Source organism: Ruminococcus sp. 1001136sp1_2201st1_G3_2201SCRN_220225 (assembly GCF_040924365.1).
Classification (GTDB): Bacteria; Bacillota; Clostridia; order Lachnospirales; family Lachnospiraceae; genus Blautia_A; species Blautia_A faecis.
The window spans coordinates 84334-168134 of sequence record NZ_JBCOME010000002.1 but is presented as its reverse complement, the minus strand read 5'-3'; the positions used below and the strand labels follow the sequence as shown (position 1 = coordinate 168134).

General features: G+C 44.5%; 78 protein-coding genes and 1 pseudogene (1 of these 79 running past the window's edge). 67 read left to right on the top strand and 12 right to left on the bottom strand.

All coding sequences use genetic code 11. The features are described from left to right. Nucleotides 1–134: 134 nt before the first annotated feature. The 3 genes from AB5642_RS01795 to AB5642_RS01785 all read right to left on the bottom strand — a co-directional run bounded on the left by AB5642_RS01795 (nt 135) and on the right by AB5642_RS01785 (nt 4128). Nucleotides 135–1124 carry a 2-hydroxyacid dehydrogenase gene (locus AB5642_RS01795; RefSeq protein WP_148461961.1) on the bottom strand — a complete coding sequence of 330 codons (990 nt, stop codon included), beginning with the start codon at nt 1122–1124 and terminating at the stop codon, nt 135–137. A gap of 445 nt (nt 1125–1569) precedes the next feature. Further along, nucleotides 1570–2844 carry a 3-phosphoshikimate 1-carboxyvinyltransferase gene (gene aroA / locus AB5642_RS01790; protein ID WP_368366417.1) on the bottom strand — a complete coding sequence of 425 codons (1275 nt, stop codon included), beginning with the start codon at nt 2842–2844 and terminating at the stop codon, nt 1570–1572. A gap of 174 nt (nt 2845–3018) precedes the next feature. Then, a complete protein-coding gene (locus tag AB5642_RS01785) occupies nt 3019–4128 on the bottom strand; it encodes a prephenate dehydrogenase (protein ID WP_173717731.1) in 1110 nt (369 codons plus the stop codon). A 210-nt stretch (nt 4129–4338) separates the two neighbouring features. Between AB5642_RS01785 and AB5642_RS01780 the strand changes: the two genes are divergently transcribed. Beyond that, on the top strand, nt 4339–6429 hold the full coding sequence (locus AB5642_RS01780) for a translation factor GTPase family protein (RefSeq protein WP_118578841.1): 2091 nt from the start codon (nt 4339–4341) through the stop codon (nt 6427–6429). Between the two features lie 85 nt (nt 6430–6514). Then, complete coding sequence (locus tag AB5642_RS01775; protein WP_368371422.1) at nt 6515–7573, top strand: hypothetical protein; 1059 nt, start codon at nt 6515–6517, stop codon at nt 7571–7573. A gap of 162 nt (nt 7574–7735) precedes the next feature. Here the strand turns inward: AB5642_RS01775 and AB5642_RS01770 are convergent, their stop codons facing one another. Together AB5642_RS01770 and AB5642_RS01765 are read right to left on the bottom strand one after the other, a co-directional pair. Next, the gene (locus AB5642_RS01770) at nt 7736–9292 is read right to left on the bottom strand and encodes an ABC-F family ATP-binding cassette domain-containing protein (protein ID WP_368371421.1); all 1557 of its coding nucleotides are present in this window, start codon (nt 9290–9292) and stop codon (nt 7736–7738) included. A gap of 131 nt (nt 9293–9423) precedes the next feature. Further along, nucleotides 9424–11172 (bottom strand): NFACT family protein, encoded by a 1749-nt coding sequence (locus AB5642_RS01765; protein ID WP_173769075.1) that lies wholly within the window; start codon nt 11170–11172, stop codon nt 9424–9426. Between the two features lie 252 nt (nt 11173–11424). Here AB5642_RS01765 and AB5642_RS01760 point away from each other — a divergent pair, with 252 nt between their 5' ends. From AB5642_RS01760 to AB5642_RS01730, 7 genes are all read left to right on the top strand, one after another. After that, the gene (locus AB5642_RS01760) at nt 11425–12303 is read left to right on the top strand and encodes a YicC/YloC family endoribonuclease (RefSeq protein ID WP_173769074.1); all 879 of its coding nucleotides are present in this window, start codon (nt 11425–11427) and stop codon (nt 12301–12303) included. 211 nt (nt 12304–12514) lie between these two features. Beyond that, nucleotides 12515–12781: an extracellular matrix/biofilm biosynthesis regulator RemA family protein gene (locus tag AB5642_RS01755; protein ID WP_118578014.1), complete on the top strand. Its 267-nt coding sequence runs from the start codon at nt 12515–12517 to the stop codon at nt 12779–12781. Then, nucleotides 12774–13400: a guanylate kinase gene (gene gmk, locus AB5642_RS01750; protein ID WP_173769073.1), complete on the top strand. Its 627-nt coding sequence runs from the start codon at nt 12774–12776 to the stop codon at nt 13398–13400. Before AB5642_RS01755 ends, gmk begins: the two co-directional genes overlap by 8 nt. A gap of 135 nt (nt 13401–13535) precedes the next feature. Continuing rightward, the gene (rpoZ, locus tag AB5642_RS01745) at nt 13536–13880 is read left to right on the top strand and encodes a DNA-directed RNA polymerase subunit omega (RefSeq protein WP_173769072.1); all 345 of its coding nucleotides are present in this window, start codon (nt 13536–13538) and stop codon (nt 13878–13880) included. Between the two features lies 1 nt (nt 13881). Then, nucleotides 13882–15219: a 30S ribosomal protein S12 methylthiotransferase RimO gene (rimO, locus tag AB5642_RS01740; RefSeq protein ID WP_118578016.1), complete on the top strand. Its 1338-nt coding sequence runs from the start codon at nt 13882–13884 to the stop codon at nt 15217–15219. Further along, the gene (gene pgsA / locus AB5642_RS01735) at nt 15203–15742 is read left to right on the top strand and encodes a CDP-diacylglycerol--glycerol-3-phosphate 3-phosphatidyltransferase (protein WP_173769071.1); all 540 of its coding nucleotides are present in this window, start codon (nt 15203–15205) and stop codon (nt 15740–15742) included. Before rimO ends, pgsA begins: the two co-directional genes overlap by 17 nt. Nucleotides 15743–15871: 129 nt before the next feature. Next, nucleotides 15872–17134 (top strand): competence/damage-inducible protein A, encoded by a 1263-nt coding sequence (locus AB5642_RS01730; RefSeq protein ID WP_173715951.1) that lies wholly within the window; start codon nt 15872–15874, stop codon nt 17132–17134. Between the two features lie 24 nt (nt 17135–17158). Here AB5642_RS01730 and AB5642_RS01725 read toward each other — a convergent pair whose 3' ends face one another. Continuing rightward, complete coding sequence (locus tag AB5642_RS01725) at nt 17159–17431, bottom strand: hypothetical protein (RefSeq protein WP_173715952.1); 273 nt, start codon at nt 17429–17431, stop codon at nt 17159–17161. A gap of 75 nt (nt 17432–17506) precedes the next feature. Further along, on the bottom strand, nt 17507–17872 hold the full coding sequence (locus AB5642_RS01720; RefSeq protein WP_173769070.1) for a hypothetical protein: 366 nt from the start codon (nt 17870–17872) through the stop codon (nt 17507–17509). Between the two features lie 21 nt (nt 17873–17893). On the opposite strand from AB5642_RS01720, the pseudogene AB5642_RS01715 reads away from it, so the two are divergent. Together AB5642_RS01715 and AB5642_RS01710 are read left to right on the top strand one after the other, a co-directional pair. After that, nucleotides 17894–18001 (top strand): annotated as a pseudogene (locus tag AB5642_RS01715) (DUF6783 domain-containing protein); the annotation flags it as partial. A gap of 57 nt (nt 18002–18058) precedes the next feature. After that, nucleotides 18059–18217, top strand: coding sequence for a hypothetical protein (locus AB5642_RS01710; RefSeq protein ID WP_173717738.1), 159 nt, complete (start codon nt 18059–18061; stop codon nt 18215–18217). Between the two features lie 174 nt (nt 18218–18391). On the opposite strand, the gene AB5642_RS01705 is transcribed toward AB5642_RS01710, so the two are convergent. Then, nucleotides 18392–18682 carry a hypothetical protein gene (locus AB5642_RS01705; protein ID WP_118578021.1) on the bottom strand — a complete coding sequence of 97 codons (291 nt, stop codon included), beginning with the start codon at nt 18680–18682 and terminating at the stop codon, nt 18392–18394. Between the two features lie 374 nt (nt 18683–19056). Between AB5642_RS01705 and AB5642_RS01700 the strand changes: the two genes are divergently transcribed. The 28 genes from AB5642_RS01700 to rpsA all read left to right on the top strand — a co-directional run bounded on the left by AB5642_RS01700 (nt 19057) and on the right by rpsA (nt 52497). Next, complete coding sequence (locus AB5642_RS01700) at nt 19057–20430, top strand: cell wall hydrolase (protein WP_173769069.1); 1374 nt, start codon at nt 19057–19059, stop codon at nt 20428–20430. Between the two features lie 598 nt (nt 20431–21028). Beyond that, the gene (tyrS, locus tag AB5642_RS01695; protein WP_148461974.1) at nt 21029–22258 is read left to right on the top strand and encodes a tyrosine--tRNA ligase; all 1230 of its coding nucleotides are present in this window, start codon (nt 21029–21031) and stop codon (nt 22256–22258) included. Nucleotides 22259–22468: 210 nt separating this feature from the next. Then, nucleotides 22469–25108: an alanine--tRNA ligase gene (gene alaS / locus AB5642_RS01690; RefSeq protein ID WP_215661218.1), complete on the top strand. Its 2640-nt coding sequence runs from the start codon at nt 22469–22471 to the stop codon at nt 25106–25108. A gap of 159 nt (nt 25109–25267) precedes the next feature. Continuing rightward, a complete protein-coding gene (gene rpsU, locus AB5642_RS01685; protein ID WP_004222305.1) occupies nt 25268–25444 on the top strand; it encodes a 30S ribosomal protein S21 in 177 nt (58 codons plus the stop codon). Nucleotides 25445–25618: 174 nt separating this feature from the next. Next, nucleotides 25619–27169: a cardiolipin synthase gene (gene cls, locus AB5642_RS01680; protein ID WP_368371420.1), complete on the top strand. Its 1551-nt coding sequence runs from the start codon at nt 25619–25621 to the stop codon at nt 27167–27169. Nucleotides 27170–27316: 147 nt separating this feature from the next. Next, nucleotides 27317–28489 (top strand): serine hydrolase, encoded by a 1173-nt coding sequence (locus AB5642_RS01675; protein WP_195477876.1) that lies wholly within the window; start codon nt 27317–27319, stop codon nt 28487–28489. A gap of 20 nt (nt 28490–28509) precedes the next feature. Then, nucleotides 28510–29685, top strand: a complete 1176-nt coding sequence (locus AB5642_RS01670; protein WP_118578024.1) for a cysteine desulfurase family protein — start codon at nt 28510–28512, stop codon at nt 29683–29685. 321 nt (nt 29686–30006) lie between these two features. Further along, nucleotides 30007–31092 (top strand): tRNA 2-thiouridine(34) synthase MnmA, encoded by a 1086-nt coding sequence (mnmA, locus tag AB5642_RS01665; protein ID WP_226815611.1) that lies wholly within the window; start codon nt 30007–30009, stop codon nt 31090–31092. A gap of 278 nt (nt 31093–31370) precedes the next feature. Next, on the top strand, nt 31371–32975 hold the full coding sequence (locus AB5642_RS01660; RefSeq protein WP_330656213.1) for a DUF1538 domain-containing protein: 1605 nt from the start codon (nt 31371–31373) through the stop codon (nt 32973–32975). 188 nt (nt 32976–33163) lie between these two features. Further along, nucleotides 33164–33856 carry a P-II family nitrogen regulator gene (locus AB5642_RS01655; protein WP_118578026.1) on the top strand — a complete coding sequence of 231 codons (693 nt, stop codon included), beginning with the start codon at nt 33164–33166 and terminating at the stop codon, nt 33854–33856. Nucleotides 33857–33990: 134 nt separating this feature from the next. Beyond that, entirely contained in the window at nt 33991–35259 is a 1269-nt protein-coding gene (locus AB5642_RS01650; protein WP_173736118.1) for a D-alanyl-D-alanine carboxypeptidase family protein, read from the top strand. A gap of 171 nt (nt 35260–35430) precedes the next feature. After that, complete coding sequence (locus AB5642_RS01645) at nt 35431–37179, top strand: ABC transporter ATP-binding protein (protein ID WP_118578027.1); 1749 nt, start codon at nt 35431–35433, stop codon at nt 37177–37179. A 39-nt stretch (nt 37180–37218) separates the two neighbouring features. Then, on the top strand, nt 37219–38247 hold the full coding sequence (locus tag AB5642_RS01640) for a molybdopterin-binding protein (RefSeq protein ID WP_368371419.1): 1029 nt from the start codon (nt 37219–37221) through the stop codon (nt 38245–38247). After that, nucleotides 38229–38354, top strand: a complete 126-nt coding sequence (locus tag AB5642_RS01635; protein WP_368356998.1) for a DUF6783 domain-containing protein — start codon at nt 38229–38231, stop codon at nt 38352–38354. Before AB5642_RS01640 ends, AB5642_RS01635 begins: the two co-directional genes overlap by 19 nt. Then, nucleotides 38326–39114 carry a metallophosphoesterase gene (locus AB5642_RS01630; protein ID WP_148461981.1) on the top strand — a complete coding sequence of 263 codons (789 nt, stop codon included), beginning with the start codon at nt 38326–38328 and terminating at the stop codon, nt 39112–39114. Before AB5642_RS01635 ends, AB5642_RS01630 begins: the two co-directional genes overlap by 29 nt. 17 nt (nt 39115–39131) lie before the next feature. Further along, the gene (locus AB5642_RS01625) at nt 39132–39923 is read left to right on the top strand and encodes a ScpA family protein (protein WP_148461982.1); all 792 of its coding nucleotides are present in this window, start codon (nt 39132–39134) and stop codon (nt 39921–39923) included. 3 nt (nt 39924–39926) lie between these two features. After that, nucleotides 39927–40496 (top strand): SMC-Scp complex subunit ScpB, encoded by a 570-nt coding sequence (gene scpB / locus AB5642_RS01620; protein WP_118578031.1) that lies wholly within the window; start codon nt 39927–39929, stop codon nt 40494–40496. Nucleotides 40497–40628: 132 nt separating this feature from the next. After that, nucleotides 40629–41426 (top strand): zinc dependent phospholipase C family protein, encoded by a 798-nt coding sequence (locus tag AB5642_RS01615; protein ID WP_148461983.1) that lies wholly within the window; start codon nt 40629–40631, stop codon nt 41424–41426. A 153-nt stretch (nt 41427–41579) separates the two neighbouring features. Then, the gene (locus AB5642_RS01610) at nt 41580–42908 is read left to right on the top strand and encodes a D-alanyl-D-alanine carboxypeptidase family protein (RefSeq protein WP_243879967.1); all 1329 of its coding nucleotides are present in this window, start codon (nt 41580–41582) and stop codon (nt 42906–42908) included. Nucleotides 42909–43080: 172 nt separating this feature from the next. Beyond that, nucleotides 43081–44517: an acyl-CoA carboxylase subunit beta gene (locus AB5642_RS01605; RefSeq protein WP_227199146.1), complete on the top strand. Its 1437-nt coding sequence runs from the start codon at nt 43081–43083 to the stop codon at nt 44515–44517. Between the two features lie 14 nt (nt 44518–44531). Then, nucleotides 44532–45266, top strand: coding sequence for an OadG family transporter subunit (locus tag AB5642_RS01600; protein ID WP_173769066.1), 735 nt, complete (start codon nt 44532–44534; stop codon nt 45264–45266). 18 nt (nt 45267–45284) lie between these two features. Next, complete coding sequence (locus AB5642_RS01595; protein ID WP_118578036.1) at nt 45285–45653, top strand: biotin/lipoyl-binding carrier protein; 369 nt, start codon at nt 45285–45287, stop codon at nt 45651–45653. 16 nt (nt 45654–45669) lie between these two features. Further along, entirely contained in the window at nt 45670–46818 is a 1149-nt protein-coding gene (locus AB5642_RS01590) for a sodium ion-translocating decarboxylase subunit beta (RefSeq protein WP_148461987.1), read from the top strand. A gap of 87 nt (nt 46819–46905) precedes the next feature. Then, entirely contained in the window at nt 46906–48318 is a 1413-nt protein-coding gene (locus tag AB5642_RS01585) for an oxaloacetate decarboxylase subunit alpha (RefSeq protein ID WP_148461988.1), read from the top strand. 239 nt (nt 48319–48557) lie between these two features. After that, nucleotides 48558–49835: an NAD(P)/FAD-dependent oxidoreductase gene (locus AB5642_RS01580; RefSeq protein WP_148461989.1), complete on the top strand. Its 1278-nt coding sequence runs from the start codon at nt 48558–48560 to the stop codon at nt 49833–49835. Nucleotides 49836–49895: 60 nt separating this feature from the next. Beyond that, the gene (gene cmk, locus AB5642_RS01575; protein WP_148461990.1) at nt 49896–50564 is read left to right on the top strand and encodes a (d)CMP kinase; all 669 of its coding nucleotides are present in this window, start codon (nt 49896–49898) and stop codon (nt 50562–50564) included. Between the two features lie 3 nt (nt 50565–50567). Next, nucleotides 50568–51437 carry a 4-hydroxy-3-methylbut-2-enyl diphosphate reductase gene (gene ispH, locus AB5642_RS01570; RefSeq protein ID WP_148461991.1) on the top strand — a complete coding sequence of 290 codons (870 nt, stop codon included), beginning with the start codon at nt 50568–50570 and terminating at the stop codon, nt 51435–51437. Beyond that, nucleotides 51418–52497, top strand: a complete 1080-nt coding sequence (rpsA, locus tag AB5642_RS01565; protein ID WP_118578042.1) for a 30S ribosomal protein S1 — start codon at nt 51418–51420, stop codon at nt 52495–52497. The genes ispH and rpsA overlap by 20 nt, the downstream gene beginning before the upstream one ends. A 1-nt stretch (nt 52498) precedes the next feature. Here the strand turns inward: rpsA and AB5642_RS01560 are convergent, their stop codons facing one another. Both AB5642_RS01560 and AB5642_RS01555 read right to left on the bottom strand, forming a co-directional pair. Continuing rightward, the gene (locus AB5642_RS01560) at nt 52499–52678 is read right to left on the bottom strand and encodes a DUF6783 domain-containing protein (protein ID WP_368365915.1); all 180 of its coding nucleotides are present in this window, start codon (nt 52676–52678) and stop codon (nt 52499–52501) included. Nucleotides 52679–52793: 115 nt separating this feature from the next. Further along, nucleotides 52794–53816, bottom strand: a complete 1023-nt coding sequence (locus tag AB5642_RS01555) for a ribonuclease H-like domain-containing protein (protein WP_243879965.1) — start codon at nt 53814–53816, stop codon at nt 52794–52796. A 132-nt stretch (nt 53817–53948) separates the two neighbouring features. Here AB5642_RS01555 and AB5642_RS01550 point away from each other — a divergent pair, with 132 nt between their 5' ends. The 18 genes from AB5642_RS01550 to AB5642_RS01465 all read left to right on the top strand — a co-directional run bounded on the left by AB5642_RS01550 (nt 53949) and on the right by AB5642_RS01465 (nt 73050). Continuing rightward, nucleotides 53949–54839, top strand: coding sequence for a hypothetical protein (locus AB5642_RS01550; protein ID WP_368371418.1), 891 nt, complete (start codon nt 53949–53951; stop codon nt 54837–54839). Between the two features lie 100 nt (nt 54840–54939). Next, nucleotides 54940–56265: an electron transport complex subunit RsxC gene (gene rsxC, locus AB5642_RS01545; RefSeq protein WP_256144057.1), complete on the top strand. Its 1326-nt coding sequence runs from the start codon at nt 54940–54942 to the stop codon at nt 56263–56265. Nucleotides 56266–56282: 17 nt separating this feature from the next. Beyond that, nucleotides 56283–57263: an RnfABCDGE type electron transport complex subunit D gene (locus AB5642_RS01540; protein WP_118578045.1), complete on the top strand. Its 981-nt coding sequence runs from the start codon at nt 56283–56285 to the stop codon at nt 57261–57263. Beyond that, entirely contained in the window at nt 57260–57874 is a 615-nt protein-coding gene (locus AB5642_RS01535) for an RnfABCDGE type electron transport complex subunit G (protein ID WP_173715974.1), read from the top strand. The genes AB5642_RS01540 and AB5642_RS01535 overlap by 4 nt, the downstream gene beginning before the upstream one ends. After that, nucleotides 57871–58581, top strand: coding sequence for an electron transport complex subunit RsxE (gene rsxE / locus AB5642_RS01530; RefSeq protein WP_173715975.1), 711 nt, complete (start codon nt 57871–57873; stop codon nt 58579–58581). Before AB5642_RS01535 ends, rsxE begins: the two co-directional genes overlap by 4 nt. Nucleotides 58582–58587: 6 nt before the next feature. Beyond that, nucleotides 58588–59163, top strand: a complete 576-nt coding sequence (rsxA, locus tag AB5642_RS01525; RefSeq protein WP_173715976.1) for an electron transport complex subunit RsxA — start codon at nt 58588–58590, stop codon at nt 59161–59163. 12 nt (nt 59164–59175) lie between these two features. Then, the gene (locus AB5642_RS01520; protein ID WP_148461994.1) at nt 59176–59973 is read left to right on the top strand and encodes an RnfABCDGE type electron transport complex subunit B; all 798 of its coding nucleotides are present in this window, start codon (nt 59176–59178) and stop codon (nt 59971–59973) included. A 111-nt stretch (nt 59974–60084) separates the two neighbouring features. Continuing rightward, nucleotides 60085–60228: a DUF6783 domain-containing protein gene (locus AB5642_RS01515; protein WP_368371423.1), complete on the top strand. Its 144-nt coding sequence runs from the start codon at nt 60085–60087 to the stop codon at nt 60226–60228. A 55-nt stretch (nt 60229–60283) separates the two neighbouring features. Beyond that, nucleotides 60284–61570 (top strand): putative ABC transporter permease, encoded by a 1287-nt coding sequence (locus AB5642_RS01510; RefSeq protein WP_148461995.1) that lies wholly within the window; start codon nt 60284–60286, stop codon nt 61568–61570. Nucleotides 61571–61805: 235 nt separating this feature from the next. After that, nucleotides 61806–63368, top strand: a complete 1563-nt coding sequence (locus AB5642_RS01505) for a metallophosphoesterase family protein (RefSeq protein ID WP_148461996.1) — start codon at nt 61806–61808, stop codon at nt 63366–63368. Between the two features lie 121 nt (nt 63369–63489). Next, nucleotides 63490–64659: a YibE/F family protein gene (locus AB5642_RS01500; RefSeq protein ID WP_227199151.1), complete on the top strand. Its 1170-nt coding sequence runs from the start codon at nt 63490–63492 to the stop codon at nt 64657–64659. Nucleotides 64660–65001: 342 nt separating this feature from the next. Then, a complete protein-coding gene (gene ruvA / locus AB5642_RS01495; protein ID WP_148461997.1) occupies nt 65002–65616 on the top strand; it encodes a Holliday junction branch migration protein RuvA in 615 nt (204 codons plus the stop codon). Nucleotides 65617–65705: 89 nt separating this feature from the next. Continuing rightward, nucleotides 65706–66707 (top strand): Holliday junction branch migration DNA helicase RuvB, encoded by a 1002-nt coding sequence (gene ruvB / locus AB5642_RS01490; protein WP_148461998.1) that lies wholly within the window; start codon nt 65706–65708, stop codon nt 66705–66707. 247 nt (nt 66708–66954) lie between these two features. Next, nucleotides 66955–67362, top strand: coding sequence for a cell division protein ZapA (locus tag AB5642_RS01485; RefSeq protein ID WP_148461999.1), 408 nt, complete (start codon nt 66955–66957; stop codon nt 67360–67362). A 143-nt stretch (nt 67363–67505) separates the two neighbouring features. Then, complete coding sequence (locus AB5642_RS01480) at nt 67506–69713, top strand: U32 family peptidase (RefSeq protein ID WP_173736109.1); 2208 nt, start codon at nt 67506–67508, stop codon at nt 69711–69713. A gap of 6 nt (nt 69714–69719) precedes the next feature. After that, a complete protein-coding gene (locus AB5642_RS01475; protein WP_173769065.1) occupies nt 69720–71093 on the top strand; it encodes an FtsW/RodA/SpoVE family cell cycle protein in 1374 nt (457 codons plus the stop codon). Beyond that, nucleotides 71017–72498 (top strand): penicillin-binding protein 2, encoded by a 1482-nt coding sequence (locus AB5642_RS01470; protein ID WP_173769064.1) that lies wholly within the window; start codon nt 71017–71019, stop codon nt 72496–72498. Before AB5642_RS01475 ends, AB5642_RS01470 begins: the two co-directional genes overlap by 77 nt. Nucleotides 72499–72594: 96 nt before the next feature. Then, complete coding sequence (locus AB5642_RS01465; RefSeq protein ID WP_021925514.1) at nt 72595–73050, top strand: NUDIX hydrolase; 456 nt, start codon at nt 72595–72597, stop codon at nt 73048–73050. Between the two features lie 46 nt (nt 73051–73096). Here the strand turns inward: AB5642_RS01465 and AB5642_RS01460 are convergent, their stop codons facing one another. Then, on the bottom strand, nt 73097–73183 hold the full coding sequence (locus AB5642_RS01460; RefSeq protein WP_368366432.1) for a DUF6783 domain-containing protein: 87 nt from the start codon (nt 73181–73183) through the stop codon (nt 73097–73099). 182 nt (nt 73184–73365) lie between these two features. Here AB5642_RS01460 and AB5642_RS01455 point away from each other — a divergent pair, with 182 nt between their 5' ends. The 4 genes from AB5642_RS01455 to AB5642_RS01440 all read left to right on the top strand — a co-directional run bounded on the left by AB5642_RS01455 (nt 73366) and on the right by AB5642_RS01440 (nt 75488). Further along, nucleotides 73366–73677, top strand: a complete 312-nt coding sequence (locus AB5642_RS01455; RefSeq protein WP_173769063.1) for a hypothetical protein — start codon at nt 73366–73368, stop codon at nt 73675–73677. A 4-nt stretch (nt 73678–73681) separates the two neighbouring features. Then, nucleotides 73682–74848, top strand: coding sequence for a DUF2953 domain-containing protein (locus AB5642_RS01450; protein WP_173769062.1), 1167 nt, complete (start codon nt 73682–73684; stop codon nt 74846–74848). Nucleotides 74849–74850: 2 nt separating this feature from the next. Further along, nucleotides 74851–75228 (top strand): GerW family sporulation protein, encoded by a 378-nt coding sequence (locus AB5642_RS01445; RefSeq protein WP_118578055.1) that lies wholly within the window; start codon nt 74851–74853, stop codon nt 75226–75228. A gap of 122 nt (nt 75229–75350) precedes the next feature. After that, nucleotides 75351–75488: a hypothetical protein gene (locus AB5642_RS01440; protein WP_173736106.1), complete on the top strand. Its 138-nt coding sequence runs from the start codon at nt 75351–75353 to the stop codon at nt 75486–75488. 235 nt (nt 75489–75723) lie between these two features. Here the strand turns inward: AB5642_RS01440 and rpmB are convergent, their stop codons facing one another. Next, the gene (gene rpmB, locus AB5642_RS01435; protein ID WP_118578056.1) at nt 75724–75909 is read right to left on the bottom strand and encodes a 50S ribosomal protein L28; all 186 of its coding nucleotides are present in this window, start codon (nt 75907–75909) and stop codon (nt 75724–75726) included. 212 nt (nt 75910–76121) lie between these two features. Between rpmB and AB5642_RS01430 the strand changes: the two genes are divergently transcribed. The 6 genes from AB5642_RS01430 to AB5642_RS01405 form a co-directional block, all read left to right on the top strand. Then, nucleotides 76122–76481 (top strand): Asp23/Gls24 family envelope stress response protein, encoded by a 360-nt coding sequence (locus AB5642_RS01430; RefSeq protein WP_117851829.1) that lies wholly within the window; start codon nt 76122–76124, stop codon nt 76479–76481. A gap of 21 nt (nt 76482–76502) precedes the next feature. Then, on the top strand, nt 76503–78188 hold the full coding sequence (locus tag AB5642_RS01425; protein WP_118578114.1) for a DAK2 domain-containing protein: 1686 nt from the start codon (nt 76503–76505) through the stop codon (nt 78186–78188). Nucleotides 78189–78451: 263 nt separating this feature from the next. After that, nucleotides 78452–80530, top strand: a complete 2079-nt coding sequence (recG, locus tag AB5642_RS01420; RefSeq protein WP_173769061.1) for an ATP-dependent DNA helicase RecG — start codon at nt 78452–78454, stop codon at nt 80528–80530. A gap of 275 nt (nt 80531–80805) precedes the next feature. Further along, nucleotides 80806–81297, top strand: coding sequence for a DUF6465 family protein (locus AB5642_RS01415; protein ID WP_148462006.1), 492 nt, complete (start codon nt 80806–80808; stop codon nt 81295–81297). A gap of 562 nt (nt 81298–81859) precedes the next feature. Beyond that, the gene (gene miaB, locus AB5642_RS01410; protein WP_118578058.1) at nt 81860–83308 is read left to right on the top strand and encodes a tRNA (N6-isopentenyl adenosine(37)-C2)-methylthiotransferase MiaB; all 1449 of its coding nucleotides are present in this window, start codon (nt 81860–81862) and stop codon (nt 83306–83308) included. Between the two features lie 340 nt (nt 83309–83648). Beyond that, a protein-coding gene (locus AB5642_RS01405; RefSeq protein ID WP_148462007.1) for a GGDEF domain-containing protein crosses the window boundary here: on the top strand, nt 83649–83801 show its 5' portion. Its footprint extends 936 nt past the window's final position; the window shows 153 of its 1089 coding nt (coding positions 1–153); it begins with the start codon at nt 83649–83651; its stop codon lies beyond the right edge, outside the window.

Here is an 83801-nt window from a genome sequence, read left to right as displayed (position 1 = left end):
CGTTGCGCCGGCGAGTGAGCAATCACCATTGTCCGAATGCGTCCGCCTTGAACAACTTTCAACACACTAAATAGCAAAACGGTGTTTCAATACCTATGCATTGAAACACCGTATTTTCTATAGTGATTTATGAATTATGAAAGAACCTCGTTCTTCAGCTCATCTCCATTGATATAAGCCTGCGCATTCTCCATAGTTGTCTCTGCAATGTTAGTGAGCGCTTCTTCTGTAAAGAATCCCTGATGGGAGGTCATGGTTACGTTCGGGAAGGAGAGAAGTCTCTGGATCAGGGAAGTCTGCATGATGCTCTCAGACAGATCTTCGAATACATAATCAGATTCCTCCTCATAAACATCCAGTCCAACCGCAAAGAACTTATGGTCGCGGATACCGGAAATCAGATCCTCCGTCTTGATAAGACCGCCACGGGAAGTGTTTACAAGGATAACTCCATCCTTCATCTGGGCAATTGTCTTTTCGTTGATAATATGCTTCGTCTCATCTGTAAGCGGGCAGTGCAGGCTGATCAGATCACTGGTAGCCAGCAACTCATCAAGAGAAACGTATTCCAGGAAGTCAAGATTCTTGTTTGGGAAAAGATCATATGCAATGACCCGCATTCCAAATCCCTTGCAGATTCTTGCCATAGCCTGACCAATTTTACCAGTACCGATAATACCGGCTGTTTTCTTGTAAAGGTTCACGCCCATAAGACCGCTTAAAGTAAAGTTGTTCTCACGGCATTTGATATAGGCCTTGTGAGTGTGACGGTTAGCTGTAAGAGCCAGCGCCATTGCGTGCTCTGCAACAGCCTCCGGAGAATACCCTGGAACACGCAGAACTTTTATGCCATATTTGTGAGCTGTCTTAAGATCCACATTATTGTAACCAGCGCAGCGCATAAGGATTAGTTTTACACCCTGCTGATGTAATTCTTCAATAACAGGAGCGCCAAGGTCTGCATTTACAAAAGCACAGATGGCTTCATAACCGTTTGCAAGAGAAGCGGTCTCCTCGTGGATATTTGCTTCAATAAATTTAATCTTAATATCTGGAAATTCAGGTAAAAGTTTTTCAAAAAACTGCTCGTCATAATTTTTGGTTCCGTAAAATAAAATTTTCATTATTTCTGGCTCCTTTCTTGTGGCAGCCGCTCTTTTGTCTGGGCTGTTCACCTTCGCTTTGTTTGTTTTAGTGTTCCTCAACTTACAGTGGGATTATACGTTATTTTTTTGAAGAAAAAAAGAGGAAAACGGAAAGTTTTTTAACTTCGTCGAAATCGTTAAAAGAATATCAATATAGAAATGAGATTAAAACGAATTTTAAAATTGCACAGAAATTAATACATGGCAAAATGTGCAATATGTATATTTTAAAAGAAAATATAAGCATATAATCTGGCAAAATATGACAGTTACACTAAACTAACATTGACTATTATTTAACATAAAATAAGAGGAATACACATCTAAAAAGGCAAAAAAACAGGAACCTAAATGGAAAAATGGTCACTTCTCACTCCGTTCACAGTAACGAAAATTGTTCTCATTTAAGTTCCTGCGGTTCAGATTATTCTCCTAACCGATACAGATCCTCATAAAATTCCGGATAAGAAATCTTCACACAATCTCCACCCTTAATAGATAGCGGTCCATCACAGAGCAGTCCTGCAACAGCGAAAGACATAGCCACTCTGTGGTCCAGATAAGAATCAATCTCTGCGCCGTGAAGCGGTTTGCCGCCATGTATGATCATTCCGTCATCTGTAGGCGTAATATCCGCACCCATGCGGGAAAGGTTCTCGGCCATAACCAGAATTCGGTCTGATTCTTTTACTTTAAGTTCTTTTGCATCCTTGATCACGGTGGTTCCCTCTGCGAAAGCGGCCATAACTGCAATCATCGGAATCTCGTCGATAAGAGTCGGAATGATTTCTCCGCCTACTGTTGTACCGTGAAGAGAACTGGTGCGAACAAGAAGATCAGCGGTAGGCTCTCCTTCCATATTTACATTTAAGAGCGTAATGTCAGCCCCCATATCTTTGCACACACGAAGCAGTCCGTCTCTTGTGGGATTGATTCCCACATTCTTCAGAAGAATCTCACTGCCTGGCACCAGAAGTCCGGCAGCGATGAAATAAGCGGCAGAAGAAATATCCCCAGGTACTGTAATTTCTCTGGCAAAAAGAGATGGTTCCGGAGCAATGGAAGCGGTAGTTCCCTCAGAAGTTACCTGAGCTCCAAAGTAGTTTAACATGATTTCTGTATGGTTCCTGGAAAGAACCGGTTCGGTGACGCTGGTAATTCCGTCAGAATACATTCCCGCCAGAAGTACACAGGATTTTACCTGAGCAGAGGCAACTGGTGAATCATAGTGAATGGCCTTCAGAGGATGACCTGCAATCCGAAGGGGAACACAGTTATTTCCCTTTATGCTTGCAATATCAGCGCCCATGGAAAGGAGAGGCGTCATGATCCGTTTCATGGGACGGCTCTGGATAGAGTCATCGCCGGTAAGCTCCGATACAAAATTTTGTCCTGCAAGAATACCGGAAATCAGGCGGGTAGTTGTGCCACTGTTTCCAACATCCAGAATATCAACAGGGGCAGATAATCCGTGGAGTCCTTTTCCATGAACCAGGATTTCTCCGCTGTTATTCTCAATATCAATGCCCATTTTGCGGAAACAGGAGATGGTGGAAAGGCAGTCAGCTCCTTCCAGAAAATGGGTGATCTTTGTGGTTCCTTTGGCAAGGGAACCGAACATGACGGCACGGTGGGAGATGGATTTGTCGCCTGGGACTGTAAGTTCTCCGTGGAGATTTGTAAGTTTTTTTATTTCCATAATAATCGTTCCTTAAATATAAAGTTTAATACAGCAAAAACAGGTATCGACTATATTACTTATAAAGAATTAGACGAGTCAATATGGCGTTTACTTCATATTTGCTGTATTGATACAGAGTTTGTCTGAAAAACTAATTGTAATGTATCCAATAAACAACTGTCGGTACGCAGGTTATCGCTCATAAACAATATAATTGCGCTTTTTCAAAAGTGCAATGGCCTTTTCCATAGCGTCTTCTTCATAAAATTCGATTTTCAGAACACCCTGCTCAAATTCACGGTTGTGGATAATTCCGATGTTCTTAATGCTGATCTTATCCATGGCAAGGATGGTGGCAATGGTAGCGATTCCGCCGGCCTCATCTGCAATATCCAGATAAAGCACATAAGCCTTGCGGATAGGACCATTATCCACAACATCAATGGAATCACGGTAATCCCTGGAGCTTGCAAACATCTGATAAATAGCATCTGCCTCCTTCCCATCTGTAGCACAGTTGTCTACAGAACAGCGGATCTGGATCAGCATGCGGATATAGTCGTCCAGAACATTGGAAATGTTCTCATGGTTTTCCATGCAGATCTGCTGCCACATAACGGGAGAGGAGGAGGCAATCCTCGTAATATCGCGGAAACCGCCTGCTGCGATGGTCTTCATATATTCGGCATCGTTGTCCAGAGTTTTTACCAGATTTACAAGGGCAGAAGCAATAATATGGGGCAGATGGCTTACACCTGCTGTAATAAAATCATGCTCTTCAGCTGTAAGCACCATAGGGATAGCACCAAGAGAACTGATCAGTTCTGTAAAATCTGAAATATATTCCAGTCCCACTTCTCCGCCCGGGGTAAGAATATAGTATGCATTTTCCAGAATGCGCTCGTTGGAATGGTCGAAACCGGTTTTCTCAGAACCGGCCATAGGGTGACCGCCGATAAAGCAGTCTGTCATTCCCAGCTCATCCACTTTCTGATGGATGATTCCCTTTACACTTCCCACATCTGTGATAATGCAGCCTGGCTGGCGGATCTCTTTCAGATATGCAAGGCACTCCAGGTTGATCTCTACCGGAGCACATAAAAATACATAATCACAGGATCCAAAGCGTGGATCCTTCATTTCCTCACAGACACCATCTATAATGCCGGTGCTGATGGCAGAGGCAAGTGCTTCCTTACTGCGGTTATAGGCCAGAATGTGGTAATCCGGATGGTACTTCCGGATGGCCTTGGCGATAGAGCCGCCGATCAGACCGAGACCGATAAAACCGATTGTCTTCATAATATAATGTCGTTTCCTTTCCTTCGTTAAAGTGAAAAATTATCTTATGATATTGTACGAGATTCCTCGCAAATTGTCAATTCCTACAGAAATGACAAAATAATCTAAACTTTTTTGAAAAAAGACCGTCAAAATCCCAGAAAATACTTGAAATTCTTCTGAATATTTAGTAAAATATGAACATATTAGACAAACAGGGAGGTATTACATATGGACGTTTTTAGAACTGACCGAATCAGAAATGTAGTGCTGTTAGGACACGGCGGTGCTGGAAAGACAACTCTGGCAGAAGCAATGGCATATCTTGCCGGCTTGACCAACCGTTTAGGCCGTGTAGAAGATGGCAACACAGTCAGTGATTATGATAAAGAAGAAATCAAACGACATTTCTCTATCACTACATCTCTGATTCCGGTCCCGTGGCAGAAGAACAAGGTAAACATTCTGGACACTCCCGGATATTTTGACTTCGTAGGAGAAGTTGAGGAAGCTGTCAGCGCTGCAGACGCAGCAATCATCGTAGTATCAGGTAAGGCAGGGGTACAGGTTGGTACCCAGAAGGCATGGAATCTCTGCGAGAAGTATAAACTTCCGCGAATGATTTTCGTTACCGATATGGACGTGGACGATGTAAGTTACCGTAAGGTAGTAGATCAGCTTACCGAGCTTTATGGCAAGAAGATTGCCCCGCTGCATTTCCCGATCCGTGAGGATGGCAAGTTCGTGGGATATGTTAACGTTGTGAAGCAGGCCGGAAGAAAATATATCGACAAGGGACAGAAGGAAGAGTGCGAGATTCCTTCTTATCTGGATGAGTACCTTGAGAAGTATCATGATATCCTGATGGAATCTGTAGCAGAGACCAGCGAGGAATTCATGGATCGTTATTTTGAGGGAGACGAGTTCTCCGTTACAGAAGTTTCCGCAGCACTTGCCGCCAATGTACAGGATGCAAGCATTGTTCCAGTATGCATGGGATCCCCGATCAATCTTCGCGGCGTATCCAACCTTCTGGACGACATCTGCGGATATTTCCCAAGCCCGGACAAACGTTCCTGCAACGGTATTTCCCAGAAGACCAACGAGATTTTTGAAGCAAATTACGATTTCGCTAAAGCAAAATCAGCATATGTATGGAAATCCATCGTGGATCCATTCCTTGGCAAGTATTCCCTGATCAAGGTTTGCTCCGGTGTTATCAAATCTGATGATACCCTTCTCAATGTTGAGAAAGGCACAGAAGAGCGCCTGAATAAATTATATGTTCTTCAGGGTTCCAAGCCCATCGAAGTTCCAGAGCTCCATGCAGGTGATATCGGTGCAATTGCCAAATTAGTCAGTGTTCAGACTGGTGACAGCCTTGCCACCAAGGCGAATCCGGTTCTTTATCCGAAAGCAATTCTTTCCACACCTTATACCTATAAGAGATTTAAGGCTGTGAACAAGGGGGATGAGGATAAGATTTCCCAGGCTCTTGCCAAGATCATGAGCGAAGACAGGACTGTTCGTGTTGAGAACGATGGTGCTAACCGTCAGAGTCTGATCTATGGTATGGGCGATCAGCATCTTGATGTTATTGTCAGCATGCTGAAAGAGCGTTATAAAGTTGATGTAGAGCTTTCCAAACCGAAGGTTCCATTCCGCGAGACCATCCGCAAGAATTCTGACGTAGAAGGCAAACATAAGAAACAGTCCGGCGGACATGGACAGTATGGACATGTTAAGATGCGTTTTGAGCCGTCTGGCGATATGGAGACTCCATACGTATTTGAGCAGGTTGTTGTTGGTGGTGCAGTTCCGAAGAACTACTTCCCGGCAGTCGAGAAGGGCCTTCAGGAATGTGTTCAGAAAGGACCTCTTGCAGCATATCCGGTAGTTGGTGTAAAGGCTACTCTTTATGATGGATCTTATCATCCGGTAGATTCCTCAGAGATGGCGTTTAAGATGGCTACCATCCTTGCATTCAAGAAAGGCTTCATGGATGCTTCTCCGGTACTGTTAGAGCCAATCGTTTCCATGAAGGTTACAGTTCCGGATAAATATACAGGTGACGTTATGGGCGATCTGAATAAGCGCCGCGGCCGTGTTCTTGGAATGAATCCGGATCATAACGGAAATACCATTATTGAAGCTGACGTTCCTCTTCTTGAGATTTATGGATATTCCACAGATCTTCGTTCCATGACTGGTGGAAGTGGTGACTTCTCCTACGAGTTTGCCCGCTATGAGCAGGCTCCTGGTGATATCCAGCAGAAAGAGATCGAAGCAAGGGCAAGTAAGGTTGACGCTGCTGATGAATAAGTAGTATAATGAGACGGAGAATTTCTTGAAGAAGTTCTCCGTCTTTTATGATGGAAGTTCATATGAGGAAAGAAGGAGGAATATTATGAACAGAAAAGGAATCAAAAAGATTATGCTGTTTTTACTTGCTTTTATGCTTGTATTTCCGGTTTATTCATTTGGAAAAGCAGAGGCGGTTCAGGCAGCAGCATTAAAAGCACCGAGGCTTTCCAAGGTGGTACGTGTAAACAAAAGTGTTAAAATTACCTGGAAAAAGAGTAAAGGCGCTTCAGGCTACTATGTTATGCGTAAGACAGAAAATAGTTCCTGGAAAAAAATCAAAACTGTGAAAGGCGGTTCCAAAACATCTTACACAGATAAAAAAGTGAAGAGTGGAACTACATACTACTACACAGTAAAAGCCTACAAAGGAAAGAAAGTAAGTTCCTATAACAAAAAAGGACTGAAAATTGTTTATGAGGTGCCAACCACAACGAAACCGGATACTGCCGGCGGAAATACCACGGCAACAGGTTCCACTGTTGCAAATACAGCTTCCGAATATACCATTGAAACGGATATGGTACTTTCTGGTTCCGGTTCCGGTTACCATGCGAAGCTGGTTGCCTGCACGGCGACCTCTGCAGTAAGCTTTGGTATCCAGTATGACAAACATGCAAGAGCTCCCTATACAGGTAAGGCATGGTTCATGATCGAGAATGTAGCCCACAATGGTGCAGGCGGTCAGAACTATATCTGGGTTCAGGAAGCGGCCAGAGATAAGACTTACCATGTAATGCTGACTGTGAAAAAAGACGGAACCTGCAGCTGCTACATCAACGGCAAACTTGCCAAAACAGTTAAAAACAGCAGTCTTGCAAACACAACTGTCTATCTTCGCGTAGAGGGTTCTGCAAGATTAAACGGAGATTCTGTAAATGCCACATTCAGCAATATTGAATTGAAGGCTGACGGCAAATATTATGCAGATAAGATCTGGGGTACGCATGACTTCACAACCAATAAGGGAATCAAGGCAGATGCTTCCGGATATGCGGCTTCCAAGCGAATAACGATTAAGGGAAAAGTAAAAGGACTGGCAAGTGGTCAGGACTGGGATAGTGCATACGAGCAGGTATCCGGAATCATTCAGTTTGTGAACTGATAGAATGAGATATAGTAGAATGACAAATTATTCTAAATGGACATGCTGCTGCAAGTGACATCACTATATATGAAATAAAAACAGCATTCAGACAGAATTATGAAGAAGTATATTCTGTCTGGATGCTGTTTTATTTATAAAATAATAATCTTAATATAGCATTTACAGGATCTTAGTTGTCCATTTACTGCAGTCCCACACCTGTGAAACCACATCCTGATAAAATTCCGGCTCATGGCAGATGAGAAGCACACTTCCACGGTATTCCTTTAATGCCTCCTTCAGAGCCTCTTTTGCATCCACATCCAGGTGGTTGGTAGGCTCGTCAAGAAGAAGGACATTTGTCTCTTTGTTTACCAGCTTGCAAAGGCGGACCTTGGCCTGCTCACCGCCGGAAAGCACACGGACCTGACTCTCAATATGTTTGGTGGTGAGACCGCATTTTGCAAGTGCGGAGCGGACTTCATACTGGGTATAAGATGGGAATTCTGCCCAGATCTCATCAATACAGGTAGTTTTATTGTCACCTTTTACCTCCTGCTCAAAATATCCGATCTGCAGATTGTCCCCTAATTCCCTGGTTCCCTTCAATGATGGGATCAGACCAAGAATACTTTTCAGAAGAGTTGTTTTTCCAATTCCGTTGGCACCTACAAGCGCGATTTTCTGGCCTCTTTCCATGGAAAGGGTGAGAGGGCGGGAAAGGGGCTCGTTATATCCGATCACAAGATCCTTTGTCTCGAAGATGTATTTGCCAGGGGTGCGTCCTTGTTTGAAATGAAACTCCGGCTTTGGTTTCTCGGCAGCCAGTTCGATCACATCCATTTTGTCCAGCTTTTTCTGGCGGGACATTGCCATGTTTCTGGTGGAAACCCGGGCCTTGTTTCTGGCAACGAAATCCTTCAGTTCGCTGATTTCCTGCTGCTGGCGGCGATAAGCCGCCTCTAACTGAGCTTTTTTCACTTCATAGACTTCCAGAAAGTGGTCATAATCGCCTACATAACGGTTCAGCTCCTGATTTTCCATATGATAAACGATATTGATTACATCATTGAGAAACGGAATATCATGGGAAATAAGGATAAAAGCATTCTCATATTCCTGGAGATAGCGTTTCAGCCATGCAATGTGCTCTTCATCCAGATAGTTGGTGGGTTCATCCAGAAGAAGAATATCTGGTTTCTCCAGAAGCAGCTTGGCAAGGAGCACCTTGGTACGCTGTCCGCCGCTGAGATCTGTGACATCACGGTCAAGTCCAAGATCCAGAAGACCAAGTGCCCGGGCAACCTCTTCTACTTTGGAATCAATTACGTAGAAGTCGTGCATGGTCAGGGTATCCTGGATAGTTCCCAGTTCCTCCATAAGAGTTTCCATTTCTTCCGGGGAGGCTTCACCAAGGGAATCACAGATGGTATTCATTCGTTCTTCCAGTTCAAAAAGCCAGGAAAAAGCAGATTTCAGCACGTCGCGGATGGTCATGCCAGGAGCGAGGACAGAATGCTGGTCCAGATAACCTACGCGGACATTTTTTGCCCACTGAATCCTGCCCTCATCTGGCATCAGTTTGTCAGTTACAATATTGAAGAAGGTGGATTTTCCCTCTCCGTTGGCGCCTACCAGGCCAATATGTTCTCCTTTTAAAAGACGGAAGGAAACATCATGGAAAATGGCTCTGTCACCAAAGCCGTGGGTAAGGTGTTCAACATTTAAAATACTCATAGATAACTCCTGTTCTTAAATCAGAGCGCGTTTGAAACAGGCTCCGGTGTATATAGATAGCAGCTTGCGGTTTGCAGAGCAGCCGTTTCGCAAATTCAGGGCTGCATGCAAAGAGGGAAAAACGGTTACAATCAGGATAGCTGCTGGATTCCTGCAATATCTGGTGAAGCCATCAGAGAATAGTTTGTATAATAAACTACAAATCCCGGTTTGGCTCCAGCCGGCTTCTTCACATTCTTTTTCTGGAGATAATCAATCTCTACCTTTGGTGCAGTGCGTCCCTTGGAATAAAAGGCTGCAAGATTTCCTGCTTCTTCAAAGGTGCGGTCCGGAAGTGTGCCGTCTTTTGTCTTTACCACAACATGGGAGCCCGGCATCTTTTTGGCATGGAACCACCAGTCATTTCCTGTGGCAAATTTAAAGGTTAGCTCATCATTCTGGTAGTTGTTTTTTCCTACATAAATATCGTAGCCATCGCTGGAAACATAGTGGAAGGGTTTGGATTTCACCTGCATTTTGGCACCTTTTTTGTTTCCGTAGTGGCGCTTTACATAGCCGTATTCCATCAGCTCTTCCTTGATCTGGGAAAGGTCGCTCTCCTCAGCGGCAATGTCCAGGGCATTGGAGATGGATTCCAGATGTTCGATCTCGCTGGTGGTGTCTGCAATCTGAACCTCCAGAGCTTCCTGAGTACGTTTCAGCTTACCGTAACGATCGAAATACTTCTTGGAATTCTCCTGAGGAGTCAGGGTAGGATCAAGAGGAATAGTGATTTCTTCTCCATTATAATAGTTCACAGCCTTAAAGGATTTGCAGCCTTCTTCCAGGCCGTAGCCGTAGGTGTTGATCAATTCGCCGTAAACCTTGTATTTGTCCTTTTTCTCAGTGTCTTTCATCTGCTTCTGCTGAAGGCTTAATTTTTTGCGGTTGCGGTCAAGGGCAGTCTGGACGATCTTTCGGAGGTCCGCAGATTTCTGACGGATACGGGTGATCACGTCGCGGGAGGCATAATAGGTTTCCAGCATCTCTGACACAGATTCAAAGGTCCGGGTGGTGAAGCCTTCTCCATATTGGGAAAAAGGAAGAACACCGTATTCAACCGGCTCGTCCCCTTTGAAAACAATAACCGGGGTAAATTCTTCCCCACGGATCTGCTCCATTAAACGGGTAAATTCTGTATAAAGCTGCTCTTTGGTATTCTCATCTAATGTCTGGACATCGTCATTTCCATCAATGGAAGCGCGATAGCAAAGTTCCTGAGCCATTACCGGGCTGAAACCGGTAAGCGTCTGATAGAGAGCTTTGGAGACGGCATTGGATCTGCCGCAAACTTTCTCCATGAAATCCTCTCTGGAAATGGTAAGAGGATCCAGCTTGTCCTGAGTGTGGGGGATGAAATAAGGGCGTCCTGGCAGAACTTCACGTACAGAACTTACGTTGCAGGATACGTGCTTGATACTGTCCAGGATCATATTATTATCATCACAGAAGATAATGTTGCTGTGCTTTCCCATCAGTTCCATAATGAGAACCTTATGGCATACATCGCCAAGTTCGTTCAGGTGCTCCAGCTCAAATTCTACAACACGCTCCAGACCAGGCTGGCGTATCGCAGTGATCCTGGCGCTTCCGATGTGCTTGCGGAGAAGCATGCAAAAATTAGGAGCAGTCAAAGGGCTGATCCGGTTTTTGCCTGTAAAATAGATCAGAGGCAGGGAGGCGCTGGCGGAGAGAAGCAGACGCTTCTGACCATTTGCACCTTTTCCGGTGATCAGCAGTTCGTCACTTTCCGGCTGGGCAATTTTGTTAATGCGTCCCCCGGAGAGATTTTTATTTAATTCAGAAACCATTGCAGCAATGGTAATTCCGTCAAAAGCCATAAAAAACTCCTTTCTGCTGACAGGTTACCGGTCGCTCCGTGACCAGTAACCGTGACATGCAGACTTTATTATAACAGCAAAAAAAGGATTTGACTAGGGTTTTAGAATGAACTATAATAAATCTGTATGCGTAGGCAACTGTGAACGGTAACCTGCGTAGAGTTATTGCCTGAATATCAGAGACGATTCTGTTATGCGGAATAGTACTCTTTTCAGACAGTATTCGGAATAAAAATAAAGAAAGAGATTACTATGATAAAAAGTATGACCGGCTTTGGAAGAGCCGAGGTGATTACAAAAGAGCGGAAAATCACCGTTGAGTTAAAATCCGTCAATCACAGATATCTGGATCTGAGTATCAAAATGCCAAGGAAGCTGGTTTTCCTTGAGGGCGCGATCCGGAATCTTATGAAGACCTATATGCAGCGTGGTAAAGTGGATGTGTTTATCACATATGAGGACTACACCTTAAGCTGTGGCGCACTGAAGTATAATAAGGAGCTTGCAGGAGAATATCTTGCATATATCCGTCAGATGGCAGAGGAATTTGGCCTTGAGAACGATGTGAAGGCAGGAGCTCTTTCCCGTTATCCGGACGTGCTGACTATGGAGGAGCAGTCTGTAGATGAGGACGCATTGTGGGCAGTTCTGGAAGCACCGCTTCGTGAGGCCTGCGAGAAATTTGCCCAGTCCCGTGCAAGCGAGGGAGAGAATCTGAAGAACGACCTGATCGCCAAGCTGGATGCTCTTGATGAGAAGGTAAGTCAGGTAGAAGCCCGCTCTCCGGAGGTTGTGGATTCTTACAGAGAGAAGTTGGAAGCCAAGGTTCATGAGCTTCTGGAGGATTCTCAGATCGAAGATTCCCGTATTGCAGCAGAAGTTGTCCTGTTCTCCGACAAGATCTGCAACGATGAGGAAACCGTCCGTCTCCACAGCCATATCCAGGGAATGAAGAAGATGCTGGAGGAGAAGGAAGGCATCGGACGCAAGCTTGATTTTATGGCACAGGAGATGAACCGTGAGGCAAATACCATTTTGTCGAAATCAAGTGATCTGATTATTTCCAATATAGCGATTGATCTGAAGACAGAGATTGAGAAGATCAGAGAACAGGTTCAGAATGTGGAGTAACCTAGTACATCGTTTTCGAAATAACTATACCACTCACTTGTCTGTGAATCCGATTGCACAGGTATAAAAGCCTCGGCGTAGCCCGCTACGCCTGCGTTTTTATACCTGCACACTCGAATCCACATCCTACGTGATTGGTATAGTTATTTACGAAGCGATGTACTAGAGAATCAAAGACGTAAGCTTTCCATATTGACAGAAGGGTGAAAACATGGCAAAATTAATCAATATCGGATTCGGCAATGTGGTGAATTCCCAGAAAATCGTAGCTGTGGTAAACCCGGATGCCGCTCCGGTGAAACGAATGGTTCAGAGTGTGAAAGGTTCCAATTCCCTTGTGGATGCCACTCAGGGAAGAAAGACCAAGTCCGTGATCGTTACTTCAGACCACATTCTGATATTATCTGCGATCCAGCCGGACACGATCGCCCGCAGATTTGCAGAAGTTATAGAAAATAAGGGAGAGGGCCATGAGTAGAGGAGTTTTGGCAGTTGTTTCCGGATTTTCCGGAGCAGGAAAAGGCACCATTATGAAAAGCCTGATGGCGAAGTACGACAATTATGCATTGTCTGTATCTGCCACCACCAGAAACCCCAGACCAGGGGAAGAAGACGGAAGAGAATACTTTTTCCGCACAAAAGAAGAATTTGAGGAAATGATCCGTCAGGATCAGCTGATCGAATATGCCTGGTACGTGGAGAATTACTACGGCACACCTAAGGCTTATGTGGAGGAGCAGTTGTCAGCAGGCAGGGATGTGATCCTGGAGATCGAGATTCAGGGAGCTCGCAAGATCAAGAAGAAATTCCCGGAAGCTGTGCTGGTATTTGTAACAGCGCCCTCCATGGAGGAACTGAAAGAGCGTCTTGTTGGAAGAGGCACTGAGACTGCGGTAGTGATCCACCAGCGTCTTGCAAGAGCTGCACAGGAGGCAGAAGGAGTTGACGAGTACGACTATCTTCTGGTGAATGACCAGCTGGAGGATGCTGTAGACAGGCTTCATAATATTATTCAGAGCGAACATTTCGCCATGAGGAGAAACCTTGGTTTTATCCATGAGATCCAGGCACAGGCAGCAAAGTTTGTGGAAGAATAATCCAAATAAAGAGCAGATGAAACTGCCATAAAATGAAATATCGATTTGCAGATTTATTCACGAAAACACAGTTTGAAACTGCGAATCTTTATAAAAATAATAACAATAATCACAATTTTTGAAAGGAGTATATATATGATCCATCCATCTTATTCTGAGTTAATCGAAGCAATCAATACGAACAATGAGGACGACGATGAGAGCATGGTGCTCAACAGTCGTTATTCCCTGATTCTTGCTACAAGCAAGCGTGCGCGTCAGCTGATCGGTGGTGCAAAGCCGTTGGCAGACAATGTTAAAGGCAAGAAACCTCTTTCTATCGCAATTGACGAGTTATATCACGGCAAGGTTAAGATCCTTCCAGGTAAACATGAGGAAGAGGATTTAGCAGAGATCGCAGGACATTCTGCAGAGGAAATTGCTTCTGAAGAACCTGTAGCTGCAGTTGATCCTGCTGAGTCTGAGGAGAGTGCAGAATAATATGAAATTACTGTTCATTTCCCTTGGATGTGATAAGAATCTGGTAGATTCTGAGGAAATGCTTGGAATGCTTGCTGCAGACGGACATGAGATTGTTGATGATGAGGACGAAGCAGAGGTCATTATTGTCAATACCTGCTGTTTTATCGGTGATGCCAAAGAAGAAAGTGTAAATACCATTCTTGAAATGGCAGAGAAGAAAAAGGCAGGTACCTGCAAGGTGCTGATCGTTACCGGCTGCATGGCACAGCGTTACAAGAAAGAAATTTCAGAGGAAATACCTGAAGTGGATGCCATTCTTGGTACAACCTCTTACGGCGATATCAGCAAGGCTGTAAAGGAAGCCCAGGCAGGTAGACACTTTGAAGAGTACAAGAGCATTGATTTTCTTCCGGATATTTCCGGCAAGCGTATGTTGACCACAGGTGGACATTTTGCATATCTGAAAATTGCAGAAGGCTGTGACAAGCATTGTACCTACTGTATTATCCCCAGACTCCGGGGCGGCTACAGAAGCGTGCCTATGGAGCAGCTCGTAAAAGAAGCCCGGTCTCTTGCTGAAAAAGGGGTGAAAGAGCTGATTCTGGTTGCCCAGGAGACCACTGTATATGGCAAGGACATCTATGGAAAGAAATCTCTTCATGTCCTTTTAAAGGAGCTTTGCAAAATAAAGGGAATCCGCTGGATCCGTATTTTGTACTGTTACCCGGAAGAGATTTATGATGAGCTGATTCAGACTATGAAGGAAGAGAAGAAGATCTGTCATTATCTGGATCTTCCGATCCAGCATGCAAGTGACCGTGTGCTGAAACGCATGGGCCGCCGTACCACCAAGCAGGAGTTGGTGGATATTATTGGCAGGCTGCGCCGGGAGATCCCGGATATTTTCCTTCGTACAACCCTGATCAGTGGTTTTCCTGGAGAGACACAGGAAGACCACGAAGAACTGATGGAGTTTGTGGATGAGATCGAGTTTGACCGCCTTGGTGTTTTCCCATACTCTGCTGAGGAGGATACCCCGGCAGCCACTATGGAAGATCAGATTCCGGAGGAGGTCAAGGAAGCCAGACGCGATGAGATCATGGAACTTCAGCAGGAAATTTCTCTTGAAAAGGGTGAGAGCCGCGTTGGTCAGGTGCTGACTGTTATGATCGAGGGCAAAGTATCCGGAGAGAGTGCGTACATCGGACGCACCTACGGAGATGCGCCGAAGGTCGATGGATATATTTTTGTACAGACTGGCGAACTTCTCATGACAGGAGATTTTGCGAGAGTCCGGGTTACCGGAGCTTTGGAGTACGATTTGATAGGAGAGCTGGAAGATGAATACACCGAATAAACTGACTATTGCCAGAATGATCCTGGTACCGTTTTTTGTATTATTTATTCTGACTGGCTGGGGCGGAGATGCCAACCGCTATATCTGCCTTGCTATTTTTGTAGTGGCAAGTATTACGGACTGGTTTGACGGTTATCTTGCCCGCAAGAATAATCTGGTTACCAATTTTGGTAAATTCATGGATCCTCTTGCTGACAAGCTTCTTGTTTGTTCTGCACTGATCTGCATGATCGAGCTTGACCGCCTGCCGGCATGGTTCGTGATCATTATCATTGCAAGAGAATTTATTATCAGTGGCTTCAGACTGATCGCTGCCGAGAACGGCGTTGTCATCGCTGCAAACTACTGGGGCAAATTTAAAACTGTATCCCAGATGGTCATGATCATTCTTCTGATCCTGAACTTTGGGGGAGTTTTTGAAATACTGACACAGATTTTTGTATGGGTATCACTTGCTCTGACGGTGATCTCTCTGATCACGTATATTGTGCAGAATAAGAATGTAATTTCCATGCAGGAATAAAATAGTCACTGCCCGCGGAATGCTTTTGCGTGCAGTGCGTGTGAATATCTGAATGTAAACCAGCCAGCATCTTTGTAAGCAGAGATGTTGGCCTTTTTCAAACATGCTCTGGAAAAGAGGTATATAAAAATGATTGCAGAACTTGTAGCTGTAGGAACTGAGATTTTGCTGGGAAACATTGTAAACACCAACAGCGCATATCTTTCTGAGAAATGTGCCCAGCTGGGACTTTCTGTTTACTATGAGTCTGTTGTGGGAGATAATCGCGACCGAATGAAAGCTGTGATCGCATCTGCCCTTGACAGATCTGATGTGGTAATTCTTTCAGGAGGTCTTGGACCAACTGAGGATGATCTGACTAAGGAAGTATGTGCTGAGGTAATGGGACTTCCTCTTTCTGAAGATCCTCATTCCCGTAAGCGTATTGAGCGCTATATGAAGGAATATAAGAAGAATCATCCGGACAGACGTGTGACCTCCAATAATTATAAGCAGGCGCAGGTTCCGGAAGGCGCTGTTGTGCTTGATAACCACAACGGTACAGCGCCTGGTCTGATCCTTGAGAAAAACGGTAAGACTGCCATTCTTCTTCCGGGACCTCCTAACGAGCTGATCCCTATGTTTGAGGAGTCTGTTTTCCCATATCTTCGCAAGAAACAGCCGGAGATCATCTGCTCCCAGGTTGTGAAGATCTGTGGAATCGGTGAGAGCCAGGTGGCTGCCGATATTCAGGATATGATCGAGGCCCAGACAAATCCAACGCTTGCCCCATATGCAAAGACAGGAGAGGTTCATCTCCGTATTACAGCCAAGGGTGAGGATGAGAAATCCTGCAAGAAGCTGATCAAACCTGTAGTAAAGGAACTTCAAAAGCGATTCGGCAAAAATGTATTTGCCCTGGATGCGGACAAAACGCTGGAAGAATCTGTTGTGGATCTGCTGAAGGAGAAAGAATTAACTCTATCTCTTGCAGAATCCTGTACAGGTGGTGCCATTGCTGCCCGCATTGTAAATGTTCCAGGTGCTTCCCAGGTGTTTACCCATGGATTTGTTACTTACAGCAACCGTGCCAAGAGAGAATGCCTTGGGGTGAAGAAATCCACGTTGAAAACAGTAGGAGCTGTTTCTGCAAAATGTGCCAGACAGATGGCAAAGGGCGGCTGCGCAGCTTCAGGAGCTGATATCTGTCTTTCTGTTACCGGCCTTGCAGGCCCGGATGGCGGAACCAGTGAGACTCCTGTTGGAACCGTGTTTATGGGTTGCTGCTGCAATGGACATACGGTTACCCGGGAATATCATTTTACCGGAAACAGGACCAAAATCCGTCAGCAGGCTGTTGCCAGTGCACTGGTGCTGCTTCGCGAGTGCATGATGGGAGAAGTTGAGGAGTAAGTTTTCTTAATCGCAGAAAATGCTTTACTTCATCATCTTCATCAGGTTTACCACTTTATCAAGCTTTGCACGTTCCCGTGGGCTTTTTCCCATTTTCAAAACCTCGATGATGGTATTGATTTCATTACTGTTAAAGTTCAGACCGGCATTTCTCCCCTGGGAAGCTGCATTCATAATAAAGGGCAGCAGATCAGAGGGAGATTTTCCGGCTCCTTGCCGGGCCATCTGCTGGAGCATGTCAAGCTTGTTTTTGTCTATATCTGCAAGCTTTGGATTATCCTGCCAGTTGTCATCCATATGGAATCATTCCTTTCTTATATAGTAATGCTGCCAATCGGCGACATGTCCGTTTTGAATGAAATTTTTCTGTTTTTACTGTCGTTCTTCTTCGCAATTATCTTCTGGAGATGGTTCATTCATCATCCTCAGCATTTCTGCCATGGTCATCATATTGGTGATCTGATCCAGAGTCTTTCGTATATCTCCAAAACAGTAGCGGCGCAGGTCGTTTATGACTTCAAGAGGCTGGGCAGGGGCTGCTGCAGCCTGTATATGCATGGCTTCTGACGGCTTTGTAAAAAGAGCGACTGTATTGGAAAGTTCCCTGGCTTTTGCAAAAACGGACAGAAACTGTTGCTGCCTGGGTGGAAAATAGGGGATGAGAGCTTTTAACAGCTGTCCCTGGTCAGTTCCCACCATCTGATCCAGAGCTGTCTGGGCAATATATTCCTGATCCATAAAAATCCCTTTTCTATATCTATGTTGTTGTTATTAAAATATGACGACGGTTTGAAAACGGTGAAATCTTCTGCAAATTGTGACGCACATTCTGCAGAAAGCATTTTTCAAACACGCTCTGACATCTGTAACATATTCTATAGCAGGGGGATGTATGAATTTCCCGCAAAGTCAGGAGGGAAAGTTATGAGAAGAGAAAATGAAAAGCTTATTATAGATGGAAATGCCATATACGAGCTGGATCTGGAATGTGTGCGAAAGAAGCAAGGAAAACAGGAAGGAAATGGCAGGTGTGTGGAGCAGTCAGAAGAAAGAAGGCAGTCCGCAAACCATACCGGGGATTAAAGACAATTTGCAGGAGAGAGTTTCTACCCAGAGCGTGGTTGAAAAAGAAACAAGGAAACGTAAGAATGCTTTTAGAATATGCCTGAAAAAGGGGACAGGGGAAAATTCCCGCTGTCCCGATTTTTTTGAAAAGGACTGAGAAGACAGCCCTTTTTCATATGTGGGAAACTCAGATCAGCAGCCGCAGCCATTCCCCCATCCACCGCAGAGAAGCAGAAGGATGATAATGATCCAGCAGCAGTCACCATTTCCGTTGCCACAGCTGTTGTTGCAGCCAATACCGTTGCCGCCGCATGCGCAAAGAAGAATGATGATCCAGAGAATATTGCATCCACAGGAGCCGTTCCCAAAGGAAAGCCCACATCCATTGTCACATCCGCAGCCATTATTACAACCGCAGTTACCACATCCGCAACCGGATCTTTCCTCGCCGCAGCCACAGTTTGTAGCAGCTAAATCACTCATGCTGTTACCTCCAGAAAATGTTTACAGTTCATCATATGGAGGGGACAGGGGGTGTGTGACAAAGCAGTTGACAGAAAAGAGAAATTTGGCTATAATAAACTGAAACGTAATATTTCTGTAATCTTTGAAAAGAATTCGACATAAAATATATAAAACAAGGATTGATTTGTTAAGAATTAAGTCTGCGAAGCAAACGCTGTTTTTTGTGAACAAAGTTCACAGAAAACCCGAGAATCTCAGCGCGAAATCATGCGAATGCATGATTTCTGTGCATCGCGAAGCGTGTTACTGGTCACGGAGTAAACAGTAACTGTTTGTGAAAAGCAGAGGTGGGAAAGCTTCGGAATTAGTCAGGTCAAAGAGAGGAAAATGCTATGATAAAAGAAGAGAGAAACAGAAAGCAAAGTCTGGCTCTGGTGCTGCTTGTGATTGCCACATTATGTACGGTTTTTCTGATGACAAGGGATGTTCAGGCTGCGAAAGCCGGATTTAAGACTATAAACGGCAAGACCTACTACATAACAGCCAGCGGAGCCAAGCAGAAAGGCTGGCTGACTCTGAAAGGCAAGAAATACTATTTTAATAAAAAAACAGGCGTACAGTTAAAAGGCTGGCAAAAAGACAGTAAGGGCAGAAACATCCGGTATTTTACCAAGGGAAAAGGTGTGATGGCCACCGGTTTTCTGAAGAGCGGAACCGTAACCCGTTATTTCAGACCTTCCAATGGTAAGCTTGTCCGCGGCTGGCTGACCTTAAAGGGTAAGAAATATTATTTTACCAGCGGAACCGGCGCTATGGTAAAGGGCTGGCAGACCACAGCTAAGAAAGAGAAACGTTATTTCAAGAGCAATGGTCAGATGCTTACCGGCTGGTTCACGGATTCTAAGGGATATACCCGCTATTTTAATACTAGCACAGGTATTATGTATACCGGACTTAAGACTGTAGATGGAAATATCTATTATTTTTCCAAGACCAGCGGAGTCCGTTATCAGAAAGGCTTTGGTAAGGTTGGAAGCAAGCGGTATTATTTTAGTACCACAGATGGCAAAGCGCAGACCGGCTGGCTGAGTCTGGATGGAAACAGCTATTATTTTGGAACAACAGGCGTGATGTACGTAAACACTACAGCTTCCATTGGAGGAAAGACCTACGCGTTTGATTCCAATGGTGTTGCTTCCGAGAAACAGGATTCAGGAAAGGATGACAATGACAGCAGTATTACCTTTACCTGGTATGATGAGAAACGTGGCCGCAATTTTACTATTATGAAGGAGCTTAAGAGTCATCCGGGAGTTGCAGATGGAACCAAGTCTGATCTTGATATTCTGGCAGCTGTCTGCGAGGCTGAGGCAGGAGACCAGGGAATTGCAGGTATGAAGGCAGTTGCTCTCTGCCTTTTGAACAGAACTCTGGACAAGGAGTTTCCGTCCAGTGTCCGTTATGTGCTTTACCAGGGAACTACCTTCCCCCAGTATTCAGTCGTGACAAACAACCAGTTGCTGAAACGTCTGAATGGTCAGTTTATTGACCGTGCAAGCGCTTATGAAGCTGCCCAGCAGGCACTTGACAGTTTTAATGCTTATGTGCTGAATGGTACACCGCGTACAGTAAGCGGAATCAAGGCCAAAGATTTTAATTATAAGTATTTTATGATGACTTCTGCATTCTGGAAACAGCCATTGAATTTTAAAAAGGTTGTATATGAGACATACAAGGATCATACATTTTTTGTGGACTGGGTATAAAGGTAGCTATACAGATGTAGAAACAGTATAAATGATAATAGCAAACTTTACCGCGGTGAGTTGCTAAAATACAAAGCTAAAATCCTTGACAAAAACAGACAGCCTTTGTATACTTGCAAGTATTAAATGAGAAAGGCTTTGAAGGGAACAAGTAGCTTTGGAAAGAGCACACAGAGAGCTGCCGGATGGTGAGAGGCGCGTGCAGAGATCCATTGTGAATACATCCCGGAGCTTTGCACCGAACGGTTTTGAAGTGGCAGAGACAGCAGCGGACAGGCGCTTGTGATTGATTGCAGAAATCCAGTAGGCTGTGACGGAGTGGCATACGTTATCATGCCGGGGTGATAATTCTGAAGAGTATTTGAAGACATTTATTTTTGGACAGTATTGTCTGTGGGGATAATCGTCTGGAAGAAATTTTCAGTATGGTCACTTATCGAGGCAGAAAGTGCGAGCTTTCTGTAAATTTAGGTGGTAACGCGGGACCCGGTTCTCGTCCTAAAGGGGCATGAGAACCGGGCTTTTTATATTTGCAGCGGCTTTTTTCGTGAAGAGAGAATAAGCAGCTCATATATCTATTTTACAGGAGGAAAATAAAATGACAGTTTGGGAAGAACTGAAAGCCAGAGGCCTGATCGCCCAGGTAACAGACGAAGATGAGATTAAAGAAATGGTAAATAACGGAAAGGCAACTTTCTATATTGGATTTGACCCAACCGCAGACAGCCTTCATGTAGGACATTTCATGGCACTTTGCCTGATGAAACGTCTGCAGATGGCAGGGAACAGACCAATCGCCCTTCTTGGCGGCGGAACCGGTATGATCGGTGACCCATCCGGAAGAACCGACATGCGCCAGATGCTAACGAAAGAGACCATCCAGCATAACATTGACTGTTTCAAGAAACAGATGGAGCGTTTCATCGACTTTTCTGATGGAAAGGCACTTATGGTAAACAATGCAGAATGGCTGATGAACCTGAATTATGTGGAGCTTTTACGTGAGGTTGGAGCTCACTTTTCTGTTAACCGTATGCTTACAGCAGAGTGCTACAAACAGCGTATGGAAAGAGGCTTAAGCTTCCTGGAATTTAACTACATGATCATGCAGAGCTATGACTTCTATATGCTGTACCAGAAATACGGCTGCAATATGCAGTTCGGTGGCGATGACCAGTGGAGCAACATGCTTGGCGGTACTGAGCTGATTCGCCGTAAGCTTGGAAAAGACGCATATGCTATGACAATCACCCTTCTTCTTAACTCAGAAGGTAAGAAAATGGGTAAAACACAGTCTGGTGCTGTCTGGCTGGATCCAAATAAGACATCTCCATTCGATTTCTACCAGTACTGGAGAAATGTGGACGACGCAGATGTTATCAAATGCATGAAGCTTCTTACCTTCCTTCCGCTGGAAGAAATCCAGGAGATGGAGAAATGGGAAGGCAGCCAGCTGAACAAGGCAAAAGAGATCCTTGCATTCCAGCTTACCGAGCTTGTTCATGGAACAGAGGAAGCGAAGAAGGCAGAGGCTGGTGCCAAGGCACTTTTTGCAGGCGGAGCTGATACAGAGCATATGCCGACCACTGAGCTTGCAGCAGAGGATTTTGACGAAGAAGGCAATATCGACCTAATCAGCCTTCTTGTAAAATCTGCTCTTGTAACAACCCGTTCCGAGGGAAGAAGAGCCATCGAGCAGGGCGGCGTTTCCGTTGACGGTGAGAAAGTGACGGACATCAGACATGTACTTTCCAAAGACGCTCTCACAGGTGACGGTATTGTCCTTAAGAGAGGAAAGAAGAAATTTAATAAAGTATTTGTAAAATAAGATCATAAAAGGGGACCAGATACGCTCTAAATCTGATCGTTGATGCGAAAACAGATTTTGTACTGGTCCCTGACCTGTGTAAAAAAATATTTTGACCGTGATAAAGATATATGCTATCATATAGACCATGCAAGCATTCCAATAAGAGGAATGCACGTTATTGTTTACAGTAACGAAAGTACTTCTTTATTGCGTAGGAGGAGAATTGAAATGAAGAAATACGGAGTAAACGAACTTCGAAAAATGTTTCTGGATTTCATGGAAAGCAAGGGACATCTTGTTCTGAAAAGCTTTTCATTGGTTCCACAGGGCGATAAAAGTGTCCTGCTGATCAATGCAGGAATGACACCACTGAAACCATATTTCACAGGAGCAGAGAAACCACCACGTACAAGAGTCAGTACCTGTCAGAAATGTATCCGTACAGGTGATATTGAGAATGTAGGTAAGACTGCACGTCACGGTACATTCTTTGAAATGCTTGGTAATTTCTCTTTTGGAGATTACTTTAAAAGAGAGGCCATTCACTGGTCATGGGAGTTCCTGACTGAGGTGGTAGGTCTGGATGCCAGCCGTCTTTATCCGTCTGTTTATCTGGAGGATGATGAGGCTTTCGATATCTGGAATAAAGAGATCGGAATTCCGGCAGAGCGTATTTTCAAATTTGGCAAAGAGGATAACTTCTGGGAGCACGGCGCAGGTCCATGCGGTCCATGTTCCGAGATTTACTATGACCGTGGAGAAAAATATGGCTGCGGCAAGCCGGGATGTACAGTAGGCTGTGACTGCGACCGTTACATGGAAGTATGGAACAACGTATTTACCCAGTTTGAGAATGACGGAAATGGCAATTATACAACTCTGAAACAGAAGAATATTGATACCGGTATGGGTCTTGAGCGTCTGGCTGTTGTTGTCCAGGACGTAGATTCCATTTTCGATGTAGATACCATCTGTTCCCTTCGTAACCTGGTAAGTAGGATTTCCGGCAAACCGTATGGGGTACATCATGAGGACGATGTTTCCATCCGTCTGATCACAGACCATATCCGTTCCGCGACATTCATGATCTCCGATGGTATTATGCCTACCAATGAAGGACGTGGATATGTACTTCGCCGTCTGATCCGCCGTGCTGCAAGACACGGAAGACTTCTGGGAATTGAGGGCAACTTCCTTGCTACTTTAAGTGCAGAAGTAATTGACGGTTCCAAGGATGGATATCCGGAACTGGAAGAAAAGAAAGAATTTATCTTCAACGTTCTCACCAACGAGGAGAACCAGTTCGGTAAGACCATCGACCAGGGACTTCGTATCCTGGCTGATATGGAAGAGGCTATGAATGCAGCTGGAGAGAAGACTCTTTCCGGTGAAAACGCATTTAAATTATATGATACTTACGGATTCCCTCTTGATCTGACCAAGGAGATCCTTGAGGAGAAGGGCTACGAGATCGACGAGGAAGGCTTCAAGACTGCTATGGATGAGCAGAGAGAGAAAGCACGTTCCTCCCGTGAGGTAACCAACTATATGGGAGCTGACGCTACTGTATATGACCAGATTGATACTTCTGTTACCACAGAGTTTGTTGGATACGATCACCTTTCCTTTGAATCTCCGGTTACTGTTCTTACCACAGAAGCTGAGATCGTAGATTCCCTGATGGAAGGACAGAAGGGTACTGTTTTCGTAGAGAAAACACCTTTCTATGCAACTATGGGTGGTCAGGTTGGAGATACCGGTGTGATCGAGACTGCAAATGGCAAATTCATCGTAGAAGATACCATCAAGCTTCGCGGCGGCAAATTCGGTCATGTAGGATATATGGAATCTGGCATGATTTCCAAGGGAGAGACCGTTTCTCTGAAAGTAAATGTTGCTGCAAGAAAAGATATTGAGAAGAACCACAGTGCGACACATCTTCTTCAGAAAGCTCTGAAAGAAGTTCTTGGTTCTCATGTAGAGCAGAAGGGTTCTCTTGTAACTGCTGACAGACTTCGTTTCGACTTTGCCCACTTTACAGCTATGACTGCTGAGGAAATCGGTAAAGTTGAAAAAATTGTAAATGAGCAGATTCAGGCAGCACTTGATGTTCACACCGATATCATGGATGTAGAGGAAGCTAAGAAATCTGGTGCTATGGCACTGTTCGGTGAGAAATATTCCCAGAAGGTACGTGTGGTATCTATGGGTGATTTTTCCAGAGAGCTCTGTGGTGGTACCCATGTTGCAAATACAAGCTCCATCATGCTGTTTAAGATTGTTTCTGAGTCCGGTATCGCAGCAGGTGTCCGCCGTATTGAGGCACTGACCGGAAACGGGGTTCTGGAATACTATAAGAAGCAGGAAGCACTTCTTCACGAGGCTGCCAAGGCTCTGAAAACAACCCCTTCCGAGATGATTGAGAAGATCACACATCTTCAGGGTGAGGTGAAGGCTCTTGCAAGTGAGAATGAATCTCTGAAGAGCAAACTGGCTCAGGGTGCTCTGGGAGATGTTATGAATCAGGTTGTAGAAGTAAAAGGTGTGAAACTCCTTGCTGCCAAGGTAGAGGGCGTTGACATGAACGGACTTCGTGATCTTGGTGACCAGCTGAAAGAGAAGCTTGGCGAGGGCGTCGTTGTCCTTGCTGCAGTAAATGAGGGCAAGGTGAACCTTCTTGCAATGGCTACTGATTCTGCACAGAAAGCAGGAGCACATGCAGGAAACCTGATCAAAGCTGTTGCTGCAATCGTTGGCGGCGGCGGTGGCGGACGTCCGAATATGGCTCAGGCTGGTGGAAAGAATCCGGAGAAGGCAGGCGAGGCAATCGAAGCAGCAGCCGGAATCCTGGAAGGACAGATTCACTAAAAAACACTCAAAATTTTGTCAAAAATTTTTGTAAAATTAAACCAAAAGTTGTTGACGAATCCCGAGTGCATGATATATAATAATGTTCGTGCAAGAAAAATACCCAGACAGTTGTATTTTAGCACAATCTACAACTGGAGGGAGGTTAGGTGTGAGTCTATGTCAAACGTTATCGTAAAAGAAAACGAGACTTTAGATAGCGCTCTTCGCAGATTCAAGAGAAGCTGTGCAAAAGCAGGTATCCAGCAGGAAATCCGCAAAAGAGAGCATTACGAGAAACCAAGCGTTCGTCGTAAGAAAAAATCTGAAGCCGCAAGAAAACGTAAATATAATTAATTGTGCGCAAAAATCCCTGGCTGCATTCAGTCAGGGATTTTTAAATCCCGCAATATCTTCAAATTTGGCTCATTGTCTTCAGGGAAGAACTGATTTTTATATATGGTGATATCGCTGGCTGACCACATGTCCGTTTTGTTGCTGACCGGTGTATGAAGGAGAAAATATAAACTTATGATGATTTTGAAAAAAATAGCCAAGCTTCTGTTTAACCGGGTATTTTATGTAATATTTGCCATGGCGGTGCAGCTTGGCTGGCTGTTGACTATATTTCTGCGTCTTGCAGGATATTCCAGATATATGTCTTTTATTCTGGATGTTATCAGTATTCTGGTTGTTCTGAAAATTGTGAATCGAAAGATAAACCCCTCGTATAAACTGGCATGGACGATGTTGATCCTGTGCCTGCCAATTTTTGGCCTTGTTTTGTATCTTGTATTTGGACGTTCCAGAATTGCTGCTTATATGCAGGATCAATTTAATGAGATGCTGATGAAGTCCGGTAATCTTTTACAGACAGATCCTGAAATACATGATCTTCTGGAGGCAGAAGATATATCTGCATGCAACCAGTCGGATTATATATATCATAATGCAGGTTATCCTATTCACGGAAATACTACCGCAGAATATTTCCAGGTTGGAGATGACATGTTCCCGGTTCTTGTAAGGGAACTGGAGCAGGCACAGCATTATATTTTTATTGAGTATTTTATAATCCATGATGGAGTAATGTGGAGAACCATACTGGATATACTGGAGAGGAAGGTTCAGGAAGGTGTGGATGTCCGTCTGATTTATGATGACATGGGATGTCTTACCACGCTCCCTCATAAATATTATGAAACCATGAGATCCAAAGGAATCAAGTGTCAGGTGTTCAATCCTTTCCGTCCGATCTTGAATATTATCCAGAATAACCGTGACCATCGGAAATTCTGTATTATTGATGGATATGTGGGATTTACCGGTGGTGTAAATCTGGCAGATGAGTATATCAACCAGAAGGAGCGCTTTGGACACTGGAAGGACACTGCGGTTATGCTGAAGGGGGAAGCTGTCTGGAACATGACTGCCATGTTCCTTCATATGTGGAATGTGATTACCAATAACCGTGAGGATCATTCACTTGAGAAATATCTGCCTCATGTATGGCATCCGGAGGCATTTGAAGGGGATGGATATATTCAGCCGTTTTGTGATTCTCCGCTGGATAACGAGACTGTTGGAGAGAATGTTTATCTGAATATTATCAATCGTGCAAAAAGGTATGTGTATATCTGTACACCCTATCTTGTTATTGACAATGAGATGATGACTGCTCTTTGTCTCGCAGCAAAAAGTGGTGTGGATGTCCGTCTGATGACACCTGGGATTCCAGACAAAAAATTGGTATTTCTTCTTACCCAGTCTTACTACGAGCAGCTTCTGGAAGCAGGAGTGAAAATCTATGAATATCAGCCGGGATTTTTACATGCCAAGTCCTTTGTATGTGATGACGAGATCGCTGTTGTGGGAACCATCAATCTGGACTACCGGAGCTTGTATCTTCACTTTGAGGATGGTGTATGGATCTATCGGAATCAGGTGATTTATGATATTAAAAAGGATTTCACAGATACCCTGGAATATTGTAATCCGGTATCTTTGGAATTCTGTCGTGGAAGAAATATTGCAGTGCGGGCGATGCAGAGTATTCTAAGGTTATTTGCACCGATGCTGTAGAGCGTGTTCAAAAAGGGGTTTCTGCAAATTGAGGCGTATAGATTGCGGAAATGATTTTTCAAACACGCTCTAAACCTTATGCAGAATGAGTATATAGATGATGCCCCTTACCTGCGGCATTGCCATATATAAATCAGGAGGTCAGATATGAGAAAAGAGATAAAGAAACAGCTTCAGACGATTATGGATCAGGCAGTAAAGGATAATCAGATTGCCGGTATGAATATGATGGTAATAAAGGACGGCCAGGAGGAAGCCTATCTTCAGTGTGGCTATGCGGATAAAGCAAATGGGAAAATGATTGAACGGGATACCATATTCCGTCTTTTTTCCATGACGAAACCGATTACAGCGGCAGCGGCCATGATTTTATTTGAAAGAGGAGTAATTGATCTGGCAGATCCGGTTTCCAGATATATTCCGGGATTTGCAGACCAGATGGTGTCTGTACCTGGCGGACTGGCACCAGTATGGCATAATGTAACGGTTTATCATTTGTTGTCTATGACCAGTGGTTTGACTTATGGCGGAAACAGCAGTGCCGCAGAGTTTGCCGTTGGAAATGTGATGGAAGAAATACATGCACGTCTGAATACAGAGCATCCCATGACAACACTGGAATTTGCAGATAAGATCGGCAGATGTCCTTTGGAGTTTCAGCCCGGAGAGCGCTGGAAGTATGGGGTATCCGCAGATATTCTGGCAGCAGTGGTGGAGAAGGCTTCCGGCATGAAATACGGTGAATTTCTTAAGAAAGAGCTTTTTGTGCCTTTGGGAATGAAAGATACAGATTTCTATGTTCCAGGTGAGAAGCTGGACAGACTGGCCATGACTTATGAGCAGACTGCCGGTGAAATGAAAGAATTCCGTGACAACAGTCTGGGAATCCGTCTTTCCATGGACGTACCGCCTGTTTATGAAGCCGGAGGGGCAGGGCTTGTTTCCACCATTGAGGATTATTCCAGATTTGCGGCTATGCTGATAAACAAAGGCAGCTTCCAGGGCAGACAGATCCTTAAGCCTGCTTCTGTGGAATATATGACCACCCACAAGCTTATAGCATGTCAGCAGGAGTGGTTTGAAAAATGGTGGGAGATGAATGGATATTCTTATGGAAATCTGATGCGTGTGATGACGGATCCGTGGAAGGCACCCTTTGCATGCTGTGAGGGTGAATATGGCTGGGATGGCTGGCTTGGCTGCTATTTCGCCAATTTTCCCAAGGAGAATATGACGATTCTTATGATGATGCAGAAGAAAGATGCAGGGACATTTGATCTTACAAGGAAGCTGAGAAATGTGCTGCTTCTTGGAATGTAATATAAAGAGGAATTTGAGTTATGCCTAGAATTTATGCAGACAATGCAGCAACCACAAAAATAAGTCAGACAGCAATGAAGGCTATGATTTCTGCAATGGAGAATAGTTACGGAAATCCGTCCAGTATTCATCAGATTGGGATGGCAGCAAATGATGCCTTACAGACGGCGAGAGAGCAGATCGCACGTTGCCTTGGCTGTATGCCGAAAGAGATTTTTTTTACATCAGGTGGGACAGAATCAGATAATCAGGCAATTGTGTCAGCGGCTATGCTTGGGGCGAAACAGAATAAGAGGCATATTATTTCTACTGCGTTTGAGCATCATGCGGTGCTTCATACTCTGAGAAGGCTGAAGGAGCAGGGATTTGAGATTCAGCTTCTGGATGTGGGTGCAGAGGGGAATATTACAGCTGCTCAGGTGGAAGAAGCAATTCGGCTGGATACCTGTCTGGTTACGGTTATGTTTGCTAATAATGAAATTGGCTCTGTTCTTCCTATAGCGGAAATTGGAGAAGTCTGTCGTGCTCACGGGGTGCTTTTTCACACAGATGCAGTGCAGGCAGCAGGACATATCCCGGTAAATGTGAAGAAACAGAATATTGATATGTTATCTCTTTCCGCACATAAATTTCATGGTCCAAGAGGAATCGGTGCATTGTATGTGAAACGGGGGATTGAACTGACTTCTCTTATGGAGGGCGGCGGCCAGGAGCGTGGAAAACGGCCAGGCACAGAGAATTTACCGGCAATTATGGGAATGGCAGCTGCTCTGAAAGAAGAGTGCACTTTGATGGAACAAAATGAAGCCAAGGTTATCGCCATGCGAGATCGTTTGATTCAGGGGCTTTCGCAGATTCCTTATAGTATACTGAATGGTTCCAGGGAGAAACGCTTGCCTGGTAATGTGAATTTCTGCTTTGAAGGTGTATCCGGTGAAAGCCTGCTGCTTCTTCTGGATAGCAGGGGAATCTGTGCTTCTTCCGGTTCTGCCTGCGCATCAGGTGCCCTGGATCCAAGCCATGTACTTCTTTCTCTTGGTCTCGCTCCTGAAATCGCCCAGGGTTCACTCAGAATCAGCCTTGACATTTCCAATACTGAGGAAGAAATCGATTATATGCTGGAAGTGATTCCCCAGGTGGTGGAACAACTCCGCGGAATGTCAGATGATTGGCGGAAAAAGCATTGCGAGGATTAAAAGAATCGTGTATGATACAAGATATGATTATTAGAATAGATTGCTATTTAGTTGATTAAAAGTTCGTCAGGAGGGACGCATTTGGACAATGTGTATTACTCACTCGCCGGCGCAACGCTCCAGCGAACTAATCGCTAACTGCGACTAATGCGTTCGGGAGAGCCCTCACGCATAAGTCTCCGTAAGCGCTGGATTTCGCTTACGCTAAGAGCGCGCCTGAAATGGCTCGCTGGAGTAATACACATTGCCCAAATGCTGTGTGTCGGCTGGGACTTAAACACATTAAATAGTAATAGTTTTCAGTTTTTATGAGGTATAAATATGGAATCAGACAATATGAAAAAAGCATTGATCGCCATGAGTGGCGGCGTAGATTCTTCAGTGGCCGCTTACCTGATGAAGGAGCATGGATATGACTGCATCGGTGTCACCATGAAGCTTTTCCAGAATGAAGATGCCGGTGTGAGCCGCAAAAAAAGCTGCTGTTCTCTGGATGATGTGGAGGATGCAAGGAGCGTAGCACATAATCTTGGAATCCCGTATTACGTGTTTAATTTCACCGCAGATTTTAAAAAACAAGTTATGGACCGCTTCGTAGCAGCCTATGAAAACGGTGCAACTCCCAACCCCTGCATTGACTGCAACCGCTACCTGAAATTCAACAGCCTTTACCATCGTGCAGAAGAATTAGGCTGTCACTATGTAGTAACCGGACACTATGCCAGAATTGAAAAGCGGGAAGATGGAAGATATCTTCTGAAAAAAGCAGCTGACCCTGCAAAAGACCAGAGTTATGTTCTTTACTCTCTTACTCAGGAGCAGCTGGCACACACCATGTTTCCACTTGGAGACATGAATAAACATCAGACCCGCATGATCGCAGACCAGCAGAATTTCTATAACGCAGATAAGCCGGACAGCCAGGATATCTGTTTTGTCCCAGATGGGGATTATGCTGGATTTATCCGCCGGTTTACAGGAAAAGACTATCCGGCAGGCGATTTTACAGATAAAGACGGAAATGTGCTTGGGCATCATAAAGGAATTATTGGCTACACGGTAGGTCAGCGAAAGGGGCTTGGTATTGCAGCCGGGAAGCCGGTTTACGTTACCAAAATCTGTCCGGCAGAGAACCGCGTGATTTTGGGAGATAATGAGGATTTGTTCCATCGCGAACTGGATGTGGAAGACTTTAATTTCATCTCCTTTGATACCCCGCCGGCAGAATTTCGCGCCAAAGCCAAGGTTCGTTACCGCCAGAAGGAGCAGTGGGCAACTGTAAAAGTTACTGGAGAACATAGTGTACACATCATTTTTGATGAGCCCCAGCGAGCTATCACCAAAGGGCAGGCAGCTGTGCTTTATGATGGAGACGTAGTCATTGGCGGCGGTGTGATCACGGGCTGATAAAATCCGAAATTGCATGATATCTGTTGAAAATATATTGATGTAAAACAACCGGAAGAAATATAGCTAGGTCTATATTAAATTCTGGTTGTTTTTTTGTTTATGCAGTCAGTTTACAAAAAATTAAGAATATATCTTTGTTTTATAGATGACTAACCCTATGGGAAAATGTTACAATAACCCATATCAGGCATCAAAGTGGAGCGTATAGATGATAGAATGCCTTTTCAAACACGCTCCAGGCAACTACAGTGAAATATTCAGAAATGGAGGTATATGTGGAAAAAAGAAAATTAATCAGAGAACTTCAGTCCCATCAGTCCGTCTTAAAGGAAAAAGCCAGGGAGAAAGCCAGAGAATCCATCAGCGCAGTGATTCCCATTGTACTGATCGTTTTTATACTTGGTTTTACCGTGGCTGCGTTATCTCCGGGCATCCTGGTGGAATTCCTGGTAGGATCTGTGCTTGTGATCCTGGGAATGATCTTTTTTTCCATGGGAGCAGAATTATCCATGACGCCCATGGGAGAACATGTGGGAGGCAGTATGCTTCGCACGAAAAAGTTAGGCTTTATTATAATTATCGGTTTTATTCTGGGCTTTATTATCACAATATCTGAACCAGATCTGCAGGTTCTTGCAGAACAGGTTTCTTCTGTGCCCAATCTGGTGCTGATCTTATCTGTGGCACTTGGTGTTGGTGCGTTTCTTGTTGTGGCCTTATTGCGTATCCTTTTTGGAATTGCGCTGCCGCCATTGTTATTCAGTTTCTATATTTTAGTATTTGTATTAGCCATGTTTGTTCCTGAGAATTTTCTGGCAGTGGCATTTGATTCCGGTGGAGTGACCACTGGACCTATGACGGTACCCTTTATTATGGCATTGGGTGTTGGTATTGCATCCATCCGTAATGATAAACATGCCGGAGATGATAGTTTCGGGCTTGTGGCTCTATGCTCCATTGGACCTATTTTGGCAGTTCTGATTCTGGGACTTTTGTACCACACGGAAGGCAGCGCTGCGCTGGAAGTGGTTTCTGAAGTGGAAAATTCGATAGAACTGGGAAAATTATTTGCAGTTGCACTGCCAAAATATTTTAAAGAGATCGCTGTATCCCTTTTCCCAATTATTGCTTTCTTCGGAATTTTCCAGATTGTTTCGCTGAAATTGAATAAAACTGTGCTGATCAAAATCTGTATCGGCTTATTTTATACATATATAGGACTTGTTCTGTTTCTTACCGGGGCAAATGTAGGCTTTATCCCAGCTGGAAATTACCTGGGGATGGTATTGGGAAATTTGCCTTATAACTGGATTCTTGTGCCTCTTGGAATGGTGATCGGTTACTTTATTGTAAAAGCCGAGCCTGCGGTATATGTGCTGATGAAGCAGGTTGAGGAGCTGACTGACGGTGCGATTTCCGGGAAATCCATACAGATTGGTCTGTCTGTGGGTGTGGCAGTCTCTGTTGGGATTTCCATGCTCCGGGTGCTGACTGGAATCTCCATTTTCTGTTTTCTGGTGCCAGGTTATGCCATTGCCTTAATCCTCAGCCTGTTTGTTCCCAAAATTTTTACGGCTATTGCATTTGACTCTGGTGGTGTTGCCTCTGGACCTATGACAGCCACCTTTCTCCTTCCGCTGGCGCAGGGAGCCTGTGAAGCTGTGGGTGGAAATATTGTGACAGATGCTTTTGGCGTAGTGGCAATGGTTGCTATGACGCCGCTTATTACTTTGCAGGTGCTAGGCTTGGTTTATCGGGTAAAAGGCGGCGAGCTTGGAGGCAAGGGGAAGAATTTGCCTGCGGACAAAATACCAGTGGAAGCTATACCAGTGGCGGAACTGTTTGAAGAACTGGAAGACACAGAAATTATAGAGTTATAGAAAATTAAGAAAATAGGGATTGAGTGTTGACTCAAACACATTATAAATGAACAATTATAGTTAGGAAGACCTAATAGATGCCATTTTTGTGTGGCACAAAGTGGAAGTACAGATTATAGGAATGATGATTGGGTACACTCAGGGAAGATTATGAACAGCAACGAACTTTATAAAGAAAGGAATCGTCTATGAGCGAATTATACATGATGGTTACCATCACCAACCGAAAATACATGTCGAAATTTGCAGCACTTTACCGGGAAAATCAGATAGAAGTAGGAACGGTTTCCCTTGGTATGGGAACTGCCTCAAGCTCCATCCTTGACTATATGGGATTAGAAGATGATGAGAAAAGCATCTGTTTTCACTTTGTGACAGAAGCTACCTGGAAAAAGGTGAAAAAGGGCTTGCAGAACCAGCTGCGGATCGACGTGCCCGGAACTGGGATTGCATTTACCATTCCCATGAGCAGCATTGGCGGCAAACGGGAATTGGGATTTCTCATTCAGGGACAGGAGTTTGTAAGAGAGGAGGAAGGTACATTGAAAGAGACAAAGCATGAACTGATCGTGGCAATTGCCAATTACGGATATAACACCCAGGTGATGAAAGCAGCAGAGGAGGGTGGCGCAACCGGCGGTACCGTTCTTCATGGAAAAGGGGTAGGAATGAAGCGCGCCGAACAGTTTCTTGGCGTTTCCCTGGTTTCCGAAAAAGAGGTGATCTTCATTGTGGCAAAATCAGAACAGAAAAATGCCATTATGAGTGCTATCATGGAAAAAGCCGGTCTCACCTCCAAAGCAGGAACCATCGTATTTTCCCTCCCCGTAACCAGCACAGCCGGGCTGCGGATCCTGGAAGATGAGGAAGAAAATTCGTAAACTCCACTTTTTTACGTGGAGAAGTCATGGAAATATTTGCAGATTGGTGATGCTTTTGCATTCTGAGATTATAGTAATAAAATTATGGTGACCGCTTTACAATAGAATAGAACTTATTTTTGAGGAGACATCCTATGCTTGGAAAGGCAATAAGAAAGGCGGTTTTACCTATTTTGCTGGCCAGTCTCATGGTGGGAACTGGCTGTCGGATTGTATATGGGAAAGCAGATATATCGTTGAATGAAAGGGCAGAAAATTTTACAAGTGATAATACCGCTGCATCCCCGGAAGAACAAGAAAAAACCACGGAGCCAGCAGCACCTGATGATGCGCTTGTGCAGGCACCTTCTGCTCTTTTAATGGAGGCCAGTACAGGCACTGTAATTTACGAAAAAGATTCGGATACCAGGCGAAGTCCAGCGAGTATTACAAAGATTATGACGTTAATCCTGATTTTCGATGCGTTGGAGAATGGTACACTGAAAATGGATGATCTGGTAACCACCAGTGCCTATGCGAAATCTATGGGTGGCTCCCAGGTATTTCTGGAGGAAGGAGAAACCCAGGACGTGGAGACTATGATCAAGTGCATTGTGATCGCCTCTGGAAATGACGCCAGTGTAGCAATGGCAGAGCATATTGGAGGCAGCGAGCAGGAATTTGTGCGGCAGATGAATGAGCGGGCAGCAGGGCTTGGAATGGAGAATACCCATTTTGTAGACTGCTGTGGATTGACAGAATCCACAGATCACTACACAACTGTCCGGGACATTGCCATTATGAGCCGGGAGCTGATCACCAAATATCCGAAGATCCTGGAGTACTCTTCTATATGGATGGAAAATATTACTCATGTGACCAGACAAGGCTCCAAAGAGTTTTGCTTAACGAACACTAACAAACTCCTTCGAAGCTACGACGGATGCATCGGTCTGAAAACTGGAAGTACCAGTCTGGCAAAGTATTGCGTATCTGCTGTGGCGTCCCGAAATAACATTACCTTGATTTCTGTAGTTATGGCAGCACCCGATTACAAAGTTCGTTTCAAGGACGCCGCTGCCATGCTGAACTACGGTTTTTCAAAATGCAGCTTTTACACGGATGAAAATCCCGAAAAGCTTCCCCAGATAGAGGTCCGAAAAGGAACCAAACCTACTACAGAAATAAAATATGAAAAGAACTTCCAGTATCTGAGCACCGACGGCAAAACCATAGGCGAAGTGGAACGGAAACTGAATCTGGAAACTCAGGTCCAGGCGCCTGTAAAAGAAGGCGATGTTGCCGGTACCCTGGAGTATTACCAGAATGGACAAAAGCTTGGAGAGGTGAACATTCTTTTTTCTGAAACTATAGAAAAAGCAACCTATAAAAACTGTCTGGAAAAGCTATTAAAGCTATTGTAAAGAACGTAGTATGGCAGGAAAACCTGATTTTCGCCTTTGCCTCTAAAAATAGTTATACAAATTACAGAAGCATTTTGACAAAACAGTCCTCGTCGGTTTATAATAAACTCTGTATGAAAATTTTTGCTGATGTCTTACAAAAATATAGCAGCAAAAGCGGAGGGAAATCATATGAAACAAGAGAAAAAACAGCCTGGCAGATTAAAGATGCTTGCAGGCTATTATAAACCATATAAGGGACTGTTTTTTGCAGATCTTTTTTTTGCATTCCTTGGGGCAGCAGTGACACTTGTCATTCCACTGATGGTTCGTTATATTATGAATTCCATAAGTGAAATGTCAGCGGATGAAGCGAAGACCATGATTTTGAAAATCGGGGTGGGAATGCTGGTACTGATCCTGGTGCAGCTTGGAAGCCGTTATTTTATTACCTATTATGGACATATGATGGGCGCTTATATTGAGCATGATATGCGAAACGAGATATTCAGCCATTACCAGAAGCTCTCTTTTGCATTTTATGATAATCAGAAGGTCGGCCAGCTTCTTTCCAGGATCACAAGTGATCTTTTTGATATTACAGAGCTTCTCCACCATGGACCGGAGGATATTCTGATCTCAGTGATCAAGCTGTTCGGAGCACTGATCATTCTTATGAATGTGAAGCCGCAGATGGCGCTGCTGTGCTTCGCAGTTGTAATTATTATGCTGATCTATGCACTGATTTATAATAAAAAGATGAAAAGTGCATTTAAGGAAAACCGTGTGCGCATGGGCGAGATCAACAGCCAGATCGAGGACAGTCTTTCCGGAATCCGTGTGGTAAAATCTTTTGGAAATGAGAAGCGCGAGATTGAGAAATTCCGTAAAGGAAATGAGCGTTTTGTGGATTCCAAGCGTGTGACTTACCGCTATATGGCAGGTTATCATGCAGGCATGGATGCGTTTACCACGCTGATCACAGTTACTGCACTGGTTTCCGGAGCCATGTTCCTGGCGGCAGGAGATTTAAGCGCCACAGATCTTGTGACCTTCCTTTTGTATATTAACAATTTTACAGAGCCGGTTACCAAGCTGGTAAACTTTACCGAGCAGTTCCAGAACGGCTACAGTGGTTATGACCGCTTCCTGGAAATGATGTCCATTGCGCCGGATATTGAGGATGCGCCGGATGCAGTTTCTATGGATCATGTAAAAGGAGATATCCGCTTCGAGAATGTTTCTTTCCACTATGAAGACCACAATGAAAAAGTACTTTCCAACGTAAATCTGGAGGTAAAGCCCGGTGACTATGTTGCCCTTGTAGGCACTTCCGGAGCTGGAAAGACTACCCTTTGCAGCCTGATCCCCAGATTTTATGATGTTTCATCCGGTGCCATTTATCTGGATGGAAAAGATATCCGAAAGATCAAACTGAAGGATCTTCGTAATCAGATTGGCATTGTGCAGCAGGATGTATACCTGTTTGCAGGAAACATTATGGAAAATATCCGGTATGGCCGTCCGGACGCTACCGATGAGGAAGTTATCCGCGCAGCCAAGCTTGCCAATGCCCACGACTTTATCATGGAAATGCCGGATAACTATGGCACAGACATTGGACAGCGCGGCGTGAAGCTTTCCGGAGGACAGAAACAGCGTCTTTCCATTGCGAGAGCTTTTCTGAAGAATCCGCCGATCCTGATTTTTGATGAGGCAACATCCGCCCTGGATAACGAAAGTGAGAAGGTAGTGCAGCAATCTCTGGAACGTCTTGCCAAAGACCGAACCACCTTTGTGATCGCCCATCGTCTTTCCACGATCCGCAATGCCAGAAGGATCCTGGTGCTGACCGAAGATGGAATTGCAGAAGAAGGTACACATCAGGAGCTGATGGAGAAGGACGGCGTATATGCGAAACTTTGCAAAGCCGGATTGTGATCGTAAACAGCAATTATATGCGAAAGGATGAATTGCAGAATGAAAGAAATAAGAACCGAAGACGCAGTGGGCCAGATCCTCTGCCATGATATTACACAGATTATAAAGGATGAGAAGAAAGGCGTTCTGTTTTCCAAAGGACATATTGTGAAAGAAGAGGACATTCCGCTGCTCCTTTCTGTTGGAAAAGAACATCTTTTTGTGTGGGAAAAGAAAGAAGGCATTCTTCATGAAAATGAGGGCGCTGATATCTTGTATAAAATCTGTGCAGGAGATTCCATGCATGGAACTGATGTGAAAGAAGGCAAGATCGAACTGGTAGCAGACGAGGATGGAGTTCTGAAAATCCGCAGAGATGCCCTTCTGGCAGTGAATTCTCTGGGGGAGATGATGATCGCTTCCCGCCACGGGGACTTCCCGGTAAAAAAAGGAGATAAACTGGCTGGCACCAGGATCATCCCTCTTGTAATCGAAAAAGAAAAAATGGACAAAGCTGTGGAAGCTGCTGGACCGGAACCGATTTTTTCCATTCTTCCCTATCACCTCAAAAAAGTTGGGATCGTTACAACTGGAAGCGAGGTAAAAAAAGGTCTGATTCAGGATACCTTTACCCCTGTATTAAAAGAAAAGCTTTCCGAGTACCCCACTGAGGTGATCGGTCAGACGACTCCGGGAGATGACAAGGCACAGATCACAGCCGACATTATGGAATTTATTAACCAGGGTGCAGATATGGTAGTCTGCAGCGGCGGCATGAGTGTAGATCCAGATGACCGTACACCTGGAGGAATCCGTGATACAGGAGCCAGAGTTGTTACTTACGGTGCACCGGTACTGCCAGGAGCCATGCTTCTCATCGCTTACTATGAGAAAGAGGGAAAACGCATCCCGATCCTTGGCCTTCCCGGATGTGTCATGTATGCGAAGCGCACTGTATTTGACCTGGTTCTGCCAAGAATCATGGCAGACGATGAAATTTTCCCGGAAGAAGTTGCTGCATACGGAGAAGGCGGTCTCTGCCTGAGCTGCAAAGTCTGTACCTTCCCCAATTGTGGATTTGGAAAGTAAGCAGGGCCTGGGGCGTGCAGATTGCAGAAGGCCTTTTTCAAACACGCTCTGGAAATTACAAAGTATTTAAGGAGATTTATGGAAAAATTTCGAACTGCAACCTATGAAGTCCATAACCCGAAAATAAAAAAAAGCGTGCGCTTTGCTGTTCTTGCAGACCTTCACGGAAGCATTTTCGGCGAAGAGAACAATACTTTGCTGAAAAAAATCCAGGAATATGCCCCTGATGCCATTCTTCTTGCCGGAGACATGGTGGTTCGGATGGATCCTTCCACCCTGGAAACCGCCAGGAAGCTGCTTTGTACATTGGCGAAGAACTTTCCTATTTTTTACGCCATGGGAAATCACGAAACCAAAATGAAGGCCAAAGAGCACATTTATCGGAATGAGTATCTGGAATATCAGGCAGAATTGAAACAAAAAGGAATCTGTTTCCTGGCAAATGAGAAGAACAAAGTTGTTCTGGCTGGCAATTCCTTTGTGGTAAATGGACTGGAACTTCCACTGGAATACTATCATAAGCCTTTTTCCCCGAAGCTCACTTCTGAAAAAATGGAAGAGCTTATGGGAAAGCCAGATCCGGAGGCCATAAATATTCTGCTTGCCCATAACCCCAAATATGGCAGAACCTATTTCCGCTGGGGTGCAGACCTGATCCTGTCTGGACATTACCATGGCGGTGTGCTCCGTTTTTCCAGACATGTGGGAGCCATCAGCTCTCAGTTTATACCTTTTCCCAAATACTGTTGCGGCGATTTTTACAAAAATGGCAAATGTATGATCGTAAGTGCAGGTCTTGGGGAACACACAGTGCCTCTTCGGATCCATAATCCAAGAGAGCTGATTTTTATAGAAATGAAACCGTAAGGGAGAGAGGAAAGCGCATGGCAATTCCCGTAAAACTGAATGTTTTTGAAGGACCGCTTGATCTGCTCCTTCACCTTATTGATAAAAATAAAATTGATATTTATGATATACCGATTGTGGAGATTACGGATCAGTACATGGAATACATTCACGCTATGGAAAAAGAAGACCTTGGTATTATGAGTGAGTTTATGGTCATGGCCGCTACGCTTCTGGATATCAAGTGCCGGATGCTTCTTCCAAAAGAGATCAATGAAGAAGGAGAAGAAGAGGATCCCAGAGCGGAGCTGGTTCAGAAACTTCTGGAATATAAGATGTATAAATATATGTCTTATGAGCTGAAGGACAAGATGGACGATGCCAGCGGCGTCTATTTCCGTGAGCCGGATGTGCCAAGGGAGGTGCTTCAGTACCGGGAACCAGTGGATCCCTCAGAACTTCTGGCTGGTCTTACTCTTGAGAAGTTAAACGCCATTTACCAGTCGATCATCAGGCGGCAGGACGACAGACGGGACCCTATCCGAAGCCAGTTTGGAAAAATCGAGAAGGAAGAAGTCAGTCTTTCTGATAAAATGCTGGAGATGAAAGAATTTGCAAAGACTCACAGGAAATTCAGCTTTCGGGACCTGTTGAAAAAGCAGTGCTCCAAAGTACAGGTAATCGTTACCTTCCTTTCTGTTCTGGAACTGATAAAAATGGGACACATTCATGTGGTTCAGGAAGAGATCTTTGATGACATCCAGATCAATGTTGTGACGGAGCCAGAAACCTGGAAGAATCTGACAGAGTTTGCAGAGGAAGAAGGATAGTATATGGAAATTAAACGATTAGAAGGTGCCGTTGAGGCAATTCTGTTTGCGATGGGTGAATCTGTGGAATTAGGTCAGATTGCGAAAGCAATTCAGCAGGATAAGCCGACTACAGAAAAATTACTCCATAATCTGATGGATAAATATAAGGATGAGGGAAGGGGAATCCAGATCATTGAGCTGGAAGGCTCTTATCAGCTGTGCACCAAACGGGATTACTATGGCTGTCTGATCCGGATTGCCATGCAGCCTAAGAAACCTGCCCTTACAGATGTTATGCTGGAAACGCTGTCTATTATTGCCTATAAGCAGCCTGTGACAAAAGCTGAGATTGAAAAGATCCGGGGAGTAAAAAGCGATCATGCAGTAAATAAGCTGGTTGAGTATAATCTGGTAAAGGAGCTTGGACGTCTTGATGCACCTGGACGGCCGATCCTTTTCGGCACTACAGAAGAATTTCTTCGCACATTTGGTGTGCAGGGTCTGGAAGAGCTGCCGGCTGTGGATCCGGTAAAAATGGCGGATTTTAAGGCTGAGGCCGAAGAGGAAGTACAGCTGAAGCTGGATATATAAGACAGGACAAGTAAGCCACAGATAAACTGCAGACGATATAACAGAACAAGTAAGCCGCGGATAAACTGCAGACAATGAAACAGGACAAGTAAGCCGCAGATAAACTGCAGGCGATAAGACAGGAGAGAAAAAATGCCCACAACATATGCACATGATTTGTTTGGTCAGAAAGTATACAGACAATTGCCCGATCAAGTGAAAGAAATTATTCGGAAAAACGGTGAACTGTATCGGATCGGTCTTCACGGACCGGATATTTTCTTCTATTATTTTATTTTTAAGAATCACGTAAGCAGTGTAGGATACCGTATGCACAAAGAAAAAGCCCGGGCTTTTTTTACCCAGGGAATGGCGCAGGTCAGAGAGACTGGTGATGAGGCACTTCTTGCCTATCTTCTTGGCTTTGGCTGTCATTATCTTCTGGACTCTTCCTGTCATCCTTTTGTAAATGAAATGAATGATAAGGGCAGGATTTCCCACAGCCTTCTGGAAATTGAATTTGACCGCTTCCTTATGGAAGAAAATGGAAAAAATCCATATGCCTTTTATCCTTCTGATTGTATCAAAGCAAAACGCAAAAATGCAGCGGAAATCCACAAGGCTTTTCCTCTTGTAAAAACAGGAGATATTCTTCTGAGCCTTAAACTGATGAAATTTATGACAAATCTGCTGGTATGTGACGATGGCGGGACAAGACGGGCGCGCTTGTCGAAGCTTTCCAGCCTTGGAGGAAGAAGAGCACAGTCTGCTTTGATCGATCACTATATGATGGCTCAGCCGGCAGGTGGCAGCAGGGAACCTGTGGAACAGCTGAATACATTGTTTGAAAAAGAGGTGAAAGAGGCACCGGCAGAATTGTTGGAGCTGTATCAGCTTTCCCAGGAGGACAGGCTGTTGTCTGAGCGATGGGATCTGACTTACAATGGTTAGCTGTGATATACAAATTGAAAATTGAACCAATTTCAGGGACAGGTATTTCTGTAAGATACCTGTTCTTTTTATCAGGTAAAACTTGTAGAGTGAGCTTTGCATAGTTTGGGACAGGTTCGCGTAAAATACTATAAACGGAATGTGGGGTGGACTATGAAAAGCAGATACAGATTCTTTTGTCTTACACTGACTTTTGTACTTGTTTTATGCACTGCTGGCCAGGTGTCAGGAAGCACTGGCACAGACGAAAAAAAGGCTGTCAGCTCCATTGTGCAGATGATACCGGCAGCTGTTGATATGAAAGAAACAGACGGACCTGGAAATCTCTATGCCTTATCCGCAGTTCTTATGGATGGGGATTCTGGCCGGGTACTGTACGAAAAAGAGGGCTATATAGCTCGTCCGAATGCCAGTACCACAAAGGTAATGACCTGTATCCTTGCCTTGGAGAAGGGCTCCGGTGATGATTATGTAATGGTGTCAGAAAATGCGGCCTCTCAACCAGAAGTAAAGCTGAATTTAAAGGAAGGGGAGCAGTATTACCTGGAAGATCTTCTTTATTCTTTAATGTTGAAAAGCCATAATGATACGGCCGTGGCAATTGCTGAACACATTGGCGGTTCTGTGGAAGGGTTTGCAAAAATGATGAATGCAAAAGCAAAGGAGATTGGCTGCACGAACACTCATTTTGTTACGCCGAACGGTCTTGACAGTGCAGATGCAGGAGGCATTCATCAGACTACCGCAAGAGATCTGGCTTTGATCATGAGCTATGCGGTGAAAAATAAAGCATTTCTTCATATTACACAGACCAGGGATTATTCTTTTTCTGATATTTCAGGAAAACGTCAGTTTTCTGTCCATAATGCAAATGCATTTCTTGATATGACTCCGGACGCCATTTCAGGAAAAACAGGTTTTACAGGAAATGCGGGTTATTGTTATGTGGCAGCCTGTGAAAATGAGGAAAGAAAATTTATTATTTCCCTTCTTGGCTGCGGCTGGCCGAATAATAAGACATATAAATGGAAAGATGCCATGAAACTGCTGGAATATGGCAAAGCAAATTTTCACAAGGAAACCTACTGGCAGGAGCCGGAGATTCCGGCTATACCAGTAAAGGATGGGACTGACGAAAGCAGCGGGAAAGAATCTGGTAAAGAAAACCAGGAAAATTCCGGGAAAATTTTCACAGAAATCGGGACAGGTTTCGCAGATGCATATATAAATGGACAGATCCAGGCATCCGATTCTGACAAAAAGAAGCAGATCCTTCTGAAAGAAGGGGAAAAGATTACCTGTCGTCTGCGTATTGAGAAAAATTTGACAGCGCCTGTGAAAAAGGGGCAGAAAATTGGTCAGGTCACTTTTAGCCTTGGAGAACTTGTCCTGGATAACTATTTTGTGACAGCAGATCGCAATATCGTCAAAATCACCTATTTATGGTGTGCAAACAAGGTGTTTCATGACTTTTTTCACTAAAAAGCCTGACGGAATATGTATGATATATAAAAAAATCCCCCGAAAATCGAGGGATTTTTTTGCATAAAAACACGGAAAACTATTGAAAAATTGTGTGAAAAAATGTACAATTAGAATCGGCAGAATTTTTGGTTATACTTTTAAATTATTATAAAATGGAGGGCAAGAAAGAATGAGTAACGCAACACAAAGTTTAGCGGGCACAAGAATCACTTCTTTGCTTGACGCGAACAGTTTTGTTGAGATCGGCCAAAGTGTAACAGCCAGAAATACAGATTTCAACATGACTGAAAAAAAAGCACCTTCAGACGGTGTTATTACCGGATATGGTGTAATCGATGGAAATCTGGTGTATGTGTACAGCCAGGATGTTTCCGTACTGAACGGAACAGTTGGTGAAATGCATGCCAAGAAGATTACCAGACTTTATGATATGGCTATGAAGACCGGTGCTCCGGTGATCGGCCTGATCGATTGTGCAGGTCTCCGTCTTCAGGAGGCAACTGACGCATTGGAAGCATTCGGTGAAATTTATATGAAACAGACTCTGGCATCCGGACTGATTCCACAGATCACAGGTATCTTCGGTACCTGCGGTGGTGGTATGGCACTTGTACCGGCACTGACAGACTTCACATTTGTTGAAGAGAAGAAAGGCAAACTGTTTGTAAACACCCCGAACGCCCTTGAAGGCAATCACGTTTCCAAATGTGACACATCCTCTGCCAGATTCCAGAGCGAAGAGACAGGTCTTGTAGACGGAATCGGTACTGAGGACGAGATCCTTGGTAAAATCCGTGAACTCGTAACATATCTGCCATCTAACTGCGAAGACACTGATTCTTACATGGAGTGCACAGACGACCTGAACCGTGTATGCGAGGATATTGAGAACTGCACAGGCGACACAGCCATTGCACTTTCCAGAATCGCTGATAACGGACAGTTCTTCGAGGTAAAAGCTGACTACGGCAAGAGTGTTGCTGTTGGATTTATCAGACTGAACGGCGCTACCGTTGGTGCTGTTGCAAACAGAAGCGAGAGCTATGATGTAGAAGGCAAAAAGGTATGGGAGTCTGATGGTACCCTTAGTGCACGCGGTGCAAGAAAAGCAGCAGAGTTCGTAAAATTCTGTGACGCTTTCGAGATCCCGGTACTTACTCTTACAAATGTAAACGGCTTTAAGGCTACTGTATGTGGCGAGAAGATGATGGCGAAATCTGTCGGAGCACTGGTTCATGCATTTGCAGACGCTACTGTTCCGAAGGTTAACGTTGTGATCGGCAAAGCATTTGGAACCGCTTACACAGCTATGAACAGCAAAGCAATCGGTGCAGACATGGTATACGCATGGGAGAACGCAGAGATCGGTATGATGGATGCAGACCTTGCAGCCAAGATCATGTATGCAGGCGATGACGCAGCAGCTCTTACTGAGAAAGCAGCTGAGTACAGAGAACTTCAGAACTCTGTTTCCTCTGCAGCAGCAAGAGGATATGTTGACACCATTATCAGCCCGGCTGATACAAGAAAATATGTGATCGGTGCATTTGAAATGCTGTTCACAAAAAGGGAAGAACGTCCGTCCAAGAAACACGGCACGGTCTAAGCGAGGTGGAGCATATGAAACAGATTTTTAAGAAAGTATCCTCCCTTTGCACAGTACTTCTCATGATGGCAGTTCTCACTCTTACCGGAGTATCCTCCGTATGGGCAGCTGATGAGGTTGATGACACGGTAAAGCAGACCCTGGTCACTACCGCTGAGGGACTTACCGATACCATCATTGCTCTCAGTGATGAAGATATTGAGAATTATACCAAGTCATCTGATGAGTTTACTGTTGGAGCAATGACTGCATGGGCAGGCTCCAAGGATGAAGTTGGGGCTTTAAAGGAGAGAACCGGAGAGACAGAGGTGAAGGCTTCTGACGATGGATATACCGTTACTGTACCGGTCTCCTTCGAGAAAGCAGATGCAAATTTCGTTTATATTTTCGATGCTTCTACAGGAACACCTACATCCCTTACTGTTGATGTACAGTATTCCATGGCTGAGACCTTAAGAAGAGCTGTTATGAATACTATCATGGGTATTGCAATCGTATTCATCGTTCTTATTTTCCTGAGCTTCCTGATCTATCTGTTCAGATTCATCCCGAATCCGGAAGCAAAGAAAAAAGCTCAGGCTGCAGCAGCCCCTGCCCCTGCACCGGTGGCAGCACCAGTGGAAGCTGCAGAAGCAGACGATACAGAACTGATCGCGGTTATCGCAGCAGCAATTGCAGCAGCTGAGGGAACCACTACAGATGGATTCGTTGTTCGTTCCATCCGCAAAATCAATCGTAAAAAGAGATAAATACAGGAGGATCCTAAAATGAAAAGTTATACAATTACCGTTAACGGAACAGCATATGAAGTAACTGTTGAAGAGACAGGAAGCGTTTCCGCACCAGCAGCTGCAGCTCCTGCAGCAGCTCCGAAAGCAGCACCGGCACCGAAGGCAGCTCCTAAGGCAGCAGCCGGAGCAGGCGCAGTTAAGGTTGCAGCTTCCGTACCTGGAAAGGTTCTGAAAATCGCAGCAAGCGTTGGACAGGCTGTAAAAGCCGGTGACAACATTGTAATCCTGGAATCCATGAAGATGGAGATCCCGGTTGTAGCTCCTCAGGACGGAACCGTTGCAAGCATTGACGTTGCAGAAGGTGCCTCTGTAGAAAATGGAGATACCCTGGCAACAATGAACTAAGTCGGGAGGTAATAGGATGTCTTACGTAGCAGACACTTTGTCCAACCTGATCCATCAGACCGCATTTTTTAATCTGACATGGGGTAACTACCTGATGATCGTGGTTGCTTGTGTATTCTTATATCTTGCCATTGCAAAGGGATTTGAGCCTCTGCTGCTTGTTCCCATTGCATTTGGTATGCTCCTTGTTAATATTTATCCGGACATTATGGCAAATCCGGAAGACATGTCCAACGGTGTTGGTGGTCTTCTTCATTACTTCTACATCCTTGATGAGTGGAGTATTCTTCCTTCCCTTATCTTTATGGGTGTAGGTGCCATGACAGACTTTGGTCCGCTGATCGCGAATCCGAAAAGCTTCCTGATGGGTGCTGCAGCGCAGCTCGGTATCTATATAGCTTACTTCCTTGCAATCTTCCTTGGATTCAATGGAAAAGCAGCAGCAGCAATCTCCATCATCGGTGGTGCAGATGGTCCGACCTCCATTTTCCTTGCTGGTAAGCTTGGTCAGACTGCTCTTATGGGACCGATCGCCGTGGCGGCATATTCCTATATGTCACTGGTTCCGATCATCCAGCCTCCGATCATGAAACTGTTTACTACTGAGAAAGAGCGTAAAATCAAGATGGAGCAGCTTCGTCCTGTATCCAAGCTTGAGAAGATCCTCTTCCCAATCGTAATCACAATCGTTGTCTGCATGATTCTTCCGACAACAGCTCCTCTGGTTGGTATGCTTATGCTTGGTAACCTGTTCAGAGAGTGCGGCGTTGTAAAACAGCTTACAGAGACAGCTTCCAATGCACTTATGTACATCGTAGTTATCCTTCTTGGTACATCTGTTGGTGCTTCCACAAGTGCAGAGGCATTCCTGAATGTGGACACTTTGAAGATCGTTGTATTAGGTCTTGTGGCATTTGCATGTGGTACTTTCGGCGGTGTTATGCTCGGAAAGGTTATGTGCAAGCTTACAGGCGGCAAGATCAATCCGCTTATTGGTTCCGCCGGTGTATCTGCGGTACCTATGGCAGCCCGTGTTTCCCAGAAGGTTGGTGCTGAGGCAGATCCTACCAACTTCCTTCTGATGCATGCAATGGGACCAAACGTTGCCGGTGTTATCGGTACAGCCGTTGCTGCAGGAGCATTTATGGCTATTTACGGAATCTAATAATGATACCAGAAATTCGGATTTTTCCCGGCTTTCTATAGTGAAACCGGGAAGTCCGGATGAACTAAATAAATAAGGAGAACAATTATGGCAGAAATTGAAAAAAAACCTGTTAAAATTGTGGAAACTATTCTGCGTGATGCACATCAGTCCCTGATTGCAACCCGTATGACAACAGAGCAGATGCTTCCAATCGTTGATAAACTTGATAAAGTAGGCTACCATGCAGTTGAGTGCTGGGGCGGTGCTACTTTCGATGCAAGCCTTCGTTTCCTTCATGAGGATCCGTGGGAAAGACTTCGTAAATTACGTGCAGGATTTAAGAACACAAAGCTGCAGATGCTTTTCCGTGGCCAGAACATTCTTGGATACCGTCCATACGCTGATGATGTTGTAGAGTATTTTGTTCAGAAATCTCTGGCAAATGGTATCGATATCATCCGTATTTTCGACTGTATGAACGACCTTCGCAACCTTCAGACTGCTGTACATGCTGCAAACAAAGAGCATGGCCATGCACAGGTTGCTCTTTCCTATACACTTGGTGATGCTTATACTCTTGAGTACTGGACAAGCATTGCGAAACGTATCGAGGAAATGGGTGCAGACTCTATCTGTATCAAAGATATGGCCGGTCTTCTTCTTCCATATAAGGCAACTGAGCTTGTTACAGCCCTGAAAGAGACTGTTAAGATCCCGATCGATCTTCATACACATTACACCTCTGGTGTAGCTTCCATGACTTACTTAAAAGCTGTTGAAGCTGGTGTTGATATCATCGATACTGCAATGTCTCCATTTGCACTGGGTACTTCCCAGCCTGCAACTGAGGTTATGGTTGAGACCTTCAAAGGCACTCCATATGATACCGGATTTGATCAGCAGCTTCTTGCTGAGATCGCAGACTACTTCCGTCCAATGCGTGACGAGGCTCTTGAGAGCGGCCTTCTGAATCCGAAGAACCTTGGCGTAAACATTAAGACTCTTCTGTATCAGGTACCGGGTGGTATGTTATCCAACCTTACTTCCCAGCTGAAAGAGCAGCATGCAGAAGACAAGTTCTATGATGTTCTTGAGGAAGTTCCGCGTGTGCGTAAAGACCTTGGTGAGCCGCCGCTTGTTACTCCGTCTTCCCAGATCGTTGGTACACAGGCTGTATTTAACGTTCTCATGGGCGAGAGATACAAGATGGTTACCAAAGAGACAAAGGATGTTCTCAGCGGAAAATATGGCGCTACAGCAAAACCATTCAATCCGGAAGTTCAGAAGAAATGCATCGGTGATACGAAGCCGATCACATGCCGTCCGGCAGATCTTCTTGAGAATGAGCTGGGCAAACTTGAAGGCGAGATGGCACAGTATAAAGAGCAGGATGAGGACGTTCTGTCCTATGCACTGTTCCCACAGGTTGCTACTGACTTCTTCAAGTATCGTCAGGCTCAGGAGAAAAAGGTGGATGAGACTGTTGCTGATACCAAAAACGGAGCATATCCGGTTTAATCAGTGAGGAATAAGGATTTCTATGGGACAGGTTATATGCTGATCCTATAGAAATTACGACGAAAGACACGTGCAGAGAAGGTTTTTGCACGTGTCTTTTTAAAAAATATACACAAAACTGTTTGAATCCGGTATGAAAAAAATATTCTACAGTGGGCAAATATCGCCAGGGGCGGCTGGTCACAACCTGGGAATTCCGCAGAAAAAGGTTTTCGAACAGATTTATGAAAGGTATCTAAATGAGTAAAATATTGATCGTAGGCGGCGGAGCTGCTGGAATGATGGCCGGTGTTTATCTGGCAAGGGCAGGACATGAGGTCCACATTCTGGAGAAAAATGAGAAACTTGGAAAGAAAGTGTATATTACAGGAAAAGGCAGATGCAATGTTACAAATAACTGTGACACGGAAGAACTGTTCCGGGCAGTTATGTCTAACCCGAAATTCCTGTACAGTGCTTTCTATTCTTTTACACCCCAGGACGTAATGGAATTCTTTGAAGAAGCGGGAGTTCCACTGAAGACAGAGAGAGGTAACCGGGTTTTCCCTGTGTCTGACCATTCTTCAGATATTATCCGCGGTCTGGAACGGGAACTTAAGAAAGCTGGCGCATATATCCATCTTCGCACAGAGGTGAAAAATGTGAAGGTCAGTCCTTATGAGGAACCGGACGTGGATGAGAAAAAGGCACATCACAGCCAGGTAACCGGTGTAGAACTGGCAGATGGAAGTTTTATGGAGGGCGACCATGTTCTGGTTGCCACTGGAGGACTTTCCTATCAGTCAACAGGCTCCACAGGGGATGGTTATCGCTTTGCAGAGGAAACCGGCCATAAAGTAACGGAGCTTTCTCCGTCTCTGGTTCCTCTTAAGACAAAAGAGGATTATATCCCAAGACTTCAGGGACTTTCCTTAAAAAACTCTGAACTTACGATTAAGTCAGGCAAAAAGGTGCTTTTCCAGGATTTTGGCGAGATGATGTTCACCCACTTTGGCGTGACAGGCCCCATGATTTTATCTGCAAGCGCACATATTGGCAAACAACTGCAGAAATCCGGAGAGCTGAATGCTTATCTGGATCTGAAGCCTGCCCTTACCATGGAACAGCTGGATGCCAGAATTCTGCGGGAATTTGAGGCAGGACAGAACAAACAGTTTAAGAATGTGATCGGCGTACTTTTTCCATCATCCCTTACACCTGTCATGCTGGAACTGGGTGGTATTTCTCCGGAAAAAAAGATACACGATATTTCCAGGGAAGAAAGAATGCACTTTGAAGAACTGGTGAAAGCTTTCCCATTTACCATCAATGGAATGGGAGAATATAAAGAAGCAGTTATTACAAGAGGTGGTGTTTCTGTGAAGGATATCCAGCCTGGTACTATGGAATCCAGAAGGGTAAAGAAGCTTTATTTTATCGGAGAAGTACTGGATCTGGATGCAGTGACCGGCGGTTATAATCTCCAGATTGCATGGTCTACCGCATATCTTGCAGCTATGGCATTGAAAAATGAATAAAAATCTGTTATAAATGTAAGAAGTGAAAAAACTGCGATTTAAGAGGAGGTAACAGAGAAAATGGGATGTAACATTGCCATTGACGGGCCGGCAGGAGCAGGCAAAAGCACAATTGCAAAGAGAGTGGCAAAGGAACTGTCTTTTATTTATGTAGATACAGGCGCTATGTACCGTGCCGTTGCACTTTATTTGCTGAGAAATGAAATTGACGGAACAGATGCGGAAGCAGTTGCAGGTAACTGTCAGAGCGCTGAGGTTTCCATTCGATATGAAAATGGAGAGCAAGTTGTAATTCTTAACGGTGAGAATGTAAATCAGTATATCCGTACGGAAGAGGTTGGAAACATGGCATCCAAAACATCTGCAAACCCGGCGGTAAGGGCACATCTTCTCAATCTTCAGAGAAATCTGGCAGCAAAGAACGATGTGGTAATGGATGGCAGGGATATTGGAACTGTAGTTCTTCCGGACGCACAGGTGAAGATTTATCTTACTGCCAGCGTGGAGACCAGAGCTAAGAGGCGTTATGATGAATATCTTGCCAAGGGCGAGAGTGCTGATCTTGAAGAAATCAAGAAAGACATTGAAAACCGGGATCATCAGGATATGACAAGAGAAATTTCTCCTCTTCGCCAGGCTGAGGATGCAGTGCTTGTGGATTCTTCTCTTATGAACATTGATGAAGTGGTAGCTGCGATCCTTGGAATTTACAAAGATAAGGTGGAATAAACCATGGAAGTAAAAGTTGCAAAAACAGCAGGCTTTTGCTTTGGCGTGCAGCGTGCAGTAGATAAGGTATATGAACTGATCGACAGCTGTCCGGACAGGCTTTTTACCCTGGGCCCCATCATCCACAATGAAGAAGTGGTAAATGATCTGGAAAAGAAAGGTGTCCGTGTTGCTTCAGAAGAAGAACTGAAAACTCTTCCAGAGGGCAGCACCGTAGTGATCCGCTCACACGGTGTTGGAAAAAAAGTCTACGATCAGCTGGAAGAGTGCGGCCTTTCCTATGTGGACGTGACCTGTCCTTTTGTCCTGAAGATCCACCGGATTGTGGAAAAGGAGAGCAAAGCCGGTTCCCATATTGTGATCATTGGAGATCCGGATCATCCTGAGGTTGTGGGAATCTGCGGCTGGTGTATAGGACCATATACTGTGATCCGCACCAAACAGGACGCACTGGATTTCGTGCCTCCGGAAGGCAAAAATGTGTGCATTGTGTCGCAGACCACATTTAATTATAATAAATTTAAAGATTTAGTTGAAATTCTCCGCAAAAAGAGGTATGATAATACTGTTTTAAATATTCTTAATATTTTAAACACTATTTGTAATGCTACCGAAGAACGGCAGAGAGAAGCAAAGAGCATAGCCGGAGAGGTAGACACTATGTTAGTCGTAGGAGGCCGACATAGTTCCAATACTCAAAAGCTGTTTGAAATATGTAAAAAGGAATGTGAAAATACTTACTATATACAAACACCTGTAGACTTGGATTCAGATATGTTCCAATGCAGTAGTTATGTAGGTATTACAGCAGGGGCTTCAACCCCAAAGAAAATTATTGAGGAGGTTCAAGAACATGTCAGAATTAAGTTTTGAACAGATGCTGGAAGATTCCGTAAAAACAATCAGAAATGGAGAAATCGTACAGGGAAAGGTCATCGATGTGAAAGAAGATGAAATTATCCTGAATATTGGCTATAAAGCTGATGGTATTATCACCAAGAGTGAATATAGCAATGATCCTTCCGTAGTACTCACAGACGCTGTACATGTAGGTGACTCCATGGAAGCCAAAGTGCTTAAGGTAAACGATGGCGAAGGCCAGGTTATCTTAACCTACAAGAGACTTGCTGCAGAGAAAGGCAATAAACGCCTTGAGGAAGCATTCGAGAACCAGGAAGTATTAAAGGCTCCTGTAACTCAGGTACTTGACGGTGGATTATGTGTTAACGTTGAGGAGACACGTGTATTCATTCCTGCAAGCCTTGTTTCCGACACATATGAGAAAGATCTCAGCAAATATGCTGATCAGGAGATTGAGTTCGTTATCACAGAGTTCAATCCAAGAAGACGCCGCATCATTGGTAACCGCAAACAGCTTCTTGTTGCTGAGAAAGCTAAGAAACAGCAGGAGCTTATGGAGCGTATCCATGTTGGCGATACAGTAGAGGGTGTTGTTAAGAACGTTACAGATTTTGGTGCATTCATCGATCTGGGCGGCGCTGACGGACTGCTTCACATCTCTGAGATGTCCTGGGGCAGAGTAGAGAACCCGAAGAAAGTCTTCACAGTTGGTGAGACTGTTAAAGTTATGATCAAAGATATCAAGGGCGAGAAGATTGCTCTTACAATGAAATTCCCGGAGGAGAATCCATGGCTTACAGCTGCTGAGGATTTCGCTGTTGGAAACGTAGTAACTGGTAAAGTTGCACGTATGACAGACTTCGGTGCATTTGTTGAGCTTGCACCTGGCGTAGATGCACTTCTTCATGTATCTCAGATTTCCAGAGAGCACGTTGCAAAACCATCTGATGTGCTTACAATCGGACAGGAGATCCAGGCTAAAGTTGTTGATTTCAATGGCGAAGACAAGAAGATCAGCCTTAGCATGAAAGCTCTTGAGGCTCCGGCTGAGGAAGAGTCTGTAGAGGAATAATTTAACCAAGAGGGATGTGTTGTGCATTTCTTTTATCCCATGTAAATAACCGCCATTCACAGGATTTGTGAATGGCGGTTGGTTTTGATATCATGAATATGATATTAGTAAAAAGACATTGTCTGTTAGAGCGTGTCTGGAAAAGGCTTTCTGCAAGATGTGCATCACAATTTGCGGGAATGATTTTTCAGATACGCTCTGGGGATGATGTCTTTTTTACGTGAGATTTTACGTGCTTTGGAAGTTTGAGTATGTTTGAAAAAGGTTTTGGGAATTTTGGAATATGGGTTGAAAGTTTATTTTAATTTCCAAAATAAAAATTCCAGGGTATGTATTAAATATTGCTTTTGCTTTTCTTCATTTTCCAGAAATTCTTCTGTGCATGGAAACCAGGTATAACAGGTCTCTCTTGTAGCAGATTTTTTCAGTCCTTTTTCCATAAATTTGCTAATAGATTTAGGTACTGCCATGTCCTCTCCGGGCAGATAATCATAACTTTTGTAATCGCTGTAATATTGGCGGATACGGCCATTGAAAGGCTTTACAAGGAGGCTTACCAGATTGTCCTGACCTGTAATATAGAATTCTTCTGTGCCGTTAGAAAAGGAAGCGGGCAGGCTGTAATGGGGGTTCATCTGCAAAATTAGATTTTCACCGTCAAAATCCGTTCCGCGAATAGTAAATTCACCATCCCTGAGTGCAAGATACCCCATCATTTTAAACACATCGCCAAGTCCGAGAAGATCTTCCATATTGTGTCCCATAACCGTATCCAGGTCCGTCTGCTCCTGGTGTGCCATATATTTTTTATAGATTTTAATGCATTCCCCGCCATTACAGTAAATGCGCTTCTGTTCTCCAAGAAAGGCTTCCATCTGTTCCTGCTTTAACCCTGGGAGCTTTAAAAATCCCTTCAGAGGGCGAAGCATTTTATACAGGTCAAAAGAAGAAATCCCCTCAAAAGGATCTGGCAGCTCGTAGAATTTATAACGAGCCTGAAGGTGAGGCTGATCAAAAGAATCTCCATTGTATTGGATGGTACAGCTGAAATTTTTTATAAATTCTGAAAAAACCTCCAATAATGCTTTTTCTTCCCGGAAATCGGGAGCAAGCCACTGATAAAGCTGCCAGGAACCAGATTCATAGCAAACTGCACCAATTAAATATAAAAAAGATGAATTTCGTCCCAATCCAGTGGTTTCAATATCATAAAATAATGGTGAAAAATTGACATTCTCAGTAGCATTTCCAGATAAATTTTTAACAGTCTCAAAGTCCGGAAAACCTTGTAAAATCGGCATTTTTTTAACAATCAGCATGTTTATACTCCTTTCATGGATTGTATTTAATTATACACAATTTTTTTATTTTTAGGTAGTGAATTTTTTCATAAAATGCGGTATAGTAGAATGTATAGAATAGTCAGAATATATAAAGAAAAGGAGAAATCTATGTGGGAGTTAGCAATTAACGGAGTGGATTTCTATCACATTGCCAATTGGTTTTATATATACAGCTTTCTTGGATGGCTGTGGGAAACCTGTTATGTATCGGTGAGAAAAGGCAAGCTGATAAACAGAGGCTTTATCAATGGTCCTTTATGTACCATATATGGCTGCGGAGCACTTGCTGTTTATCTGATTCTTCTTCCTGTAAGCGGGGATCTGCTTCTTTTGTTTGTGGGAGGAGTTGTAGTTGCAACGGCTTTGGAATATGTGACAGCAGCTCTGATGGAGAATATTTTCCATACGTCATGGTGGGACTACAGTGATAAGAAGTTTAATTTTCAGGGACGTATCTGCCTGGGATGTTCCCTTGGATGGGGCTTATTTACAGTAGGGCTTTTCAGAGTCCTTCATCCGGTGGTCTCTGATTTTGTAGAGCTTTACTCCAGAAAAACAGGTGAGATTGCAGTTTGTGTGGTCACAGTTGTTTACATAGTGGATTTCGCTTTCTCAGCTGCAGCTGCATTCCATATTCACGAGCGTATTCCTGCATGGGAGCAGGCGCTGGATCAGATGCGTGTAGAACTGCTTGTACAGGCACGTGAGAAGATGGAGAATCTGGAGGAGAGCAGCGGACTTTCCAGAGAGAGAATCAAGAAACAGCTGGAGAGCAAGCTGGGACGCCTTGATGATGTTGCTCTGATCAAGGAACTGGAAGAGAAGAGAACTGCTATGCTGTCAGATATCTCTGAAGAGCTTCAGAAGCGTAAAGAGGCTATGGCAGGAAAGGTCAGCCACAACATGCAGCGTTTTGTAAAGGCATATCCGAATTTGAACCGTGGATATAAGATCCATAAGAAATATGGATTTGGCAGGAGAAATAAAGACGCTGAATAAATACTCAGACAAAAGTGATATTAATAATATAAATCAAACAGACAATAAATCAGGTTGCTGCGGACAAAAGAGTCAGTAATCAATAAAATAAAGGCGGTGAATATTAGTGCGATTAACTTTTAAAGGAGGCGTACACCCCTTCGAGGGGAAAGAAATGTCAAAGGACTGTCCGGTGGAGAAATATCTTCCTAAGGCAGATTTGGCATACCCATTGTCCCAGCACATTGGTGCTCCGGCGAAGCCTGTGGTTGCAAAGGGTGACCATGTGCTTGCTGGTCAGATGATCGCTGAAGCAGGCGGATTTGTATCTGCTCCTGTTCATGCTTCTGTATCTGGTACAGTGAAAGGGATTGAGAAACGTCTGACAGCTACCGGAAGTATGGTAGATTCCATTATAGTGGAGAATGACGGACTGTATGAAGAGGTGGAATTCCACCCGGCAGATCCGGCTTCGCTTACTCGTGAGGAGATTATCGGAAGGATTCGCGACGGCGGTGTAGTAGGTCTTGGAGGTGCAGGCTTTCCCACACATGTGAAGCTTTCCCCCAAGGAGCCTGACAAGATTGAATACATATTGGTGAACGGTGCAGAATGTGAGCCTTATCTTACAAGTGATTACAGGCGCATGATGGATCAGCCGGAGAAGGTTGTGGAAGGATTAAAGATTGTAGTCGGACTTTTTCCAAATGCAAAGGGCTGTATCTGCATTGAGGACAATAAGCCAGATTGTATTGCCAGAATGAAAGAACTGGCTGCCGGAGTCCCGAATATCGAAGTAAAAGAATTGATGACCAAATATCCCCAGGGTGGTGAGCGTACCCTGATCTATGCAGTGACAGGAAGAGAAATCAACTCCTCCATGCTTCCAGCAGATGCCGGATGTATTGTAGATAATGTTGAAACAATATGCAGTATTTATGACGCAGTGGCACTTGGAAGACCGATCATGAAGCGGATTTTCACAGTAACCGGTAAGGGCATCAACCGTCCGGCACATTTTGAAGTCTGTACAGGAACGGATATGGCCGAACTGATCGACGCAGCCGGTGGCCTGAAGGAGCATGCCGGTAAGGTGATTTCCGGCGGTCCTATGATGGGATTTGCCATGTATGATCTTCATGTACCATGTGTGAAGACCTCTTCTTCCCTTCTGTGTATGCAGAGTGACCCGGTATCAGATGCGAAAGAGGAAGAGACAGCCTGCATTAACTGCGGACGCTGTGTAAGCGTCTGTCCCGGACATGTTATTCCGGCAAGACTTGCGACCTTTGCACAGCGCGGCGATATGGAGAGCTTCCAGAAGTTTGATGGAATGGAATGCTGTGAATGCGGCTGCTGCAGTTACATCTGTCCGGCCAAACGTCCGTTGACCCAGAGCATTAAGTCCATGCGTAAAATGGTTCTGGCAAGCAGGAAGAAGAAATAATAAGGGGGAAGAAATAAATGGAACAAATGTTTAATGTATCATCTAATCCCCATGTCCGGGCAAGGATGACCACTGCAAAAATCATGCAGCTGGTTGTCATAGCGCTTTTGCCTGCTGCCCTTATGGGAATTTATAATCATGGATTAAAGGCTCTTGCCGTTCTGGTGGTATCCACCGGTTCAGCTGCGCTTGCAGAGTGGTTATATGATCATTTTATGCACAAAAAGAACACTGTGAAGGATTTCAGTGCAGTGGTAACCGGACTTCTTATCGGTCTGAACATGCCGGCAGGAATTCCGCTCTGGATCCCGGTGCTCGGCAGTATTTTTGCAATTATTGTGGTAAAACAGCTTTTTGGCGGTCTTGGCCAGAACTTTATGAACCCGGCCCTGGCAGCCCGCTGTTTCCTTATGATTTCCTTTGCCGGCAAGATGACAGATTTTTCTGTATCAGACAGCTTTAAAGGTGCTGTTGACGGTGTGACAGGAGCCACTCCTCTGGCCGCTCTTCGTGACCATGGCTTTGTGGCAGGCTCCTCCGTTCCGGTTAAGAATCTGATTTTTGGTAATATCCAGGGAACCATCGGAGAGACATCTGTAATTGCCATTTTGATCGGTGCAGCAATCCTGCTTTGCTACAAAGTGATCAGCGCCAGAATTCCGTTGACCTATATTGGCAGCTTTGCAGTATTTGTGATCATCTATATGCTTGCTTCCGGCAAAGGCTTTGATGTAAATTATCTGCTCACCCATCTTTGTGGCGGTGGTCTTATGCTTGGTGCATGGTTTATGGCAACAGATTACGTTACAAGCCCCATTACACCAAAGGGGCAGTATGTATATGGCGTCTGTCTTGGTGTTCTTACCGGAATTTTCCGTATTTTCGGAGCTTCCGCAGAGGGCGTTTCCTATGCGATTATTTTCTGCAACCTGCTGGTACCTCAGATTGAGCGTTTCACCCGTCCGGTTGCTTTTGGAAAAGGAGGCGCGAAGAAATGAAAAATAAGATCGTGAAAGATACTCTTGCGCTGACTGTGATCACACTGGTTTCCGGACTGCTTCTTGGTCTTGTAAACGATATTACAGCAGGTCCGATTGCAAGCCAGCAGGCGAAAGAGAAGGAAGAGGCATATAAGGCAGTATTTGCTGATGCAGCCAGCTTCGAGACTGTTACAAGCGGTGAGGATACTGATCTGGAAAGCTATCTGGATGAAAACGGTTACAAGGCTCAGAATATTGATGAAGTCATGCTTGCAAAGGATGACCAGGGAAATGAACTTGGCTATGCCTTTACCGTAACCACAGCAGAAGGCTACGGCGGAGATATTCAGTTTGCCATGGGCGTTCAGGATGATGGAACTCTGAACGGAATTTCCATTTTATCCATCAGTGAGACCGCTGGTCTTGGTATGCGTGCAACTACAGATGATTTTAAAAATCAGTTCAAGGATAAGAACGTAGAGAAATTTACCTACACAAAAACTGGTGCCACCTCTGATGATGAGATCGATGCTTTAAGTGGTGCGACAATTACCACAAATGCCATGACAAATGGCGTCAATGCAGGACTTGCCGCATTCCGTTATGAGAAAGGGGGCAGCCAGAAATGAAAAAGAATACACCATCTGAACGACTGATAAATGGTATTATCAAAGAAAATCCTACTTTTGTGCTGATGCTTGGTATGTGTCCAACACTGGCCATCACCACATCCGCAATCAATGGTATCGGAATGGGACTTACCACAACGGTAATTCTGGCAGCATCCAACCTGATGATCTCCCTGCTCCGTAATTTTATTCCGGACAGTGTGCGTATGCCTGCTTACATCGTTGTTGTAGCATCCTTTGTAACAATTGTGCAGATGCTTCTCCAGGGTTTTATCCCGTTTTTGTATTCTTCCCTTGGAATTTACATTCCGCTGATCGTTGTAAACTGTATCATTCTGGGAAGAGCAGAGGCTTATGCATCCAAGAACAAACCGATTCCTTCACTTTTTGATGGTATTGGAATGGGACTTGGATTTACTTTAAGTATCACCTGTATCGGTGCGGTACGTGAGCTGATCGGTGCCGGCAGTATTTTCGGCAAACAGATCCTTCCTCTTGCAGATGCTGCAGCGGGAAAAATAGGCTATGAGCCGGTAACTATCTTTATTCTTGCACCTGGCGCATTTTTTGTCCTTGCGTTTTTATCTGCGCTTCAGAACAAATTCAAGATTGGTGCTGCAAAACGAGGCATTGATCCAAGCAATCCGGATTGCAAGGGCGGCTGTGCTTCCTGCGGAAATTCCATGTGTTCGGGAAAAAGGGGGTAAGAGAAGATGAAAGAATTATTACTGATCATTGTAAGCTCTGCGCTGGTAAATAACGTAGTCTTGAGCCAGTTTATGGGACTTTGCCCTTTCCTTGGAGTCTCCAAGACTACAGATACTGCAGCTGGTATGGGCGGTGCGGTTATTTTCGTAATCACATTGTCCTCCTTTGTAACGAGTGTGATCTACAAGCTGATCCTTCAGCCGCTTGATCTGACTTACCTTCAGACCATCGTGTTCATTCTGATCATTGCAGCACTGGTGCAGTTCGTAGAAATGTTCCTGAAGAAAAGTATGCCTTCTCTTTATAAAGCACTTGGCGTGTATCTGCCTCTGATCACCACAAACTGTGCAGTTCTTGGTGTGGCTCTTACAAACGTGCAGAAGGATTACAATATTCTGGAAGGCACTGTAAACGGTTTCGCAACAGCATTTGGTTTCTCCATTTCTATTGTGCTGATGGCAGGAATCCGTGAGAAAATTGCCTACAACGATATTCCGGAATCATTCCAGGGATTTCCAACCGTTCTTTTGACAGCTGGACTGATGGCGATTGCATTTTTCGGATTTTCAGGATTAATTTAAGGAGGCGTCGGGATGAATATTAGTGCGATTATAGCAGCAACAATTCTGGTTGCAGCAGTAGGCCTCTTCATCGGTGTTTTTCTTGGAGCAGCCGGAAAAAAATTTGCTGTTGAAATTGATGAGAAGGAAGTTGCCATAAGAGAAGCTCTTCCTGGAAATAACTGTGGCGGCTGTGGATATCCGGGCTGTGATGGTCTGGCAGCAGCAATTGCCAAAGGTGAAGCGCCTGTAAACCGTTGCCCGGTAGGCGGAGAGCCTGTTGGGAAAATAATTGCCGGTATTATGGGACTGGCGGCAGTTGAGACTGCCCGTCAGGTAGCTCATGTAAAATGCTCCGGAACCTGTGAAAAGGCGAAGGAAGAGTACGTTTACACTGGAGTGGAAGACTGTGAGATGCTTCCTTTCGTGCCAAATGGCGGTGCAAAGTCCTGTACATATGGCTGTTGTGGCTTTGGAAGCTGCGTGAAGGTCTGTCCATTTGATGCCATTCATATTGTAGATGGCATTGCAGTAGTAGATAAAGAAGCTTGTAAAGCCTGTGGAAAATGTGTTGCCAAATGTCCGAGACATCTGATCGAGCTGATTCCGTACGACCAGAAAGTGGCTGTGGACTGCAGCTCCCATGATAAGGGCAAACAGGTGATGGATGCCTGTGAGATTGGATGTATCGGCTGTAAGAAGTGCGAAAAAACATGTCCAAACGGTGCAATTACCGTGGAAGATTTCTGTGCACATATTGATTATGAGAAGTGTACAGGATGCGGAGCATGTAAGGAGGCCTGTCCGAGAGGGGTTATCCGGGAGGCATAAAATAAAAATGAAAAGCCTGTATTTTCAGACTGTTGGCATAGAATGTAAATTATATGAGAACCAGCAGCTGGAATACAGGCTTTATTCTTGGGGGCGGAGCGTGTTTGAAAAATCATTTCTGCAAATTGTGACGCACATCTTGCAGAAAGCTTTTTTCAAACACGCTCTAAAGCCTTTCAGATAGCCATCTTTTTGTTTACGCTTTACTTCGTGTGTGATATGATGTTCCAATCAGGATTATATAATTGCAGATAAAGAATACTGCAAGGTTTTTTTATTAAATATCACACACAAAAGAGGAGACATGCATATGATTTGGAAATTACTTTGGCTGTTTCTCATCTATTCCTTCGCAGGATGGGTCCTTGAGACAGTTCTTGCTTCCCTGAAACAGAAAAAATTTGCAAACAGAGGTATTATCAATGGTCCATTCTGTCTGATCTATGGATTTGGCGGATTCTTCATTACCGCATTTACAAGAGAACTGACCGGTATCTGGCTGTTTCTTGGCTGTGCCATTGTAGCCTCCCTGCTTGAGTGGATCGCAGGACATTTAATTGAAATGTGGTACCATGAAAGATGGTGGGATTACCGGAAGATCAAATGGAATCTGGATGGATATGTCAGTGTTCCAACCTCCTGTGTCTGGGGTCTTCTTGGTGTATTTGTGATCAAAATTGGAAACGGGCTTTGTATGTCCTTATATGGCATGCTTCCAGGTCTTATAAGCAGAATTATCATACTGGTTCTTCTGGGCTTCCTTGCAGTGGATGCCATTGCCACGCTGACCATTCTTTTTGGACACAGCAAGAATCCTGAAAGATGGATCGCCGCTGACCGGGATATTGATTCCGTAACAAAGAAGCTTGGGGCAAAAATTGATGATGTTGTAAATCGTCGAATTACCAAAGCATATCCTCAGAAGCAGCACACGGAGAAAGAAGAGGCACATCCGGAGATTTTTGCCTACGGCTGCAGCTTTTATAAAATTGTACTGCTGTTTTTTATCGGCGCATTTCTTGGAGATATTACAGAGACTATTTTCTGCCGGATTACAGCTGGATACTGGATGAGCCGCAGCAGTGTGGTGTGGGGAGATTTCAGTATTGTGTGGGGCCTTGCCATTGCAGCAGTTACAGCTCTTCTCTACAAATACAGAAACCGCTCCCAGCAGTTCCTTTTCTGGATGGGCACATTTCTTGGCGGTGCCTATGAATATATCTGCAGTGTTTTCACAGAAATCGTATTTGGAACTGTATTCTGGGATTACAGTGATATCCCGTTTAACCTTGGTGGAAGAATCAATCTTTTGTACTGTTTCTTCTGGGGATTTGCAGCAGTGGCATGGTTTAAAATATTCTATCCGCCTGTTTCCAGGCTGATCGAGAAGATTCCGGTAAAAATTGGAAAAATCATTACCTGGCTTCTGATCATATTTATGCTTGCAGACGGAATTATATCCAGTGCAGCACTGGCACGTTATAATGCCAGAAGCAATGGAATAGAAGCTGCAAACAGTTTTGAAAGCTGGGTAGATGAACATTTTGATGATGGTCGGATGGCACAGGTATATCCGAAAGCGAAAAAAGTGGATTAGAACCTTTTTCAAATACGTGTCAAACCCAGATAAAAGTATTAATTGTAAAAACAATGTAAACTGTGTAAAGAATTAAAAAAAGAACAGAATGCACATGTGACAGTACTGTTAAATATGCGTCAAAAGACAGGAAACACTATTGTTTTCTGAAAATTAGAATGCTATACTCCTTTCGGACAAGGAAATAAGGGCCCGCAAGTTTCCTTCCTACATCTGAAAGGAGTATTTTATTATTATGAAAAGAAAATATATCGCCGCAATTTTAACTGTTTTTGCAATGACAACTGTTTGTTCCACAGCCTTTGGTGCTACTGAGCATTATACCGACAGCAGTGTAGTTGGAGCTGAGAGCGGCTGGGACGAATGGGTGGCAAACTGGGATGCAACTGCCACGGATTTTACAAAGGTTTCTCTTACCCCGGGAAAAGATGACACTGAACTGAACTTTGCATGGTACAGTGAAAAAACAGATGCAGCAGCAACACCGGTTGTTCACTTCGGAACTGACAAAGAGACTCTGGATACCTTCGAAGGAGAGGCTGGAGATGTTGACCAGGATCTTACCGGCGATAAAGCTTACGAATATAATCATGTAACCGTTACAGGCCTTGAGCCAAACACCACTTACTATTATACTGTTGAGAAAAATGGTGAGCAGACAGAGCCTGTTGAATATACAACAAAGGGTACTGACACAGTAAAAATGATCTATGTTGGTGACCCACAGGTAGGCGCTTCCAAGGGTCAGACACAGGACGGTGCTGAATTGGTTCCAGATGATGGGGCAGCAAACACAGCAGCCAGAAATGACGGATTTTCCTGGAATCGTACCTTAAATACAGCACTTGCAGAAAACCCGGACGTAAACTTTGTAATCTCTGCCGGTGACCAGGTAAACAAAACCGGTGCTGCAAAAGAGGAAGAGTATGCTTCTTATCTTAGCGCAGATGCACTTGCAAGCCTTCCAGTAGCAACTACCATTGGAAACCATGATTCCCTGAATCCAGACTACGCATATCATTTCAATAACCCGAACAACACAGAAAATGGAAAAACAGCAGCTGGCGGAGACTATTATTACAGCTATGGCGAGGGACTTTTCATTGTTCTGAATACCAACAATTACAATGTAGCAGAGCATCAGAATACTATCGAAGAGGCTGTAAAGGCTTATCCGGATGCAAAATGGCGTATCGTAACCATCCATCAGGATATCTACGGTTCTGGACTTGACCATTCTGATACAGACGGTATGATCCTTCGTACACAGCTGACTCCTGTATTTGATGCAAATGACATTGATGTAGTACTTCAGGGACATGACCATACATACAGCCGTTCTAAACTTCTTTATGGTGACGGACAGACTCACCAGAGCTATGAGTTCCAGTTAAATGCAGATGGAACTGATTATGACTGGGATCACGCTGCAAATGTTGAGACTGGCGAGCAGATCACTTTAAATCCGGAGGACGGCGACGAGGAAGCGAAGGCTGCACTTGACGCATTCAAAGAGGACAACCAGTGCTACACCATTGAAGATGTAGACGGCAATACCGTAACAGATCCACAGGGAACTCTTTACATGACTGCAAACTCTGCTTCCGGTTCCAAATACTATGAGCTTGTTTCCACACAGCAGGATTACATTGCAGCCCGCAGCCAGAACTGGCTTCCAAGCTATTCCATTATCACAATGGATGCAGAGAAATTTACCATTGATACTTATCAGATTACAGATGACGGAAGTGTAGAGGCAATTGATGATACCTTTACAATTGAGATAACTGCAAAATAAATTGCAGTAAAAGATATGCAAACAGCCCTTTTTAACACTTACTGTAAGCGTTTTTAACGCAGAAAAAAGTGTGAAAAGAGCTGGAAGCCAAGAAAATAAGTGACAGAAATGAGTAATAAAAATGAATCAGATGCAAAATAAAAACAACGCCGGACTTCGCTTTTCCCAAAAAGCAGTCTGGCGCTGTATCTTAGGAGTAATAATTGTATTATTTGGAGTTTTTGTTTACCAACTGAACCAGGTGGACAAAACAGAATTGGTTGTCCGTACAGGGCAGACCTTTGAAAAAGCAGAAGTGACAGAAATTCTTCAGGATAATCTGGAGGACAACGGAACCCGTGTGGGAGAGCAAAAGGTTCGTGTGCGTATGCTGACCGGTGTCCGAAAAGGAGAGGAACTTGAAATAACCAGCAGCTCCGGTTACCTGTTCGGCGCTGCATGTAAAGTTGGAATGAAAGTAATCGTGATGCAAAGTGTGGCTGGAGATACCACCATCGCCAGTGTGTACACCCAGGACAGGGAATGGGTGATCTACATTTTTGCAGCACTTTATCTCCTGGCACTGTGCGCTATAGGCGGACGCCAGGGTATAAAAGGATGTATCGGGCTTGTGTTTACCTTTTTCTGCGTGATCTTTGTGTATCTGCCACTGATCTATCGGAATGTGTCTCCTTTTGGAGCGGCCGTATTTATGTGCTTTATCACTACGCTGGTGACAATGTACATGATCGGCGGAGCTACTAGAAAAACCATAGCAGCCACGGCAGGAACCGTAGCCGGCGTAGTAATCGCCGGAATTTCCGCCTGGCTTTTCAGCATGGCATCTGGAATCACAGGCTACAATGTTTCCGATATTGAGACGCTGATGACCTTATGGAACACAAATGGAATCCAGGTAGGCGGTCTCCTTTTCTCAGGCCTTCTTATTTCCTGTCTGGGCGCCGTGATGGATGTGGCAATGTCTGTCTGCAGTTCCATGTACGAAATCTATAATCAAAACCTGGCAATGAGCCGCGCCGACCTGTTCAAAGCCGGAATGCATGTAGCCCGTGACATGATGGGTACAGACAGCAACACTCTGATCCTAGCTTTTGCCGGAAGCAGTGTAAGCATGCTCCTCCTGGACTACGCTTACGACCTTCCTTACCAGCAGATTATCAACTCCAATAACATTGGAATCGCCATCATGCAGGGGCTGGCGGGAAGTTTCGGCATTGTGCTCTCAGTGCCGTTGACGGTTCTTATTTGTACGGTTCTTTATCATGGAAAAATTGTGAAAAAGGACTGTTAAGTATTTTATGACTGTTCGGGAAAAGATTAGTTTTAGCCGACTACCAGCGTTGGGGCCAGTCCTATTCCTAAGCAGACCATTTAAGCCGTGGTTTTAGTGAAGCCAAGATCCATGGCCTACGTAAACTTAGACGTGAAGGCTCTCCTGAACGTCTTAGTTGTAGTTGGCCATTAGCTTGGTGGAACGTTGCGGCGGTCCGCGTGGAATATGACTGGCTCCATCGCGTCCGTTTGAATTTATTTTTACCCGAATGAATGTTTGCTTTTTTTTATTAGATATGGTATGATGACAAAGAATTTCGAATATAACTCTTTACAATAGATAAAACAGGAGGTCCTCCCCATGATCTCATTCATCCGAGGAACAGTAGCAGACCTTACCGAGAATTCTGCAATCATAGAATCAAATTGCATCGGATTTGAAATAAATATGACCGGAAACGCACTGGCACAGCTACACATTGGACAGGAAGTGAAGCTTCATACTTATTTTCAGGTAAGAGAAGATGCAATGGTTCTCTATGGCTTTTTCAATAAAGATGATTTACAGGTGTTTAAACTTCTTCTTGGTGTAAACGGAGTTGGACCGAAAGCTGCTCTGGGAGTTCTGGCAGGAATCACTGCAGATGAGCTTCGCTTTGCTGTTCTTTCCGATGATGTGAAAACTTTGTCAAAAGCCCCTGGAATCGGTAAAAAAACAGCCCAGAAGCTGATCCTGGAGCTGAAGGATAAGCTCAGTCTGGAAGAAGCCTTTGAGCAGAAGCTTGCCAATGAACAGGTTCAGGCTACTACAGCTGCAGCTGGAGCAGGAATGACAGATGCCAGACAGGAAGCAGTTGAAGCGTTGGTGGCACTTGGTTACAGCAGTACAGATGCCCTCCGCGCAGTGCGTAAGGTGACAGATGTGGAGCCGACGGATGTAGAAGGAATCCTGAAAGCTGCGCTGAAGAATTTCTAGATCCTATAAATTTTTTCGCAAAGGGGTGCCATCGTGAATGGAATGCATCCCTTTATATAAATGCAAACATTAATTTCAAGAGGTAAAAAATGGACAATCGTATCATAACCACTGATGTTATGGAAGAGGATTTTTCTCTGGAAGGGAATCTTCGTCCACAGACCCTGGACGAGTATATTGGTCAGGAAAAAACCAAAAATACCTTAAAAATATATATTGAAGCTGCCAGACAGCGTCACGATTCCCTGGACCATGTCCTTTTCTATGGCCCTCCGGGACTTGGAAAAACTACCCTTTCCGGCATTATTGCCAATGAAATGGGTGTGCATATGAAAGTGACTTCCGGCCCTGCAATTGAGAAGCCTGGAGAAATGGCGGCGATTCTGAATAATCTTCAGGAAGGGGATATTCTTTTTGTGGACGAGATCCACCGCCTGAACAGACAGGTGGAAGAGGTGCTTTACCCTGCTATGGAGGATTTCGCCATTGATATTATGATCGGGAAGGGTGCTTCCGCCAGGTCGATCCGACTGGATTTGCCGAAATTTACCCTTGTAGGTGCTACCACCAGAGCCGGACTTCTTTCTGCGCCGCTCCGCGACCGTTTTGGTGTGATTCATCATCTGGAATTTTACAGTAAGAAGGAACTAACCACAATCATTATGCGTTCTGCCCAGGTACTTGGAGTGGAAATTGACGTGAAAGGTGCCGGAGAGATCGCCATGCGCTCCCGGGGAACCCCCCGTCTTGCAAATCGTCTGTTAAAGCGTGTCCGTGATTTTGCCCAGGTGAAATATGATGGAAGGATCACTTACGATGTTGCATGCTTTGCCCTGAACCTTCTGGAAGTAGATCAGTACGGCCTGGACAAACTGGACCGCCAGATCCTGACTACTCTTATTGTAAATTTCAAAGGCGGCCCTGTTGGACTTGACACTCTGGCAGCAGCCATCGGTGAAGATTCCGGTACTTTAGAAGATGTATACGAGCCGTACCTTCTGAAAAATGGCTTTTTGAACCGCACCCCGAGAGGGCGGACGGCCTCCGCACTTGCTTACGAACACCTTGGTTTTCCTGTTCCGGAAATATAAAAGATAAACTTTTGTAAAAAATCCTATACTTTTCAACACTTTTCGATTATAATAGGAGTGCTTACATAAATTATGATACGAAAAGATAGTAAACAGACTGGTTTTTCCGGACACATTGTGAGAATATTAGATTTACAGATAATATTCCACGAAAAGGTTACCGGCTATAGAATGAAAGCGACGGATTATTTTCGTGTAACAGTGTAAGGAGAATCTGGTAGTATAAAGATACAGGAGGCTTGAACGAATGGCGGTCAAGAATACAGCACAGGTGATCATCGGGGGTAAGATCATTACCCTGGGAGGATATGAATCAGAGGAATATTTCCAGCAGGTTGCATCATATATGAATAAGAAGATAGGAGAGCTGGAGACTGTGCCAGGATACGGCAGACAGCCTATGGAGACCAAGCATATGCTTCTCAGCCTGAATATTACAGACGATTACTTCAAGGCGAAGAAGCAGGTGGAGACTTACGAACTTGACCTGCAGCAGAAGGATCAGGAGATGTATGACCTGAAGCACGAGCTTATTTCCCTTCGCATGCAGATTGAAGAAGCACAGAAGAATGAGCAGGAAGCTCTTGACGGGAAGAATCTTCTGGAAGGTAAAGTAAAAGAACTGGAAAAAGAACTGGATGAAATGCTGAAATAATAGCAGGAGGGATTGCTTAGGTGATTCCTCTTTTCCTTTATCAGCAAATCGTCTGTCTGGCAGATAAGAGAAAAATGCCGTGGACTGAGGCGGTATTTTTTCTGCTGAGATCTGAGACTTTCACATAAAATGGAGGACAAACTTTGAACCAGAACAATATAGAATTGCTGGCTCCTGCCGGCTCCTACGAAGGCTTTGAGGCAGCGCTTGGAGCAGGCGCAGATGCCGTATATGTAGGTGGTACGATGTTCGGAGCCAGGGCATATGCCCAGAATTTTAATGAAGAGGAGCTTCTTCGGGCTATTGATGTGGCACATATTCATGGCAGGAAGCTATACCTCACTGTCAACACCCTGTTGAAAAACAAAGAACTAAATGAACACCTGGTTTCCTATTTGGAACCTTACTATAACGCTGGTCTTGATGCAGTGATCGTTCAGGATATGGGAGTATTTTCCCTTCTGAAGAGGGAATTTCCCAAGCTTCATCTTCATGCCAGTACACAGATGACGGTGACCGGCCCGGAAGGTATGAAGTTTCTGGCAGAACAGGGAGCAACCCGGGTGGTTGCAGCAAGAGAGCTGTCCCTTCAGGAGCTTTCACGCATGCATGAAGCCTGTCCAATTGAGATAGAGGCTTTTGTCCATGGAGCACTTTGCTACAGCTATTCAGGACAATGTCTGATGAGCAGTCTTTTAGGAGGCAGAAGCGGAAACAGAGGTCGTTGTGCCCAGCCTTGCCGTCTGCCGTACCAGGTGAAGAATTTCAGGGCAAAAGAGTATGGAAAAGGAGAATTCTGCCCGTTAAGCCTGAAAGATATCTGCACCATTGAAATTTTGCCTGAAATTATAGAAGCGGGAGTTACTTCTCTGAAAATAGAGGGCAGAATGAAGCAGCCGGCTTACACTGCTGGCGTTACCGGTATGTATCGGAAATATCTGGATTTTCTTTTTGAAAAAGGACCTGCGAATTATCATGTGACAGAAAAAGATAAAAAATATCTTCTGGATCTGTTTAACAGAGGCGGTTCCTGTACAGGCTACTATCAGATGGGAAATGGTCCTCAGATGATGGCTTTTACAAATGAGAAAAAAACAGGGGAAGTTTTCCTGGAAACGAAGCAGCTGAAAGAGAAAATCACAGGTGAACTTCACCTTGTCCCCGGTTCTCCGGTCCTTCTTCATGTTTCCTGCCAGGGAGAAGATGCATATGAATGTGTTGGAGAAGTACAATACGCAAAGAGCCAGCCGGTAACGGAAGAACGAGTGCGTCAGCAGATGGACAAGCTGGGAAACACCTCATTTATATGGGAAAAACTGGAAATTTATATGGAGGATTCCGTTTTTGTTCCCATGAAGACTTTAAATGAGGCGCGGCATCAGGCATTAGAGAATCTGAAGGAGAAGCTTTTACGAAAATACAGGCGAAATGTGGGAGACGAGCGGGTTAAGAGAATTGCAGAAGAGACTCCGGCAAAAATCCGTGATGTTGTGATTCATGATAATGTTCCCCGCAATAAAGAGGAATACATTCCGGTTTACGTGTCCTGTGAAAACGAGGATGCTTCTGAAGTCCTCTGCCAAAAGACCGGAATCCAGGGCATTTATCTTCCTTACGCATTAATGGAGAAACATTTGCAGACAGGTCTTGACAATGGAAAGGAAATGTACCTTTCTCTTCCTCATATTACAAGAGAAAATCCACCGGAAGGTTATATGGAGCAGGTGAAAAAGTGGCTGGAAGCAGGGCTGAGCGGATTTCTTGTGCGGAATCTGGAGTCCTACAGTGCACTGGCACAGATGGGACTGGCAGACAAGTGTGTGCTGGATCACTCCCTGTATACCTGGAATGATGAAGCCATCCGTTTCTGGAAAGATCAGGGAATCCTTCGAAATACAGTTCCCCTGGAGCTGAATGAGAAGGAACTTCGCCACAGGGAAAATGCAGGCAGTGAGATGATTGTCTACGGCCGTCTGCCTCTTATGCACAGCGCCCAGTGTGTACGCAAGAATACTTCCGGCTGCAATGGACAGGAGGAGAGGCTTGTTCTGAAAGACCGTTATGACAAGGAATTTCCTGTGGTCTGTTATTGCCGCCCATGGAAAATGGGAAATACAAAGGCGGCAGATTCATGTTATAATATCATCTATAACAGTCTGCCATACGGGCTTTTGAAGGAAGCAGGCAGGGTGGAAGAACTTGGTGTTTCATCTGTAAGACTGGCTTTTACCATAGAAAGCAGGGAAGAGACAGAACGGATCGTGGAAGATTTTGTGGCTGCATATCATGGCGGCCGGGTATCTCACGAATATGAGTTTACAAAAGGTCATTTTAAAAGAGGAGCCGAGTAAAGGCGTATGATTAATATTGTTGTTGAATTATCCAAATATGTGATCCTGACACTGATGATCGTGTACACAGTTTTGTGCTACTACCTTGTTGTCGGGAAACACGCTTCAGACAGGAAAGGACTTTTAAGAAGTCAGATCACCTTAACCTTTTTCCTGGATTTTACCGCATTTGTTGTGATTTTTCTGAAAACCTTTGATTTTAAGGTTGTCATCTTTTATGCAGAAATGATGATATATTTTGCTGCGATCCTTATTTTATACCGCAGAATTTATAAAAATGCGTCTATGCTGCTTTTAAATAACATGTGCATGCTTTTAAGCGTTGGATTTATAATGCTGTGCAGGCTGGATATTGCCTCTGCCAATAAGCAGCTTTTGATCGTTGCGTGCGGAAGTGCAGTGGCGCTGGTGATTCCGGTTATGATCCGCAGGATGAAATTTCTCAAGGATCTCACTTGGGTGTATGCAGGGCTTGGAGTTGTTCTTCTTGGAGCAGTTCTTGTTCTGGCACAGACAAGTTACGGCGCCAAGCTCTCTCTGATGGGAATCCAGCCTTCCGAGGTGATCAAGCTGACCTTCGTGTTCTTTATGGCATCCCTTCTGGCAAGAGAGGTAACTTTTAAGAAAGTTGTGCTGGCTACTATTGTGGCAGGTCTTCATGTGGGAATCCTGGTGCTTTCAAGAGATCTTGGAAGTGCTGTAATATTTTTTGTGGCTTATCTGGTGCTGATCTATGTATCAACTAGGAAGCCGGCATACCTTTGCATTGGAATTGCAGGCGGTACAGCAGGCGCTGTAGTGGCATATCACCTGTTTGGCCATGTAAGGCAGCGTGTCAGTGCATGGAAAGATCCTATGGCAGTTTATCAGAATGAAGGATACCAGATCGTACAGTCCCTGTTTGCCATTGGTACAGGCGGATGGTTTGGAATGGGACTTTGCCAAGGCTCTCCGGAGAAAATTCCGGTTGTAAAAAACGACTTTATTTTCAGTGCAATCTGCGAGGAGCTTGGCGGGATTTTTGCCATCTGCCTGATCTTTGTGTGTATGAGCTTTTTCCTTACTATCGTGGAGATTGCCCTGCAGATTAAGAATCCGTTTTATAAACTGATCGCCATTGGTCTTGGTACGGAATATGCGTTTCAGGTGTTCCTTACCGTTGGAGGTGCCACCAAATTCATACCTATGACAGGCGTGACCCTTCCTCTGGTCAGCTATGGAGGAAGTTCCATAATGTGTATGATTTTGATGATCGCTATTATCCAGGGCTTGTATATTTATAGAGAGGACGAGGACGAAGAAATTGAGAGACATCGACGAGAGGCAGCAAAGAGAGCGAGACAGAGAGCTGTTGAGGCAGCGGAAGAAAGAGATTACTAAAAAGCGCAAAGCCAGAAATAAAGAATATACCTTTGTTTCCATCTTCTTTGGGATTATTTTTATCAGTATGATCGGGTATCTGATTTATTTTGATGGCTTTAAAAGCGATGATTTTATTAACAGTCCTTACAATACCAGACAGGATTCCTTTTCCGACCGTGTAGTACGAGGTAAGATCCTGTCTTCTGATGGACAGGTTTTGGCGCAGACCAATGTAAGTGAGGATGGAACTGAGACACGTAATTATCCATATTCCAATATGTTCTCTCATGTTGTGGGGTATGATACCAATGGAAAAAGCGGTCTGGAATCAGAAGCGAACTTTACCCTTCTGACTTCCCATTCTTTTTTTCTGACTCAGATGAAGAACCAGTTCCTTAATGAGAAGAATACCGGAGATACAGTTGTATCTACCCTGAATGCCAATCTTCAGAGTATTGCCTACAATGCATTGGGTGACAGAAGAGGGGCTGTTGTGGTAATGGAACCATCTACCGGAAAAAGACTTGTAGAAGTGAGCAAGCCTGATTTTGATCCAAATACCATTGGGGACAACTGGGACTATCTGGTCAACGATGAGAATGACAGCAGTCTTCTGAACAGAGCCACAAATGGTGCATATCCGCCAGGTTCTACCTTTAAGGTTGTGACTGCACTTGATTATTTCCGCAAAAAGGGAACATTTGAGGGATACAATTATCTCTGTGAGGGAAGTATCACCTTGCAGGATCACACGATCCACTGTTATCACAATACAGTTCACGGGCAGGAGAATTTCTATTCTGCATTTGCAAATTCCTGCAACTGTGCATTTGCAGATATTGGAGTTGGTCTTGGGGGTGCGTCTCTTCGCGAGACTGCAGAGGATCTTCTGTTTAATAAGAGTCTGCCGCTGAACTCCTACAGAACCAGCAGCTTTTCCCTTGATGCAGATTCCGTAACTCCTCTGATCATGCAGACTGCCATTGGACAGGGCAATACTCTTGTGTCGCCTATGCATATGGCATTGATCACCTGTGCCATTGCAAATGATGGTGTTCTGATGAAACCTTATCTTATTGACGAGGTGGTAAATGACAATGGCGATTCAGTAAAAAAGACAGAGCCGGTAGCTTATAAACGGCTGATGAGTTCCAATGAGGCCAATCTTCTTGGCAAATTAATGAAACAGGTGGTTGATTCCGGTACAGCTTCCGCACTTTCCGGCAGAAGCTATACAGTAGCAGGTAAGACCGGTTCCGCGGAGTTTGACGAGGAAGGACACAGCCATTCCTGGTTTATCGGCTATTCCAATGTAGATGATCCGGATCTGGTGGTTGCCGTGATCGTGGAGAATGGAGGCTCCGGCAGTGAGGCAGCAGTTCCGATTGCGGGACAGATTTTTGATGCTTATTACGCCAACTAACAGCAATCTATATTATATTCCCTGTTGCCAGTTTTCTGAAAAAGAGGTATACTATATACAGTTTAGAAAACACACGCATTACAGGAGGATTGCAGCATGATAGAAGCAACGAGCTGTGGCGGTGTGGTAATTCATCGAGGTAAGATTCTTGCACTATATAAATCTTACAAAAACCGTTACGAAGGATGGGTTTTACCGAAAGGAACCGTAGAGCCAGGAGAGACTCATGAGCAGACCGCATTGCGGGAAGTGAAGGAGGAAGCTGATGTCAGAGCTTCCATTGTGAAGTATGTAGGCAAGAGCCAGTACAATTTCACAGTGCCGGAAGACATGGTCAATAAAGAGGTACACTGGTATCTTATGACGGCGGATAATTATCATAGCAAGCCTCAAAGAGAGGAATTTTTCGTGGACTCCGGGTATTACAAGTTTCACGAGATTTACCATCTGCTTCGTTTTGCGAACGAGAAGCAGATCGTTGAGAAGGCGTACCAGGAATATCTGGAACTGCGAAGTGCCGGATTATGGGACAGGCAGCAGAAATATTTCTGATTCATGGGGAGAATAAAGGCTGCGTAGCTGATTTACGCAGCCTTTATTATATGACAATGCTGCTAAAGCGTGTTTGAAAAAGCATTCCCGCAATCTGCACGCCCCACTTTGCGGGAATGCTTTTTTCAAACATGCTCTAGGGAATGATTTTTCAAACACGCTCTAGCATCCTGACAGGTTCGTTCTGTGAACGAGGTTCACAAGAAATGCCTTGCGGAATAGTTGTAAAATGTTTAAAATTTCCAGAGAAGGGAAATATTAATATAACAAAAGGTGTATGTCAAGCAGTAATAACAAAGGAGAGTTGTGCCGAATATGCTGAAATGGCGAGAAGACTATTATGTGGGAGAAGGAATCAAAGACGCGGCAAAAGCACGGAAGAGGATTGACGCAGGCAGGATGGCTTTTGGGGTTTATCTGGTCACATTGTCTGAGAATCCGGGAAATCTTCTTGAGATTGTACCTTCCTACATGCTGATCCAGAAGAGCTATTATGCCAGATGTCCTGAGATCGTTGGTATGGCGAAAGGAAAAGACGAAGCCATTGATCTGGCAGTAGATATTGTGAAGAATATTTACGGGGAGACAGGTGCATTTCAGGTAAAAGAATATTTTAAGAACAGGTGAGCGCATGTTACATATACTGTGGATCCTCATAAAGTTTATATTGATCATACTGGAAATCCTGCTGGGACTTGCGCTTCTGGCAGTGCTCCTTCTGTTGTTCTGCCCGGTACGCTACCAGGCGAGGGCTGTAAAGGAGGCCGGCAGTTTTAAGGAGACAGAACTGGAAGCCAGAATTACCTGGCTGTTTCACGCCATAGGCGCCAGGTTTTTCTTTCATGATGGAGAAGGAAAGCTGGTGATCCTGCTTTTTGGAGTTTCATTAGAAACTATAAAAGGCTGGCTTAAGAAGCTAAAAGGCGGCAGAAGAAAGAACTCCGTCAGCCAAACCTCCAGGAGTAAGGCAAAGAAGAGGAAAAAGAAATCTGCGCAAACGAAGGGAATATCTCAGGAGAACAGAACAAAAAAGCCAGATGTAAAAGAAGCTTCTGGTGAAGAGTCGAATGTGAGTAATGCTGTTGCTGAAGAGAAAACTAAGCAGATGGCAGAGTCTCGCATAGAAACTGAGAAGAAAGCATCTCAGCCTGAAGCACATGCAGCAGAGAATTTTCAAGATCATGCGCCAAAAACTGAGGCGGTGCTGTTGGAAAATAATACAGCAGAACCGCAGACAGGGAAGCCATCAGAAGAGAAGCAGGAAGAAAATATCAAATCTGCTTCAAAGTCCGGCTTAATTACGCGTATTTGGGAAATACTAAGCAAAATAATCCGATTCCCGGGAAATCTGTGGAATAAGGTTATTTCAATAATTAAAGGTATAATTGAGAAAATTAAAAATATAACGAAAACAATTTCAGGAATTACAGATAAGCTTGGCTGGTGGAAAGAATTTCTTACCAATGAACGGACCAAGGCTGCAATTTCTCTTGTATGGAAAGACGCGAAAGGCCTGCTCCATCATGTACTTCCAACGAAAGTGGAAGGCGATGTTACTTTTGGATGTGATGATCCGGCCATTACCGGGACAGTTCTGGCAGTGCTTGGTATGACCTTTCCATTTCACAAGAACAGGATTCATGTGAATCCGCTTTTTGATGGAGAGAACCAGCTGACTGGAAATGTATCTCTGAAAGGCCGTATTTATGGCATTGTGCTCATCAAGGCAGCAATAGAGATTTACTTCAATAAAAATATAAAATACGTTATCAACCGATGGAAGCATAAGGAGGACTAGAAATGGAAAACGAAAACAACTTTAAAGAAACCGTAAGCTCCCTGTTTAAGGGAATGGATGGATTTGTATCTGCGAAGACAGTGGTAGGAGATGCGATCCATGTAGGAGACACCATTATACTTCCACTGGTGGATGTATCCTTTGGTGTAGGCGCTGGTGCATTTGCAGGTGATAAAAAGAACAATGGCGGCGGAGGTCTCGCCGGAAAGATGACCCCATGCGCAGTTCTGGTAATCCAGAATGGTACCACCAAGCTTGTAAACGTAAAGAACCAGGATGGTCTTACTAAAGTTCTGGATATGGTTCCTGACTTTGTAAACCGCTTCGCACCTGGCGGAGATAACAGCGCGGATGAAACTGTAGATTCTGAAGAGAACTAGATCGTGTCTGATCGAGTAACTGATTATAAAAGCTGCAGGCGGTTATTTTAGAAGTTAATGTGTTCAGATGTGGCATTTCAGCATAAAATATACTAAACCAAAGAGGCAAGGCTGTATGAATTATGGGAAAAGCTCTTGGTTTTATGCTATTTTTCATCGGACTGGGAATGGTGATCGGCTTGCTTGTCTCCGAGACCACCGCACTTCTGATTGCAGCAGCTTTGTGTATGCTGTGTGGCTATCATTTATTTTGTAGATAAAATGGGTATGAAAAGATTATCAGCGAATCCTTTCATACCCATTTACATTTTATGTAACTATCCTTTTTATTAAAATAAATTCTGTCTGGGAGAAACTGTTCTGGAGCTTGTTGAAAAAGGCTTTCTGCAAAATGTACGCCACACTTTGCGGGAATGATTTTTCAAACACACTTAAAAAATGCTTATCCGGGAAACAAAAAAATAGCCCCCACAAAACTGTGAGGGCAGGTGTTTCTTAGGCTCTTTCAACGTTTCCGGATCTTAAGCAGGAAGTACATACGTACATTTTCTTAGCTCCGCCTTCAGTTTTAACCTTAACGGATTTCACGTTTGATTTCCACATCTTATTGGATCTTCTATGGGAATGACTCACATTATTTCCGAAATGAGCACCTTTTTCACAAATTGCGCATTTAGCCATGATAGCACCTCCTTGACGCTTTTTTTCAACAGTTCATATTCTAACAGATGGAAAAACATTTTGCAAGCAAAAAAAGGAAAATTTTAAAACAATTTAAAATAAATTTGCTATTTGCGTGGATGCGTGCTAAAATTGGACATTGTGTTATGGAAGAAAAAAGGGTATAATATGGTATATACATTTTGAAAATCAAATTAATGGAGGTAAACCATATGAAGGGACGTATAGATTCCGGCCTTGGCCAGATCATTATTGATACGGATGTAATCGCGACTTATGCAGGAAGCGTTGCAGTAGAATGTTTTGGTATTATCGGTATGGCCGCTGTCAGCATGAAGGACGGCCTTGTAAAGCTGCTCAGGAGAGATTCCTTACAGCATGGTATAAATGTTAAGATCACAGAAGATAATAAGATTCGCCTTGATTTTCATGTAATTGTGGCGTATGGTGTGAATATCAGCACTATTGCAGATAATCTTGTAAACAATGTGAAATATAAAGTCGAGGCTTTTACAGGAATGGAGATTGAGAAGATCAACATTTACGTAGAAGGTGTTCGTGCAATAGATTAGGATTAGAGGAGGAAACTTGTGGTGGATAGACAGACCATAGACGCCAAGATACTTTCCAGAATGTTTCTGGCAGGAGCCAAGAATCTGGAAGCGAAGAAAGAATGGATCAACGAGCTGAATGTATTCCCGGTTCCGGATGGAGATACCGGTACGAATATGACAATGACTATCATGTCAGCTGCATCAGAGGTGAGCAGTCTTACAGATCCTGATATGGAGACACTCGCCAAGGCTATTTCGTCCGGTTCCTTGCGTGGAGCCAGAGGTAACTCAGGCGTTATTCTTTCCCAGCTTCTCAGAGGTTTTACCAAGGGAACAAAGGGACATAAAGAAATGGATGCAGTTGTGATCGCAGCTGCTATGGAGAAGGCTGTAGAGACTGCATACAAAGCAGTTATGAAGCCGAAGGAAGGTACCATTCTTACAGTAGCACGCGAGGCAGCAGTAAAGGCTGCTGAGATTGCAGAGGAATCTGCGAATCTGGAGCTTTTTTTCCGTGCCATTTTCGAGCATGCTGAGAAGACACTTGCCCGCACACCGGAAATGCTTCCTGTCCTGAAAGAAGCAGGTGTAGTAGACTCAGGCGGACAGGGACTTCTGGAAGTTTTCCGCGGTGCATTTGATGGTTATCTTGGAAAAGAAATCGACTATTCTGCATTTGAGAAAGTATCTTCCGGTCCGGCAGTGACCAGGATCTCCCAGCAGGCAGAAGCAGATATCAAATTTGGATATTGCACAGAGTTCATCATTCTTTTGAATAAGCCTCTTCCGGATGAGGAGCTTCACAGCTTCAAGGAGTTCCTTACATCAATTGGTGATTCCATTGTACTGGTAGCAGATGATGAAATCGTGAAGGTACATGTACACACCAATCATCCTGGCCAGGCATTTGAGAAAGCGCTTACCTACGGTGCACTTTCCCGCATGAAGATTGACAACATGCGTGAGGAACACCAGGAGAAGCTGATCAAGGATGCTGAGAAGCTTGCCAGGGAGCAGGAAGAACAGGAGAAGAAGGAAGCTGCTGCGAAAGCTGCCAAAGAGCATAAGAAATACGGATTTATCAGTGTTTCCGTGGGAGAAGGACTCTCCACCCTGTTTAAAGAGCTGAATGTAGATTATATCATCGAGGGCGGTCAGACCATGAACCCAAGTACAGAGGACATGCTCAATGCCATCGCTGAAGTAAATGCAGATACTATTTATATTTTCCCGAATAATAAGAATATTGTACTTGCTGCAAACCAGGCGAGAGACCTTACCGAGGACAAAGAGATCGTGGTAGTTCCTACCAAGACCATTCCTCAGGGAATTACAGCTCTGATCAGCTTCCAGCCGGAAATGAACGGAGAAGAGAATCTGGAAGCCATGATGGAGGCTGTATCCATGGTGAAGACCGGACAGGTAACATACGCAGTCCGCGACACCAGACTGGATGAGAAAGAAATCCACGAGGGTGATATTATGGGAATCGGTGATCACGGAATTCTTGCAGTAGGCAAGGGACGTGAGAATGTTGCCAAAGAAATGGTGGCAGCTATGGTAGACGAGGATTCTGAGGTGATTAGCATTTACTACGGTGCTGAGACCACAGAAGAGGATGCCGAGAGCCTTGCCGCAGAGCTGGAGGAAGCATATCCAGACTGCGAAGTAGAGGTAAATATGGGTGGACAGCCGATTTACTATTACATTATTTCTGTTGAGTAATGAATAGCTGCAGGGCAGCGAATGATAAAGAGATTGAAGACAGGGTGGAAGATTTCCGCCCTGTCTTCTTTGACAATAAACCTAGGATCATTGGTAATATTAAGTTTTTTTGCGCACCGTGAAGCTGTTGTTGAGGTCGAAGTGGTTGGCAGGAGATATTGCTATGGGCAAAGTGAAATAAGTATGGAAAATTGGCAGTCTTTGTTGTAAAATAATGAGAACGCTTTTCGGGCAAATGAAGAAAGACCCGGAAACAGAGATGAATGGTCAGAAAGAGGGGAAAAACAGTGGCAAAGCTTCTTCGGGAACTAAAAGGAGTAGGAGAAAAGACGGAAAAACTATTTCAGAAGATCGGTATCACCACAACAGATGACCTGCTCCATTACTATCCAAGAAATTACGACTCATATGAGGCACCGGAGGAAATTGGTTCTTTGAAGGAGAACTCCGTGGTGTCTGTTCGTGGAACTGTCACTGCCGGAGTCTATGTAAACAGGATTCGTAATCTCCAGGTGATCTCCGTCACTGTGGCAGATACCACCGGAAGACTTCCTGTGGTATGGTTTAATGCCCCCTACTTAAAAAATACCCTGAAAAAAGGCAGCTGCTTCATTTTCCGCGGCAAAATCTCCAGAAAAAAAGGTCACCTGGAGATGGAGCATCCGGAGATTTTTACTCCGGCGGCTTATGAGGAAATCCTTCACAGCATGCAGCCCATATACGGACTTACTGCAGGGCTTACAAACAAACTGATAATCAAGCTGATGCACCAGATCCTGGATGAACAGAGCCTGCAGACAGAATTTCTCCCAGATGAGATTAAGGAATTTTATCACCTGGCAGATGATAATTATGCCATCTCTACTGTCCATTTTCCAGGCAATATGCAGGAACTTCTGGCGGCGCGAAAACGCCTTGTGTTTGACGAATTTCTTTTGTTTATTCTGGCAGTACAGATCTTGAAGGGAAAAACAGAAGAAGCTCCCAATGCTTTTCCCATGAAGCCGGTATGGACCACAGAACAGGTTATGGAAGGTCTTCCTTATCATCTGACGAAGGCACAGCTAAACGCCTGGCATGAGATCGAAAGAGACCTTTGCGGGCATACCCTTATGTCCCGGCTGGTTCAGGGCGACGTTGGAAGCGGAAAAACGATTCTGGCTTTTCTGGCAATGATCCTTACTGTGGAAAATGGCTATCAGGCAGCATTGATGGTGCCCACAGAGGTACTTGCAAATCAGCATTTTGAAGCATTTACGAAATTGATGGAGGAACAGGAGATTTCATCCTGCCATCCGGTTCTTCTTACTGGCTCAACCACCCAGAAAGAGAAAAGAAGAATTTATGGAGAAATCGCATCCGGGGAGGCAAATGTGGTCATTGGTACTCACGCCCTGATCCAGGAAAAAGTGGTGTACGAGAATCTTGGCCTTGTGATCACCGATGAGCAGCATCGCTTTGGCGTGAAGCAAAGGGAGGCGCTGACCACCAGGGGAAATGCACCGCATGTACTTGTTATGAGTGCCACTCCCATCCCCAGAACTCTTGCGATCATTGTATACGGGGATCTGGATATTTCCATTATAGATGAGCTTCCTGCCATGCGTCTCCCGATTAAGAACTGTGTAGTTGGCACGTCTTATCGCCCGAAAGCCTACTCCTTTATAGAAAGGCAGGTGCGGGAAGGGCGCCAGGCATATGTGATTTGCCCTATGGTAGAAGAAAGTGAGGGGGCAGACGGGGAAAACGTGACAGACTATACAGCACGGCTGAGGGAGATTTTTCCATCAGACATCACCATTGGAATGCTCCATGGAAAAATGAAGCCCAAGGAAAAGAACGGGATCATGGAACAGTTTGCAAGGGGAGAAATCCAGGTTCTGGTGTCTACTACAGTAGTGGAGGTAGGTGTAAATGTGCCAAATGCTACGGTGATGATGGTAGAAAATGCAGAGCGGTTCGGACTTGCACAGCTTCATCAGCTGAGAGGGCGTGTTGGACGTGGAGCGTATCAGTCTTATTGTATTTTTATGCAGGGAAATGAAGAGGAAGAGACCTCCAGAAGACTGGAGATTTTGAATAAATCGAATGATGGATTTTTTATAGCAGGGGAGGATCTGAAGCTTCGGGGACCGGGAGATCTGTTTGGAATCCGTCAGAGCGGACAGCTGGAGTTCCGGATCGGAGATATTTATCAGGATTCGGATATACTGAAGGCTGCCAGTGATGCTGCGGGAGGAATCCTGGATCTTGACAGGGAGCTGGATCTGCCCCAGCACGAAAAACTGAAGGAAAGATTGAATGCTTATATGAAATATGACCTTGAGAATCTTGGATTGTAAGGTTTTACAGGGAAATAGATGACGAAAAAAATAAGAAAATACATCCTTTTTTTGGTAATAACTGTGCAAGAAAACAAAAATTATCAGGATTTTAAGATTTGTACCCGAGGATTTCCTGAAATTAACAGGTTTTGTTTGTATACTTTTACCTATGAATTCAGAGAAATGGTTTGTCAAGGGGGATTTTAGCAGAACTTGCAAAAAAAATTGATTCGTAGTATTCTATCATAGAAGCGAAAACGAAGATTATATTCACCGTCAAGGAGGCTATTATAATGGCTACGAAGAGAACTACAAAAAAGGCAGAAACAATGGCGGCCAAGAAGGCTGCTAAGACTGTGGCTGAGGTTAAAGCTACAGCTGCAGCAGAGGTAAAGGCTGAGCCAAGTAAGGCAGAGGCTGTTAAGACAGCTGTTGTTGAGACTGTGAAAGCAGCTACAGAGACTGTTAAAGAGACTGCGAAAGAGGCTGTTAAGGAGACTGCAAAGGCTCCGGCTAAGACAGCTGGGAAGGCAGAGGCTAAGAAGCCTGCTGTTAGAAGAACTGCTAAGAAGGCTGCTGTTGCAGCTGAGGAGATTTTTATTCAGTATGCAGGCAAGGAATTCACTACTAAGGATGTAGTGGCAAATGTGAAAAAGGCCTGGACAGAGATGACCGGAAAGAAAGAAGAAGATATCCAGGATATTAAAGTTTACGTTAAGACTGAAGAGAATAAGGCATATTATGTAGTAAACGGTGAAGCAGAGGGACATTACGTAGAGCTGTAATTTCCCCTATATGAATGGCTTCAGGGAGTGTGTGAGTGCGTTCCCTGAAGCCTTTTTTTGATTTCGAGGGACGTGAGAGGAAGTGAGTGCCGTCTGGGGGCGGTGCCGAAATGGGGTGTCTGGCTCCGCCGCCTAGTGATCTATAAAATTGCAAACTCGCCCTTGCAGGGCTCAGACAGTGCAATTTTATAGATCGCTATGCTCGCCAGACGCCCCATTTCGGCAATGCCCCCAGACGGCACCCACTTCCTCTCACTGGTTACTGGGAAGGGACGGCGGCTGCAGGCAGCGCCTGGGGATAGGATAATTGTATAGGTGGGAAGGTGCAAGATGGGATCGGGGGATGGAGAGCTTGCGTGCGGGCAGCGCCTGGGGGAGGATAATTGTGTAAGTGGGAAGGTGCAAGATGGGATCGGGAAATGGAGAGCTTGTGTGCAGGGCAGTGCTTAGTGTGGGGAAATAAATTGCTGGACAAAAGGGGGTAAATAGGATAAAATATTTAGATATAGACAGGAGTAGCCCCTTGATTTGACAAGGGGTCTTTTTATGAAAGGAATAAAGTATGTTTAATGAAATTGATTTCAGTAAGATAGATACGAGTATTACACCGCCTCAGGATGATACAGAGCGTCAGTATTATTATATGGCGAAGCTGGCTGAGATGGTGGCTTTGAGGGAGCGGGAGCTGGGACGGCGGATTACTTATTGTCTGCAGACGTTTGGGTGTCAGATGAATGAGAAGCAATCTGAGGTTGTCGCAGGGATTATGGATGAGATTGGTTTTAAGAGACAGGAAACAGAGGATGCGGATGTTGTGATTTATAATACCTGTACGGTTCGTGAGAATGCCAATCTTAAGGTGTATGGTCGCCTTGGTAAGCTGCATAGTCTGAAGAAGTCTAATCCGGATATGAAGATTGCTTTGTTTGGGTGTATGATGCAGGAGAAGCAGGTTGTGGATAAGATCCAGAAGGATTATCCATTTGTCAATCTGGTGTTTGGAACCCATAATATTTTTAAGTTTGCAGAGCTGTTTTATGAGATGGAGAATCGTGACAGCCAGCTGATCGATATCTGGGAGGGTACGGATAAGATCGTGGAGGAGCTGCCTACAGAGCGTAATTATTCTTTTAAGTCCGGTGTGAATATTATGTTTGGATGTAATAATTTCTGCAGTTATTGCATTGTGCCTTATGTAAGAGGGCGTGAAAGAAGCCGTGAGCCGGAGGCGATTGTGAAAGAGATAGAGGCTCTGGTGGCGGATGGCGTTACAGAGGTTATGCTTCTGGGACAGAATGTAAACTCTTATGGAAAGACTTTGAAGGATCCGGTGACTTTTGCACAGCTTCTTGAGAAGGTGGAGCAGATCGAGGGGCTGAAGAGAATCCGGTTTATGACTTCTCATCCGAAGGATCTATCTGATGAGCTGATCGAATATATGAGTAAGAGCAGGAAGGTGTGCCATCATCTGCATCTGCCTATGCAGTCTGGCAGCAGCCGTATCCTGAAGATCATGAACCGGCATTATGATAAGGAGAAGTATCTGGGACTGGTGGAGAAAATCCGTACAGCGGTGCCGGATATTTCCCTGACTACAGATATTATTGTAGGTTTCCCGGGTGAAACTGAGGAGGATTTTCAGGAAACTCTGGATGTAGTGGAGAAATCTGATTTTGATACTGCATTTACCTTTATCTATTCCAAGAGAAGCGGCACTCCTGCGGCGAAGATGGAGGATCAGGTTCCAGAGGATGTGGTGAAGGATCGTTTTGACCGCCTTCTAAAGCTGGTTCAGGAGAAAGGAAGAGAAGTCTCTTCCAGATTCCAGGGCGAGGTTCAGGAAGTTCTTGTTGAGACGGAGAGCAAGGAAAAGGGTATTTTCACAGGAAGAACCCAGTATAATCTGCTGGTTCATTTTCCGGGAACCCCGGATCTTCTTGGCAAGTATGTGAATGTGCGTCTGGATACCTGTAAAGGCTTCTATTACATGGGAACAAGAGTGGAGGATTAAAGCACCTGCCGAATCGTTACAAAAGATTTATATATCAGATTTTTTGATTCTGTAATCCTGACTATGAATAAAAAGCAATATTTGGCAAAAAGGCTACTGTCACTTCGTGACCAGTAACACGCTTTGCGATGCGCAGAAATCATGCATTCGCATGATTTCGTGCTGAGATTCCCGGACTTCCTGTGAACTTTGTTCACAAAAAACACCTTGCGGAACGTTACCATTGAACCGTAAAGTAAAAAGCGCAAATAATATAAATAATTACAAAAAAGGTTGCATTTTTGTGATAAATAGTGCAATATTATTATATTGAACACTCGTGGGAAAGGCGGCACCTGTAATGGTTAAAGGGCTGTGCAGGAAATTTAATGCATTGTTGAGGAAAGAAGCAGTTCATGAGAATGAGCCTCAGCGTATATTGTTCCTTCTCAGAATTATATTGTTGATTCTGGGACTTTATTTTCTGATCATTCCGTTAGTATTCTGCATTGTG

Excerpts from the sequence above, each read along its gene's own strand:
- AB5642_RS01700 (WP_173769069.1), top strand. The coding sequence starts at position 19,057 with ATGATAAAAGAAGAGAGAAACAGAAAGCAAAGTCTGGCTCTGGTGCTG.
- AB5642_RS01440 (WP_173736106.1), top strand. The coding sequence starts at position 75,351 with ATGGGAAAAGCTCTTGGTTTTATGCTATTTTTCATCGGACTGGGAATG.
- AB5642_RS01415 (WP_148462006.1), top strand. The coding sequence starts at position 80,806 with ATGGCTACGAAGAGAACTACAAAAAAGGCAGAAACAATGGCGGCCAAG.
- AB5642_RS01535 (WP_173715974.1), top strand. The coding sequence starts at position 57,260 with ATGAAAAATAAGATCGTGAAAGATACTCTTGCGCTGACTGTGATCACA.
- cls (WP_368371420.1), top strand. The coding sequence starts at position 25,619 with ATGATGATTTTGAAAAAAATAGCCAAGCTTCTGTTTAACCGGGTATTT.
- aroA (WP_368366417.1), bottom strand. The coding sequence starts at position 2,844 with ATGGAAATAAAAAAACTTACAAATCTCCACGGAGAACTTACAGTCCCA.
- AB5642_RS01605 (WP_227199146.1), top strand. The coding sequence starts at position 43,081 with ATGAGTAACGCAACACAAAGTTTAGCGGGCACAAGAATCACTTCTTTG.
- AB5642_RS01640 (WP_368371419.1), top strand. The coding sequence starts at position 37,219 with ATGAAAGAAATAAGAACCGAAGACGCAGTGGGCCAGATCCTCTGCCAT.
- AB5642_RS01755 (WP_118578014.1), top strand. The coding sequence starts at position 12,515 with ATGGCAAAATTAATCAATATCGGATTCGGCAATGTGGTGAATTCCCAG.
- AB5642_RS01475 (WP_173769065.1), top strand. The coding sequence starts at position 69,720 with ATGATTAATATTGTTGTTGAATTATCCAAATATGTGATCCTGACACTG.
- rsxE (WP_173715975.1), top strand. The coding sequence starts at position 57,871 with ATGAAAAAGAATACACCATCTGAACGACTGATAAATGGTATTATCAAA.
- AB5642_RS01550 (WP_368371418.1), top strand. The coding sequence starts at position 53,949 with ATGTGGGAGTTAGCAATTAACGGAGTGGATTTCTATCACATTGCCAAT.
- AB5642_RS01625 (WP_148461982.1), top strand. The coding sequence starts at position 39,132 with ATGGCAATTCCCGTAAAACTGAATGTTTTTGAAGGACCGCTTGATCTG.
- AB5642_RS01770 (WP_368371421.1), bottom strand. The coding sequence starts at position 9,292 with ATGAGTATTTTAAATGTTGAACACCTTACCCACGGCTTTGGTGACAGA.
- AB5642_RS01630 (WP_148461981.1), top strand. The coding sequence starts at position 38,326 with ATGGAAAAATTTCGAACTGCAACCTATGAAGTCCATAACCCGAAAATA.
- AB5642_RS01615 (WP_148461983.1), top strand. The coding sequence starts at position 40,629 with ATGCCCACAACATATGCACATGATTTGTTTGGTCAGAAAGTATACAGA.
- AB5642_RS01540 (WP_118578045.1), top strand. The coding sequence starts at position 56,283 with ATGGAACAAATGTTTAATGTATCATCTAATCCCCATGTCCGGGCAAGG.
- AB5642_RS01600 (WP_173769066.1), top strand. The coding sequence starts at position 44,532 with ATGAAACAGATTTTTAAGAAAGTATCCTCCCTTTGCACAGTACTTCTC.
- AB5642_RS01460 (WP_368366432.1), bottom strand. The coding sequence starts at position 73,183 with ATGTTTGAAAAAAGCATTCCCGCAAAGTGGGGCGTGCAGATTGCGGGA.
- AB5642_RS01595 (WP_118578036.1), top strand. The coding sequence starts at position 45,285 with ATGAAAAGTTATACAATTACCGTTAACGGAACAGCATATGAAGTAACT.
- scpB (WP_118578031.1), top strand. The coding sequence starts at position 39,927 with ATGGAAATTAAACGATTAGAAGGTGCCGTTGAGGCAATTCTGTTTGCG.
- rpmB (WP_118578056.1), bottom strand. The coding sequence starts at position 75,909 with ATGGCTAAATGCGCAATTTGTGAAAAAGGTGCTCATTTCGGAAATAAT.
- rpsA (WP_118578042.1), top strand. The coding sequence starts at position 51,418 with ATGTCAGAATTAAGTTTTGAACAGATGCTGGAAGATTCCGTAAAAACA.
- AB5642_RS01785 (WP_173717731.1), bottom strand. The coding sequence starts at position 4,128 with ATGAAGACAATCGGTTTTATCGGTCTCGGTCTGATCGGCGGCTCTATC.
- rpsU (WP_004222305.1), top strand. The coding sequence starts at position 25,268 with ATGTCAAACGTTATCGTAAAAGAAAACGAGACTTTAGATAGCGCTCTT.
- AB5642_RS01580 (WP_148461989.1), top strand. The coding sequence starts at position 48,558 with ATGAGTAAAATATTGATCGTAGGCGGCGGAGCTGCTGGAATGATGGCC.
- alaS (WP_215661218.1), top strand. The coding sequence starts at position 22,469 with ATGAAGAAATACGGAGTAAACGAACTTCGAAAAATGTTTCTGGATTTC.
- miaB (WP_118578058.1), top strand. The coding sequence starts at position 81,860 with ATGTTTAATGAAATTGATTTCAGTAAGATAGATACGAGTATTACACCG.
- AB5642_RS01455 (WP_173769063.1), top strand. The coding sequence starts at position 73,366 with ATGCTGAAATGGCGAGAAGACTATTATGTGGGAGAAGGAATCAAAGAC.
- AB5642_RS01485 (WP_148461999.1), top strand. The coding sequence starts at position 66,955 with ATGGCGGTCAAGAATACAGCACAGGTGATCATCGGGGGTAAGATCATT.
- AB5642_RS01520 (WP_148461994.1), top strand. The coding sequence starts at position 59,176 with ATGAATATTAGTGCGATTATAGCAGCAACAATTCTGGTTGCAGCAGTA.
- pgsA (WP_173769071.1), top strand. The coding sequence starts at position 15,203 with ATGAATACACCGAATAAACTGACTATTGCCAGAATGATCCTGGTACCG.
- AB5642_RS01725 (WP_173715952.1), bottom strand. The coding sequence starts at position 17,431 with ATGGATGACAACTGGCAGGATAATCCAAAGCTTGCAGATATAGACAAA.
- recG (WP_173769061.1), top strand. The coding sequence starts at position 78,452 with ATGGTCAGAAAGAGGGGAAAAACAGTGGCAAAGCTTCTTCGGGAACTA.
- AB5642_RS01760 (WP_173769074.1), top strand. The coding sequence starts at position 11,425 with ATGATAAAAAGTATGACCGGCTTTGGAAGAGCCGAGGTGATTACAAAA.
- AB5642_RS01505 (WP_148461996.1), top strand. The coding sequence starts at position 61,806 with ATGAAAAGAAAATATATCGCCGCAATTTTAACTGTTTTTGCAATGACA.
- rsxA (WP_173715976.1), top strand. The coding sequence starts at position 58,588 with ATGAAAGAATTATTACTGATCATTGTAAGCTCTGCGCTGGTAAATAAC.
- AB5642_RS01655 (WP_118578026.1), top strand. The coding sequence starts at position 33,164 with ATGAGCGAATTATACATGATGGTTACCATCACCAACCGAAAATACATG.
- AB5642_RS01670 (WP_118578024.1), top strand. The coding sequence starts at position 28,510 with ATGCCTAGAATTTATGCAGACAATGCAGCAACCACAAAAATAAGTCAG.
- rpoZ (WP_173769072.1), top strand. The coding sequence starts at position 13,536 with ATGATCCATCCATCTTATTCTGAGTTAATCGAAGCAATCAATACGAAC.
- mnmA (WP_226815611.1), top strand. The coding sequence starts at position 30,007 with ATGGAATCAGACAATATGAAAAAAGCATTGATCGCCATGAGTGGCGGC.
- AB5642_RS01710 (WP_173717738.1), top strand. The coding sequence starts at position 18,059 with ATGAGAAGAGAAAATGAAAAGCTTATTATAGATGGAAATGCCATATAC.
- AB5642_RS01650 (WP_173736118.1), top strand. The coding sequence starts at position 33,991 with ATGCTTGGAAAGGCAATAAGAAAGGCGGTTTTACCTATTTTGCTGGCC.
- AB5642_RS01465 (WP_021925514.1), top strand. The coding sequence starts at position 72,595 with ATGATAGAAGCAACGAGCTGTGGCGGTGTGGTAATTCATCGAGGTAAG.
- AB5642_RS01705 (WP_118578021.1), bottom strand. The coding sequence starts at position 18,682 with ATGAGTGATTTAGCTGCTACAAACTGTGGCTGCGGCGAGGAAAGATCC.
- AB5642_RS01780 (WP_118578841.1), top strand. The coding sequence starts at position 4,339 with ATGGACGTTTTTAGAACTGACCGAATCAGAAATGTAGTGCTGTTAGGA.
- gmk (WP_173769073.1), top strand. The coding sequence starts at position 12,774 with ATGAGTAGAGGAGTTTTGGCAGTTGTTTCCGGATTTTCCGGAGCAGGA.
- AB5642_RS01795 (WP_148461961.1), bottom strand. The coding sequence starts at position 1,124 with ATGAAAATTTTATTTTACGGAACCAAAAATTATGACGAGCAGTTTTTT.
- tyrS (WP_148461974.1), top strand. The coding sequence starts at position 21,029 with ATGACAGTTTGGGAAGAACTGAAAGCCAGAGGCCTGATCGCCCAGGTA.
- AB5642_RS01510 (WP_148461995.1), top strand. The coding sequence starts at position 60,284 with ATGATTTGGAAATTACTTTGGCTGTTTCTCATCTATTCCTTCGCAGGA.
- ruvA (WP_148461997.1), top strand. The coding sequence starts at position 65,002 with ATGATCTCATTCATCCGAGGAACAGTAGCAGACCTTACCGAGAATTCT.
- AB5642_RS01775 (WP_368371422.1), top strand. The coding sequence starts at position 6,515 with ATGAACAGAAAAGGAATCAAAAAGATTATGCTGTTTTTACTTGCTTTT.
- AB5642_RS01430 (WP_117851829.1), top strand. The coding sequence starts at position 76,122 with ATGAAGGGACGTATAGATTCCGGCCTTGGCCAGATCATTATTGATACG.
- AB5642_RS01610 (WP_243879967.1), top strand. The coding sequence starts at position 41,580 with ATGAAAAGCAGATACAGATTCTTTTGTCTTACACTGACTTTTGTACTT.
- rimO (WP_118578016.1), top strand. The coding sequence starts at position 13,882 with ATGAAATTACTGTTCATTTCCCTTGGATGTGATAAGAATCTGGTAGAT.
- AB5642_RS01730 (WP_173715951.1), top strand. The coding sequence starts at position 15,872 with ATGATTGCAGAACTTGTAGCTGTAGGAACTGAGATTTTGCTGGGAAAC.
- AB5642_RS01645 (WP_118578027.1), top strand. The coding sequence starts at position 35,431 with ATGAAACAAGAGAAAAAACAGCCTGGCAGATTAAAGATGCTTGCAGGC.
- ruvB (WP_148461998.1), top strand. The coding sequence starts at position 65,706 with ATGGACAATCGTATCATAACCACTGATGTTATGGAAGAGGATTTTTCT.
- AB5642_RS01450 (WP_173769062.1), top strand. The coding sequence starts at position 73,682 with ATGTTACATATACTGTGGATCCTCATAAAGTTTATATTGATCATACTG.
- AB5642_RS01675 (WP_195477876.1), top strand. The coding sequence starts at position 27,317 with ATGAGAAAAGAGATAAAGAAACAGCTTCAGACGATTATGGATCAGGCA.
- AB5642_RS01555 (WP_243879965.1), bottom strand. The coding sequence starts at position 53,816 with ATGCTGATTGTTAAAAAAATGCCGATTTTACAAGGTTTTCCGGACTTT.
- AB5642_RS01585 (WP_148461988.1), top strand. The coding sequence starts at position 46,906 with ATGGCAGAAATTGAAAAAAAACCTGTTAAAATTGTGGAAACTATTCTG.
- AB5642_RS01445 (WP_118578055.1), top strand. The coding sequence starts at position 74,851 with ATGGAAAACGAAAACAACTTTAAAGAAACCGTAAGCTCCCTGTTTAAG.
- AB5642_RS01765 (WP_173769075.1), bottom strand. The coding sequence starts at position 11,172 with ATGGCTTTTGACGGAATTACCATTGCTGCAATGGTTTCTGAATTAAAT.
- ispH (WP_148461991.1), top strand. The coding sequence starts at position 50,568 with ATGGAAGTAAAAGTTGCAAAAACAGCAGGCTTTTGCTTTGGCGTGCAG.
- AB5642_RS01500 (WP_227199151.1), top strand. The coding sequence starts at position 63,490 with ATGAATCAGATGCAAAATAAAAACAACGCCGGACTTCGCTTTTCCCAA.
- AB5642_RS01590 (WP_148461987.1), top strand. The coding sequence starts at position 45,670 with ATGTCTTACGTAGCAGACACTTTGTCCAACCTGATCCATCAGACCGCA.
- cmk (WP_148461990.1), top strand. The coding sequence starts at position 49,896 with ATGGGATGTAACATTGCCATTGACGGGCCGGCAGGAGCAGGCAAAAGC.
- AB5642_RS01720 (WP_173769070.1), bottom strand. The coding sequence starts at position 17,872 with ATGGATCAGGAATATATTGCCCAGACAGCTCTGGATCAGATGGTGGGA.